Here is a 115343-nt window from a genome sequence, read left to right as displayed (position 1 = left end):
TGATAGGGAATTGAAACGCGATTAGTTACTGAAATAGTAGCGGAGTTTGCCGTAGAAGCCCCGGCTGGGCTTTTGCAGACTAAAGTTGTCGTACAGGCGGGCGTCGAGCAGGTTTTTGCATTCCAGCCCGATATTGTATTTGCCGTTGCCCAGCGCGTAGACGATGTTGACGTCGTGCGATAGCTGCTGCGGAATGTCGAGTTTGTCCTGCCCGAGGCTGGGCCAGTAGAGGTAGTACGCGTGGACGTAGAGCAGGTTATAACCGACCGTCAGCGTGTTGCCCGGCCCACCCACGTTGCGCAGAAACAGCGACGCATCGGCGTTGCCGAACAGAAACGGCATGTTGGGAATCCGGTCGCGGTAGAGCGGGCTTTGGCCGGTATAGCCTGCCTCAAACTGCGTGTTGTTGCGCAGGTTCTGGTAGGTCATGTTCACCCCCGCCGACACCAGTTGCTTGTACGAATACCGCACTTCGCCGTCGAAGCCGAGGTTGGTTACGTCGGCCAGATTGTCCATCACCTGCTTGGTCTGGTTGGTATTCAGCCGGGGGCGGATAAAGCCCCGCGCATCGCGGTACAGCACGTTGCCGCTGACGTTGAGCCGGTGATCGCGGTGCAGGCTGGTCTGGTAGCTGAATCCGAGATTGTAGTTGTTGCTGCTTTCGGCTTTGAGGTTGATGTTTCCCTCCAGGTTAATCAGGTCGCCGTAGAGCTCTTCGGTTTCGGGGAGCCGGTAGCTTTTCTCGTACGACGCTTTGAGTTGCAGGTTTTTGCGGAGAAAATACGAGGTCGCGACGCCATAGCCCAGGGCGGTAAACGCGTTGCGCTGGGTCATATACGCCTGATCGCCGTAGTTGCCGCTGGGATTGTACGTCATCCCGTATTTGTTGTGCTGGGCGTAGTGCTTGCCGAAAATCGACGTATTCCAGCGGTCGCTGTAATCGTATTTGTAGCCGACACCCAGCACGTTTTTGGTGGTGACGCGGGGCTGTTCGTAGCGTTCGCTGCCGGGTTGCAGTTCGTCGGCACCGGTACGGTTGAACGTGTTGTACACGTTGTTGACGCTCAGGCTCTGTTTTTCGCTAAGCTGGTAGTTGACATTGGCCGTCAGCAGGCCGTTGTTGTTGCGAAATTTGTAGAGCGACCGTTCGCGTTCGGCCCCCGGCCCGTTGTACTGAATGTACTGCTGAAACCAGTTGTAGCGCCGGTACACCGTGTCGACGTTCTGTTCCTGCCCCAGGTTGAAATTCCCCGTCAGCCGTACGCTCAGCCCTTTTACGAGGTTGTCTTTCTGGTAGCGGAAACTGGGCATCACGATGTTGCCCCGCCGGTACCAGTTGCCGAATACGCTCACCATCCGCGCCCCGGTCTGAATCTCGGCCCGGTTCTGCCCCAGCGTGATCCCAACCAGCAGCTTGTCGGCCCACCGTTTGCCCGTGACGCCCACGTTGGCGATCACCGTTTCGTTGCGGTAGGTGTCGTGAAACCGGCGCACCCGCTGCTGCCGAAAGTATTCACCCGTATTGATGTCGGCCACGTCGACCGTTACCCAGTAGTTGTTGTCCGAATAGTTTTGAAAGGCGTTGAGTTGAAACGTGAAGCCCGATTTGGTGGTGATACCCGCGTTGACGGTGCTGCGGTGGGTGTTGAACGAACCGTAGGAGTACGATGCGTCGACGTAGGTGCGGGGCCGGTTGCCGGTGACGATATTGACCGCCCCGCCCAGCGCATCGGACCCCAGCCAGATCGGCACGACGCCTTTGTACACGTCGACGCGCTCGGCCAGGTTGATGGGAATGTTGTTGATCTGGAACGACGAGCCGAAGTTGTCGATGGGTACGCCGTCGAGAAAAAACTTGACCTGCCGACCCGAAAAACCATTGAGTGAGAAGTTGAAACTCGACCCAACGCCCCCCGTTTCCCGCACCCGCACCCCCGACACCCGGTCGAGCGCGTGTGATAGATCAAGCGTTGAATTGTGGAGTTTACTGGCGTCGATGGCCGTGACGTTGAACGCCTGCCGGTTTACTTCTTTGGCTTCGCTGCGGCCGATAACCGCTACGGCGTCGAGGTCGGTATGTTCGGGTTTGAGGCTGACGCTGAGCCGCGTCGATTCGCCGTCGTGCAGGTGGACAACCCGGCTTACTTTCTGGTAACCAACGTAGGAGATAACAACCGTATGCCGACCGGCGGTAAGGTTTTCCAGTTGAAACGCCCCCCGCGCATCGGCGAACGTCCCCCGGCTCGTGTTGGCAACGCTGACCGACGCTCCCGGCAGCACGTCGCCATCGTCGGCCCGGACGGTACCCGACAGGATGGACCCCGGTTGCTGCGCCCAGGCACTACAGGCCAATAGGCACAGTAGTCCTGCGTGCAGAATTTTGCTATTTTGCATTGCTTTATAATGTTACCCCGTTTTAAAGCACCTGCTTTCGGGCAGGCCGAGCCGAATGGTTGCCGCCATTCGGCTCTCTTTTTTGGCTGATTTCAGGCTACAATCGGTGGCCGAAGCCCCCGCCTGAAACACGTCCATAATCCGACGCTATAGTTGCCGCTACAGCAGAGATTAAATCCGTATTAAGACAAATGTATCTGGTTATTTAGATGTAGTCCAAATAATGGGATAGAATCTACGAAAAATACAGATGAATAGTCTATTCGGTCAATTGGTTAGTAGACTAGCTGTCTATTGTCATTTATTTCGGGATGAAACAGGAAAGATGTAGTTTATAGATACCATAGCGACTCGTAAATAAGGCACCAATGCAGTACTACTCAGCGCAATAGAATGGCAATCAAAGCAATTATAACCGGGGCTACGGGTATGGTCGGGGAGGGGGTACTCCGCGAGTGCCTGCTCGACCCCGCTGTCGAACACGTACTGGTCATCAATCGGAAGCCGGGTGGTGTTAGTCATCCGAAACTGACCGAAGTCATTCACGCTGACTTCATGAACCTGTCGGCTATCGAATCGCAGCTCAGGGGCTACAACGCCTGTTTTTTCTGCCTCGGTATCTCGTCGGTTGGCGTTAGTGCCGATGACTACGCCCGCACGACCTACGACCTGACGCTGGCGTTTGCCCGCACCATGGCCCGCCTGAATCCTGACATGACATTCTGCTACGTGTCGGGGGCCGGCACCGACAGCACCGAGCGGGGTAGTAGCCGGTGGGCGCGGGTCAAGGGCAAAACTGAAAACGATTTGCTGAAGCTGCCGTTCCGTAGTGCGTATATGTTCCGGCCGGGCTTTCTGGAACCTACACCGGACCTCAAAAATGTGAAGTCGTACTACCGCTACATCAGTTGGCTGATACCGGTGGTGAAGCTGTTCTACGCCAATGCCGGGTCGACGCTGTCGGCATTGGGTCGCGCCATGATCCATGTGGTAGCGCGTGGCTACGACAAACCCGTACTGGAAGTTCCTGATATCATCAAAGCGGCCGACTGACGCCGGAAACTACAGGCAAACAAAAAAGCCGGGAGTTCTCCAATGGAAAACTCCCGGCTTTCGTACTTAAGAATACCAGTCGGAATTAAGCCAGCCGGTTGATGCAGTTGAGGTCTTCAAATGCGGTTTTCAGGCGGCTAACCATGCTTTCTTCGCCTTTACGCAGCCATACACGAGGATCGTAGTATTTCTTGTTTGGCGAATCGGCTCCTTCGGGGTTGCCCAGCTGCGATTGCAGATAGCCTTCCTTCGCTTTGTAGTAGTTCAGAATACCTTCCCACATGGCCCACTGCATGTCGGTGTCGAGGTTCATCTTCACAGCACCGTAGCGGATAGCTTCGCGGATTTCCTCGCGGCTCGAACCCGACCCACCGTGGAATACGAAGTTCACTGGCAGCGGCCCCGTGTTGTATTTCTCGCGGATGAAGTCCTGCGAGTTGTTCAGGATAATCGGCGACAGCTTCACGTTGCCCGGCTTGTACACACCGTGTACGTTACCGAAAGCAGCCGCGATGGTGAAGTTTGGCGAAATCTTGCTCAGCTCTTCGTAGGCGTAAGCTACTTCCGAGGGCTGGGTGTACAGCTTCGAGTCGTCGACGTCGGTATTGTCGACGCCATCCTCTTCGCCACCCGTTACGCCCAGTTCGATTTCGATCGTCATACCGATTTTGGCCATCCGCTCGAAGTATTTGGCGCAGATTTCAATATTCTCTTCGATTGGCTCCTCCGACAGGTCGAGCATGTGCGACGAGAACAGGGGCTTGCCGGTCTGATCGAAATGTTTCTCACCGGCGGTCAGCAGGCCGTCGATCCAGGGCAGCAGTTTCTTGGCACAGTGGTCGGTGTGCAGAATGACCGGAACGCCGTAGAGTTCAGCAACGTGGTGTACGTGCAGCGCGCCCGAAATCGACCCGGCGATGGCACCCTGCTGCTTGTCGTTGGGAAGGCTCTTACCGGCGTAAAAAATCCCTCCACCATTAGAAAACTGAATGATTACCGGCGAGTTAACGGCTTTGGCCGTTTCCAGCACTGCGTTTACTGAATCGGTACCGACGACGTTGACGGCAGGCAGGGCGTAATCATTCTCGTTGGCATGACGAAAAAGTTCGGTAACGCCTTCGCCGGTGACAACACCGGGTGCGAAGCGGGTGGCTACATCGCTCATAAGCAAGGGATACTAGTGTTAGTTTTAGATTATGGCAAGATACAAATAGCCAAAATTGGTGCCGGCTGCCTGTATCTGGCTTCGGTGGGTAAAGTTCTGAATAGTATGGAAGAATTACTACTATTGACTCTATCCGGTAAAGGTGATTTATGAATAGACTACTTACCTGCCTGATCGTGTTGTCGCTGAACTGGGCCTGCCAGTATACAGCTCAGCCACCCGATTCCGATTGCGCCGTCTACGAGTCGGTTATCAATCAGTTCTCGTATTGTAACGATAATCAGCTTCTGCACAGGCATGGGCAGCAGTTACTTATTCGCCGTACTACCGCTGTGCCACGGCGACATCAATTCGATTTTAGCTTCGCTCATGCGCAGCAGGCGTTGGCTGTTCAGCTACAGACAGGCGACCCGTTCTACAGAGAACCCGGCTGGGCCGCTTTTTTGTCGTCGGTAGATAACGCACAGTTCACGGAGCGTTTGATTGATGGGCCACTCAATCCTGCCTGTCGTGGCACGGTTTTGTGGACAGATCAGCAGATTGACCGGCACTTTATGCATGGTGCCGACGGCTACCACACCCTGGGCAAAGCAATCAAAAACTTTGGCGGTATCGTTACGCTGTCGGCGGTTGTGTACGCTGCTGACAAACGAAAAGCAATCTGCTATTACGAATGTATCTGGGGGTATAAAGAAGGGTACGGTAAGCTGGTATTTCTGGAAAATCGGCAGTCGGTGTGGCATGTCGTGGGTGTAGCCGGTTTGTGGATTGCCTGAGTCTTACGATGCGGGCAAATCGGTGTTAAGTTGGCTTTAGTTACAGGCTCATTTTAATGAACTTTACCAGCAAACAATCGTATATTCGTACGTATGGCACGTCTACGGTTTTTACTGATTTTCCTCTTCGCTGGTTATCATTCCGGACCGGTGCGGGCGCAGTTATCCCAGACGCTGCGGCTGGAAATTCCGGTGAGTGCCACGGCCATACAATCCTTCGACGTAACGCCACTGGCCGATCAGGGCGTGATGGTTACAACGCAGGAAGGCGGTATGTGGCTCGACAATTCTCCGCCCCATTTCACCTTTCGTAAATACGACACGCAGCTTCGCCCGGTCTGGCAGCGCGACATTCTGGAGGACCGCCTGATGCGCCCCGTAATGTCGTTTAGCAGCGGGCAATACAGTTACCAGTTGTTTCGGGGCATCGACAACAACCGCTTCCGGGTTATCCGGCTGAATACCGACGATGGGCAGCTCGACGCGTTCGAGAGCGCACTTATCGAGCAGATGAGTATTCAGCAGTTCAAAGTGATGGGTAGTCAGGCGTATATCGGCGGCTATTTTAAGGGGCGGCCCATCGTGCTGGCTTTTTCGTTCTTCGACCGTTCGGTGCGGGTGCTACCGGGGCTGTACGCCAACCATATCGAGATCAGCGGCCTGGAAGTTGATGAATACAATCAGGAAGTAAACGTGCTGGTGCATTCAACCAAACGGCACTGTCAGTTCAGCGTCAGAACGTACGGGTACGACAGCAAGCTGATCCGTTCCCTGAATTTCGACGGGGCACAGAACAGCCTGATTTCCGGGAAGATTCTGCCGGTCAACGAAAACGAATCGCTGCTGGTCGGTAATTATTCGTCGGATTGCACCCCGTACTCGCAGGGCGTTTACGTGACCCGGCTCCGGCGCGACTCGCTAGGCTTTGTCGACGGCGATGCGGCCATCAACGATATTCAGTACATCGAATTTTCGCAGCTGGCCAACTTCTTCAATTACCTGAAACCCCGGCAGCAGGAACGGATGCTGGCCCGCGCCAACCGCAAAAAGGAAGTCGGGAAGTCGTACAAGTACCGGTATCGGCTGCTGGTGCATGACCTGATTCCGACGCCCGACGGCCTGACGCTGGTGGCGGAGGTGTATTACCCCCACTACCGAAGCACAACGCTCGCTAACGGCAGTATTCGGGGCACCGACCGGTACGATGGCTACCAGTACACCCACGCGTTTCTGTGCGGTTTCGACCGGGCCGGTAAGCTGCTGTGGGACAATTGTTTGCCCATCAACGGGGTACTTAGCCGCGACCTGACCCAGAAAGTGCAGGTATCGCAGCTGGGCAACAAAACGATACTGGCCTACCCGAACGGGGGGCAGATCAACACGGAAATTATTCAGGGGAACACCGTACTGCAAAAGCCCGAAGTAGTGCGGCTTCTTACTACCGACGGGGAAAACGAGCGTGTAACGTTTTCGGAAAACGACGAGCTGACCCCGTGGTACGACCGTCACTTTCTGGCGTGGGGCGTGCAGAAGATTGCCGCCCGGCAGAACTACGCGTTGCAGCGTGAGGTGTTCTACATCAACAAGCTGAGTTACACGCTGGAGAATGAGCTGCCAAACCTGCGCACGGCAACCATCAAAAAAAACGCCGAACCAAAGCGATAACGATATTCAGCACAACGCTGACGACGATGCAGGTGACGATGGGAAAGTAAAAACCGCCCCCGTTCTGACCCGTCACCCGGATGTCGCCGGGCAATCGCCCCAGCCAGTTCAGCTTATCACCAAACAGCCAGACGAACAGCCCGACCAGCATCAACCCGGCTCCGGCCAGCACGATGTATTTTCCAACTACTGGATTCATACCGGTACAACGCAGCGACCGACCAACAAATTCTGATGACCTACCGGTGCCCATGCCGCCCACGGAAGCGGGGGCGCGGCCGTGCCAGTCCGATCAGACCACCCGTGTCGGTGCGTTCGAGCCCGTAGCGCAGGTAGATGCCGTAGTACGTTTTCGACGCATCGGTGAATTCATTGCTGAAGTCGATGTAGCCGGTGACCAGTCCGAAGCCAAATTTTTTGGCGATCTGCGCGAAGATGCTGTAGCTAAGTTCGAGCATCAGGCTACCCGGCTTATCGAAAAGTCGACCCGCGCCGATGGTCATTTCGCTGGCAAACGGCCCGTAATTGCCGACGTCCATCGTCACCCGTCCTTCCAGAAAAAAGGTACTGTCGGGCCTGAACGTACTGCGACCTCCGGCAACGCCCAGGTCGATGACGTTGAACGTCTTGCCGATTTCAATTGACTGCAACCCCCGGTCGGCGAGTTTACCCGCCCCCGTGTAAATAGCGAACGGCGTCGACCGGCCGTACCAAGGCGCATTCTTAAAACTAAACGGCGACTTCGTTGTATCGACGTCCGACTGAGATTGCGTTCCGGTCTGGGCAATGGCGAAACCGGGAAGCAGGAGGAGTAGGAGAAGTAGACGCATAGGCGGTATGTTGTGTTGACCTCGGTTGACGGCAGCGGCAGCGGTATGACCTCACCCCCATCCCCTCTCCTAAAACAGGAGAGGGGTGACCTTAAAGACCAACTAATGTTTCGTTTTTAAATTGTCACATTCATAATCTCGTTGGAACATCAGAAAGGCCAAGTACTAATTTCTCGCTAGTCACCCCTCTCCTGTTTTAGGAGAGGGGCCGGGGGTGAGGTAAAAATCATTCTACCTGCTGTACAAACAACTGCGCCAGCGCGTCGGCCGGATCGGTGCACAGGCCGGGGTGAACGGGCGAGGTTTGTACGACGGTGCTGCGGGTCGCGGTGAGCCAACGGAAGCGGGCGGCTATCGGCAACTGACCAATCGGGCCGCCGGCCTGCCGACCCGCGCAGACGCGCTCGAATGCCCGCAGCCGTTCGGTTAGCTCCGTTAGGTCGAGGGTGGGGCAGAGGGCCGCGAGCCGGGTTTCGGGCAGAACAAACAGCGTGCGCAGAAACCCCTGCGAGGCACAGTACAGAATAACCCCGACGTTAATGAACTCGCCCCGCTCAACGCGCGGTACTACGCGGATAATGGCGTATTCAAACAAGTGCTTGTCGGGCATGGGCGGCTTCGTTGACAAAACGTTCAGAGTGAGCAAGTCGATCGGTGAGAAACTGTACATACGCGTCGCGCTGTGGTTCGGGCGATTCGTCATCGGCCAGCCATCCGTCGGGAACCAGATCGACGATGGCGCGAATACGGTCGGGCGTCAGGATCGCCCGGTATGCCGCGTCGACGGTCGTTAGCTCCGACGCCTGGGGTAGCAGCACGTGGTCTTTAAGCTGCACAAACGCCCGCTGACTATGCTTCGCCCAGTCGGGGCCGGTATGGTGCAGGTACAGCGACGCGCCGTGATCGATCAGCCACAGTTCCTTGTGCCAGATCAGCATGTTCGTGTTGCGGGCCGTCCGGTCGACGTTCATCGTCAGGCTATCGAGCCACACGATCTGCGACGCCAGCAGCGGATCGACGGTATTGATAATCGGGTCGAAGGTGATCGCGCCCGACAGGTAGTGCAGGGCCAGATTCAGCCCCACACTGGCCCGCAGCAAATCCTGAATTTCTTCGTCGGGTTCGGTACGGCTGAAAACGGGGTCGAGTTCGGTAAAGACGATTTCGGGAATGCGCAAACCCAGCAGCCGGGCGATTTCACCCGAAATGAGTTCGGCGATGAGCGCCCGCGCACCCTGCCCGGCTCCGCGAAACTTCTGCACATACAGAAAATCGTCGTCGCCTTCGATGATGGCGGGTAATGAACCGCCTTCGCGCAGGGGCGTCACGTAGCGGACAACCTGAACGGTGCGAAGCTGAGGAATCGAATAAGACACAGTGGCGAGGGGTCAGAAGTGTAGGCCGACCAGCGGCTAGCCCCGATGATCGAGGTAGTGGACGGTACTGGTGATGGTGTGAAAATTGACGTTCAGCTCCCGGAAACCAACCTGATGCCCACTCACAACAAAGTCGGGCGTGTCGGGCCGGAGTTGTACGTAGGTCGAGGGTGTCAGCATGACCAGCAAGTTACCGCGCTGCACCACTTTATCGGTGTGGTAGTGCCCGCAAACGACCGTCACGTGGCAGGGCAAATCTTTTATTAGATCGAGAAATTCCTCCGACGGACCAAACCGCCCCAGCCGGTCCATGCTGCGCATATCGGCGGGCACGGGCGGGTGGTGCATGAAAACGAGCAGATTTTTATCGCGCAGCAGTTTCAGGTAATCGCGGAGCCACGTCCACTGCTGTGCCGAAAACGTGGCTTTCGAGGAGTCGAGAAACAGGGCCGGAAACCCTTCCAGCGCGACGGCATAGTACAACTCGCCGTCGTGCAGATCGGCTTCCCGCCCAAACGCTTTCGCCATCAGCCCGGTGTCGTCGTGGTTGCCGGGAATGACGTAGGTTGGCCAGGGCAGTTTCCGTGTTTCGGCGCGTATCCAGTCGTAGATGGTGGCGTCACCGGCGCGGTTGCAGAGATCGCCCCCCAGCACCAGGCAATGCGGTTTTAAATCGGACACCCTGGCCAGTACGTCCAGGAAATTCTGCCGGACGTCAACGCCCTGCGTGTGTTCCGTATCGGTGTCGATATGCAGGTCAGTGATGAAAGCGATACGCATGGTTTTAGGGAGAAAGAAGAGAGGAGATATACCCCCGGCCAGCTCCATCATCCTTACCCCCCGCCCCCTGAAGGGGGAGAAGCTCATTTGTAGGGCACTCCCCCTTCAGGGGGCGGGGGGTAAGGATGACGGTTTGAGAGCCCAGCTCGTCAGGGGGCTGGGGCATTAAACAGTTTTGGCCTGATTCCAGTACACATCCATTTCGGCCAGCGTCATGTCGCTCAGGGCTTTACCGTTGGCGCGGGCCTGCTCTTCTATGTACTGGAAGCGCTTGATAAACTTCTTGTTGGTGCGTTCGAGCGCCGTTTCGGGGTTGATGTCGATAAAACGGGCGTAGTTGACGAGCGAAAACAGCAGGTCGCCGAATTCGCCCTCGGCCCGTTGCGTATCGATGGCCTGTTCCAGCGTATCGATGTTGAATTCGGCTTTAAATTCCTGCATCTCCTCTTCGACCTTTTCCCAGACCTGTTCTTTTTCGTCCCAGTCGAATCCGGCCCCGCGCGCTTTTTCCTGAATCCGCATGGCTTTCACCAGCGCAGGCAGCGAGGTTGGCACACCTCCAAACACCGATTTATTTCCTTCTTTCAGCTTAAGCTGCTCCCAGTTGGCTTTAACCTGCTCTTCCGTGTCGGCTACAACGCGCTGCCCGTTTATGTCGCCGTATATGTGGGGGTGGCGGCTGATGAGCTTGTCGCACTCGCCGTTCAGCACGTCGGCAATGTCGAAGTCGCCGGTTTCTGATGCGATTTTGGCGTAGAAAATCAGGTGCAACTGCACGTCACCGAGCTCCTTCCGAATATCGACCATGTCTTTATTCAGAATCGCGTCGGAGAGTTCGTACGTTTCTTCGATTGTCAGGTGACGCAGACTGTCGAGGGTTTGTTTGCGATCCCACGGGCACTGCTCCCGCAGTTCGTCCATGATCGTAAGCAGGCGATTGAACGCCATCAGCTGCTGCTGACGGCGGGGGGCTAGTTGCTGGAAGTCGGTTGCATCGTTCATTGTTCGAATAAAACAGGAATCAGCGGATTGGTTTGCCTGTAAGACGATTTTCTTCGGAATAGGTGGTATTCTGTCTGGTCCAGCGTCCCTGCTGGGCCGTTGGGTAGCCTGATTAGCCTGTCGGCTGACACAGCAGAGATGCTGTGCCGGACCAATTGGCTGTCCGCTTCCACATCGCCAACTGTCCAATCGCGGACAGTTAGTACGCTACCTTTTTTCTCAAAAATCTGACTGTCAGGGTGCTACGTTGGTGGCATAGCAATTGACTAGCCTTACGTGGCCGGGTCGGTGAAATGCTGGACGATGTAGTGGTGCTGTTCGGTGGAAAACGCGCCCGCAAACACCTGAATGCCCATGACATTGGCCGAAAAAACAACGGCAGCGGTAGCAAGCACGTCGGGGAGATACCAGCCCTCCCGTGCGTCGGGAAACAGGCGCAGGAGTTGTTTGCGGGCTGTTCCGTCAACGCAGCCGGTTCTGAGGGAAGGGGTGTATAACACGTTGTCTGTCAGCCAGAATAGGTTGGCCGCCTGGCACTCGGCGAGGTAGCCGTTGGTGTTCAGCAGCAGGACATCGTCGAGCTGTTGCTGCGATTTATAGATACCGGCCAGTACATACGGTAACGAATTCAAGGTTTTAAGCGACGAAACAGGAGAATCATGCAAACGAAATGTATCGTAAATACTTATTTTTGGTTTTTCAGTACTAGCGAACGGAAGCCCCGCGCGGGCGGTGAGCAGGTAGTTAATCGCCGATGTTACAGGCGTATACAAGCCGCCCGGCTGTCGCCAGACCTGAAGTTTTACGCGAGCTGTCGTGTCGGTGAGCCCATTGCGCGCCAGCAGATCGAGCAGCTGACTGTACAGTACGTCGGCGGTGAGGTCGGGCGGGAAAGTGAGATGCAGTGCGGCCATGCCAGCCTGCAACCGCGCTATGTGGTCGGGCCAGAACCAGACGTGGCCCCGCTCGTAGCGAATGGTTTCAAACAGGCCGTCGCCGTACTGGAAAGCCCGGTCGGTGGGGAGCAGCGGCAGCGCGTCGTCGGCCAGAACAGTCGAATTATAAACCAGGCTCATGGGGTTTTGCGCCGTTCATCCAAAACTAGCGGTCTGCTCAAAGGTAAGTTCGTAACATTGATCGCTCAAAGGATAATGACTATGCAGGTTTCTACGTCGACACTTGGTTTGCTAACGGGGGTGCTACTAACGGCCCTGTCGCCCGTAGTGGCCCAGACTCCCCCGGCTGTCCGGTCGGGCGTAGCGACGCCGGGCGTCGCTACGCCAGCTGTCACCACGTCGGGGCGGCTGAACCTGCAACAGTGCATCGACATTGCCCGGCAGAACAACATCCAGATCCGGCAGGGGCAGCTTACCGTTGCCAACGCCGATTTGCAACTGCGTCAGTCGCGGCTCAACAAATTGCCGACGGCGGTATTCCAGGGTAACCAGTCGATCAACGGGGGGCGCAGCATCAACCCTCAGTCGAACGAATTTGTCCAGCAGACAGTCAACTCCAGCAGCTTTCAGCTCAACACCTCGGTTACGCTCTACAACGGTGGTGTATTGCAGGGCTCGATACAGCGCGACAACCTGGCGCTTCAGGCCAGCGAACTGGAATTACAGGCTACGCTGAACAACGTGGGGCTAACGGTCGCGCAGAATTACCTGAACGTGCTGACTGGCCGGGAACAACTGGCCGTGGCCCAGCGGCAGGCCGACGTTACCCGCGCCCAACTTGACCGGACACAGCGACTCGTCAGCGCGGGGTCGGCCCCCGAAGCAAACCTGTTTGAACTACGGGCGACCCTGGCCAGCAACGAACTCGACATCATCAACGCGCAGAACACGCTCGACCTGGGGCGGGTGTCTCTGTTGCAGGCGATGAACGTACCGATCGATCAGGCGTTTGAGGTCGAGCCGATCACCGTACCCGACCCCGGCCTCGACCCCTACACGGCGTCGGTGCAGCAACTGTTCGACGTGGCGGCTACCAACCTGCCGGAAGTCAAAGGGGCCGACCTGCGGGTGAAAAGTGCCAACGCGGGCGTACAGGTGGCCAAAGGCGGGCTGTACCCAACGCTGTCGCTGAACGGTAACCTGAGTACGCTCTACTCCAGCGCGGCCAGCACAGCGATCGCTACCGGCGCAACGACACAGATACAGACAGGCTTTTTAACAGACCCCAACACGGGGGCAAGCATACCCGTCTACACAGTAAGCCCTGATTTTAATCGGATCGGTATCGGGTATGGTTCGCAGCTTCGCAACAACTTCAGCCAGTCGGCATCGTTGTTTTTGCGTGTGCCGATCTTTCAGGGTAACCTGTCGCGCAACCGCATCACGACGGCCAAAATTCAGCAGCAAAACGCCGAACTGACGGCCCAAAACACACGTCTGCAACTACGGCAGCAGATTGAAACGGCGTACACCAACATGCGGGCCGGGGCTAATCGCTACCGGGCTACGCAGGCGCAGGTAGCCTCACTGGAGCGGGCGTTTCAGGTTGCCGAAAGTCGCCTGAACGCGGGCGCCATTAACGCAACCGACTACAGCATTGCCAAAACCAATCTCGACCGGGCACGGGCGAGTCTGGTACAGGCCAAATACGACTATGTGTTCCGCACCAAAATTCTCGACTATTACCAGAATAAACCGTTGACTTTTTAGGGGTTTACGGTTTAAAGTCTAACGTTTAATGTTCTGGCTGGAACAACCTTAAACGTTAGACTTTAAACCGTAAACCACAACTATTCCCCTCCCTATGAAAAAGAGTAACCGAATCTGGTGGCTGCTTGGTCTGGCAATCGTTGTGCTGGCGGGTGGGCTGATGGCCGCCAAACAGATGGGCGTTATTGGCAAGCAGAAAGCTACCGAAGTCGATTTTGCCACCGTAAAGAAAGTTGACATTACCGAACGGGTCAGCGCGTCGGGCCGCGTACAGCCGCAGGTCGAAGTCAAGATCAGCCCCGATGTATCGGGTGAAATAATCGGGCTGTACGTCAACGAGGGTGACCCTGTGAAAGCGGGGCAGTTGTTGTGCCGCATCCGGCCCGACAACTACGAATCGGTGATGGCGCGCTCGAAAGCAACCGTCAACCAGAGCCGGGCGCAGATGGAGCAGTCGAAAGCGACGGTGGCGCAGTCGAGTGCGCGGCTGCTGCGGGCCAAAGCCGACTACGACCGCAACCGAAAACTGCTGACCGACAAAGTAATTTCGACCGCCGATTTCGAAACCAGCGAAGCCAACTACAACGTCGCCAAGCAGGAGCTGGAAGCGGCAAAAGCCAGCGTGCGGGCGTCGCAGTTCAGCATTCAGAGTGCCGAAGCCAACATGCGCGATGCCAGCGAGAACCTGCGCAAAACCACGATCTACGCACCCGTCAACGGCACGGTGTCCAAGCTGAATATCGAGCTGGGCGAACGCGTCGTCGGTACGTCGCAGATGGCCGGTACGGAGATCATGCGAATTGCCAATCTGCAAAACATGGAAGTGCGGGTCAACGTCAACGAAAACGACATCGTGCGCGTCGGGCTGGGCGATACGACCGATATCGAGGTCGACTCGTACACGACGGCCGGACGGAAGTTCAAAGGCATTGTCTACGAAATCGCCAATACGGCGAATGGTCTGGCGTCGGGTACGTCGGCCGCAGCAACGCTGTCTGCCGATGCCGTGACGGAGTTTGAGGTAAAGATCAAAATCCTGAATAACTCGTACACCGACCTGCTGGCGCAGAAAGACAAGAAAGGCTATCCGTTCAAGCCCGGTATGACCGCGTCTGTCGAGATCATCACCGACCGTAAACCGGGGGTACTGGCCGTGCCGATTGCCGCCGTCACGACCCGCGCCGACAGTACCGCCGTGGAAAACGAGAAAGAGGAAAACGCCGACGAGGCTGCGCCGGAAAAGAAGGAGAAGCCCAAAGAGATCGTGTTTGTCAACGCGGGTGGCAAGGCCCAGCAGCGCGAAGTCAAAACGGGCATCAGCGACTACGAAAACATCCAGATTCTGTCGGGCCTGAAAGCGGGCGAACAGATTATTTCGGGGCCGTTTATGGCCGTGTCGAAGAAGCTGAAAAATGGTGAACTCGTCGCCAAACGTGATCCGAAGAAACTAAAGAAAGAAGCCACAACGGAGGAGTAAGTGAGTTTGTGGTTGAAATACGCATTCAGAAACGCCCGGTAAACTACCGGGCGTTTCTGCTTTTCAGGTAAATCAATTTCTGCCGATGAAACGCCTGCTTAACTGTCTGACGCTCGTTCTGCTGCTTACGATACCAACCGCGATGAACGCTCAATACCAACCCAACTGGGCGTCGATCGACAGCCGACCCGTACCGGCCTGGTTCGAGAATGCCAAGTTCGGGATCTTCATTCACTGGGGCCTGTTTTCGGTGCCGGCGTTTGGCCCAACCGCCCGCGACGGTGTCGGCGTGTACGACCGATATGCGGAGTGGTACTGGCAGAAATCGACCGACCGGGACTCGAAGACGTACCCCATTTTTGCGAAGTTTCAGGACCGCGTTTACGGTACCGATTTCAAATACCAGGATTTCGTCAAAGGCTTCACCTGTGAACTGTTCAAGCCCGATGAGTGGGCCGATATGTTCAAACAGTCGGGTGCTAAATACGTCGTCCTGACGAGCAAACACCACGAAGGTTTTACCCTCTGGCCGTCGGCGCAGGCCTGGAACTGGAACGCTGTCGACGTGGGCCCGCACCGCGATCTGGCGGGCGATCTGATCAAGGCCGTGCGGGCAAAAGACCTGCGGATGGGCTACTACTATTCGCTCTACGAGTGGTTCAACCCGCTCTACAAGAAAGACGTTAACGCCTACGTCGATCAGCACATGATGCCGCAGCTGAAAGACCTCGTCACGCGTTATAAGCCCGACATCGTCTGGACTGATGGCGAGTGGGAGCACCCCAGCGAGACGTGGAAAAGCACCGAATTTCTGGCGTGGCTCTACAACGAATCGCCCGTGAAAAAAGACGTGGTGGTGAACGATCGCTGGGGCAAGGAAACCCGCTCAAAACACGGCGGTATCTACACCACCGAATACGACCTCGTTCATGATGCCAACTCGACGGGCATGACGTTTACCCACCCCTGGGAAGAGTGCCGGGGCATCGGTTCGTCGTTCGGTTACAACCGCACCGAAAATCTGGAAGACTACTCCACCAGCGGACAGCTAATCGGTATGCTGATTGACAAAGTAGCGCGGGGTGGGAATCTGCTGCTCAACGTAGGCCCCACCGCCGACGGGCGTATCCCGGTGATTATGCAGCAGCGACTCCACGACATCGGCGACTGGCTGGCCGTCAACGGCGAAGCGATCTACGATACCCGAAAATGGGACGCGGCTCCGGCCGTCACGAAAGACACGAAGGTTTACTTTACCCGCAAGGGCAGCGACCTGTATATGCTCTGTACCGAATGGCCCACGCAACCCATTACGGTATCGGGTATCAGCAAGGCTGGGCGTACCACGATGCTCGGTTACAAAGGCACCGTCAGCGCATCGACGTCGGGCAAAACGGTCCGGATTACGATGCCCGCTGTTACTCCCGGTAACATCCCCTGCCAGCATGCCTGGGTGGTAAAACTGGCGGGAGTGCTATAAAATTGACCATAGTTAATTTTGTTAAACAGTTGTTTAAAGCATTTATATTACGCTGAAGTGATATAGTTCCGTTGATTATGGAGATTTATGCGTCTTAATTAAAAATTAATTTTAATATCGATTTAGAAATCTGCCTGTAACCAATGTGCGTAGATAGTGGAGTTACGTGATTTTTTAACCCCATTATCTATTGTCCAATGAAAAAACGTATATCTGTAGTAGCGGTACTACTCGTATCGATTCAGCAGTTATGGGCACAGGCCTTCATCGACCCAGAACTAAAAAATTCGCTTGCTACCAACCCGCTCGCTGAGGTAGTCGTAACCTTCGAAGGAGATGGCGCACCGACCGCCGGTCAGGTGTCGCTACTGCAACAATTGGGTATTACGCGGGGCATCACGTTCCGGGCCGTACCCATCGCGGGTGTACTGGCTACAGCTGCCCAAGTCGACGCGCTAGCCGCTCAGTCGGGTGTCAAATCGCTTTTCCTGAACAAGAAGCTAGACTATTACAATTTTGAGGATACCCACCTGACGGGTGTGAAACGGCTGCGGGCCGACAAGACCATCACGGCGCGGAACAAGGGCATTCCTGTGTCGGGTCGTGGTATCGGTGTGTTGATCAACGACAGTGGTATCGACGGTACGCACGACGACATCAAGCTGGGCACGCACCTGGTGCAAAACACGCTGGGTACGACTAATCTGAACTCGCTGAACTCGATGTTGCCCGTGTCGTATATAGAGGGCGTTCCCAACACTGATTCCAACTCAGGACACGGTACCCACTGCGCCGGTACGGTTGGGGCCAACGGTGCCAAGTCGAGTGGCAAGTACGAAGGCGTTGCGCCCGGTGCTTCGCTGATCGGCTACGGATCGGGTGGGGCGCTGCTCGTGCTGGATGCGATTGGTGGCTTCGATTACGCGCTGACACACCAGTATCAGTACAACATTCGGGTGGTGAGCAACTCGTTTGGTTCGAGCGGTACGTTTAATCCGCAGCACCCGATCAACCTGATTACCAAGAAACTGTATGATCGTGGTGTCGTTATTGTTTTTGCGGCTGGCAACAGCGGTCCCGGTGCCGATACCCATAATCCTTACGCTGTTGCCCCCTGGGTTATTTCAGTAGGGGCGGGCGACAGATTCGGTCGGCTGGCCGATTTCTCGTCGCGGGGTGTGATGAATCAGAGCGGTACGTTCCAGATCGATGGCGAAACATGGACGTTTAAAAACGAGCCGACCATCGTAGGGCCCGGCGTCGATGTGATTTCGACCCGCGTGATCAGCCCACTGATGGCGACGGCTGCTCAGCAGGATGCGCAGGGTATCGAACCGGCTTATCTGCCGTTTTATACCTACAAAAGTGGTACGTCGATGGCGACCCCACACGTAGCGGGTATCACAGCCCTGATGCTGGAAGCCAATCCGTCGCTGTCGCCGGCACAGATTCGGCAGATCATGCAGAAAACGGCCACCAACATTCCCGGTCGTGAGTCATGGGAAGTAGGGGCCGGGTACGTTAACGCCTATGCCGCTGTCGATCAGATTTTCCGTGGAACGGCGTTCGGCCCGACGGTCAACAGCAGACGCTCGTTTGTGAGTAACGTGAATACACAGATCAATCGGCAGAGCTTTTCGATCAACTACAATCCGGCATTGACAACGGGTAACCAGATGACGTTTGCGGTTGCCGCCGGTACAAACAGTATCGAAGCAAAAATCAACGCGAACGGGCTTTTGGGCGAAACGGGTAATCCGATCACGCTGACCCTGGTCGATCCGGCGGGTGTACAGTACCGGGCTGGTATTCCGGTTGCGTTTGCCATTTCGCCAGATCGTAGCGTAGCTGTTGCATCGCCGGTGGCGGGCACCTGGACACTGCGAATTGACGGATTGCGCGGGGCTGGTATTCCCGAAACGGTATCTGGCAACATTACCCTACTGACGGCCAGCGGTACAAGCGGTATGAACGATATTGCTGGTCACCCGGCTGAAGCGTCGATCAAAGCCGCCGTGGCTAACCGACTGGTTGATGGTGTCGCGGGTGGCTTCCGGCCCAACGAATCGCTGAAACGCTATCATCTGGCCGATTACCTGTTGATGGGACAGGGCATCCGCCAGTTCGTTCCGACCGATGGTAGCCGTACGTTCACCGATCTGTCGGCCGAACAGTGGCTGATTGCCGAATCGGTCGTGGCAAAAGGCGCTGCGCTTCGCGATAACAAACACGCATTCAGTGGTGTACTGTTGCCGAAGAGCACGAACACCTTTGCCCCCTGGGAGGTGGTAAATCGGGCATCGCTGGCGTATTCGATCGTACAAAGCCTAGGTCTTCAGGAAGCGGCACTGGGCCGTGCCGGTAAGCCCGTAACGGTTTCGATGGACGGTAAAACCTACACCATTGAAGACGCGGGCAACATCCCGGCTGGTCTGGAAGGGTACGTTGGTATCGCCCTCGACCTGGGTCTGATCAACGCCTACTATACCCTGACGCAGGGACCGTACGACGTACAACCCGTACTGCACGCAACATTCAAACCGGCGCAGGTAGTTAGCCGCGCTGACTTCGCCGTCGTCGTTACCCGCACTTTCCCCGCTGGGAAGCCCTGACGCAGCCGTCAGCCGGTCGCGTTGCCGCCGACGAATTTGTTCGTACGACAACCGCGTACCCAAACCCATTCTCGGGTAACACGACCATTCAGTACAGCCTGCCAAGTGAAGAGCACGTAAAAGTTGAGGTGCTAAACGTGCTGGGCTATAGCCTGAAAACGCTGGTAGACGAGTCGAAGCCAGCCGGTCGTCACGAAGTACAGTTCGATGGTAGCCAACTAACGCCGGGTAGCTATCTGGTGAACGTAAAAACCGCAACCGGTATGGCCACACAGCGACTGGTGGTTAAGTAAAAAGTAAGGGTGCTACAATGCAAACAGTCCGGCTCAATGAGTCGGGCTGTTTGCATTGTAGGGGTATGCCCTTCATTCCACCGTTACAATGACGCGCTGGTAGCGGGTAAGCGCCGGACTTCCGGTGTCGGTCGCGTTGAGAATCAGGTGGATGGTTTGGCCGGGTTTGGCGTCGGTCGGTACGCTGAACGTGGCTTTTGCCTGATCAGGATTGGTCAGAACAACCGTGCCGGGGTAGGTGCCTGCTTCTTCGTACTGCCACCAGTGGAAACCAACCGTGTTGCCGTCGGGGTCGGTGGCGGAGCCGGTCAGGGAGACGGTTTGGCCGGGTTTGACGCGGATGTCAGACGCCTGTTTAAGCGTCACCACGGGCGGGTGGTTGGCCTGTTTGTAGGGTTTGATACACCAGTCGGCGCGGGCGGCAAAGTCGTTTTGCAGAGCCGGGATCCAGCGCGTTTGTGGGTAAGCTGCGTCCTGTTTTTTGGTATACGGGTCGTAGTCGGTGACGGTCTTGCCATCTTCCCAACGGTACGGGTTCGTCGGCGATTGAACCATACGCCCGCCCCAGCCGCCGTACGCGACGTTTTCCCGGCTCCGCAGCCCCACGTCGATCAGGTAGAAAAAGGCAGGGGAGTCACCTTCGGAGATGAAGTCGTATTGCTGCCGGTCGTACTTTTTGGCTTCGGCCATCTCACCGTGCGTGTGTTCGGGGTCGCCGGGCAGGTGCTTACCATCGCCCCAGAGGTAGTAGCCGTCGAGCAGTGCCCCGTGGGCGCGAATGTTTTTGTCGAACCACGGCCCGCTGAGGTACGTCTGCAATTCCGCTGGTACGACGCGCGGCCACAGGTAAGCGAAGCTCCAGAACTGATCGGAATTGTACAGCACCCGAATCTTCGGCCAGTTTGGCGCGACGTATTTCTGGTAGGTCGCGTCCTGATCGAGTACAGCGTAGATAATCGCCTTGTCCGACACCTTTTTGCTGATAGCGGGCCACTCAGCCGTGCGTTTGTACTGATCCTCGATTGATTTCAGCGCGCGGGCCACGGTATTGGTGCCACCCCAGATTTGCAGGTAAACCGGGCTGGGGTCGTTGTCGAGCAGGATGGCTTTGATAAAGTCCGAGCCTTCGGTATCACGGCTCATCTCACCCTCAAAGTCGATATTCCCGATCCGTACCAGACTGCGCAGGTAGGCCGGGGTCGGGTAGCCGGGTGCGTGTTGGCGAAGGGTTGGGTACACCTGCGCATACCGGTCGATGTACGATTCCATCCAGGTCGTGCCGGGCCACCGCAGTTCGGTTCGCTCGCCGTACCGCTGCGCCGTGCTTGCCATCTCCGACGTAAATTTTGTGCCCTTTCCGTCGCCTTTGTAGTGCCACTGCGAACTGCTGTAGACCAGCCCCACCAGATTGAACTCATTGCTGTACAACAGCAACCGCACAAACGTATCGACATCATCGACTTCCCCGTCCGTCGTCACAATCGTCCGGGCTTTGGCGGGTGCTTTCGGCCCGGACTGGGCGACAGTAGAAAGAGATAGGAACAGGGACAGGCTAAGGGCGAGCAGAAGCGGTTTTATCACGGTAGGAAATAACCAGAGACAGGTCAGGTTTATGATTATTGACAGGATTACAGGATGAACAGGATTTTAGAGAATACAGAATCCTGTTCATCCTGTAATCCTGTCAAAGAAAATAATTGACAAGCAAGTTATCAGATCGTCAATACCATCGCAACCGCCAGCCATTCGTTATAAGCCGGTATTTCGTGCGCTGGCTGTTTTTCGCTTTTTTTACCCCATGAAAGTAAGTCAACCGACGCGGCTAACGATGGTGGGCGGGGGAAGCTGGGCTACGGCACTCGTCAAAATCCTGTCAGAAAACAACGTTACGATTAAGTGGTGGATGCGGAGCAAAACCGACGCCGACCATATCAAGAAGTATAATCACAACCGAAGCTACCTCAGCGATGTGCAGATAAACCCCCGCCGGGTGAAGGTCTGCACCAAAATCCGCGATGCCTTTCGTGATAGCGATGTCATTATCCTGGCGGTTCCGGCCGCGTTTATCAGCGACGCCCTGCACGGTATCCAGCCCCAGCATTTTGCGGGTAAAACCGTTGTGTCGGCCATCAAAGGCATGATTCCGGGTGCCAATCAGCTTGTTACGGATTGGGTCAGCGAACAGTATGGTGTACCGGCAGGGCAGATTGCCGTGATTGCCGGGCCGTGCCATGCCGAAGAGGTGGCGCTTGAAAAACAGTCGTACCTGACCATTGCCTCGCAGGGTGTCGACTGCGCCAGTAGCGTTGCCGATCTGCTGCGTTGCCGCTTCGTGCAGACAACCCCCGTCGATGATATTTACGGGATCGAATACAGCGCGGTGATGAAAAACATCATTGCATTGGCCTGCGGTATCACCCACGGGCTGGGTTATGGCGACAATTTTCAGGCGGTACTAGTATCGAACGCCATGCAGGAAATCCGTCGGTTTGTCGACGCCCTCCATGCCAAGCACCGTGACCTGAGCGGCTCGGCTTATCTCGGCGACCTGCTTGTAACGGCCTATTCACCGTTCAGTCGTAACCGCACCTTCGGCAACCTCATCGGGCGGGGCTATACGATTCAGTCGGCGCAGGCCGAGATGAACATGATCGCCGAGGGGTATTACGCTGTAAAAAGTATCCACGCTATCAACGAGCAGTTCAGCGTTCAAATGCCCATCGTCGACGCGGTCTACAATATCCTCTACGAAAAAGCCACGCCCACCACTGAGATGAATACGCTGAAACGGGTGTTGTTATAGTGGGTTTAAGGTTTGATCCGGGCCGCCGGGCGGTTTAAAGTTCAAGGTTGGCTACCGCCGGAGGAACCTTAAACGTTGAACCTTAGACTTTAAACTTCTTAATTAATGGACAACATAAAAGACCTGTTCAACGTGTTTCCCCGGATGGGGCGGGTGGAGTGGATCGGCATACGACCCGAACGACGCAGCGCCATGACGGTGGTCGACTCGGTGGAGGTGTCGCCGAAAAAAGGGCTGCTGGGCGATCACTACAGCGGGCAGAGCGGCAACCGGCACGTAACGCTGATTCAGGCCGAACATCTGCCCGTTGTGGCTGCGTTGACTGGGCGAGAGACACTCGATCCGGGCGTGCTGCGCCGGAATATCGTCGTGTCGGGCCTGAATCTGCTGGCGTTAAAAGATCAGCAGGTGCAGATCGGCGACGTACGGTTGCAGATAACGGGGCAGTGTCACCCCTGTTCAAAGATGGAAACGGCACTGGGACCGGGCGGGTACAATGCCATGCGGGGACACGGCGGCATGACGGCTAAAGTGCTGGTTGGTGGTACCATCCGGCAACATGACGCCATCACCGTTACTGACCCGGGGGCCGTTGCTCCGGCGGGCGCTGCCCCAGCGGCTGACCTGATTGTTGGCGCGCCGGTGGCTGATGCGACTGCTCCGGGTCGGCAGCTATCCCGCTCGGCCGGTGCTGATTGATACGAAACCCGTTCCGCATCTGCTGAATGGCGTTGATGAGGTCGTAGTCAGACGCTTTCAGGAGAAAATCATCGTCGAAATCGCAGTAGTCGTGAAACCGGTCAACCTCGTCGGCTTTTAGCGACGTGGCCTGTTCGACCAGTAGCCGGAAGCGTTCGAGGGCCAGCGCGTGCCGCCGGTCCTGCTGCATGATGTAGTACGCTTTACGGTCGGATTTGGGCCGCTTACCAAACATCTCGTACAGCAGCGTCACGCCCGCGCCGTCGGCCAGCCGGTCGAATGCCTGCTCACCCGTTACCTTGCGCGACGCCGTCGGTTCGGCCAGTTCCAGCTGAATTTCACGCTTTACTTCTTCGTAGCGTTTACCCGTCACGGTCACTTCGGCCAGATCAACCACCCGGTAGGGCATGGGCGGCAGGGCGCGGGCCACGATCGTGGGGTTGTCGGAGCCGTCGTACAAAATACCCACGCGGTTATACAACTGACTGTTCATAATCAGTGAATCGCCGGGTTGCAACGTCAGGAAAAAACGCCCCGCGGCATTGGTCCGTGCCCGCTGCGTCGTGCGTTTGTTGACCACCGTCACCTTGTCGACTGGCTTCCTCGACACCTGATCAACCACCGTCCCGACTACATATTTCCCCTGCGCCCGCGCTCGATTGGGCACGTGGCAAATAGTCAGGCAGATCAGCAGAAAAACGGTGACGTAACGCATAATGAGTAAAACGGGCTGTATTCCTGCCTGTTGTGCTGGTACAGCGGCATAGGTCTGTTCGAGTAAAAGTAACGGTTTGTTAGCGGGCGTCAGTTCGGGATGGCGTTAAAAATCGTTAAGAGCCGGTGTGGGAATGTCGTACTTCAAGGTGAATCGCAACGCTGGTGAACAATTACATGAAATAGATTTCAGTATTTAAACTTTGTAATACAAAGTTCTTTTTATTTGTGGTGTAAACTAAAAACAGGAGATCGTTATGACTACGCTCGCGAAGAGAAAAACCACTGTTGTGCTGATTGTCGCCTTGCTGTTGCTGCTTCCGCTGGTGGCTATGCAATTTACCAATGAAGTAAACTGGACACTTTCGGACTTTGTCGTTGCCGGCCTTTTGTTGCTTGCCAGTGGCCTGTCGTTTGAGTTTGCCTTGCGAAAAGTTCGTACTTCAACCTATCGTATCGCTGCCTGTACGGCAATTCTGGCGGTGCTTGTTCTGGTGTGGCTGGAACTGGCGGTCGGCATTTTCGGTACGCCCTTCGCCGGACAGTAGCCACCAGGCCCGCCTGCCGAATTGACTTGGCCCAACTTCAGAAATCGGTAGAGTTGTACGTCGGGGAGGTTATAGACTGCTAGGTTAGTCGTGTCAAATTCTACAACTGGATTGGTGTGAGAAGTATCTTTTCTTACTGCTGGTTCTGCTGACGGTTTCTTTTGCCTTCTTTGCCAGTAAAACACATCTCACACTCGCTGTAATCATGAGAACCCTTTTACTGCTTGTTGGCTTGTTGACTATCATTTCGCCAACCTTTGCTCAGGTTGAGCAACTACAGGCAAAAATTGAGCAGGTCATCAACGGAAAAAAAGCAACGGTGGGCGTGGGTATCTACGAATTTGGCAGCCGACAAACGCTGACAATAAACGACGACAAACGCATGCCAATGCAGAGCGTGTACAAGTTTCATGTTGCGCTGGCCGTGCTAAGCGAGATAGACAAAGGGCGATTCAAACTCACGCAGCAAATGCACGTGAAGAAGAGCGACCTGGTACCCGGCTTGCATAGCCCAATGGGCGAAGACTATCCGAATGGTGAGGTGGATTTGCCACTGTCTAAACTCATTCAGTACATGGTTGCCGAGAGCGATGGTAGTGCCTGTGATTACCTGTTTCGGCTGTTAGGCGGTCCGAAGCAGGTTGACGCGTTTATTCACCAGCTGGGTATTCAAAACCTAGCCATCCGGGAGACGGAAGCCGTGATGCAGGCACGGGGGAACTGGGATATTCAATACACGAACTGGACAACCCAGACCGCGATGCTCGACTTGCTGAAGCTTTTCTATCAGCGTAAAATTCTATCGCTCAACAGCCAGGATTTTCTGTGGAAAACGATGGTCAGTACGACGACGGGCGAGAACCGACTTAAGAAGTTGCTACCGACCGGTACTGAAGTCGCTCATAAAACGGGCACGTCGGCAACGAGGGAAGACGGCCTGATGGGTGCCGTCAACGATGCAGGCTTCATCGTGTTGCCAAACGGCAAATGCATCGCCATCAGTGTATTCGTCTCGAATTCAACCGAGGGTGTACAAACGAATGAGCGGATCATCGCTGATATCGCAAAGCTGACTTACGATCACTTTGCCGGATCGAATTGATCGTTACGGTATCTGTGACAGGCGTAAAAATAGGGTACCCGAAGTATACGCTCTAGGTACCCTATTTTTATGCCCAAATAGCTTTAAGCGACGCCAACGCCTTCCCGCAGGCGGTCGAGCGTCATTTCGGTGAAGTCGCGGATAACGTCGTTGACGAACGGGCGTAGCTCGTCGGGCGATTGCGTGGTGGCGACGCCGACGACGTAAGCACCGGATGCTTTAGCCGCCTGAATGCCCGTCATCGAATCTTCAAAAATCACGCTTTCATCGGATGTAACGCCCAGCATCGACATAGCCTTCTCGTACACCTCCGGGTTGGGTTTGGGGTGCGTGATCGAGCGTTCGTGGAGTAGTACGTCGAAGTATTGGCGCAGGTCTAGTGCGTCGAGTACAAAGTCGAGGTTTTCCAACGGAGCCGACGTGCCAACCGCCGTTTTGATACCTGCTTCCTTCAGTGCTTTCAGGAATTCTGGAATGCCCGGAACAGGCGTGATAACATCTTTGTACAACTCGCGGAACAGCGCTTCTTTCTCGTCGCCCAACTGCCGGATTTCGTCGTTGGTCAGGGGTTTGTCGGCGAACAGGTGTTTGACGATCTGCGAGTTGTGCTTACCCGAAACGTGCTCCAGAAAATCGGCGTCGGTGAGGGGCTTGCCGTGCTGTTCAAAATAACGGTGCCAGGCAGTGTGGTGGGTCGGATTCGTGTCGACAATGACACCATCCATGTCGAAAATAACGGCGTTCATAGTGGGTTTAATGGTTAAAGTTTTTGGTTTAAGGGTTGAGGTTTACGGTGGGGTTTTAACCTTAAACCGAAAACCTCAACCCTTAAACTCACGTCAGTACAGATTTACTTTTCGGGAGATAAGTGACGAAACCAGCATCATCAGGGCAACGAAACTGAGGCCGTAGGGAAGCCCGGCAGCTTCGGCGATAAAGCCAATCAGGGGCGGGCCCGCCAGAAAGCCGACGAAGCTGAACGACGCAAACGTGGCCAGACCAGCCGCCGGGGGAATACCCGGAATGCGCAGCGCAGCCGCGTACAGAATCGGTGCACCCAGCGAGCAGCCGACACCCAGCAGCGCAAAACCGATCAGGGCCGTGGGCGGGTAGGGAACAAGAACCGCCAGCGCCAGCCCGGCAGCACCGACAAACCCACCGATTATCAGCCAGCGCCGGGCACCGATGCGGGGTGTGATGGCATCGCCGACGAAGCGTAGGCCCGTCATGGTCAGGGAAAAACAGCCAAAACCCAGCGCGGCTACCTGACTACTGGCCCCCAGCGTTTCGTGCAGATAAACGGCGCTCCAGTCGAGAGCAACCCCTTCACCCATCGATACGGTTATGCCAATCAGAATCATCAGCCACAGATCGACCGTGGGTTTGACGAACGACGAACCAGCTTTTTCACCCGTCGATGTGCGGCTGCTCGACGGAATTTGGGCCAGGCGGGGTTGTAGCAAAACCGTCAGGAGAAGAATCAGCCCCGACAGCGCGAAGACGTGCCACGATGGCGGGATATGCTGCGCGATGATGATACCTGCTACGCCCGACCCGATAAGTCCGCCCAGGCTCCACATGCCGTGGCAAGCCGACATAATCACGATGTTTTGCTGGCGCTCCAGGTTCGTTGCCGCGGTGTTCATGGCTACGTTGATGAGCGATGCGTTCAGACCCATCAGAAACAAACCGAGACTCAACACCAGCGCGTTGGGTGCGTTGACGGGGATACACACGGTCAGGGCCAGCCCCACTGCCGACCATAAGCAGGCTTTGGCTTCACCCAGCCGGGCAATGATACGGCCCGTAAAGGGATTCATTGTGAGCAAGCCTGCGGGCATCGCAAACAGCACCAGCCCAAGCTGACCGTCTGACAGCCCCAGTCGGGCTTTTACCTCCGGGATGTGCGCCAGCCAGCTACTGAACAGCAAACTGTCGGATGCGAAGACCAGCCCCACCGCTAGGGCTAGCGGATTCGAAAAAAACGTCAGTACGTTTTTGATGAGTGGATTGCGGTGAATGTTTAGCGGTATGGTGGTATTCATGATACAAAAATAGCCGGTCGATGCCGGCTATTTTTGTTATCCATTAGCTGTAACTAATGCTGTATTGATTGTTCAGTAGCCGCAGCTTACTTATTCATGGTCAATGCGCTATCATTTTTCAGATAACCTTTCATCGCTTTCCGCAGCTTTTCGACCTTCGGCAACGATACACTCTGGATGTAAGGCTGATTGGGGTGCAGGGCGAAATAGTTCTGATGGTACTCTTCAGCGGGCCAGAACGTCGTCAGCGGAGCCACTTCCGTGACAACTTTGCCGTCGTAGTGGTGCGAGTCGTTGACGCGCTTGATAGCGGCTTCAATGGCCTTTTTCTCGTCTGGCGTACGGTAAAACGCTACCGAACGATAGTCGCGGCCCCGGTCTGGCCCCTGCCGGTTCAGCGTCGTGGGATCATGACCCGCGAAGAACGCGTCGAGCAATTTATCGTACGAGATTACTTTCGGGTCGTAATAAACCTGCACGGTTTCGGCATGACCGGTCAGGTCGGTGCCAACTTCTTCGTAGGTAGGGTTCTTGGTTTTGCCGCCTGCGTAACCGGAAATAACTTCCCGCACGCCTTTCAGCTGGCTCATGCCTTCATCGAGTGCCCAGAAACAGCCCCCGGCAAAGTCGGCTACGGCTTCGCCTGCTTTGGGCGTTGGTAATTTAGCTGGAGCCGTCTCGTTCGACTGAGCCTGTGCGCATCCGGCCAGCAGTAGAAGACTCGCAGCGAATGTCAGTACGTTTTTCATGGTAAGTTGTCGTTACTAGTTACTGTATAAACGTTTATTTGGGCATGTCAGTTTCTTTGTCTTGTTTAAGGTTTGTTGTTCAAGGTTTAAGGTGCTGTGGAGTGCTGTTTTCCCAATCGAAACTTAACCGACTCCAGGGGCAGTGTCTTCACAGGCCCCACTCGCGCCAGCCATCCGCGACCTGCCGGGCGTAGAGGGCTGTGAGGACACAGCCCCCGGAGATGGACAAAGCCCCTGGAGAGGAAACCGACCGAAAACCGTATACTGTAAACCGAATACCGAAAACCCACTATGAAACTACAGTTTGAGCGTATCGAGCCGGGGGCGGGAAGTTCGTTTCGGGTCATCCATGCGACAGGGGCTGAACCGTGTCGGGTGTTCTGGCACCATCACCCCGAATACGAGATCGTGTTTATTCCGGCGGGGCAGGGCAGGCGGCACATCGGTAACAGCGTCGGGCATTACGACGCGGGCGATCTGGTGTTTATCGGCCCGAATCTGCCGCACCTGAACTTCAGCTACGGCCACGTTGGCGATGCGTTTGAGGAAGTCGTTGTGCAGCTACGCGCCGATTTTATGGGTGACTCGTTTCTGAGCCGACCCGAACTGGCAACTGTCCGGCGGCTATTCGAGCGGTCGCATACGGGCTTGTTGTTTGGTGCCGAAACCCGGCAGGCTGTAACTGACTGGATGAAGCAATTGCCTGGCCAAACGCCGTTCGAGCGGTTGCTGACCTTACTTCAGGTGCTGCACATCATGGCAACGGCTACCGATGGCGTCCCACTCCACGCCGATGGCACCCGCTTTGAACTAAACCCCAAAGAGCAGGCCCGCATCGACCGGGTATGTCAGTATGTCGAAGCGCACTATGCCGAACCCATCGACATCCGCACCGTTGCTGATCTGGCTAATCTGACCATTCCGGCGTTCAGCCGCTATTTCAAGCGCATGACCCACCTGACGTTTACTGATTTCGTCAATGAATACCGCGTCAGTCAGGCGCAGCGGCTGCTGCATTCGGCCCGTACCATCGCCGACGTAGGTACAGCGGTGGGTTTCGTCAACCTGTCGCATTTCAACAAAACCTTCCGCGAAGCCACCGGCCAAACCCCCAGCGCGTATCGGAAGGGAGTTACAATGATTGAGTGAATGAGTGATTGAGTGGGCTGACGCAAACCATGCTATCACTAAAAGAAAAATGAGTGATTGAATAGGAGACTCGCGTCAGCCTATTCAATCACTCAATCATTCACTCATTCAACAGTGCTACACGCCCGGATACCCTGGGTTTTGGGTTTTCAGGTTTGGGTTGTTCAGGAGTTCCTGCCGGGGGATGGGTAGCAGGAGGTGCTTTTCCTGCAACGCCTGGTTGGAGCTGGGGTTGATGTGACCCACGAAATTGTCGAAGCCGTTGGTTTTGTCGTTGTACACCTTCCGCAGCCGGACCATATCGAACCACGTGATCTGCTCGTAACACAGCTCATGCCAGCGCTCGCGCAGTACGGCGTCGCGGAAGGTAGCCTGCGTGAAGCTGCCCAGCGCGGGCGTCGTCAGCGTGGCCCGGTCGCGAATCCGCTTCATGGCGTCGTAAGCCGCCTGATTCGGACCACCCATTTCGTTTTGCGCTTCGGCGTAAATCAGCAGCGTTTCAGCGAAGCGAATCTGCGGTACATTCAGGTTGTTCTGACGCGTTCCGGCCACGCCCGACGTACCATTGGCCGTCCGGTTGAAGTGCTTGAACACGTAAGGCGCACCCAGGCTGAACTGCGTACCGTTGCCGTTGGTGTAGTAGGTCGTGTAGAAATAGCCCACCTGATCTTTCGCCCGCAAATCCCCGCTTTCGTAGGAGTTGTAGAACGATGGCGTCGGCACCGAGCTGCCCGTCCCGCCGGGACCGTTGTAGGTCACCGGTTTGAAGTTGGGGTAGAAGTTGTCCATCGGGTTAGCGGCTACCGACGTGTTGTACTGGATCATGAACAGATGCTCCAGCCGGTTTTTGTTGCTCTCCCGGTGTACGTCGTCGTAGGTCGAAAACAGGTTGATCGACGAGGGGTTGGCGTTGGCGTAGGTGATCACTTCCAGCGCTTTGTCGGCGGCCAGTTTGTAGTACGAAGCACCCTTGCTGAGCGGAAAACCCGCCATGGTCAGGTACACCTTCGACAACTGCGTTTTCACCGCTGCCAGATTGGTCCGTCCGGTCGCGTCGGTCCAGGCCAAACCAGCGGCTTCGGCCGCTACCAGATCATCGACAATCAGTTTGTAAACCTCCTCCGGCGACGTACGTACTGGCATGAAATCCGTCGAAACTGCCGATTGCGGTTGGGTAATCAGCGGGATGGCACCCCACAGCTGTACAGCTGTGAAGTAAGCCGATGCCCGCAAAAACCGGGCTTCTCCCAGGATTTTGGTTTTCTGAGCAGCATCCATCTGCGGAATGCCGGGTGTCCGGGCAAGAACCAGATTGGCGTTGGCGATGATCCGGTACAGTCCATTCCAGTAGTTGACAACGTGGATGGTGTTGCCGTCGTGAACCAGTCCGTACAGGTTGTTAAGGTCGGAGTTCTGCGCGGTTTCCGTCGTCGATGTACCCGTCAGGGCTTCCAGTAACTGCCAGTTGTTGGAGAAAATCCCGGCTCCGTCGCCCATAAACCGCAGTCCGGAATAGGTAGCAGCAATGCCTGCTTCGGCATGGTCGGGAATGGTGTAGAAGCTGTCGGGGCTTAGGTTCGACGGAGCCTGCTCTTCCAGAAACGTTTTACAGCCGACGACGCTCGTCAGGGCAAACCCACACAAGAGGGCCCGGCTGATCTGTTTTAGGTTTGTATGTCTCATATACTGAAAATCGGTCGATTACGTAGCTGTTGCTTACAGGCCAAGTTGAATGCCCAGCAGATACGTGGTTGGTTTCGGATAGTTGTGCCAGATCATGCCCTGCGAGAAGGCGCTGTTGCCGGTGCCCTGGTTGGTCGGCGTTACTTCGGGGTCGCCAACGATGGGGTCTTCCAGCAGCAGGAAGAAGTTCTGCGCCGACGCATACAGCCGGAGCCGGTTCATCTTCAGCCGGTTGGTAACGGCAGCCGGGAAGGTGTAGCCGAACAGCAGGTTACGGCCGCGCAAAAATGAGCCGTTCTTGATCCAGTGACTGTCGACGTTGGTCACATAACCCGCCCGCGTATCCCGAATCTGGGCAATGGGCGTATCCTGGTTCTGCGGTGTCCAGGCCATCAGTACTGAACTGTAGCTGTTGGCCAGCGCCTGCCGGTCTTCGCTCGAGTGCAGGTTCATCATCATCACCTGATTGCCGAACATATACTGCAATTCAAGCGTAGCGTCGAAATTGCCGAACCGGAAGTTGTTGGTCAGCGCACCCCAGCCTTTCGGGCTACCGTTGCCGATGATGCTGCGGTCAGCGTCGGTGATGGCGCGGTCGCCGTTTACATCGAGGTACTTGATGTCGCCGGGCAGAATTGTCAGGCCGTTGCGGTAGCTGGTGTAGCGGGCCGCTTCGTCACGCTCGGCTTCGCTCCAGGTACCCAGGCGGGTCAGCCCCCAGAACGAACCAACCGGCTCGCCGACCCGGATAACGTTGGTTGGGTTGGTGAAGTTAGGCCCACCTACGTTGAAGATGTCCGACGGAGTTGCCAGCGACAATACTTTGTTGCGGTTGAATGAGATATTGAACGTCGTATTCCAGGTAAACTTGGGCCCGTTAACATTGACTGTGTTGACGGCGAATTCAAAGCCCTGATTCTGCATCGAACCAACGTTGCGCCGGATGGTCGCGTAACCGCTCGACTGCGGTACGGGGGCGTCGAGCAGCATATCGGTCGTCAGGCGGTAGTAGTAGTCAGCTTCGATGTTGACGCGCCCTTTAAACAGCCCCAATTCAAGGCCCACGTCGTATTGTGCCGTTTTTTCCCAGCGCAGGTCCGGGTTCGCCAGTCGGTTGATACCCGTACCACCCGCCCGCGTGTCGCCGTAGATCGTGGCGTAGTTGGAGCTGAGCAGCGACAGCGACGAATAGGGAGGAATTTCGGAGTTACCCGTCAGACCGTAGCTGGTACGAATTTTTAGGTTCGAGATGGTTGGGTTGCCACGCAGGAAGTCTTCCTCCGACACGCGCCAGGCCAGAGCCGCCGAGGGGAAAAACGCGAATTTGTTGTTTTCCCCGAATTTAGACGAACCATCGGCACGGCCGGTTGCCGTGAACAGGTACCGGTTCTTGTAGCCGTAGTTGATCCGCCCGAAGTAGGAGTTAAACGCAAACCGATCAGCATACGACGACACCTGCGGGTTGGTAGCACCCGCGCCCAGGTTGTTGAAACCGAAGTAGTCGGTAGCGAACCCACTCACCGACGCGCCGATGCCAAACCGGGTGGTTTCCTGCCACGAGATACCCAACAGACCCGTAAATGAGTGATCGGGGCCGAACTGCCGGTTGTAGGTCAGGTAGTTTTCCGACGACCAGAAGTTCGTGCGGTTGTTGTTACCCGACGCGTTACCGTTGCCGCCGATATTCAGCGTACGAGTCTGCGACTGGTTAATCTCCTGCGTCTGAATGTTTGCACCGAGTACCGAGCGGAACTCCAGCCCTTTCGCCAGCGTGATGTTGGCGTACAGACTACCCAGCGTGGTCTGCGTGTTCTGGATGTACCGGCGATCCATCAGCCGGTGTACCGAGCTCATCGTGCCCTCAGCCTGCGGATAGTCGCGGTTCTCCGCGAAGATGCCAGTATCGGGGTAGCGCACGGGCAGGAAGGGGAAGTCTTCCACGATCTGCCGGGCTACCGCGTCATTGACGTCGACCAGGTTTTCGGTCTGGTAGTTGTAGTTCAGCGTACCGCCCACTTTCAGCCAGCTCTTCACCTGATCGTCGAGGGTAAAGCGTCCTGAATACCGTTTCATGTACGAGGTCTTGATCAACCCCTGATCGTCGCGGTAGTTGAGCGAAATCGAGTATTGAGTCCGTTCGTTACCACCACTAAAGCCCAATTGGTGGTTCTGCGACAGCTTGTTTTGCGCCGACTCCTTAAACCAGTCGGTGTCGTAGAGTGGGTTCAGGTTGGCATCGAACACGCCGGGGTGGGCTGCGCTGAACGTTCTGCGCCGGGCCACTGGGTCGAGGTTGGTGTATTTGCCAGCCGCCCAGCCCGTGGGGTCGAACTTGGCAATGTTGGCGTAAGCCAGATCTTCCACCGCCAGATACTCGCGGGCGTTCAGCACTTTCGGCTTGTTGGGGCCGATGGTGTTGACACTGAACTGACCGTCGTACGTAACCCGGCTTTCGCCCGCTTTGCCTTTGCGGGTTGTGACCAGAATAACGCCGTTGGCACCCCGCGCCCCGTAAATGGCCGTCGACGACGCATCTTTTAATACCTCAACGTTGGTAATGTCGTTGGGGTTGATGTAGTCAATCGGGTTGCTGAACTGATCGCCGGTATTTTGCGGCAGCATGACGCCGTCGACCACGTAAAGCGGGTTGTTGGACGAGTTGATCGAGCTAAAGCCCCGAATCCGAACCGTCGTACGACCACCCGGACGCCCGGAGTTGGTGTTGACCTGCACCCCCGGTAACCGCCCCGACAGTTGCTGATTGAGCGACGGTGCGGGACGTTCCAGCAGTTCGGCTTCCTTGACACCCGATACGGCTCCCGTCAGGTCAGACTTGCGGGCGGTACCGTAACCGATCACCACGATTTCATCCAGCACCTTGTCGTCGGATTTCAGCGTGATATTGACGGTCGACTGATTGGCCACGCTTACCTCCTGCGACAGGTAGCCCACGAATGAGAAGACCAGCTGCGCGTTGCCGTCGGGAACATCCAGCTTATACCGGCCGTCGGCGTCGGTAACGGTTCCGCGCTGCGTGCCTTTGATAATGACGCTCACGCCCGGAATCGCTTCGTTCTTGTCGTCGATAACCCGGCCCGTAATCGTGCGGTCAGCTTTTGCAGTTGCTGACAGGCCCGATACGGCCAGATCGGGCGTTGCCGTTCGGGCAAACGTGGGCGTTTGTTCACCCGCCAGTAAAAAACAGGCTAGCAAGAATTGCCCCGTAAGCCAGCCCGGTGAGTGCGGGATGGGTAGTAGTTTTTTCATAAAATCAAGTGGATTGGTTGGTAGAGAATTGCGATGTGCTGAGCACTGGATATGTTTATTCCTACCTAGAACAGGATGCAACTGGGGTTTTACTCGTCTTTTTTTAATAAAATTTATAAATCAATTAATGGTGCGTTAAAAGAAAGTAATTGTTAGGAGTGTAATGGTGCTGATGTACAGGTAGTTAACTCTCGGTGCGTCAGCTAGCAGGCGGATTAAGTAAGCAGGCAGGTACGTTCGGGCGTGCGTAAAAAAAGCAACCCAATGTCGGTGTGCCTCTGCTGGATATACCTGTACAAAACGGCTTGCCCCATGAGTGAACTGGCTTCAGAACGTAAGCTGTCATTCGCTTCCTGCTGGTGGATTGGCTGAGCTGCTCCTGACCATTCGACTGATGTGTCTTCGACTAACGGACCTGCGTTATCAAATCGTGAAGTTGCCGCCATATACCGGCTCACTGCCTAAACTTGCGCCCGAAAAACAGACTAACTCTGCGTATGAATCGCTCCTCTCTACTGGTTGTTGCACTGCTGTCGCCTGGTTGCCGCTCTAATCGACCTACTCCGGTGAAACGTGCTCAGGTGGCTTCGTCGAGAAAAGCAATTCAGACTATTGCATTTGGCTCGTGCAGTCGGCAGAGTTTGCCCCAGCCGCTGTGGGACGACATCGTAGCCGCCAAACCCGACCTCTGGATCTGGCTCGGCGACAATATCTATGGCGATTCGGAGAGTATGGACACGTTGCGGGCCAAGTATGCGCTTCAGAAAAGTAACCCCATTTACCAGCAACTGCGCCAGTCGACGCCCATTCTTGGCGTGTGGGACGATCACGATTACGGCGTCAACGACGGAGGCAAGGAGTACCCACGTCGGCGGGAGAGTCAGCAGGTAATGCTCGATTTTCTGGACGTGCCCGCCAACGACCCCCGGCGCACGCAGGAGGGCGCGTACTCAGCACAGACGTTCGGCCCCGCGTGAAAGTTATTCTACTCGACGGCCGCTACTTCCGCGACCCGCTAAAAAAAGAAGGCAAAGCCAACGTCCCCGACCCATCGGGCGATTTGCTGGGCGACGCGCAGTGGCAATGGCTGGAAAACCAACTGACCAACTCCGACGCCGACGTTCACGTGATTGGCTGTGGGATTCAGTTTCTGGCCGACGAGCATCCCTACGAGAAGTGGGCCAACTTCCCCGCGTCGCGGCAGCGGCTGTTCGATCTGCTGGGTAAGACCAAACCCAACCGCACCCTGCTCATCAGTGGCGACCGGCACATCGCCGAAATCGCGAAAGAGACTATTCCGGGCCTGCCCTACGACCTGTACGACATTACGAGCAGCGGCCTGACGCATGTGTCGCAGCCGCACGACGAACCCAACCGCCACCGCGTCGGCCCGATGATCGCCAAACTCAACTACGCTCTGCTTACTCTCAACTGGAACCAGAAACCCCTAACCGCCACCATCCGCATCAACGGAGACAACCGCGCAACGTATCTGACGCAGGAGGTACGGTTTTAACATCGTCGGCCCGGGGAAGTGGGGGGGCTGATAGTTTAACGATACGTGAGCGTTGCACACAATGTGATGGTAAATCGTGATATTTGAACCAACCGTCGCTCTCAACCAGTTGGCGTTACGTTGAGAACGACCGTCTCACTTTTACCGTTACAGTACAAACGTGATCTGCCATGAAATTACCGCTCGACCTACTCAGAACGCAAAATGACATTGCCAGCATGCTTACGATGCTGTACTCGTACGAGTGGGCTGACGTATATCGGGAGATGGCAGAGGAGGAGTTCAGAATTGCGTGGGGCGAACTCACCAAGGAAGAAGCGACTGCGTTGTTAATGCTGTTGAATACGGCCGAACAGACCGGTACGATCAACCGCCAAAGCCCTCAGCTCATCAGCCTTATGCCCGTTGCCATACTGAAAGGACTGGCTAACGCGTATGTTCGTCTCAACCCCTACAAAAACGTATTGACCAAGATCAAAGACGGTGAAGTAACCCGCTTAGAGGCTAAAATTCTGGCCGGTGAAATTTCCATCTCGCGCAACGAGGGAACAGTCCTGTCTGGCGATCAGCTAATAAACTTCGTTGCCAATGCCGCGTAACGTTGAGTTTTCCCCGGAAGCGTTCGATGAGTTAAAAGAGTGGTTGCAGGTCGACAGCAAGATGGCGAAGAAAATACTCGACCTAATCGAGACATGCACCCGCACACCGTTTGAGGGTATTGGCAAACCGGAAGGGCTGAAAGGCAACCTCAAAGGATACTGGTCAAGACGAATAAATTTGGAACACCGGCTAGTGTACCGGGTCACAGACGAGCGAATCTACGTTTTCTCTTGCCACGGTCACTACGAATAGCACTGAAGAATTTCCAGTTTTGTTCATAATCAGTTCCTGTATTACCTTGTCGAATTTGCGAGGCTATTACAATTTATAATAGATTCAAGCTATTGATAATAAACTCGATAATTTATGTACGAATGTTAGTATTGATATTCGTAAACAGGATAAGTTTGTTTGAATATTTTGTATCCTGTCACCTTATGTTCTTGAAAAATTTGAATTGCTTTCTCGGAAATAAAATCATTCGTTGAAATAATTTTTGTACCCCATATATTCAAGTCAGGATTCAAATTCTTATTGAAGACAATTTTAATTACTCCAAGCCTGCCATACTGTTGACTCACCCGTTCATATTCTTCGTATGAAGTTATTTTTATTTTGACTTTATGTATATGTTCAACTAAGGTGAGGTCAAACTGACTCTTCTCAAAATCAATAATATCTCTTCCATTAAACCTATTGAAATAAAACCATTTATAGACGCTAGGTATAAATTGCCCTTGATGATACAATGATACATCGTATAATTTATACGGGGGTAAGTGCAACGTAGATAGTATATTCTGCACCTTTCCACTGACTATGTAACCTGAAAGAAGCGCAACATCTAGGAAGTCATTCAGCTTAGACTTAGGGTTAAGTTCAATATTTTTTAATATTACTTGTTCTGATGGTATATCACCTAGGCGCAAGTATCTGTCCTTTCCATAGAAAAAATTAAATATTTCTTCGTCTTCAAAGTTATGACGTTCGGGTACCTTGGATTGAGATACCCCCTGCATTATTCCAGATACTTTCGGATCTTTATCGTTTCTTATGTTGTAATAATTCATAATAAAGGTGTTCTGATAATTGAAGAATTTTACGGCTTATCAAAGAAAATACGTCTATATTTTCTTTGATAAGCCGTAAAAAAAAATATAGACGTGATTGTAATCAATAAGAGAAATATATTGAGTCTTTTTCTAGTACGGTATATCAATCAGCCAGTTATCCACTTGTGTATGATAATCGCTCACGAACACTCACCGCCACGCCCGGCTTAACGTGGCTCCGGCGGGTTTGTCCTGGGGGCTGAATTGATCGCGCTCGTGGTGGCGGTGGCTGGTGTCGACAAACCATTTCCAGGCGAATCCACCGGCAAACCACGGCTGCGGCCAAACGGTGTCGAGTAGGGCCGCGTAGGCGTTGGCCTGCGCCGTTTCGTTGGGTGTGCAGTCGCTTTCGGATTCCCACGGCTGCCGACCCGCGTAGTCGCAGCTTCGGTAGCCGAACTCGGTAAACAGCACCGGCTTCTGCGTCTGACTGCTGATCGACGCCAGCGTTTTCAGGTGCGGTTGCCAGCCTTTTACCAGTGCCTTCACGGAGGGTGTCCGGCTGTCGTTCAGCGGAAAATACGCGTCGACGCCCACGTAATCGAGTTGGGGCCAGAACGGAATCTGCTCGTAGCGGTCCCAGTTGGCAGCATAGGTCAGTGGGCCTTTGTAAAGCTGTCGTACCTGCCCGATCAGGCGCTGCCAGAAAGCGGGCCGGGCCATCGCAAAGCGGTCGAGCTCGGTGGTGATGCAATACAGGTCGACGTGCAGCGAGTCGGCGAGTCGGGCGAAGTGCAGCACGTACTGGGCGTAGTCGTGCTCGAACGATTGCCAGTCGGCTTCGGTGCTGAATTCGAGGTCGAGGTGTGAGCCGCCCTGCATCCAGACATGGGGCTTGAGCATGGTTTTCAGCCCCTGCTGCCGCGCCATCGCTACTGTACCGGCTACCCCTTCCGTGGTTTCGCCCCACCACTGCCAGCCGCGCCGTTCGGTTTTCGGGCGGTTTTCGCTGAAGAAAAAATGCGGGTCGCCCTTGCGGCAAAAGCCGTAGGGAACAATCGCCACCCACTCGCCACCAATGGCCCGGACGGGTGCCAGCACGGCCGACGAATCGGGCTTGCGGGGTGGGGCTACCAGATTAACCCCTTTGAGTTTTGGACTAGCATACTGAAACGGCGGGGTAGGGCGGCAACCCAGCAACACAACGAGCAGCACCAGCAGACGACTAAGCATGGGGGTAAGTTACGCGGAAAATTGGCTTTTGTCAGCGGTCGTTCCGCGACCGGTCAACGCTAATTTCTCAACGTATGCGTCGTCTCCTCCTTGCGCTGCCGCTGCTGCTGTCGGCCGCTCCGCTGCCTGCCCCGCCAACGCCCACCTTCGACCGGTATTTCGTAGCGGCTGAAAGCTATGAGTCGGTGGCCGTGTTCGACGTCGACAACAACGACACGCTCGACATCGTATCGGGCGATTTCTGGTACGAAGGGCCGCGTTTCCGGCGTCGGCACCTGATCGACAATCAACCCCGGAAGGAGCAGTACTACGACGATTTCTCGACCATCCCGCTTGACGTCAACCGCGACGGGCGCATGGATTTCGTGACCGGGGGCTGGTTCAATCAGACGCTGCGGTGGCTGGAAAACCCGGCCAAAAAAGATAGTCGCTGGACGAGTCACGACATCGCCAACGTCGGCAACATCGAAACGACCCGCGCCTGGGACGTCGACGTCGACGGTACGCTGGACATTGTCCCGAACAACCCCGGCCATCCGCTCAAATACCTGAAACTAACCGGGCCGGGGCAGTTCAACACCGTTACAGTAGCGCCCAAGCAGGACCACGGACTGGGCTTTGGCGACCTGAACGGCGACGGCCGGGGCGACTTGATCGTGAGCGACGGCTGGCTCGAAGCACCGGCAGATCGCTCGGCCGGGAACTGGGCGATGCACAAGGAGTTTGCGCTGGGAACGGCCAGCGTACCGATTCTGGTGGTCGACGTCAACGGCGATAAAAAGAACGACCTGATTGTGGGGCAGGGGCACGGCTACGGCCTGCACTGGTACGAACAGACGACCGACGCATCGGGTAAACGCAGCTGGACGAAGCATCTGATCGACGATAAAAATTCGCAGTACCATACCATGGAATGGGTCGATGTTACGGGCGATGGCAAACCCGAGCTACTAACCGGCAAACGCTATCGCGCCCACAACGACAATGATCCCGGCTCCGACGATCCCGTTGGCCTGTATTACTTTACCTGGGATGCCGGTCAGAAGGCGTTCGCGAAACATACCATCGCATATGGCCCTGCCGGAGTCGGCAAAGGCACCGGCATCTACCTCGCCGTCGCCGACCTCCGCAAAACCGGCCACAACGATATTGTGGTAGCCGGGAAGGATGGGCTGGTGGTGTTTTTTCAAAGAGCGAAACCGGGCCGCCGGAGCGGAATGAATGAGTGAAAGAGCGATTACATGCGTCAGCAACTTTCGCTCTTGCACTCATTCACTCTTTCGCTCTTTACGTTTTCTCTCCTGACATAAGGCTGTCACTGGGTCGGTTGATCTTTGTTGAGGCAATGCGCCTGAACAGTTAACCCGTCAACCAAAACCAATCGCCTTATGGACCTACTTCCGATTTTCCTGCACGAGATGGAGCAGGAAGCCGCTACGACCCGCCAGTTTCTCAGCCGCGTACCCGCCGACAAATTTGACTGGCAGCCGCACCCCAAAAGCATGACGCTGATGCAGCTAACAACGCACATCGCCGAACTGCCGTCGTGGGTGTCGCTCGCCCTGACTACCGACGGACTGGACTTCGCCACCGTTCCCTACCAGCCAACCGTTGTCAGTACTACCGATGAACTACTGGCGATGCTGGAGAAAGCATTGGCCGACGAAAAAGCTGCGCTGGAAACGGCTTCGGAAGATATTCTGACAAAACCCTGGACCCTGCGCGACGGCGATACGATCTACAGCACAACGCCGAAGCACGAAGTGATCCGCATGACCCACAACCAGACCACGCACCACCGCGCGCAGCTTGGCGTCTACCTCCGCCTGCTCGACATCCCCATCCCCGGCAGCTACGGGCCAAGCGCAGACGAAGGATTTTAAAGAGTGAAAGAGCGAATGAGTGAAAGAGCGATTACACAGGCGTCAGCCAATCACTCTTTCACTCATTCGCTCTTTCACTCTTTATCTCGGTGCTAGCCGGAGAATGCGGCCGGGGCTTTCGAGGGAAACATACAGGTTACCGTCGGGGCCCTGTTTGACGTTGCGGATGCGACCCTGCCCTTCGAGTAGTTTCGCTTCGCCCGTGATCTGATTGTTGCTGATACTCAGAATACTCAGGTAATTGCCCGCCAGCGCACCCGTTGCCAGACCGCCATTGGCGCTGCCGAACCGTTCGTTGGTAATAAAGGCCAGTCCACTCGTACCGATAGAGGGTGTCCAGGTATGAACGGGGGCCTGAATGCCGTCGCGGGTGGGGCTTTGCGAGATCGTTGTCCCGTCGTAGTTGATGCCGTAGGATACCAGCGGCCAGCCGTAGTTCGCGCCTTTCTGAATAATGTTGACCTCATCGCCCCCCTGCGGACCGTGTTCGGTTTCCCACAACTGATTCGTTTTGGGATTGATCGCCAGCCCCTGCGGGTTGCGGTTACCGTAGGCGTAAATCGTCGTGGGTGCGGTGTTACCGGGCAGGATCGGATTGTCGAAAGGTACCTGTCCGCTGTCAGTCATGCGGTGAATTTTGCCCCAGCCCAGCTGCGTATTCTGTGCATTCTGATTCGGTGAGTTAGTACCGCCCTGCGACCGCGGACCGCCTTCGCCGACGCTGAGGTACAACATATTGTCGGGGCCAAATTCGATTCGGCTACCGTAGTGCCCCTGCCAGGTGTTGCTGGCGTCGGTCTGGAAAATCGTTTCGAGATTACTGACCTGATTGTTCGTCAGTTTGAACCGGATCAGGTTCAGCCGTCCAGCCTGCGTCCCGGCGGTCGATGCGGCATGACTGGCGTAAATCCAGCCGTTACTGGCATACTGCGGATGCACCCGCACGTCGAGCAAACCGCCTTGGTTTGTTGTGTAGATGTTTGTCGGTAGCCCCGTTATTTCGGTGGCCGTCGTAGCCCCGTTGGGTAGCCGGTACAGCTTACCCCGTTTTTCGGTGAAGATCAGTTCGTTGTTGGGCAGAAAGTCCATGCCCCAGATGATTTCGTAACCCGTCAGAACGGTCGACACCTGTATTCCAGCCGGAGCGGGGACTGCGTCGGCGTTAGATTCGGTCGTCTGCTGACAGCTGCTGAGCAGGCTGGCCCCTGCCAGGAGCGCGCTCAGCGCGAAGCGATTATGCGTTTTCATAGGTTGAGATTAATCTGCTTTTAATCTCAACGTTGTTTTGCCATAAATGTTGAAAGAGCGAAAGAACGAAAGAGTGAAAGAGCGATTACACCGGCGTCAGCCAATCGCTCTTTCACTCTTTCGTTCTTTCGCTCTTTATCTGCCTACGCCGTCAGCGACCAGCCGTCGCGGTATTGGCGGGTGACGAACTGATTGGCTTCGTCGAAGTTGGTGATTTTCGTGTTCTTACCGTCCCACGTTAGTTGTTTGCGACCGGGGTAGGTGAAGCCCTTGCCGTCGGCTTTGGGCGTGCGGAGCGTGTAGCTACGGATGGCGAGGTTACCCATCAGTACCGATTCCGTCAGCGGACCGGCGAAGTCGAACGACGACGTCAGGGCTTTGTGCTCCTTGCTGTTGAAGCCCGCTTTGCAGGCATCCGTCCAGAACACCTGGTGGCCATTTTCGGGCAGCGATACCGTACCAGCCGTACCACGGGCGGGCTTGGGCGCGGCTTCCATTTTCTTGCCGTCTTTCGTGTACAGTTTCGGGTCGTCGCCGTACATCCCACAGGCAATCAGCCCTTTGTCGCCGATCAGGAACACGCCGTTTTCGCCATTTTCCGGGAATGGTTCGTTTTCTGGCAGCATCTCGGGCCGGAACGGACGCAGCCCACCGTCGAGCCACACCATTTTTACCGCCGACTTATTCTTGCTCGACTGCGGGAATTGCAGTTCGACGTGCGACGAGGGCGGGCAACCTTCGGGAATGTATTCGGGCGTCCAGTCTTTCAGGAACACCGCACCGATGCTGGATTCGACTTGTGTTGGATAACCCAGACCAAGCACGCGGAAAGGAACGTCCATGATGTGGCAACCGATGTCGCCGAGCGCACCGGCACCGAAGTTCCACCAGCCGCGCCATTTGAATGGGTGATAGGCGGGGGTGTAGCCCACTTTCTGCGCGGGGCCGAGCCATAGATCCCAGTCGAGGTCGACGGGTGTTTCCGAGGCTGGTTGCGGCACGGGAATACCCTGCGGCCATACCGGGCGGTTGGTCCAGAGATAAACCGTGTGTACGTTCCCGATCAGTCCCTTGTCGAACCACTCGACCATTTGCTTCTGCTGCGGGTTCGACGAACCCTGATTACCCATCTGCGTCACGACCTTGTATTTGCGGGCCGCTTCGGTCAGCATCCGGGCTTCGTGGATGTTGTGCGTCAGGGGCTTCTGCACGTAAACGTGCTTGCCCCGCTGCATGGCGTTCATGGCCACGACTGCGTGTGTATGGTCGGCGGTCGATACCGTTACGGCGTCAATAGTTTTGCCTTCCTTGTCGAGCATTTCGCGGAAATCCTTGTACCGCTTGGCGTTGGGATGCTTGGTGAAATTCTCCTTCACCCGGGCCAGTCCCCAGTCGACGTCGCAGAGCGCGACGACGTTGTTGGCACCGTTGTTATACGAATTGTTGATGTCGCTGAAACCTTTACCGCCAAAGCCAACGGCGGCAATGTTGAGTTTGTCGCTGGGGGCAATGAAGCCCTTGCCACCGAGTACGTGGCGCGGCACGATTAGAAACCCCGCCGACGCCAGCAGGCCCGACTGGAGAAACTGCCGCCGGGAGGTCGCGTTACCCGCTGGTTCCGGCGTGTTCGTTGAGTGATCTGACATGTTTTTAGAAAAGAAAAAGGAATAACAATTTAACAAAGCAGGTCGACTCACCTTTATACCCTGCCCTGCAATTAAGGAATAGTGAACAGCCAGCAAAGCTTTCGATGGGTATATCCGGGCCTATTGCTCTCGGCACGTTGACAGCCATTGGTAACGAATGTATTTTGATCTACTTTGTGATTGCTCTATGAAACAACCATTACGTAGCTGTCTATTGGTGATTTGTCTGCTGGAGATCATATCATCGCTCTATGCACAGCCTGTGTTAACTACCCAGGCGCTGGCAACAACGTCGGTCTGCGCCGGTTCAGTTATCGATGTCTCGTTCACACAGACAGGTACTTACGGCGCTGACAACACGTTCCGGGTGCAATTGTCGGATGGTGAAGGGTATCGTACCCTAGAAACAGCCATGCCCAGCTATAACAGCAGTACCGGTTTGTATGCAGTGCAGGCAACAATACCCGCTACGCAAAAGCCGGGCAGATCGTATACGGTACGGGTTATTGCCAGTAGTCCGGTCATTAACGGTACGCCCAGCCCGTCAGCATTGGCGGTCAACGCAAAGCCTATTCCTCCTCTTGCCCCGTCAACAATCACCGAATGTGCGCGACCATTGGAAGGCGTCAGTTCAATGTTTGTCGTAGTATCGCTCACGGCCACGGTGACTGGCGCAAAAACCCAGCTGTATGATGCGCCTGTTGTTGAGAAGCGGCTGGAAACCATTTATACACTGGCTAAACCCGGCGTCGGGACGTACACTTATTATGCTGCCCAAACCGTCGATGGCTGTGAGAGCGATCGGGTTCCGATTAAACTCACGGTACAGCCAATACCGGATACCGTCACGCCATTAAATGTATTCGGAGGTGGGGACGGACTGTATGGAAAGATAACGTACTGTCAGTATGACAAAGCTGTTTCATTGAAAGAGTATGGAATACGTCCTTTACCCGACAATGTCTATGTGAACTACAAAAAGGAGTCTGGTGACCTATCCTTTACGGGCAACCCGCCGATACCGAATACTGACAAGGCAGGTACAGCTACCTACACGTTCATGACTTATCTGGATGGATGTCCATCGTCGGTCAGATACCTAAGCCATCTGACCGTCACGGTAAAACCCCGCCCCGATAAGCCAATAATTCCAGCAAATACCGTAGCCGTTTGTGTAGGACAATTGACGAAGCCGGCGAGCGTGTCAACCGCAGCAGACGGCGCGTCGCTGGTGTGGTATGCGACGACAGCCACTGGTGGAATAAGCTCAATAACGGCCACTATGCCATTGACGGTTACAGCTGGTACAGCCACTTATCAGGTAGCCCAGCGAGTAGACGGTTGCGAGAGCGAACGAACCCCAGTAACTGTCGACGTCCGCCCCCTGCCGACGGCTGCGTTGACTGGTACGCAGCGCATTTATGAGGGACAGTCGGCGAAGCTGTCGGTTGCGTTTACCGGCGATGCACCGTGGACGTTTTCGGTGCAGGATAGTTCGGCCACAGGTAGTGGGGCGGTGCAGTCGATTCAGACAGCCGCCAACCCACATACCCTTGATGTGTCGCCCACCCAATCGACTGCTTACGTGCTACGGGATGTGCAGAATGGCTGTGGTCTGACGAAGCTGACGCTGACGCCGGTACTGGTAACCGTTGATAAAGCGCTGGGTGTGGAAGATCAGGCGCTGGCCGAGGCTATCGACGTGTATCCCGTTCCGGCCGCGACGACGCTGACTGTTCGGCTGCGTGGCCTGTCACCCGCGCAAACGGCCCGGATTGAGCTGATTAGCGAAACGGGGCTGGCGGCCTGGCAAACCGAAACGCGGCAGGAAACGTCGGTGTTGTCGCTCGATCAGCAGCCCGCCGGGGTTTATGTGCTGCGCATCCGGGTTGGCGATCGAACGGCGTCGCGACGGATTGTTAAACGCTGAGATAGCCAGTAAAAAAGCGTATCATGCGGTTTTCCTCGATACCAATCAGTTGGTTAACCGCCCCGGCCTATGGCTGATAGCATCCCTGTTTACTCGATTCAGAACTTCGCCCGTCACGAGCCGGATACGCTTTTTTACATGACGCCCCTGGAGAAACTGGTCGGTGAGTTTAAAGGCATCGACCAGTCGCATTCGCACACGTTTTATCTGCTGATGTGGATACGGCAGGGGAGTGGCAGCCACACGATTGATTTCAAAACATACCCGGTCGCCCCCGATCAGCTGTACTTCCTGACGCCCGGTCAGGTGCATAGCTGGCAGTTGTCGCCCGACACGCAGGGGTTTAACCTGTTTTTCGACACCAACTTTTTCCGGGCGCGGCTGGGTAACCGGCTGCAACAGTATCCGTTCTACCACTCACATCAGCACCTGCCCCTGCTGGACGTGACCTCGCAGGGTACCTTCTTCTCGGACCTGTTTGGCTACGCCTACGACGAGTACTGGCAACAGCAGCCCAACCGGGCCGATGTGTTTCTGTCGTTCATCCATATTCTGCTCGAAGCTGCTAACCGCTTGTACGATCAGCAGCTACCGGCGAGTGCGTCGCACTATTACGACCGGCTGCGACAGTTTGAAGAATTACTGGAGAATCAGTTTGTGCAGGTGCGTACCGTCAACGAGTATGCGACTCAGATGAACATTACGCCCAATCATCTCAATCATATCTGTCAGCAGGTGCTGGGGAAAACGGCCAGTCAACTGCTGCACGAGCGACTGGTCATTGAAGCAAAGCGATTGCTGACGCACACGGCGAAATCGGTAAAGGAAATCGGCTTTTTGCTTGGGTTTGACGACACGTCTTACTTCGTCCGGTTCTTTCGAAAACAGACGGGAGATACACCCGCCGACTTCCGCCAAGTGTTCGAAGCTGATCGTTGATTTGTACCATAACGCCCATCGTTTGTCTTAGCATACGGCGGCTGGGCGGGGTACCTTTGTCATACCAGAAAGCGGGTCTGTTCGGCCGTCGTTGGCTGGTTCGTTACTACCAATCTTGTATCGCTATGGCTTCTCCCAGTCGTTTTTATAGCATTCTGTTTAACAAGTGTCCCCGCTGCCACGAAGGTGATTTCTTTGTGTCGAAGAGCGCATTCAGCCGAAACTTCGACAAGATGCACGACCACTGTCCGCACTGTGGGGAAAACTTCATGCCGGAGCCGGGCTTCTACTGGGCGTCGATGTTTGTGAGCTACGCGTTTTTTACGATCTGGAGTCTGCTGACGTTCTTCGTCTTCGTAATCTGGCTGGAGGTCGACCTTGACTATTTCCTGATTGGATTAGTACCATCCATCATTCTGCTGACGCCATACTTCTTTCGCATGGCCCGCCGTACCTGGCTGACAATCTTTATTGAGCCTGCACCCAAACAACCTTCGGGTTTACCTGAAACAGCTCGTAGTTAATTTTGGCACAGAGTTTTTCTGTCATCCCGACGTAGGAGGGATCTTCGGAAGCCGGTGAATTTTCTGCTTTTACCGAAGATCCCTCCTACGTCGGGATGACAGAAAAAGAGAAATCCTCATTGTTACTACCAATGCAAAGTGGGGCGGCTTCAACCTGTGAAGCCGCCCCACTTTGCATTGGTACGAATGCGATTACAACCGGCCGAATCGGGCGTGGGCCTGCCGGTCGAGGTCTTCGCGGTGGTCGGGATGGGCGATGTTGATGAGGGCGCGGGCACGCTGTCGCAGGTTTTGGCCGTACAGATCAGCGATGCCGTATTCGGTGACGATGTAATGTACGTGTGCCCGCGTCGTCGTCACGCCAGCCCCTTCTTTCAGAAACGGCACAATTTTGCTCAACCCTTTGCTGGTTGTCGAAGGAAGCGCAATAATTGGTTTGCCACCTTCCGACAGCGACGCGCCCCGCACGAAATCCATTTGTCCGCCAACACCCGAATACTGGTACGTCCCGATGGTGTCGGCGCACACTTGACCGGTCAGGTCGACTTCGATAGCGCTGTTAATAGCCGTTACTTTCGGGTTGCGCCGGATGATCGACGTGTCGTTGGTATAACTGGCCTGTTTCATCGCTACGCCGGGATTGTCGTTGATGAAATCGTACACCCGCTGACTGCCCATGACGAACGCCGATACGATGCGGTGCGGTAGTACCGCCTTGTGTTCCCCCGTAATGACGCCCCGCTCAACCAGGTCGATGACCCCGTCGGAGAACATTTCGGTGTGAATGCCCAGTCCTTTGTGGTGAATCAGTTCGGCCAGTGTGGCGTTTGGAATGCCGCCAATACCGAGTTGCAGGGTCGCGCCGTCTTCGACCAGACTGGCGACGTACTGACCAATCTTCCGGTCTTCCGCGCTGATTTCACCGGGTAATACTTCGTAAATCGGCTCATCGACTTCGATGGCTGCGTGTAACATCGACACCGAAATCAGCCCGTCGCCGTGTGTGCGGGGCACCCGTGGGTTAATCTGGGCAATGACGTACTTCGCCGACTGAATTGCGGCCAGCGACACGTCGACGGAGGGGCCGAGCGAACAGTACCCGTGTGCGTCCGGGGGCGATACCTGAATCAGCGCGACATCGATCGGGAGAATCTTGCGGCTAAACAGCAGCGGCACTTCGCTCAGGAAGACGGGTACGTAGTCGCCGATGCCCGCATTCAGCTGCTTCCGCATGTTGGCCCCGATAAAAAACGAGTTCGGCCGGAATGATTCCTGATACTGCGGTTCGAGGTACGGCAGGTAACCCTCCGTGTGGATGTGACACAGCTCGACATCGCGCAGCTGCGGTGCCCGGTCTATCAGGGCGCGGATGAGTGTATGAGGTGTTTGAGCAACGCTGTGAATGAAGACACGGTTGCCCGATTGAACAACGGAAACGGCCTGCTCAGGCGTAGTAATCGGGAGGAAAGTTGCCATAATGTTGACGTACTGATAATCAGCTCCTGAAAGGGTTGTGTAACCCTTTCAGGAGCAATTGGGTGCTAATTTGTCGTTACGGCACCGTCGAACAGCGGAGCATAATCATCCGACAGCGTGATTTTTATCTTGTGCAGTTCGCCCTCCGTCACCATCGACCGGAATACGGTCATGAACTGCTTCGTGTGGCGCTCACCGGTGGCCGCATCGACGCCCAGTTTGTCGGCGACGCGCTGGTAGAACTCTGTGAGTTTGAACCGCTCGCCCTGATCGCGGTCTTCGGGCGATACTTCGCGGATGATGTCGAGCAGGGGGGCGGGTAGTTGCGCGCCCAGATTGTCGGCAGCGTTGCCGGCCAGGTGCGCCGTCAGCGTGTGGAGAAAGGCGCGGGTGATGTCAATGACTTCGCCCTCCGACTGAACGCCAAGGGCGGCTTTTGCTTCGTGAATAAATTCAGGATATTGCATAACGTCAAGTTGACTTGGTATTGGTTGCTCAACCCGACGTTTGTGAAAGATGTTGGTATAAACCAGAAAAACTGCACCACATGCAACGAATTCTATTGGTACTGTTTTGGGTAATGGGTCTCGGTGTTGCACAGGGGCAACACAGCGAATTCAGCGTACAGGCGGGTAGTGGGCTGTTTTCCTTTCGGGGATCGGGGGCGGTGTCGCAAACGGGAATACTACTGATGGCACCGGGAGTGATGAGTCCGTACGGTCGACACAGCGGACTAAGCTACGGTCTGACCGGGCAATGGCAGCAAACGAGCCGATCGGGTCTGGTGCTGGGTGTTCAGGCGGGATACGAATCACTGACGAGCCGAGCGGCCATTCTATACGTCAATGGCGATTTTACCAGTAATCCGGCCAATGGTAACGTCCGTCTGCGCAACCAGTACGTCAATCTGCATCCGTTTGTGGGGAAGCGATTTGGAACCATAAGGGGCGGCCTTGACTTAACTGCGGGAGTCGATCTAGCGTACGGAGTGGCCAGTACCGGTTCGATACTGCTCGACAGTGATAACACGCCTGGAGGATACATCACAGCTGTCGACTACAATATGCCAACTGTTGATGTGCGGCCCCGTGTAAACCTGACGGGTTATTACCGGTCATTTGGCCTGAACGTGGGCTATTCGCTGGGAGCACTTAGCTACACGCCCAGTTCCCGCTCCGATGCTACGCAGGTATACAGCCAGTATTGGCGGGCCGGGATAAGCTATCGTTTCGGTCGTCGGGGCTGATGGTTAGTGAGCCTGAGCGTGTGCCGACCAGTCGACGGGGTCGGTGAGGAGTTGCTGAAACCAGTGGCCGGAATCTTTTACGATGCGTTGCTGGGTGCGAAAATCGACGTAGACCAGTCCGAAGCGGGGGCGGTATCCTTCCGCCCATTCGAAATTGTCGAGAAAGGTCCAGACGAAGTAGCCGTCGACCGAAAAGCCGTTTTCCTTAGCCCGCAGCACGCTTTGCAGATAGTCCTGATGGTAAGTGATACGTTGTGGGTCGTGCACGCGGCCTTGTTGCACGGTATCGTAGAAGGCTGAGCCGCTCTCGGTAATGTACAGTTTGCGAATGCCCTCGTACTGCCTGAACTGCTGAATGACCCGGTACAAACTGTCGGGGTTGACCTCCCAACCCATCTCGGTAATCGTCTGCACCCCCCGACTCAGCGGAGAAATATCTTTCGCCCAGATATACGGTACGAAATAGGAGTGCTCGACTACCACGCGGAAGTAGTGTTGCAGTCCGATAAAATCGAAGTCGAAGGCCAGCTTTTCCAGGTCGCCGGGTTGGGCGTGTTTCTTAAAAATGCCACCTAGAAACGACAGCTCGTCGGTCGGATAACCCAGCCCCAGCGCGGGTTCGATGAAGAGCCGATTCAGCAGCGCGTCGACGCGTTTGGCTGCGGCCCGGTCGCGGGCAGAGTCGGTGTACGGATCGACGGGGGAACAGGAAAACGTGGTGCCGACATGCGCGTCGGGTACGTTGCGCCGGACTACCCGACCTCCTTCCGCCTGAGCCAGTGCCGTGTGGTGAATGCTGGGCAGCAACGCGCGCAGGCTCCGTCGGCCGGGTGCGTGCGTTCCCGTAAAATACCCCAGCACCGACGACGCTAGGGGTTCGTTGAGAATAATCCAGTGTTTGACTTTGTGGCCAAAGGCTTTCGTGCACACATCAACGTAATCGGCGAACCAGTCGACGATTTTGCGGTTGGGCCAGCCGCCGAGGTTTTCCAGTACCTGCGGTAAATCCCAGTGGTAGAGCGTGATCCAGGGCGTCAGGCCCAGCGACAGGCAGTGGTCGATGAGTCGGTCGTAAAAAGCCAGTCCGGCATCGTTGATTTGGCCACCGTGTTGCGGTCCCAGTCCATCGGGCAGAATGCGCGACCAGGCTATTGAGAAGCGAAAATGGGGAAAGCCGAGGGCTTTGTGCAGCCGCAGGTCGTCTTCGTAGCGGTCGTAAAATTCGCAGGCAATGTCGCCGTGTTCGCCGGTTTTGATTTTGCCGCGCTGATGACTGAACGTATCCCAGATTGACGGGCTACGCCCGTCGCGGTCGACAGCTCCCTCGATTTGGTAGGCGGCTGTTGCCGTTCCCCAGATAAAGTCAGGGCCGAATACAGCCCGAGAAACGAGTGCCGAATCGGCGTCGGATAAGCGCGGTTGAGTAGTCAAAACATCCCAGGAATGGTGGGGCAAAGGTAGTTGTTGGGTTTAAGGTTTGTGGTTTAATGTTTAAAGTTATCATCGCAGAAACCTTGACCATTAAACCACAAACCTTGAACCTGGCGACTATCTCCGTCCGTAGAAACCGCCGGGGCGGTTGGGGCGGTTGTTTTGCTGGGCGGCAAACAGGCGTTCACGCTGCGAGCGGTTCAGCACCGACAGCATCTCATCGCGCTTGCGGGCGCGGGCCTGCCGGAGTCCGTCGGGGGTAAAGCGCGAGGTGGCAAACAGGTTGTCGTAGTTGTCTTCGATGCGGTGCAACTGCTTCTCCTGCCGACGCGATAGACCGACCAGCGCGTCGAGCCGCTCGATTTTTAGTTCGTCGCGGAACTCATCATTTGGGTTGTTGGGGTACTGTTGATTCCCATACCCCTGATTGCCATAAGCGGGGGGCGGTTGTCGAACGGGCGCTGGTAAACGCGTTGCGCCATGCTGCTACCGGCGGTCAGAACGAAAAGCGCAAAGGCGGCAATGAGTGTCTTTTTCATGTCAGTTGGTAAGTGATGGTTAACTGACGGTTAGAGTAGCTCAACGCTGCTGCGTTTAATCGAACTGGTGAAATAGCCGCAGAACAGGCTTTTTTACGGGTCGAATGGCGTCAGCGGGTGGGTGAGTCGTCGTGTACTGCCTGCGGACTGGGTTTCCAGTTGGCCATTGCCTTCGCCAGAATGCTGGCTACGATCAGTTGCAGGGCGTGGTACATCATGATCGGCAGCAGCACGACTCCAGCAGCACTGCCCGGAAACAGCACTTTTGCCATTACGCTACCCTGCACCAGCGATTTTTTCGACCCGCAGAACAGTGCCGTAATGCGATCCTCGCGGCTGAAATGCAGCCACCGACTGATGACGGTGATAAAGCCAAACACGAAGAAAAACAGCGCGAGCATCCCCACTGCCAGCAGCACAAAATCGGTTACCGACAGGTTGCGAAACAGGTTCTGAGCAAACGATTCGCAGAAGGCTGTGTAAACGATGAGCAGAATCGTGATCTGATCGAAATAGCGGAGGGCACCTTTGTATTTTTCAGCAAACCAGCCTAGCTGTTTGTTCAGCAACAGCCCCAGCACCACCGGCACGATGACCTGAATGGTCAGCTTCAGAATGATGCCTTCCAGGTCAAACTGACCGCTACCGGCGCTGAGTAATGCACTCATCCAGATCGGGGTGACGAATACGCCAATCAGACTGGAGATACTGGCGTTGAAAATAGCCGCCGGAACGTTGCCGTTGGCAATCGATACCATGACAACCGACGAGGAAACGGTAGAAGGCAGGGCCGCAACGTAAAATACGCCCAACCAAAGCAACGTCGTTTCCGGCGTGACCAGCAAGGCACGTATGCCCAAAATCAGTAGCGGAAACAAAATAAAGGTTGTCAGGTGAATGAGCAGGTGGAGCCGGTAATTGCGCAGGCCAACTTTTAGCTGATCGAAATTGAGCCGAAGGCCATACAAAAAGAAAATCAGCGAAACGCCGTAGTTGGTAAAGGCCGACAGCGACAGCGGTCCGGTCTGAATGCCGGGTTCGGGCCAAAGCCGGGCCAGCCCGATCATCGCCAGTAGCGCCAGCAGAAACCAGTCGAGTCCGACGCGGCCGAGTAAAGTTGCAAGGGAGGTTTTTGCCATACAGTACTAACGCGATTTGCGGAGTACGGTTTTCGGTATACGGTTTACGGATTGTCCCCGGCAGCTTCCAGCCGCTCGGCGGTCCGATGTCGGAGCCGCGATAGCGGCTAATCGGGCTAAGTCCATTTTAGCCTGACGGCTCCGACATCGGACCGCCGAGCGGCTGGAAGCTGCCGGGGACAAAAAGACATACAGCTTACGGCAGTTCATAGCACAGCGAGGAATCTCTAATTTGCAACATTGTTGCAAATATTCAATTTCACTAATACCTTTGCGTTGTTACTACGCTTGCTATGAATCAGCTGCTATCCCGCCACCGCGCCGATTACGTCGGTATTACCGGCTCCGTATTGTGCATTATCCACTGCCTGCTGACGCCCGTACTGGTAATGACGTCGGCACTGCTCAACTACGAGTCGCTGCGGGTCGGTTTTCTGAGTCTCGATTATCTGTTCATTGGTATCAACGTTATCGCCGTATGGTCGGCGGCACGGTGTGCGACGGGCTTGATTCGGTGGGCATTAGGGGGTTTTCTGGCCCTGTTTGCCGTTGGTCTGTTGCTGGAAGGCCAGAGCGAACTATTCGAGTATGTAGCCTATGCCGCATCAGCGGGGCTGGTTGTGACGCACCTGATTAACATCCGGCAGGGCCGCACCACGCACGCTCATTGCTAATCAAATTTTTGCCCGCCGTATAGTGCGACAGGGGTGCCAGTCTTCAAGTTATGCGTCGATGGTTGGGTACTTTTTGACGGCATCGGTACTGGCCCTCTGTTTTTTGAGTTTAATGTCTAAGGTCTAACGTTTAAGGTTGTTGGCACGGAGACAATCTCGGCGGTAGCCAACAACCTTAAACGTTAGACCTTAGACATTAAACCTACATGTTCCGCCGGTACTGCCCGCCGACGGCGTAGAGGGCGTGGGTGAGCTGACCCAGCGAACACACCTTGGCGGCTTCCATCAGGCTCTCGAAAATGTTGTCACCGGTTAAAGCCGCCTGTTGAAGCTGGGCGATGGCCGTTGCTGCGGCTTCCTGATTGCGCTCCTGAAACGCCCGGCAACTGTCGACCTGATACCGTTTCTCGTCGTCGGTCGAGCGGATAACTTCGGCGGGTGTCAGGGTAGGGGAGCCAGCCGGGTCGAGGAAGGTGTTGACGCCGACGATAGGCAGTTGGCCGTTGTGTTTCAGCGTCTCGTAGTACATCGACTCCTCCTGAATCTTGCTGCGCTGATACATTCGTTCCATAGCGCCCAGTACACCGCCCCGCTCATTGATCGCCAGAAACTCCTGGTACACGGCTTCCTCCACCAGATCGGTCAATTCTTCCACAACGAATGAGCCCTGCAACGGATTTTCGTTTTTGGTCAACCCAAATTCACGGTTGATAATCAGCTGAATTGCCATCGCCCGGCGCACCGACTCTTCCGTGGGCGTGGTAATGGCTTCGTCGTAGGCGTTGGTATGCAGCGAGTTACAGTTATCATACACAGCGAGCAGCGCCTGTAGGGTCGTGCGGATGTCGTTGAAGCCGATTTCCTGCGCGTGCAAACTTCGCCCCGAGGTCTGAATGTGGTATTTGAGTTTCTGCGACCGCTCGTTGGCCCCGTACCGGTTCCGCATGGCCTTGGCCCAAATCCGACGCGCCACCCGACCCATCACGGTATACTCCGGGTCCATACCATTCGAGAAAAAGAACGATAGGTTAGGCGCAAAGTCATCGATGCGCATGCCCCGGCTCAGGTAGTATTCTACGAACGTAAAGCCGTTCGATAGCGTAAAGGCAAGTTGCGAAATCGGGTTGGCTCCGGCTTCGGCGATGTGGTACCCGGAAATGGACACCGAATAAAAGTTCTGCACCCGGTGGTCGGTGAAATACTGCTGAATATCGCCCATCATCCGCAGGGCAAATTCCGTCGAGAAAATGCAGGTGTTCTGCGCCTGATCTTCCTTCAGAATGTCGGCCTGTACCGTTCCGCGCACCCGTTGCAGCGTATCGGCTTTGATTTGCTCATAGACCTCGCGCGGTACGACCCGGTCGCCCGTTGTGCCGAGTAGTTGCAGGCCAAGTCCGTTGTTATTATCGGGTAGGGGGCCGTTGTAGTGGGCGTTACCCTTTTCTTCGTCCATCCCCTCACGGCAGCGGCCGACCGCCCCGGCCCCTCTCCCGTTTTGGGAGAGGGGGAATTAGCGGGAGTACTGCTCCCCTCTCCCGTTTTGGGAGAGGGGCTGGGGGTGAGGGAATTTACATTCTCCCGTAACCACTTCTCACACTGCTGGTCAATGGCTGCGTTGAGGAAGAAGGCCAGTAGAATGGGAGCGGGGCCGTTGATGGTCATGGACACCGACGTGGCTGGATCGCAGAGGTCGAAGCCGGAATAGAGTTTTTTGGCGTCGTCGAGCGTACAAACGCTGACGCCGGAATTGCCAACTTTACCAAAGATGTCGGGCGGAGGGCAGGGTCTTCACCGTAGAGCGTCACCGAATCGAAAGCTGTTGACAAGCGTTTGGCGGGTTGACCTTTCGAGACGTAGTGGAACCGGCGATTGGTACGTTCGGGACCGCCTTCGCCCGCAAACATCCGCGTCGGATCTTCACCTTCCCGTTTGAGCGGAAACACCCCCGCCGTGTACGGGAATTCGCCCGGCACGTTTTCGGTCAGCAGCCAGCGCAGTACGTCGCCCAAGTCGTGGTATTTGGGCAGGCTCACTTTCGGAACGCGCAAATGCGACAGGGTTTCGGTATACAGCGGTTGCCGGATGGTCTTGTTCCGAACAGTAAATTCGTAGAAATCAGCTGTGTAGCGCGTTTGCATAGCAGGCCACTGCGCCAGCAAAGCCCGGCAGTCGGGATGCATCCGGGCGTCGAGCTGCGCGCGGAGTTGTTCGAGGGTTTCCCTCGTCGCCCTCACCCCCGGCCCCTCCCGCGACGGCGGACCGCCCAAAACGGGAGAGGGGGGAATTAGCGGGAGTACTGCTCCCCTCTCCTGTTTTGGGAGAGGGGCCGGGGGTGAGGGTAAAAGCATCGCCAGCGTCCCATCAAGCTGATATAGTTGCCGGGCTAGCGTTGTCTGCTCGTCGACGAATCGGTCGTACCGGCGGCTTTCTTCTACAATCTCGGCCAGGTAGCGTACCCGGTCGGGGGTATGATGGGGTTTACGGCAGTTGATATTCGGTTTACGGTGGGTGGCACGTCGATACTGTGTTCACTGTGTACCGAAAACCGAACACCGAGAACCGCCATCAGCCGAGCGAACAGGGTGTTCATGCCTGCGTCGTTGAATTGCGACGCCATCGTGCCAATGATGGGTAACTCGTCGTCGGGCGTGTCCCAGTCGTTGTGGTTGCGTCGGTATTGCTTCCGAACGTCGCGCAGTGCATCGGCGGAGCCGCGTTTATCGAATTTGTTGATCGCGATGACGTCGGCAAAGTCGAGCATGTCGATTTTTTCGAGCTGCGTAGCTGCACCGTATTCCGCCGTCATCACGTACAGTGTCTTGTCGGCATGTTCGGTAATCTCCGTGTCCGACTGCCCGATGCCCGACGTCTCTACGATAATCAAATCAAACCCGCCCGTCTGGCAGATGTCAATAGCGTCCTGCACCGAGCGGCTCAGCGCCAGGTTCGACTGCCGCGTCGCCAGCGACCGCATGTATACCCTCGGCGAGTTGATGGCATTCATGCGGATGCGGTCGCCGAGAAGCGCCCCGCCCGTTTTCCGCTTCGACGGGTCGACCGAGATAATGGCCAGCGTTTTGTCGGGAAAGGTCCGCAGGTAATGCAGTACCAGCTCATCGATCAGCGACGATTTACCCGCGCCCCCGGTGCCGGTGATGCCCAGCACGGGGCATCGATCAGTTGTTGGGTTTCGGTGGGTACTGGTTTTCGGACCGTCATTTTCGGCGGTGGTGATTTGCCGGGCGATGGTATCGGTATCAGCAGGGGAAAGGGCGAAATCACACTGGTTCAGCAGATCATCGATCATACCCTGTAAACCCATCGACCGACCGTCGTCGGGTGAATAGATGCGCGTGATGCCGTAGGCGTGTAGTTCCTCGATTTCGCGCGGGAGGATGGTGCCGCCCCCACCGCCAAAAATCTTTATATGTCCCGCTCCGCGTTCGCTGAGCAGGTCGTGCATGTATTTGAAAAACTCTAGATGGCCGCCCTGATAGCTCGTTATGGCGATGCCCTGCACGTCTTCCTGAATAGCGCAGTCGACAATGTCGGCTACCGACCGGTTGTGCCCCAGGTGAATCACTTCTGCCCCCGATGCCTGCATTAGCCGACGCATCAGGTTGATAGCCGCATCGTGCCCGTCGAACAGCGAAGCCGCCGTTACGATACGGATTTTATGCTGACGAACGGGTGTCGTATCTGCTTGCTCCTGTCGCCGTTGAGTAATCATAGTTCTATCGTATCTGGAAATTATACCAAAGATACGAAGAAAGCCCAAGGCCGCATAGCCCGTAAAAGACGCTGTTGAACCGCCCGGTCAACGATGCGCTACTTCTTGAACGCCAGCGCCCGTATCGGCTGAATACGGTTGATAATGATGGTCGGAATCCAGAGCACCAGAGCGATCAGCAGAACGGTCGCGCCGTTGAGAGCCAGAATGGTCGGCCAGTCCCAGGCGATGGGTACGTACTTGATAAAGTAGTTTTTGGGATCGAGCGGAATAAGCCGGAACCGATCCTGTAGAAAGCATAAGCCGATGCCAATCACGTTGCCGATCACTAGCCCCCACACAACCATACCCAGCCCGACGTGCAGAAACATACGCCGGATGAGGGTGTCGGTGCCGCCCAGCGTCTTCAGCAGGCCGATCATGGGCGTCCGTTCCATCATCAGCACTAGCAGCACCGATACCATGTTGAACGACGCCACAAACGCAATCAGCCCCAGCAGAATAACCATGTTGCGGTCAAGCAGGAGCATCCAGTCGAAGAGGGGGCGGTACTGTTCTTTGACCGATACCAGCCGCATGTCGGGCGATAACCGGTCGAATACGGTTTCGCGGGTTTGGTCGAGTTTGCTGAAGTCGCGCACGAAAATTTCGTAACTCCCTACCGTGTCGGGGCCCCACTTGTTTAGCCGCTGAATCAGGCGGATGTCGCCCAGTGCGATTGTTTTATCGACTTCCTCCAGCCCCGTTTCGTAGATGCCGACAATGGTCATTTTGCGGGCGCGGGGCGGGTTGCCCAGAAAATACAGCGGCAGCGACTGCCCGACGGTCGCCTTCAACTGATTGGCCATGTACTGACTAATCAGCAACTGTGTCGAGCCATTACCCGTGTCAGCCCCCACTTCGGGTACCGTACCCGCCACCAGCGATTCGCGTAGCAGATTCCAGTTGTAATCGCGCCCGACACCTTTCAGCACGACGCCGGCCAGCTCGTCGGGTGTTTTCAGGATACCCGGTTTGGTGGCGACAGCCTGTATATGGTCAACGCCCGGAATATTGGCGCCGGCGTTGAACAGGGGCGTATTGAGCGGCAGCGCCGTATCGTCGTACGAATGGTTGTTGGTGAATTTGCTGACTTGCAAATGGGCCCCGAACAAGAAGATTTTTTGCTGAATAGACCGCTGATAGCCAAACAGTACGGCAAACGCAATAATCATAACCGCCAGTGCCAGCGCGATGCTGCCAATGCCGATACGGGTAACGGTGGTCGAGAAGCTACCCTGCGGGGCACGGCGCACCCGGCGGGCCAGAAATAAAGAAAGATTCAACGTAGTTGGCTGACTAAAGATTGGTTGCTGCGTGCATCGTACCGACCAGCGGCAACAGCAACTACAAAGAAACGGGTATCAGCTATAGAGCTCATACGTGGCTGTCAAATTTACCACCCAACGGTTCTGCTGTTAGGTGTACTGAACTGTTAATCAGCTACCATTCTGAATAGGTCGTGTCCGGCAGATAATAATAAAAAAAAGTCAGTTTGGATGCCGATATCGTCATTTGTGCGGGGATAAGCCTATTTTATGAGCAAAAATTTACAACTATTGACTGGATATTAATTTTAATTCGGTTTTAATTAACATGCATTTTACATTTGATTTATAGGATAAAACGAAGTAAAGAAAACTTATGACAGGAAGCACACAAAGACAAAACTCAGCGAGTCAGTACGCAATTAGCTAGGTCGTTACAAAAAAAGGTCAGCAGTGCTGGTACCACCGCTGACCCGATTAATTCCCGATCTGTGTAGCACCCGTTTGGCGGGTGTCAGGAATGTTTTTGCCCTTTTCTATCAAGACAAAACGCATAAAGGTATGAAAAAATCAGTACCGCCTACACCGTGGTACCGGCCAGTTGGTCGTTTGTATCTGCCACTTATTCTGGGACTTACGGCTGGATCTACGCTGGCCGCGCCCAGCCCACCCAGCTGGTTCAGGTCGGTGCCTGCTGCCAGCGCTGGTCTTCGTCAGGACGACATCACGATAACCGGTTTGGTTAAAGACGACAAAGGCGTTGGGCTGCCGGGGGTGAACGTCGTTATCAAAGGAACCACGCAGGGCTCTGCCACCGATGCAAACGGCCGGTTCACCGTCAAAGTACCCAGCAATAACACCGTGCTGGTCTTCAGCTATATCGGCTACAAAACGCAGGAAACAACCGTCGGGACGCAGACCCAGCTGACGATGACGCTGGTAGCCGACGATCAGTCGCTCGATGAAGTTGTGGTGGTTGGGTACGGCACGCAATCGCGCGGAACCGTTACGGGGGCGGTCAGTACGGTGCAGTCCGATGATCTGCTGAAAACCCCGGCTGTTACTTCGTCGGCCGCGCTCGTGGGTAAGGTGCAGGGTATCACGTCGCGGGCGACGGACTCCCGGCCGGGTGGTGCCGTTAATATCGAAGTTCGGAACATGGGTGAGCCGCTCTACGTCATCGACGGTGTGCCGGCCGACGCGGGGCAGTTTAATAACCTGGGTCAGAACGACATCGAAAATATTTCGATCCTGAAAGATGCGTCGGCGGCTATCTACGGCTTGCGGGCGGCCAATGGCGTGGTACTCGTAACGACCCGGAAAGGCCGTGCCAACCAGAAAACCGCCATCAACCTCAACGGTTACTATGGCTTTCAGGACTTTTCCCGCTACCCGTACCCCGCCAATGCCTATCAGCATCAGCGCGGGCTGGTCGAGTCGGATCAGAACCTGGGCATCCGGCCCAGCATAACGCCCGACGAGCTGGAAAAGTGGCGCGTCGGTACCGAGAAAGGCTACCAGAACTACGATTACTACAAAATGGTGCTCCGGTCTAACGTGCCGCAGTATTCGCTGAACGCCAGCGTAACGGGTGGTGCAAACAACGCCAACTATTACGTGGCCGTCAACCACCTCGATCAGAAGGCGCTGATCGAAGATTTCAGCTTTAAACGCACCAACCTGCAAGCCAACCTGGAAGCCGGACTGACGAAGGGGCTGCGCATCGGCGCGCAGATCAGCGGGCGGGTCGAAACACGGAAGCAGACGGGCGTGCCGGGTATCGACGATTATTTCAACCCGTTGCTGAGTGTGTTCTCGATGTGGCCTACCGAGCGGCCCTACGCCAACGATAACCCGAATTACATTGCCCAGACGCACAACATCAACGTCAATCCGGCGACCTATAAAAAGTCGATCACTGGCTATAACGACGAGGTCTGGCGAGCGGCTAAAGCCAACCTGTATGCGCAGTACGACTTCGGCTTCGGGCTAATCGCCAAGGCGACGTTTTCGTACAACCATACGGCCCTGAATTTTGACGGCTTCGAGTACACCTACAACACCTACAGCTATAACCCGACGAACGACACGTACAACGTCGTGCCGGGCGGGGGCAACCAGAACCCCTGGCGCGAGCAACGTCGGCGCACGCTGATCGATCAGTTTGGCCAGTTTCAGCTGACCTACAACAAGCAGTTCGGCGATCATGGTATCTCGGCCGTTGCGGCTTTTGAGCGGTCGGACTGGAGCAACCGCTATCTGGTGGTGCATACCGTGCCGCCCAACAACTATATCCCGATCCAGTATTTCGCCAATCAGGATTATCTGGCCGACGAGTACGGTGAAGTGGCGCGGGCGGGCTATATCGGCCGGATCAATTACAATTATAAGCAGAAGTATCTGGTCGAAGTGCTGGGCCGTTACGACGGATCGTTCCTGTTCGCACCCGGTCGCCGGTACGGGTTTTTTCCCGGTGTATCGCTGGGCTGGCGGCTGCTGGAAGAGCCCGTCATCAAAAACGCCATCGGCAGCGTGGTCAGCGACTTCAAGCTGCGGGCGTCGTGGGGTAAAACGGGTAGCGACAATACCAACAACAACCAGATTTCGCCCGGCTTTATCGTGGCCCCGTTCAGCTACCTGACAGGCTACAACTGGGGGGCGGGGAGTGCGCTGTTCAACGGCACGCTGATTACGGGTATCCAGCCGCGTGGTGTGCCCATCACCAACCTGTCGTGGATCAACAACGTATCGACCAACCTGGGCTTCGATTTCTCCCTGTTCAACAGCCGCCTGTCGGGTACGTTCGATGTGTTTCAGCGCAAACGCACGGGCCTGCCAGCCGCCCGCTACGACGTACTGCTGCCGAGCGAGGTAGGCTACTCGCTGCCCCCGAAAACCTGAATACGGAATTCAACAAGGGTATGGAAGGGTCTATCAACTACTCGGGCAAAGCGGGTAAGCTGTCGTACACCGTTGGGGCCAACGCCACCTATAGCCGGTACCAGGCGGGTGAGCAGTACAAGCCCCGCTTTGGTAATTCGTGGGATCAGTACCGCAATTCGGCCATGAACCGCTGGGGCGGCACCACCTGGGGCTATCACGTGACGGGCCGGTTCCAGAGTGCGCAGGAGATTGCCAACCACCCGGTCAACAACGACGGGCAGGGCAACCGGACCATGCTGCCCGGCGACTTTATCTATCAGGACGTCAACGGCGACGGTATCATCAACTACCTCGACGAGCGGCCCATCGGCTACGCGCAGGGTTGGCCACCGTTCATGAGCTTCGGCCTGAACGCCAATCTGAGCTGGCAGAACTTCTCGCTCTTCGTCGGTTTCGCCGGTGGTACGATGCAGAGTCTGGAGCGAAACTGGGAGCTGAAATTCCCGTACCAGAACAACGGTACGTCGCCAGCCTACATGCTCGAAGACCGCTGGCACCGGTCCGACCCCTACAACCCCGATAGTCCGTGGGTGGCGGGGCTGTATCCGGCCATTCGGAAAGACTACGGCAGTCACGCCAACAACTGGCGCAACGACTTCTGGGTAACCAACGTGACTTACCTGCGCCTGCGTAACCTCGAACTGGGCTACAACCTGCCGAAACCCGTCATGGACCGGCTGGGGCTTACGGCGCTGCGCGTCTACCTGTCGGGTACCAACCTGCTTTCGTTCGACAACGTCAAACAGTACGAAATCGACCCCGAAATCGCGTCGGGCAACGGGCTGGTATACCCCACGCAACGGCTCTACAGCGCGGGTTTCAATCTGAGCTTCTAATTCTCATCGTCTATGAAACGCATTCTGATAAGTTTTCTGATCGGTGCCACCCTGTGGTCGACGTCGGCCTGTAAGGAGGAATGGCTCGACCGGCAGCCGGTCAACGTTATTCTGGATAGTCAGGTCTGGAACGACCCTGCCCTGATTACTAGCCTGCTTGCCAACTACTACAACCGCCTGCCGGTACACACCCAGATCGATAACAACAACGGTGGCTTTGCCGATTACGACGAAGCCAGCTGGTCGGGTTCGGGCGATGGGCGCAACAATATCATCTCGTACGGCTTCGACCGCTGGCGGTTGTGGGATTACGGCCTGATTCGCGACATCAACCTGGCCCTCGACAATATTCAGACGAGTACCGCGCTAACGGCGGCTCAGAAAACCCAGTTCAACGCGGAGTTTCGGTTTCTGCGGGCCTACCAGTATTTCGAGCTGGTCAAGCGGATGGGCGGTGTGCCGCTGGTAACGAAGCAGCTTGTCTACGATTTCAGCGGAGATCCGTCGCCCCTGCAAGTACCCCGCGCCAAAGAGTCGGAGGTGTACGACTTCATCGGCAGCGAACTCGACGCGGTGATGGATGTGCTGGGTAACGACGGTAGTAATACGCGCGCCAATAAGTTTACGGCACTCGCCCTGAAAAGCCGGGCCATGCTCTACGCCGGATCGATTGCCAAGTACAACAACCGGCTGGCCGCGCCCATCACAACGTCGGGTGGGGAGGTCGGAATTCCGGCTAACCGCGCCACGGAGTACTACACGAAGTCGCTGGAAGCCTCGCGTAAGATTCTGACGGAAGGCAACTACGCGCTGTACCGGGTCAACCCCAACCTGGGCGAGAATTTCTTCGAAGCTATCACCCGGAAAGCCAACAACCGGGAAGCCATCTTCGTCAAGGATTTTCTGGTCAGCAAAGGTTACCGGCACGGCTACAGCTACGACAACATTGCCCGTGGCCTGCGCGAAGACAACCTCAGTTCGTCGAACGTAACACCCTCGCTGAATCTGGTCGAGGACTTTGAATACCTCGACGGCTCGTCGGGCGAGCTGAAAACGCGCACCGCCGACAATTCGGACTATATCTACTACGACAACCTGAGCGGGCCATTCGCCAACAAGGATGCGCGGCTCTACGGTACGGTGATTTACCCCGGCACCAGCTTCAAAGGGCAGGAGGTGCAGATTCAGGCGGGGGTGCTGGTCTGGGATGGTGCCAACTACCAGATTTCGGAAGGCAACGCGCTGGGCACTACCTACACCGACGGCCTGCTGCAAACGGGTAGTTCGGGGCCGCAACGCTCGCAGGTCGACGTGACGAACACGGGCTTTTACCTGCGCAAATTCGTGGACCCGGCGGCAATGTCGAGTACGCGGGGTGTGGGCAGTGATATCTGGTGGGTGCGGTTCCGGCTGGGCGAGGTGCTGCTCAACGCATCGGAAGCGGCTCTCGAACTGGGGCAAACCGCCGAAGCCCTGACCTACGTCAACCGGGTGCGCGAACGGGCGGGTTTCGGGGCCAACAGCCTGAAAGAGCTAACTATCGGGCGGCTGCAAAACGAGCGCCGGGTCGAGCTGGCGTTCGAGGATCACCGCGTCTGGGATCTGAAACGCTGGCGTATCGCCCACGACGTCTGGAACGGCAACCCATCAAACCCCGACGCCGTGATGTACGCCCTGTATCCGTACCGGGTTGTACGGCCCGGCGATGCCGCCCGGCACAACAAATACGTGTTTATGAAGCTGGTCGCGCCCCGGTTCCGGGCTCCCCGGCAGTTCCAGTTTGGTAATTACTATTCGTCTATCGATCAATCGGTTATCAACAACAATCCGAAGATCGTCCGCAACCCATTCCACTGATCTCGTTATGAAAGCACTTGTGTATGCCGGGCTGTTGCTGGCCACTGCGCTGCTTAGCGCCTGCAAATACGACAACTACGACCCCCGGCCTCGACCCTGACCGGGCGGGTGGTTTATCAGAATCAGCCGGTGGGAGTCCGCACCAACGGCGTACAGCTCGAACTCTGGCAGCGGGGCTACCAGCTGTTCTCGAAGATTCCGGTTTTTATCAATCAGGACGGCTCTTTTTCGGCCTCGCTCTTCGATGGCGATTACAAGCTGGTGCGGCTGCGCGGCAACGGCCCCTGGGCCGACAATACCGATACGATCAACGTGCAGGTGCGCGGCACGACGCAGATCGACGTGCCGGTACAGCCGTACTTTACCATCAGCGCACCGACCTTTCAGCGAAGCGGCACAAACCTGACGTCCAGCGCTCAGATCAATCAGGTCGTCAGTGGCCGGACCGTTGAACAGGTGACGCTGTACGTCGGAACGACCCAGTTTGTCGACGCGACCAACAACGCCGGAAGTGCCAGTTTGTCGGGGACGGCCGTGGCTGATCTGAGTAAGCCTCTATCGCTCACGCTGGCAACGCCAGCCGCAGTCAAGGGAACGGCCTACGTGCGGCTGGGGGTGAAAACAGCGGGTGTGGCCGAACTGCTCTACACGCCCGTTCAACAGGTAACGCTCTAGCCAGTCAGGGGATGTTTGGGAGAGGAATTGTCCCCGACAGCTTCCAGCTGTCGGAATCGTCAGGCTAAAGTAGATTCGCCCGGTTAGCCGCTAGCGCGGCTCCGACATCGGACCGCCGAGCGGCTGGAAGCTATCGGGTACAGCCTTGTCAGCCAGTTCAGGTACCGGTGGGCGATTCGACGCAGGATTTGTGTCGAATCGCCTATTTTTGTGCAAATCACTCCTAAACACCATGCCGCTGCCTATCGTCTGCCGATTGCTTTTCGTATCGCTGGTTAGCCTGTCGATTGCCTGCCAGGGTCAGTCCACTCAGAAAACGGCTTCGGCCAGTGCGGCCCGCCCGGTTGTCAGTCCCGGTGCGGAGCAGACCGCGCTGTACCTGCCCGCCCTGAAAGGCAAACGGGTAGGGATGGTGGTCAATCACACGTCACGAATTGGTAAAACGCACCTGGTCGACAGTTTGCTGGCGCTGGGCGTTGCGGTGAAAACAATCTTTGCCCCCGAGCACGGCTTTCGCGGTGAAGCGACCGACGGGGAAAAAATCAGCAACGGCCGTGACCCCAAAACGGGTGTGATGATCGCGTCGCTGTACGGAGCCAACCGCAAGCCGTCGGCCGCGCAGATGGATTCGCTCGATGTGGTGCTGTTCGACATTCAGGACGTGGGTTGCCGGTTCTACACATACATCAGCACCATGCACTACGTGATGGAAGCCTGCGCCGAAGCTGGTAAGCCATTCATCGTGCTCGACCGACCCAACCCCAACGGGCACTATGTCGATGGGCCGGTGCTGAATCCCAAATTCAAATCGTTCGTCGGTATGCACCCCATCCCGGTCGTCTACGGGCTGACGGAGGGCGAACTGGCGGGAATGATCAATGGCGAAGGCTGGCTCGGCCCCGGCAAAACCTGCCAGCTGACAGTGATTCCGGTCAAAAACTACACGCACCAGACCCCCTACGTGTTACCGCTGCGACCATCGCCGAACCTGCCCAATCAGCAGGCGGTGCTACTATACCCGTCGCTTTGCTTTTTCGAAGGTACCGTCGTCAGTGTCGGGCGCGGTACGGACAAACAGTTTCAGGTGATCGGATCGCCCGTTACGAAGTACGGCCCCTACGAATTTACCCCCGTTGACAAGCCCGGTGCGATGAACCCACCGCAGGAAGGCAAGCTGTGCTATGGCCTCGACCTGACGCAGGCACCCATCTCGAAAACGGGCCTGATGCTCGACTACCTGTTTGATTTTTACAAACGCGCTACCGACAAGCCGACGTTCTTTCTGGCGGGGGGGGCTTCGACCGGCTAGCTGGCACCGATCAGCTACGGCTGCAACTAACGGCGGGCGTACCGGAAGCAACAATCCGCAAAAGCTGGCAGCCGCAACTCGCTACCTACCAGCAAATGCGGAAGAAATACCTGATTTACCAGTAAATACACGCAACTGCTTGGCTGATGGCAAAAATGAACGCACAGTATGGTGACTTATAGCGTATTGCAGGGTAGCTTTGTCAACTTATTTTGCCTAACACCCACCATTGAAAGCTTTACTGCGTAGTATTTACTTCATTGCTTTACTCGCACCACACTGGAGTAATGGACAAAACGTAACATTAACCAACTGGCCTGCCCGGTTGCAGCTTTATGTGCGCGACCCGGTAACCAGCCGGTGCGGAGTGTCTATCAGTGGGCGCGTTACCGACCCCACGGCGGCAACGCTGTCGGTCGTGACCCTGCGCGACCAGAAACCAGTTGGCTATACTCGCCTAACTACCGACTCGGCTGGCTTGTTTCGCTTCACGCCTTCCATCAAAGCAGAATCACACCTGTACAGTTTTCAGTTGTTTCGGTATCGTGCGCCCGGCGATTCAGCCTGGGTGGCCACCCGCGACAGCATCGTCTGTGGCGACGCGTACCTGATCATGGGGCAGTCGAATGCAGTCGGTCGCTTCGATAACAACCCGTATGGCAGCCCGTTTTGTCGGTCGTTCGGCGTCAACAGCGGTAACTCAGCGTACAACCCTGCCGATACGGCCTGGTGCCTGACCAATACGTCGGAAGGATTCAATAGTCTCTGGGGCGTTGAACTGCAACGGTATATCTACCAGAAAGACAGTATCCCGACCGCTGTGATCAACGGGGCCGTTGGCTCAACGGACATCGCTACGCACCTGATCCGGATCGGTACGGAGCCCGACAATCTGTCGACGCTTTACGGGCGGCTGCTGTACCGGACGCGTCGGGCGGGTCTGGCCAATCAGCCACTGGTGATGATCTGGCGGCAGGGGGAAGCGGAAGCCGCCAACAATTCCGGCGATAGCTACGCTGCTCAGTACGCTCGGCTTTATAGCAACTGGAAGCAGGATTACCCCAAACTTCGGCGGGTATACATGGCGCAGCTGAATATCCTGACGAATGCCTCGGCGACGCAGGCCGGTACCCTTCGTGATTTTCAACGGCAGATTACCAGCGTGTACCCCGACCATGTACCCATCGCGACGGTTGGCCTGCCCGGCTATCAGGGCCTGCATTACGACGAGCCCGGTTACCGGCAGTTTGGTCAGGAATTGTACCGCATCATTGCCCGCGACCTGTACAAAAGCACCGACACCAGTAATGTTGGGTCGCCGAACCTGCGCAAGCTCTTCTACAGCAAGCCCGACTACACCGAAATTACGATGGAGTTTGAGCCGGGGCAGCAGATGAAATGGCCTGCTGATTCGGTTATTGCCAACCCGAAAACGGGCCGGACCTACACGCAACGCATGACCGACTTTGTCTACACTAATTACCCCACCGGCGAGTCGGGGCTGGTGCAGTCGGTGTCGGCGGTGGGTAACAAGCTTGTGCTGACGCTGGCCCGCTCGACGACGGCCCAGACACTGACGTATCTGCCATCGTCGTACCAGGATAATCAGCTGGGTTATTACGCTGGGCCAACTATCCGGAATCAACGGGGAATGCGCGCGCTGACGTTTCAGTCGGTGCCGATCGCGGCTCCACTGCCCATTGCCAACGACCTGCGGGCCATTCCGCTCGATACAGTAGCCATTCAACTCAACTGGAACCAGCCTGCTACGGGTGTTGATTCCTGGGGTGTCGAACGGGCCGATAGCAGCGGAAAATTCAGCCAGATTGCCACGCTGAGCAACTCGGTCAGCACCTACAGAGATCGCCGGAAGTCGAGCAACACGGACTCGTTACGCATTGGCACAATCTACCAGTATCGGATTCGGGCCATTAGCCAGAAAGCGGAAGCCAGCTATTCGCCGGTCGTAACGGCGTCGCTCCAGTATGTACTCTACATACCGACGGGGCCGGAACTGCCGGGGAAAAGTAATCCCGGTGGTATCTATAACTCGTCGCTCGTGTACCCCAACCCGGCCTCCGATCAGGTGTACGCCCGGTTGCCGCTTGACTGGAACGGCGACCCCGTTACGCTGACGCTGACAAATATGGCCGGGGTAACCGTGCTACAGCAGAATCGGGCCGTCAGTTCGGGGGCATCGGTGTTGCCATTTTCCGTTGCTGCTCTGCCCGTCGGCACATACGTACTGACGCTGGCTTACAGGGGGGGCGGTATCCAGTGTCGGCTGGTAGTCAGTCGTTAGTTCGGGAGGGAAAGGGTCGCCGTATGGAAAAATGCCCTACCTTTGCATTTTAGAGACCAATCCATGGCCACCGAACAGATTTTGATTCTGGATTTCGGTTCGCAATACACCCAACTCATTGCCCGCCGGGTGCGCGAACTCAATGTTTACTGCGAAATCCATCCCTACAACAACATCCCGGTTATCTCGCCTGACGTTAAAGGTGTAATCCTGTCGGGCAGCCCGTCGTCCGTGCGGGAAGATGGCGCTCCCAACATGCATTTGGCCGCATTCCGGCAAAAGTTACCGCTGCTGGGTGTGTGCTACGGAGCCCAGCTGCTGGCCCACACCAGCGGGGGCGAAGTGCAGCCGTCGTCGATTCGTGAGTACGGCCGCGCCAAACTCGGCACCGTCGACGCCGGTAGCCCGCTGATGCGCGGTATCGATCAGCATTCGCAGGTCTGGATGTCGCACGGCGACACGATCACCAGCATTCCCGAGTCGTTTCATATCATTGCCTCGACGGATTCCGTACGCGTAGCGGCCTTTCAGGTTGAGGGCGAAGAGACGTACGGTATTCAGTTTCACCCCGAAGTGACGCACTCGCTACAGGGTAAAGAACTGCTGAAAAACTTCGTAGTCGACATCTGCGGCTGCTCGCAGGACTGGGACCCGGAATCGTTCGTGGAATCGACGGTGGCGCAGTTGCAGGAAAAGCTCGGCGACGATAAAGTGGTACTTGGCCTATCGGGCGGGGTCGACTCGTCGGTAGCGGCCATGCTCATTCACCGGGCGATCGGCAAGAACCTGTACTGCGTATTTGTCGATAACGGGCTGCTGCGCAAAGACGAGTTTGAAGACGTACTGGCCTCCTACGAGTCGCTGGGCCTGAACGTGAAAGGTGTCGATTCGAAAGAGCAGTTCTACACCGCACTGGCTGGTCTGACCGACCCCGAAGCCAAACGCAAAGCCATCGGCAAAACATTCATCGACGTCTTCGACCACGAAGCGCATCAGATCGAGGGTGTGGCGTGGCTGGGGCAGGGTACGATCTACCCCGACGTGATCGAGTCGGTATCGGTGAAAGGGCCGTCGGCAACGATCAAATCGCACCATAACGTGGGTGGTCTGCCCGACTTCATGAAGCTGAAAGTCGTGGAGCCGCTCAATACCCTGTTCAAAGACGAAGTGCGGGCTGTGGGTCGCACATTGGGTCTGCCCGAAGCAATTCTGGGCCGTCACCCGTTCCCCGGTCCCGGTCTGGCGATTCGGATTCTGGGCGACGTCACTCCCGAAAAAGTCGACATTCTCCAGCAGGTCGACGCGCTGTTCATCAACGGGTTGAATCGCGACGGGCTGTACGATAAAGTGTGGCAGGCGGGTGCTATGCTGCTGCCGGTACAATCGGTGGGCGTGATGGGCGATGAGCGGACTTACGAACGCGTTGTCGCGCTCCGCGCCGTTACGAGTGTCGACGGAATGACCGCCGACTGGGCGCACCTGCCCTACGAGTTTCTGGCTAATGTGTCCAACGACATCATCAACCGCGTCAAAGGCGTCAACCGCGTCGTCTACGACATCTCCTCGAAGCCCCCGGCGACGATTGAGTGGGAATAGTCAGTTTGGTTTAAAGTTCAATGTCCAGTGTTCAAGGTTAACGCTTCAGCAAACCTTGAACATTGGACATTGAACTTTAAACTATCAAAGACTATTTGCCCGGCCGGGAGGGGCGCACTTCGACTTTGCTGGGGAGTGTGCGGGCGGGCATCTTGATCAGGTCGGCGACGATCTGACCGATGTCTTCCGGCTGAATTTTCCACGCATCCTTATCGCTGGGTTCGTTGCCGTCGAAATACGTCGCGACCGAACCGGGCATAATCGTAGACACCTTGATGCCGTCTTTGCGGAGGTCGAGCATGATCGCCTGCGTGAAGCCCACCAGGCCGAACTTGCTGGCGTTGTACGCCGATCCTTTCTCGAAGAAGTTGGCTCCGGCCAGGCTGGCAATCGTGATGAAATAGCCTTCCGTTTTCGCCAGTTCCGCTACCGTCGCTTTCGTCGTGTAGAACACACCCGTCAGGTTGATGTCGATGGTTTCCTGCCATTGCTCCGGCGTCAACTCCTGCACCGGTGCGAAATGACCTACCCCCGCGTTGGCAATTACATAATCGAGCTGCCCCCATTTGTCGAGCAGCGTCTCGACGGCTTTTTGCTGCGATGCCAGATCACGCACATCGGCCTGTAGTCCCAGCGCGTAGCCTTCCTTGATTTTGTTGAGCGACGCGGCTGCTTCGTCAGCACTCTCCTGCGACCGGCTGGTGATGGCCACCCGAATGCCTTGATGTATAAGCGTTTCGGCGACGCCGTACCCGATTCCTTTCGACCCGCCGGTTACGAGGGCCGTTTTAATAGACTCTGCCATGAATGTTGTACAATCAAAAAAAGTGGAATTAACTGCTCAATCGATAACCGTCACTTCGTGGGGAAGGTTTAAAGGGATAGTTGTAGAGTTGTAAAGTCGTAAGGTTATAAAGTTGGCTTGCGCAAGCCATAACGGCGGTAGCAACTATCCAACTCTACAACCATCCAACTTTACAACTAGTCAAAAATGCAAGCTATCGTTATTACCCGCCCCGGCGATTCCGCCGTTCTGGAGGTACGGGAACAAGCCAAACCCGAACCCGGCTACCGACAGGTGCTGGTGCGCGTTGCGGCAGCCGGACTAAACCGCAGTGATATCATGCAGCGGCAGGGCGGGTACGGTACCGACCCGTCGGGGCAGGTGCCGGGGCTGGAAATGGCCGGAACCGTCGAGCAATGTGGGCCTGGAGCGAATCGGTGGCGGGCTGGCGACGCCGTTTGTGCGCTGCTGCCCGGTGGGGGCTACGCCGAATACGTTGCTGTCGATGAGCGGCACTGCCTGCCCGTTCCGGATGGTATGTCGATGACCGACGCGGCCTCGCTGCCCGAAACGGTATTGACTGTCTGGTCGAACGTGTTTCAGCAGGTCCGGCTGCGGGCGGGCGAGCATTTCCTGGTACACGGGGGTAGTAGTGGTATCGGTATCACGGCGATTCAGCTTGCTGCTGCTTTTGGCGCGAAGGCGTTTGCTACGGTGGGTAACGACGAGAAGAAAACGTTTTGCGAACGGCTGGGTGCCGAGCGGGTTGTCAACTACAAAACCGAGGATTTTGAGGACGCGCTGAAACCGTATGGGCTGGATGTAATTCTGGACATGGTCGGCGGTGATTATACCGAAAAGAATATCCGGCTACTGCGCACCGATGGGCGGCTGACCTTTATCAACGCGATGAAAGGGCCGGAGAGCACAATCAATATCCGCGAGCTGATGAGCAAGCGCATCGTGCTGACGGGTAGCATGCTCAAACCCCGCACCGACGAGCAAAAATCCGCGCTCGTTGCCGACGTGCTGGCGAATGTCTGGCCGCTGGTAAGTGCCGGGCGGGTAAAGCCGGTCGTGTACCGCACGTTCCCACTGGCCGAAGCGGCTCAGGCGCAGCAACTGATGGAAAGCAGCGACCACATCGGCAAGATTATACTGACTGTCGGGCCGCACCAGTGACGTATATGGGTTTTGCCTGCCTGATTACCGCGTCCGGCATACTACCTTTGTCACCAGTATCAGGCCTTGTATACATTTTCAGCTTATCGTACCAGACGCTTTTTTCGTTTTAATGTCGGCTACAGTTCGGCATGATCTGGTTTCGGTAAACTGCCTGACGGCCTGCCGGTCGTTGCCCAACGTATGAAAAAGATTGCTTTTATCGTGCAGCGCTACGGCGTTGAGGTGAATGGTGGGGCGGAATACCACTGCCGTATCCTGGCCGAACGGCTAACAGATACCTATGAGGTCGATGTGCTGACGAGTTGTGCCATCGAGTACCAGAAGTGGTCTAACTGGTATCCGGCCGAAACGGTGATGATTCACGGCGTTCGCGTCAGGCGCTTTGCCACGGCCTACGAGCGGCAGTCAAAATTGTCTGGACAAACCGAGCATCAGCTGCGTAAACTGATGGCTATGGACAAGCGGGGTGCCTGGGGGTGGTTGAAGAAAAAGTACTATTCGCTGAAAGGACCGGCGGTCGACGAGTGCCTTCGCATGTGGCCCCGTTATCAGGGACCATACACGCCCGAGCTGATTGAGTATCTCCGCCAGAACCATCAGCAGTATGATGCACTGATCTTCTTCACGTACCTCTACTATCCCACGATAGAGGGTCTGACGGTCGCTCCGCATAAGTCAATTCTCATTCCGACCGCGCACGATGAGAAACCGATCTACCTGCCCATATTCCCGGCGGTTTTTCACCGGCCACGGGCTATCTTGTACAATACTGTCGCCGAGCAGCGGTTTGTTAATCAGCTCTTTGCCAATCAGGATATCCACAGCGACGTTGTGGGAGTCGGTATTGAGCCGCCCCATGCCGTGTCGGAGAAAACAGCGGCTGAACTGATCGGTACCGATGCTGATTACCTGCTGTACGTCGGCCGGATTGATAAGGCGAAGGGCTGCGATGTGATGATCGATCAGTTTTTACGCTACAAAAAGAAGCATCCGGCTCCGCTGAAACTGGTACTCGTCGGGCAGTCGTTTATGGATATCCCCGGCCACCCCGATATCATCCCGGCCGGGTTTGTCGATGAGGACGTAAAGGCCCGGCTGCTACTGGGTGCGAAAGCCATGTTGATGCCGTCGCCCTACGAAAGTCTGTCGATGGTGACGCTGGAGAGTATGTCGGTTGGCGTCCCGGTGATTGCCAACGCCAACTGCGAAATTCTGCTCGACCACATCGAAGCGAGTCATGCCGGGTACGCGTACCGCGACTATGCCGAGTTTGAAACGGCCATCGATAACATCCTGACGCAGGATATCAGCCAGATGGCCGAAAACGGAAAACGGTATGTGCAGCAGAATTACACCTGGCAAGCCGTTCTCGAAAAATTCGACAAAGCGGTTGATTATGTGAGTACAGCCGCGACCGCACCAGCGAAACGCTCCAAGTCCAGAGGCCGGCAAGTGTAGCTTAGTATGACTGTGTAGCCTGGACCGGTCCGCCGGTGCGGTCCACGTCCGGGTGCCCGTCAGGGCAACTGTGTAAGGCGGCAGCACCAGGCCGCTTCGCGTCCACCCGGACGTGGACGTCCAGGCTACATTTTTCGGCCGCCAGACCGGGAGGTCCAGGCTACACCTTACTGCAACACCTCGTGCATGGTGTTGAGTCGGCGGTAGATGCTGTTTTCCTGATTGATGAGTTCGTTGTGGTTGCCGCGCTCGATGATCTCGCCTTTTTCCATAATCAGGATCTCGTCGGCTTCGCGGATCGTGCTCAGGCGGTGGGCGATAACGAGCGTCGTGCGGCCTTCCATCAGGTTGTCGAGGGCGTCCTGCACCGACTTTTCCGATTCGAGGTCCAGTGCCGAGGTGGCTTCGTCCAGAATCAGAATCGACGGTTTTTTGAACACGGCCCGCGCGATGCTGAGCCGCTGCCGCTGCCCGCCACTGAGCCGGATACCCCGGTCGCCGATGGTTGTGTTATAACCGTCTTCGGTGTCCATGATGAACTGATGCGCGTTGGCGATTTTGGCCGCTGCGATCACGTCTTCCAGCTTCGCGTCGGGTTTGCCGAGGGCGATGTTGTTGAAAATCGTGTCGTTGAACAGGATAATTTCCTGCGTGACAAAGCTCATCTGCGCCCGCAACGACTCCATCGTGTAGTCCTGCACATCGACGCCGTCGATACTGACACGGCCCTGATCCGTTTCGTAAAAGCGGGGAATCAGATCGGCAATCGTAGACTTGCCTACGCCTGACGGACCAACGAGGGCTATCTTCTTGCCCTTGCCGATGGTGAAGCTGATATTTTTCAACACGGGCTTGTCGCCGTACTGGAAACTGACGTTGTCGAATACAATCTCGCGGGCGAATGGCGGCATCGGCCGGGCGTTGGGTTTGTCCTGAATCTCGACCGGTTTGTCGAGCAGTTCTACGACGCGTTCCCCGGCTGCCTGCCCTTGCTGAATGTTGGTAATGGCAACCACAATGGCTTTGGCCGGACGGATCACCTGCGAAAAAATGGCGATGAACGCAATGAACGAACTCGCCTGTAAATCGCTCTGACTGCTGAGCACCAGACTGCCGCCAAACACCAGAATACAGGCTACGACGAATACGCCTGATGCTTCGGAAAAAGCGGGTGCCAGTTCGCGTCGTTTGAAACTGTCGAGGCTTACCCGGCGGTAGAAATCGTTTTCGACGGCGAAGCGATCCAGCACGAAGGGTGTTGCGTTGAATGCCCGCAGAATCCGCATTCCCATCAGCGTTTCGTCCATCAGCGTCAGCATCCGGCCCATCGACGACTGCACGTCCTGCGCTTCTTTCTTGAGTTTTTTGGTCACGGCCGAAATACCGACCGCCGAAATCGGGATGATGACCAGCGTAAACAGTGTCAGCTTAAACGAGATGGCAAATAGGGCCACGAAGTAGCTAATGAGCATAAACGGCTCTTTGAACACCACTTCGACCGAACTGCTTGCGACACTTTCGATGGCATACACGTCGCCGTTGAGCCGCGATAGTAGATCACCTTTACGCTCTTTGGTGAAGTAACCCAGGTGCAGGTGATTGATCTTCTCAAACAACGCTTCGCGCAACCGTTTTACCAATAACGTACGGGCACGGAGCAGCGTTTGCTGAGCCATAAACCGGAACAGGTTGGTCATGATAACGGCCACCACGATCATGCCTGCAATGAAATACAGCACGTAGAGCGGGTTGGTGGTTTTGGCCTGGTAGATCAGGTGGTAGAACGTGTCCTTGAAATAATCGGGCGACAGGCTAAACGTGGGCGTCTGTGCATAGCGGGTCGCATCGGCCGTGCTGACGGGGTTGAACAGAAAGTTGAGCAGGGGAATAATCAACGCGAACTGAAATACGTTGAACACCACACTAATCAAGGTAAACAGGACGAAGGGTACCAAAAATCGTCCGTAGGGCTGGGCATACACCAGCAGCCGTCTATAAATCTTCATTCGCTGTCGTTCGCGTGAGCAGTTAAATCAGCGACCGATATACCTCAATATATTTACGGGCAGCATCGGTCCAGTTAAACGTAGCACTGTGCGCTTTCATGGCTTCCTGCATCTGACTGCCTGCTTTTGTGTACCGCTGCATCCCGGCCATAAAGTCGTCGTGCAGGTTGTCGAAGTCGTGGAAGTAGAAGGCCAGGTCTTTGCCAATCTCAGGCAGGGCGCTACTCTTCGACAAAAATACGGGTTTTCCAATTGACATCGCTTCCGTGACGGGCAAGCCGAATCCTTCGGCCAGCGACGGCATCACCACCGCCTGGCAATTATGGTAATACCACGACTTTTCTGCGTCGGTAATTTCATGGACCATATGCACCCGATCTTCCACGTTCAGGTCCGATGCGTGCTGCCGAACGAAGTGAGCGTAGTCTTTATCGTCGTGCCGTCCGGCCAGGACCAGCTCCAGTGCCGGATTGGTTTGCAGCAGGGGCAGAATCCGGTGCTGGTTTTTTTTGCGGGTGATGACACCCACGTTGAACAAAAACGGCGTCCGGGGGCGATAGGACCGGGCTTCCAGCGATGGCTTGGGCAGATCGTTGGTTCCGTTATAGATCATGTAAATTGGCTTGCCGTGGGTGTTGCAGTGGGTCAGCACGTCGTTTTTGCTGAACTCAGAAATGCACACGATGGCATCAGCCCGGTCGATATTGCGCTGGATATGAGCCAGGTAGCGGGCCGTTTTGCAGGCGGGCTTGTCGTCCTGTAAAAAATTCAGATCATGAATGGTTTGCAGAACACGTATTTTACGATTTCGCAGCGGGATGTAATCGGAACTCTGGTACGTACTGTGCCAGAGCTGGTACTGATCGACTGCTGGCATCAGAAACTTTTGCAGTGAATGTTGCTGGATGACGGGCATCGACGGCCCGAAGGCCATCTGCGTATGCGACGGACCAAAAACGGCCAGCTGTTCCTGATATATGTTTTGCTGAAGCGCTTTACCGAGGTTGAGACAGTAGTAATACAGCCCGGTATTGACATACTTCATGCGTTCACAATCGAAGATAACACGGGTCATAGTGATTCACGTATGGGTGATCCTGAAATCAGTACGTCGCGGCAGGGGGTTCTAGTATGCCGTGACTACATAGCGCTGTTGGCCAACGCGGTCAAATCCACGTCGGGACAGGTAGTAGCAAGGGTTCAGGCTTAGGACGACAGGGCGGCAGTTGACCGCTCTTCGATAAACAAGACTCGCAAATGAGTCATAAGGTTGTACAAAGATGAACATAACGCCCTCCGAAACCCTATCTTTCGACCGTATGGGCAAAATTATTCTGGACTGCGGGCCTATGAAACACCCGCACACAGGGCTTTATCAGTACTGCCTGAATCTGGGTTCGCACCTGAATCAGCAACAGGCAGAGGCCGGTCGTTCGCCGGTACAGCTTTACCTACCCCCCCGCCGACGTCTACAGATCCGTTCGCAGCCGTACCACATCATTGAGCAATGGTGGCACTCGTTCTACCAGCCTTTCCTGCGCGACTGTCGGGTGTGGCACGCGCCCTTTCAACTGGGTCGTATCGTGCCGGATCGACGCCGATTTCCCCGCACGAAGGTGGTGCTGACCATTCACGACCTGAACGTACTGCACGAAGGAGAATCGCAGGCCATGCAGCAAAAACGAATGGCCCTGACGCAGTCGCTGATTGACCGTAGCGATGCGCTCGTCTGCATTTCCGAGTTCACGAAAAACGATGTGCTGACCCACTGCCGCACTGACGATAAACCCATATACGTCATTTACAACGGCGTCGACCCGGTGCCTAGTGGTGAAACGAAGCCGGTTGATTATCAGCCGGATCGACCCTTTCTGCTGGGGATTGGCTACCTAAACGCGAAGAAGAATTTTCACGTCCTGCTGCCCCTGCTGACAAGCAATCCCGAGCTGGAACTGCTGCTGATCGGCCGACCCGACGACCCGGATTACGTAACCGCTATGCAGCAACAGGCGCAGGCAATGGGCGTGGCCGACCGGCTGCGGTTGTTGGGGACGGTGTCGGAGACCGACAAGGGCTGGTATCTGCGAAACTGCCGGGCGTTGGTGCACCCATCGCTGGCAGAGGGCTTCGGCCTGCCGGTACTCGAAGCGATGCAGTTTGGCAAACCCGTTTTCCTCTCGACGCTGACGGCTTTGCCCGAAGTCGGTGGCGACGCAGCCTACTACTTCCCCGACTTCACCCCCGAAGCGATGCAGACAGCCTACCGGCAGGGTATAGCCGACTACGAACGCAACGCCCGCGCTGAGGCCATCCGCCACCATGCCGCCCGCTTCACCTGGCAAACCGCAGCCCGGCAGTACTTGGGGGTGTATGCTGCGCTGGTTTAAGGTCTAAAGTTTAAGGTTTAACGTTTAAGGTTGGTGCATCAGTCGACCGGTGTTTCGTTTGCGTCAGCCAACCTTAAACGTTAAACCACAAACCTTAAACTCACTTCATTACTTCCACCGTATTCAACTCCGGGCCACCGCCGTGGTTGGCGGAGCCGGCAACGACGTAAATCTGCTTGTTGTAGACGGCTGCGCCGGTGCCGTGCCGACCCTGATTCATGCGGGTGGTTTTGATCCATGTATTGGTTTTCGGGTCGAGGGCTTCGGCTTCGTTGTGCGAGAGCGTCTGCACAGTTTCGCCCCCGATGATCCAGACTTTGCCGTCCTGCGCAACGGCCATTGGTCCCCCGCGTGGGGTGGGTAGGTTTGATGATGTCGGTAACGTGGACCACTTCCCGGTTTTGAAATCGTAGACGTCGACTTCCGGTACCAGTAGTTCGAGCACCTTGCCGATTCGGGCCGTCGAGCGTCGGCCCCCGGCGACGTATAGTTTGTTGTCGACGACAGCTACCTGCACATGGTCGCGGGTGCGGGGGGCGTCGGGCAACTGTTTCCAGGTGCCGGTTTTCGGGTCAAATTCGTCGAGCCAGGCCACGTGTCCGTCGTAATGCCCGTCGGTGATGCCGCAGACCATGTAGATTTTGCCGTTGTAAGCGACCGTACCACCCGCGCCCCGCAGCCGGGCTGCTGGAATGGCCGGGCCGTCGCGCCAGACACCCTGTTTAGGGTTGTAGATCAGTACGTTGGGAAGCACCGTTTCGTGCGGGTACGCCCCTTTGAACGCGCCCATGATGTAGATGCTGCCGTCGTACGAAACGGCCTGCACGTGGTTCATCTCGCTGGGTGGTGCCGGATGCGTTTGCCAGACACCCGTTTTCAGGTTCAGCGCATCGACCGGACGCATACCCCGCCCGCCAATGGCATACAGGCTGTCACCGACGATGGCTGCTGCGCTTTCGTGTCGTGCGCTACACTCGTTTTTTGTCTCGACCGGGTGCCACGACTGTGCCGTCGCGGTAAGGGTCGTGAGGAGAAAGGGGAGGATTAGTTTCATAGCTAGTTCAAAGTTTAAGGTCTAACGTTTAAAGTTGGTTTGTGAAACGACTCGGATAAACCTTGAACCTTAACCATTAAACGTTAAACTCACTTATTCACCACTTGCAACGAGCTGTCGTTGATGGCGAATGACTTGTTTTTGAGCAGGTTGATGACTTCCGCGCCCGCTAGCAAAACCGGTCCGTAGCCGTGGGCGGCAAAGACATTGATCGGGCGATGATAGTAAAAGGCCGGGTCGAAGCCCATTCCGGTACCAACGCATGTGCCTTCGACCTGTCCGCCTGCCGTTACTTTCGTCGAGACGGCGTTCCAGGCCAGCAGCGTCATGGGCGCGTACGCCAGCGGGTCGAGCCAGCCCCGGTTGATTGCGCGGGCTATCGAGTACGCGTAGATCGCCGTCGCCGATGTTTCCAAGTACGAATCCGGCCGGTCGAGTAGCTGATGCCAGAACCCCGATCCCGATTGCCGGGCGGCTAGCCCTTTAGCGTGGGCTTTCAGCAGATCGAGTACCGCCGGGCGACCGGGGTGAGTAGTTGGCAATACGTCGAGCAGTTCGACCATCGTCATAATAGCCCAGCCGTTGGCCCGCGCCCAGTGAAATTCGGGGTGAACGCTCATGCCCTCGACCCAGCCATGCATAAACAAGCCCTTGTCGCGGTTGAACATGCGTTTTGAGAATTGTAGCACCTGCTTCACAGCTTCGTCGTAGTATTTTTTGTCGCCGGTCAGTTTGCCCATCTGCGCCAGCGCCGGAACACTCATAAACAGATCATCGAGCCAGAGCGTGTTGGGCTGCGGGCGATTGCGCGCCAGCGTCCCGTCGGCCAGCCGATATTCTTTGGTCAGGATGTACTGCACATACTCGTCGATTTGCGGGCGCAGTTCAGCTTTCAGGGTGCCCGGCCTGGATTGGTCAGCTTGCTTCAGTAAGCTGGTCTTAATCATGGCCGCGCACATGGCTCCGGCATCATCAAGCGCGTGGGGGCCAGCATCGGGCGTAGGGGCGTATTCGCTTTCGGATCGCTTGTAACCTGGGCCTGAAAATAGGGGCGAAGGCTGTTCAGAAATGCCAGTCGCTTGCTGGTGTACTCGGCGAAGCGCGGGTCGCCCGTGGCTTCGGTCGCCAGTAGCATACCCGCGTAGGTGACGCCCCATTCGTAACTCGTCAGCCGGAAATCGCCGGGTTTGATGATGGCGTTGGGGTTAAACGACCCGATCGGGTCAAGGCGGTGTCCCGTCTCTTTGTCGACCAGCAGGGCGGGGGTTACGTTGTCGAGGTAGGTGTATACCCGGTTCAGCACCGCCGTTACGCTGTCGACGCGGGGGCACCGTAGGGCACCGGGTAATCGGGTTGCAGCAGATGAAGTGGCGTTGTCGAGTCGTTGCCCTTCGGAGCGGGGGGCTGCGCCAGCAAAGGAACACAGACGATCAGTAGGCCGGTCGCAGCCAGCGAAAGGCGGGTAAACAGGTGGGTCACAAACGGGCAGGTTTAGGCGGTTTCTCCGTCAGAAAGCGTAATTCTACCCGTCGTTACTTACTTTCTTACCTCAACTAACTTCAGCAGTTGCTGGTAGATGATGTTGTTTTGCCAGAATAGTTGCAGCACCATCGGGATGTGTTTTTTGCCGGGAATGAGAGTAAACTCGTGCCGCACGCCCAACTCAGTCAGCTTTTGCCGGAATCGTTCGCTGCTATTGGCGATGCTTGGGTACGTCTTTCCGCCCACAAACAGCAACATCGGCGGACTGGCTTTCGAAACGTGGTACATGGGCGACACGGCCCGCCAGACATCGGGGTTTTTGCCGAACGGAACCAGGTATTGCTGATCGTTGGGATATTCCATCTTCTTCAGATAGTCGTACATATCCAGTCCGGCGGGGTCGTCCAGAATAGCCCCTTTAATGGGATTTGCTGACAGGCCAAGTTTAGAAAAGTACGTGTTGTCGGTGGCAAGTAGGGCCGCCAGTCCGGCCCCCGCTGAGTGCCCCATGACGAAGATGCGATTCGGGTCGCCCCCGTACTCGGCGATATGCTGCTGCGTCCAGCGAACGGCCTGCGCGCCATCGTCGGCCATGGCCGGTACTTCCACGTCAGGGGCCAGCCGGTAGTTGATGATGACGGCCACGATGCCCTGCTTCGCCAGCCGCCGACCGATAAACCAATAGATATTTTTGCTGCCGCTGTTCCAGCTACCGCCGTGGATAAAGATGACAACCGGCTGTTTTTTGCCCGACTGATGGCGGGGTTGGTACACGTCGAGTCGGTGGCGTTCCGTGTCGAAGCCGGGCGCATCGGGGCTGACGTAGGCGATGTCTTTGATGCGTCGGCTGGGCCACGCGAAGGCGTAGTCACTAACGAAGAGAAGGGCCATGAAAACAAGTAGGAGCCCAAAAATGGGCCTGATGATACGGTGGGGCATTGTAGTTTACAGCGGTTGGTCAACCGGTAGGGATTACTTATGAAATAAGGCTCGTTCACGCTGACGATCATCGACGGCCTGCTGCTTGTCTGAATTGAAGTGCTGAGGTTTAGACGCCAGCTAATTGTCTCAAACAGCAGGATGCCGCTTCGGCGGTCTGATGTTTGAAAAAGAAAACCGTAACCTGAACACCGGCCCGTCGGCCCGTCGAAAACCTAAAACCCAATTCGCTCACGGGTTTGCTGCATACCCATCGATCGGGCCAGTTCCATAGCGATGCGTTCGTCGTACCGGCGCTTCCAGTAGTCGGCTTCGAGCCGGAGTTTGTCCAGTTCGATCTGTTGCTTCTCGACCGTCAGCCGGAGGGTATCCAGTTCGTGCGTATCGACCGTCACGGCGGGGATGAATGGTGGTTCGTCTGCCAGTAACGCCACTGGTTGCAGGCCCAGCGTGTCGGCAATCTGGTTCAGGCGCGACAGGGTCAGGTCGGTTTTGCCGCGCTCGATGTCGCCGTACGCTGTGGTCGATAAGCCCAGCAGGTCGGCCATGTTTTCCTGCGAAAAACCGCGTTGCAGGCGGTGTTGCCTAATTTTTTCGGCGATGGAAGCTTTCATCTCAAGTCTGATCGATAATTTGTAAACCCAAACCGACCTTGTTTTTCCGCATGATAACGCATTTTTGTATCGTTCGGTGCGACGGTCGTTTTGGTGGCTGTCGGTTGCCCAGACGAAGAGCGTCGGCGAAACTTACCGAGCCCCTCAATCGTTTTTAATTTAGGTAGTAAAACCCCGATTATGAATTACGAAAAAGAATTCCGCAAGTACGCCGTACACCACATGGGTCTTAACGGCCTGACGGTGGACGGTTATGTCAACCATACCGTTGAAAATATGACCCGCTCGGTCATCGAAGAGCGCCCGATGAACTTCCGTGAAGTAGACGTGTTCTCGCGCCTGATGGCTGACCGCATCATTTTCATGGGCCTGCCCGTCGACGACAACATTGCCAACATCATCGTTGCGCAGCTGCTGTTCCTCGAGTCGGCCGATCCGAAGAAAGACATCCTGATGTACCTCAACAGCCCTGGCGGGTCGGTATATGCTGGTCTGGGTATTTACGACACCATGCAGTACGTGCGGCCCGACGTGGCTACTGTCTGCACCAGCCTTGCTGCGTCGATGGGCGCCGTGCTGCTGGCAGGTGGTGCGGCTGGCAAGCGGTCGGCGCTGCCCCACGCCCGTGTCATGATTCACCAGCCGTCGGGTGGTGCGCAGGGTCAGTCGGTTGATATTGAGATCACGGCCCGCGAAATTGTGAAGCTGCGTGTTGAATTGTATGAGATTCTGGCGCACCATTCGGGTAAAACCGTCGAGGAAATTGAGCGCGATTCAGACCGCGACAAATGGATGCGCGCCAGCGAAGCCAAAGAATACGGCCTGATCGATGAAGTGCTGACTCGCGAGAAGTAAGCACCGATTAATTAATAAACGGTTCGAAATAATCCCGGACAGTTGGTTTATCACGCCAATTGTCCGGGATTATTTAGTTTGGTGCCTGACTGGTGAGGTTCAGCGCATAGCGGGCTGATAATCAAACCGCCAGCCATGCCATCACCATGCGAACAACGTTATCAACCACCCTTATCGCGCTGGCAGTCGCTTGTCTGTCGGCCTGTCAGCCAGCGGAAATTAGTATTGCGCCGACGACTGGCCCAACCCCCACGCCCGCCGTTTCGTATTGGCTTATGAGGACGCAGACCAACCACCCGATTCCGACGACGGTAGACTATGGCTACAGGCCGGACGGCCGACTGACCACAAGCCGCTCGGCTCCCGATGCCGACGGGGTCTGGAAACAACTGGCACCCATTGTGCAATACAGTTACGACAACAATCAGCGGCTGGTCGGTACGGAAGGAACGATTATCTACCGCGATGCCGCCGGCAACGAAACCAGCCGGGTCCGTTCGCATTACGGTACGTTCACCAATGGCGATGCCGGTTTACCCGCTGCGTACCGGTTGTTCGTCAATACGGAGAATCGACAGGGGCGGCTATTTGAAGAACGGCATTACGAGTACAACGGTGCCGGGCGTGTGAGTCAGGAAGTTTACGTTCATTACGACGAAAATCCGGCCATTGGTCCGCTCGAAACCCGCTATCAACTTACGTACACGGGTGATGACGTGACAAGCATCAACATCACCGTATCATCTGGCAGCAGGCTCGTATCGACCTCGCAAACGGTATTCGACTACGACGACAAAGCCAACCCATACTATGGCCTGGCAGCGCCCGAACTGCTGCCACAGTATCGCTACAGCCGCCACAACATAACCCGGCAGACGATTACGTCGGGAACGTCGCCCGCCAACGTGCTTAGTTACAAACTGAGCTATGCCGCCAACGGTACCCTATCGCGCTGGGATTGCAGCGACGGACGCTATCAGACACTCACGTACGAATCGTTCTGAGCGACTAACGCTGCGCAACAGGTTTGGCCGTTGCGTTGGTTGCGGTTAGCTGGCGGATGAGCGTTGTTTCGCGCTGATCGAAAGCCGAGCCGTCGGGCCGGAAAATGTCGTGGAACCATACGGTGGGCTCTTGCCCATTAGGCATGGGTTCGGTCCAGGAATAGATAGTGTTCGTTTTCCCCTTCACTAGTCCCCAGTTGATCGCGCCGACCCGGTATTTTTTCATGACGGGCAGGCAGGTACTGAACAGACTGTTTTTTGTGCGGGCCATGTACTCGGTGCAGATAAGCGGGCGCTCCATCTTCGACATACCCTGAATCGCTTTTTCCAGTTTGGGGGCGTCTTCGTAATTGTGAAAGCTGATAACGTCGGAGTTGGCAAAGGCAAAGGCCGTTACCCGTCGACTATCGTCCCACTGGCATACGGTGATCGGCTGGCTCGGCCGCACGGCGCGCGCCCAGCGAAACGTCTCGGTTAGCAGCGGTAACACACCGTCGCCATAGCCCGAGTTGGTCGGTTCGTTGTAAAGATCCCACAGCAGCACGCGCTTGTCGGTGGCAAAGGCGGTCAGGACCCCCTGCGTGTATGCTTTAAGGCCAGGCCATGTCGATAGTTCGTTGAGACGTTTGGTGCCGGGGGCGCGTACCCAGCCCGAATTATGCTTACCCATGACGGGGGCTGGTTGTTTTCCTGGTTTGGGGTCGTCGTTCCAGCACGAGTCGAACAGCACAAACATGATCTTGATATGGTGCCGGTCGGCGATTTGCAGGAATGTGTCAATGCGCTGTTTGAACCCTTCGGCGTCCTGCTCCCAAAGCAGATTGTGCAGAAAAACGCGCATGACATTCATGCCGATTCCTTCGGCATAGCCCAGTTCCTTATCGATGGTTATGGTATCGAAGGTGTCGGCCTGCCACATTTCAAGCTGGTTGATGGCCGTGCTGGGAATGAAATTGGCCCCCACTAACCAGGGCTCTTTATCGTACCAGATCTGTGCCTGCTCGGCTGACCAGCGGCCGGGTACCGCCGTCGCGTTAACGGGGCCATACCGTCTCCAGGCAAAGAAGGCCAGTACGACCAGGGGCAGAATCAGTAAGGGTAGATAGTGTTTGGCGGTCATGGCAACCTAAATTCATATGGAAGCACTAGACTAAGAATAAATACGGGAATTGCCATGTCTCCCGATTGCAGGGTTATTAAGTGGTGCTTTGTTTACTATAGGCACATAGGCAAGGCGTAATATTGGCCGGGTTTATCTGTACTACGCGCCGAAAGCAATGCCCATTGCTGGTTGATAGTAAGGCGCTTTGACCGCGTTTTCGAATGCGATGATTCGTAATTTTTGTTGTCGGTCTGCGCAAACTGGTTGTTGCCTTTATGCCGCACTGTCGATAAATTTGCTGAAAGCTGACGACCCCGGTTCGCTGGGGTCGTTTTTTTAGTGCCTATTCCGATTTGGTTCATGTCACAGATTAATTGTTCGTTTTGCGGTCGGCGCAAAAACGAGGTAATGATGCTACTGTCGGGTATCGACGCGCACATTTGCAACCACTGCATTGAGCAGGGCCATCAGGTTGTGATGGAAGAAACGCGCCCAAAGCGTAGTGAACCATCGGAAGTCAATATCAAACTGATTAAGCCGGTCGAGATGAAACGGCACCTCGATCAGTACGTGATCGGGCAGGACGACGCCAAGAAAGCCATCACCGTAGCCGTATACAACCATTACAAACGGCTGATGCAGCCCAGCAGCAACGACGATGTGACGATTGAAAAATCGAACATTCTGATGGTGGGTGAAACGGGTACCGGCAAAACATACCTCGCCCGCTCCATCGCCAAAATTCTTGAAGTGCCGTTCTGCATTGCCGACGCTACCGTGATTACGGAAGCGGGGTACGTGGGTGAAGATGTTGAAACCATCCTGACCCGCTTATTGCAAGCGGCCGACTACAACGTCGAAATGGCGGAGCGCGGCATCGTGTACATCGACGAAATCGACAAAATCGCCCGTAAGTCCGACAACCCCAGCATCACGCGCGATGTCAGTGGAGAAGGAGTGCAGCAGGCCATGCTGAAGCTACTCGAAGGCTCGGTGGTAAACGTGCCGCCACAGGGCGGGCGCAAGCATCCCGATCAGCGGCTGATTGCCTTGAATACCGAAAATATTCTCTTTATCTGCGGAGGGGCGTTCGATGGCATCGACCGGCACATCAGCAAGCGCATCAACACCCGGCCCATCGGTTTTTCGGGCGACCGGCGGCTTAACGACACCATGGAGCGGGGCCACCTGATGCGGTATATTTCGGCTCTCGATCTGAAATCCTTCGGGCTGATTCCCGAACTGCTCGGTCGTCTGCCCGTACTGACGCACCTCGAACCCCTCGACCATAAGGCACTGCTCCAGATTCTGACCGAGCCCAAGAACGCCATCACGAAACAGTACAACAAGCTGTTCCGCATGGAAGGTATCGAACTGTACTGGACCCCCGGCGCGCTCGATTTCATCGTCGATCAGGCCATGACTTATGAACTGGGGGCCCGTGGGCTGCGCTCAATCTGCGAGTCGATCATCACCGATGCTATGTTTGAACTGCCGTCTCGCACGGACGTCCGCAAACTGACGATCAGTCTGGAGTACGCCCGTGAGAAGTTCGGCAAGAGCGGTACGTACCAGTTGCGCTCTGCCGCCTGAATCAGTACGCAAACTACCCTGAAAGCCACCCTTTTGTAAGCGAAGGGTGGCTTTTTTTTGCCTACTCGGACAAATAAAGATGCGTAAGTCAACAAATGAAGATTTGGGGTGTTTACCCGATGATTCTCATTTTTCAACGTAATCCATTAAGCCGATGAAAGCGTTCTCCCTGCCTGTGCTAGCGGCACTCTCCCTCGCTACTGTATTAACCTCCTGCAACCGTCAACAGGCTCTTTTTCAGCGTACGCCGGCCGTGTCGTATGCCGCCCCCGCTCCGGCTGCTGCCCCAGTTATCGCAGTTGAACAGCCTGTTGTTATCACCGAAACAACGCCCGCTTCGGCCGACGTAACGACGCCCGCAGCACAGGCCGCACAGGCGAAAGCGGCCCTCACTCAACTAGACGCGTTGGTGAGTGCTAACCCGTCACTGACCGGGAATAAGCGCGTTGAAAAACGCATGAGCAAGGTGCGTACGATGTTGACCAGCCTGAGCACCACCAACGCGGCTCCGGTAGCGACGACCGCGCCGAAGAAAATGAACCTGGTGCAGCGGATGATGCTGAAAAAAATGGATCGAAAAATCAGCAAGCAGTTGGCTCCGGCCAACCCCGAAAAAGCCATGATCAGCTCGGGTACGCTGGCGCTGGGTGCGGTGCTGGTAATCGTCGGTCTGCTGCTGATCCTGCTTACTTCGGGTACTGGTTCTGTCATTGGTATTATTGCGTTGCTGGCCGGTGCAGTTGTGCTGCTGCTGGGTCTGCTGTAGGGCAAACGTACTAAATACGGGTCGCTGGCCGGGTCAGCCGAACTACAATTGTGTAGTCTGGCTGACCCGGCCAGCATGTTTTGGGCAAATTCGTACGATTGATTTGTTGTGATTTTTTTTGTGAAGTGCCAACAAATAGCCAGGCTTGCAGTTCTTGACAGTGATTGTTTTTCGTTTCACCTAAAAATTACACTCAATGAGCATGTTCTCCCGGAACCTCGCAGTAGCCCTGATGGGTGCTGCCATTCTTTCATCGTGCAGCCGTCCCGTTGCTTATTTCCAGCGCACACAGCCTGAGCGTTTCACGGCTAAAACGGAAACTGTTGCCGCGCCTGTCGTAACAAATGAAGTTGCCGTTGCTGCAACGCCCGCCGTTGAAGCAGCGCCGGTAGCGCCAGTTGCTGCTGAGAAAGCTGAAAAAGTAGCGCAGGCTAAAGAAGTGATGAATCAGGTCGATGCGTATGTACGCAACGACAGCAAGCTGGCGTCGAACAAAACGCTGACCAAGCGTATCGCTCACGCCAAGCAAATGCTGGCTTCGGCTGAAACCAACACCGCGCTGAACACCACGGCCGCTTCGACAAAGAAAATGTCGCTGATGGAGAAAATGGTGATGAAGAAGCTGGACAAACAAATCAAGAAGCACGTTGCTCCTGAAGAAGCAAAAGCACTGAACCGTAACGTACGGAACGGTATCATCCTTGGTGCTATCGGTCTGATCCTGTCGCTGTTCGGTGGCGTTATCGGTATCATCGGTCTGATCCTGCTGGTAGTCGGTGTTGTACTGATCCTGCTGGGCGTACTGGAATAGGATTGAATGACAGAATGATTGAGTGATTGAATGTGATGCGTCAGCTTATTCAATCATTCTATCAATCAACAATTCAATCATTTGAAAAAGCGAAGCCGGGCCTTTCCAACGAAGGGTCCGGCTTTGCTTTTTTCGGTAAACTTGCACTCCTTAACGCTAGTGGCTGTCGGTGAGGCAGTCGGTAGCCCTAATCGACGATTGGCATGGCCGAGTTATTTAACGTTTATCCGCTCTACGATATCGAACCCGTTCGGGCTGAGGGCAGCTATTTGTGGGATGTCGACGGCACCCGGTACCTTGATCTGTACGGTGGTCACGCCGTGATTTCGGTTGGTCATGCGCACCCCCGCTACGTGCAGGCGCTGACCGATCAGCTCCACAAGATTTCGTTCTACTCCAACTCGGTCCGGATTCCGCAGCAGCAGGAACTAGCCGACAAACTAACGGCCTTGTCGGGACACGACGACTATGCGCTGTTTCTATGCAACTCGGGGGCCGAAGCCAACGAGAACGCGCTTAAACTGGCGTCGTTCCACAACGGCCGGACGAAAGTTGTTGCCTTTACCAAGTCGTTCCACGGCCGGACGGCTGGGGCCGTTGCCGCTACCGACAACGCGGCTATCGTGGCCCCGATCAACTATAAGGAGCACGTTCAGTTCGCAAAGTTCAACGACGTCGAAGCGGCCCGCGCGGCCATCACGACCGATACCTGCGCCGTGATCGTGGAAGGAATTCAGGGCGTGGGCGGTATTCACGTCGCGACAGACGAGTTTCTGCAAACCCTCCGGCAGCGATGCGACGAAACCGGTGCCATCCTGATTCTCGACGGTGTGCAGTGTGGCTACGGTCGTTCGGGTAAGTTTTTCTCGCACCAGTTCAGCGGTATCGATGCCGACATTATCTCGATGGCGAAAGGTATGGGCAACGGCTTTCCGATCGGCGGTATTCTGATCTCGCCCAAGTTTAAAGCCAGCTACGGCCTGCTCGGCACGACCTTCGGCGGGAATCACCTCGCCTGTACAGCCGCCGTCGCCGTTCTCGACATCATGAAAGAGGAAGGGCTGATGGAAAACGCTACCCGCATCGGCGACTATCTGATGGACGGTATCCGGCAGATCGGCGGTTACAAAGACCTGCGCGGCCGGGGCCTGATGATCGGTATCGAATACGATTTTCCGGTGGATGAACTGCGGAAAACACTATTGTTCAAACACAAGCAGTTTACGGGTGTAGCGGGTAAAAACACGATCCGGCTGCTGCCGTCGCTGGCCTTAGGCATCAATGAATCCGACCAGTTTCTGGACGCGTTGGCAGGAATAATTAACCGCAAAGACGCAACGGAAGGCGCGAAGGTCGCAACGATATGAGCGAGAACGACATCGCTCGTCAGGTGTATCAATGCGCGCTTACGGTACACAGACGACTGGGTGCCGGACTGCTTGAATCGGCGTACGAAGAATGTCTGGCGTATGAAGTGGCGAAGTCAGGTTTGTACGTTGAACGACAAAAGGGACTACCGCTCATCTACGACGAGATAAAACTAGACGTCGGTTATCGATTAGACCTTCTAGTTGAGAACAAAGTGATTATTGAACTGAAGGCCGTTGAACGCCTGGCTGATATTCATGTTGCTCAACTTATTACCTATCTCAAATTATCAGGTTGCAAACTCGGTTTGCTAATAAATTTTAACGTGACGCTTTTAAAGGATGGCGTTCGTCGTCTGGTCAACAACCTGTGACCACGTTGCGACCTTTGCGCTATCCTTCGCGTCTTTGCGGTAAAAAAATCAATGACCAATTTTCTCTCCCTTGCCGACGTCACCGACCTCGATGCACTAATACAGTCGGGGCGCGACGCCAAAGCCAACCCATTCGCCGATCAGCACCTCGGCAAGAACAAGACCATCGGTCTGCTCTTTTTCAACTCCAGCCTGCGCACCCGGCTCAGCACCCAGAAAGCTGCCCAGAACCTGGGTATGCAGACGATGGTGATGAACGTCGGACAGGACAGCTGGGGGCTCGAAATGGAAGAAGGCGTGCTGATGAATGGCGACAAAGCCGAACACGTCCGCGAAGCTGCTGCTGTGATCGGCCGCTACTGCGACATCATCGGTATCCGTGCCTTCGCGGGCTTGCAGGATCGCATGAGCGATTATCAGGAGCAGGTGATGCATCAGTTCGCCAAATACGCGAAGGTGCCCATCGTTAACCTCGAATCAGCGACGCGCCACCCGCTGCAATCACTGGCCGACTGTATCACCATCGAAGAAGCAAAGCTGACTGCCCGGCCCAAAGTCGTGCTGACATGGTTGCCGCACTTCAAGCCGCTGCCCCAGGCCGTTGCCAACTCGTTTTCGGAGTGGATGAACGCCCGCGCCAACGCCGGAAAAGTCGATTTCGTGATCACCAACCCCGAAGGCTACGACCTGGCTCCTGAGTTTGTCGGCAACGCCCGGATTATCCACAACCGCGACGAAGCCTTTGCAGGCGCTGACTTTATCTACGGCAAAAACTGGTCGTCGTATGAGCAGTACGGCCAAGTGCTGACGCAGGACCCGTCGTGGGCCGTGACGATGGACGACATGCAGCGCACCAACAACGGCAAGTTCATGCACTGCCTGCCCGTTCGGCGCAACCTGAAAGTATCTGACGCCGTCCTCGACAGCCCACAATCGCTCGTGATCGAGCAGGCCGCCAACCGCGAATGGTCTGCGCAGGCGGTGTTGAAGGAAATTTTGACTGGGTTCAACGTTTAAGGTCTAAGGTTTAAAGTTGTGCCACAAAACCTTGAACATTAAACTATAAACGTTAAACCCAGAATGGAACAACTCACCGTAGTAAAAATTGGCGGGAACGTGATTGATGACCCGGCCGCGCTGACTCGTTTTCTGACCGCTTTCGCTGGACTGCCGGGGACTAAAATCCTGATTCATGGCGGTGGAAAGGTAGCGACGCAGGTAGCCGAGAAGCTGGGTATTCAGACGACGATGGTCAACGGTCGGCGGATTACCGATCAGTCGATGCTCAACGTCGTGACGATGGTCTACGGCGGACTGGTCAACAAGCAGATCGTGGCGAAGCTGCAAACGCTTGACATTAACGCCATTGGCCTGACTGGTGCTGACGCCGGTACCGTACTCGCCCACAAACGGCCCGTTAAAGACGTCGATTACGGAATGGTCGGCGACATTGACGAAGTCGATTCGGGCCGGATTCAGGCGTTTCTGCGCGAGGAACTGACGCCCGTCTTTGCGCCACTCACCTACAGCAAAACCGGCGATTTGCTCAATACCAATGCCGATACGATGGCGTCGGCCGTGGCGGTTGATATGGTGCGCCATAACGAAGTGACGCTTGTTTACTGTTTCGAGAAGAAAGGCGTACTGAGCAATCCCGATGACGACAACAGCGTCATGCCTGACCTGACGCCAGCCGTTTACGACGAGCACAAAGCCGCCGGAACCATTAACAAAGGCATGATCCCGAAGCTGGACAATGCGTTTCAGGCCCTGCGCAGCGGTGTCTCCCGCGTTGTCATCTGTCACGCCGACGAACTGGCAACAGCTGTTATCCATGGTGCTGGAACAACGCTGACGCTATAAACCGGTAAACGCTATCACAGAAAGCGCGGGCAGGCTGGTTATGTCGACCAGTCTGCCCGCGCTTTGTTTTGTCGATTTACAGTTCTGTTTATTTCGGTTCGTCGCCAAACTTCTCGTTTCGATTCGTATGGTCGGCACTGCCGGTCAGCGCTCCCTTCGCTATCGCCAGCAGTTTACCCGCCTTACCGCCGGGCTGATCCCAGAATTCGCCGGCATGGATCGTCACTTTCAGCAGCGATATACTTGGGTCGTCTTTGCCCTGCGGGAACCATGTCTTCAGCGCGTCATTCCACAGGTCGTTGATCTTGGCCTGATCTTTCACCACGTCTGCCCGACCCGTAACTGATACGTACACTTCGCTGCTCGTGTCGGAAAAGCCCAGCGCGACGCGGTTGTTCTGGTGAATCTCGGCAACCTTGTTCGAGTTGTCGTAGGTAAAAAACCACATTGTGCCGTCGGGGTCCATCTCACTGGCTGCCATCGGCCGGGTGTGAAAATCGCCATCGGTTTCCTGCGTCGTCAGCATGGCGATGCGGATATCGGTAATCTTGTCGCGCAACTTGTCGATTTCCAGCGAATTAAGGGTGCGTTGAGCCTCCATGAATGTATAGGGGTTAGTTGTTCACAGAAATAAAGTCTTGTTTGACGGTAGAGTTTAAAAAAAGCCTGACTTTTTGCATAGCCCATCTGCCAGAGAGGGGTGAATCGCTACGTGCCGAACTGTAGCAACTCACCCCTCTCTGTAGGCAAAGTCCGATCATTTCCCCCCGACCGACTTATCCGAAGTCGGTTCGCTCAACTGTTTCAGCAGTTCGGTAACGGCCGTCTGCAACTGAATATTCTGGTCGGTGTAGCTTTCGCCGATGGGCCGCGACACGGGGACATCGACCGGGCGTGGGTTCAGTTCCATGTTCTGCCCCCGGTTGTCGGTAATGCGCGAAAACGGTAGCCGGATTGAAGAACCGTCGATGAGTTGCGCGGCTGAGGTGAAAATGATCCAGCCCGCCGTGGGTTCGCCGACGACCTTACCCAGCTTCAGCGTCCGGTAGCCTTCGGTGAAATCTTCGGCGTCGGAGAGCGAGTGCTGATTCGTGACCAGAATCGTCGGGCGTTCGAGGGCGCGCTGACCAAGCTGCGTGCGTGCCGGTGCCGACGGCATGCCCCGACCCGTCATAGTCAGGTAGCCCTTGCGGGTGAAGACGTCGATGGCGTAGGCGTTGACAAACCCACCGTTGTTGTTCCGCACATCAACCACGACACCCTCCCGGTTGTGGTTTTCCGCGTCGAGATCGAGGAACAGCTGATTGAGCGATTCCGACGACATATCGTACATGTGCACGTAGCCCAACCGACCCTTGCTGGCTTTATCAACAAAATTGCGCTGCTGCTGCACCCACTGCTTATAGAGCAGACCTTTCTCCGTCGCCTGATTGACCGGCTGTACGTTGACGTCACGGACGGTACCGGTAGGCGAGGGGGCGATACCAAGCCGGGTTTGCCGGTTGATTTTGTTGCTCAGCAACTGATCTAGGTTGGTGTTTTTGTCAATCGCCGTGCCGTCGACCGACACCAGATAGTCGCCGGGCTTGATGGTCCCCGACAGATCGGCCGGACCCATGTCGACCACCTCCGTAATGAGTAGTTTGCCCGTGGTCTCGTAGGTGATCCGGTCGAAGCGCAGCCCCGGTCGGCCCGTGGTGATGTCGATGGACCCTTGCGGCCCCGACACGCCCGAGTGCGACGCGTTCAGTTCACCGACCATCAGACTCAGCAATCGACGCAGTTCATCGGGCGTACGGGCACCGGCCACGAGGGGTTCGTACTGCTTTTTCACCCCCGCCCAGTCGACGCCGTGGAACGCCGGGTCGTAGAAGCCTTTGTTCTGCACATCCCACGCCTGCTGGAATACCTGTAGCTTTTCAGCGCCGAAATCAACGTCGAGTTCGGCCGTTACCGCCAGTGGTTTCGGTTCCCGCTTGTCGAGCGACACCGACTGAATACGGCCCTGCTCGATGTAAAACACGTCTTTGCTATCGGCCGTAAACTGCGCGTTGCTTTTCTGGCCGGGCGTGGTCGTCAGTTGCTTAGCGACGGGCCGCTCGGCACTGGTTTCATCGAGCGAGTAGGTGTACAGGTTCTGCCGGTTGCCCACCGTCGCGGTCAGCAGCAGCGTTTTGCCGTCTTTACTGATCGACTGCGCGTCGACTTCGACCCCAATCGGTACCAGGCTCATACGCTGGCGAATACCGTCGAATACGATGCTGGTGATTTCTTTCGGACCGGCTTTGGTTTTGGGGCTATTTGTCAGCGTGTCGCGGTTGGGGGCTTTGTCGGTCGTGGAGCTGGGCGTTACCGGCGTCGACGGGCTGGTGGGGCGAATCGTGCGCGGCACCTCCTCGTTGAATAGATCGCGGAACTGATCTTCCCGGAACCGGGGTGCGTGCGGAGTCAGGTCGACGCGGGCCAGCTGAGCCTGCTCGGTGCGCTGATTCGTGCCAAACAGAATGTATTTGCCGTCGGGGCTCCAGGTCAGGTTGCCGCCGAAGGTGTTGGCCAGAAAACTAACTGCCTTCGCGTCGCCACCACTGCTGGGCACCACCCACACGTTGCGGAACGTCTTGGCCCCGTACACGGCGAACGCCAGCCATTTTCCGTCCGGCGACCACACCACCGTGCCGCTGCTGGCAAACGGTGACCGACCCAGGTACCCTTTGTATAACTGTTTCTCTTTCTTGCTGCTCAACTCCAGCACGTGTAGTTCCTGCCCGTTTCGGATAAACGCCACCGACTGCCCATCGGGCGACAGTACCGGTGCGCCGTCGTCCTCGTGGTTGTCGGTCAGGCGGGTTTCGGTGCGGGTGCCAAAATCGTACTGGTACAGATTTCCCGCCCCATTTCGGGTGCTGACGTAGATCAGGCTGCGGCTGTTAGGCAGCCACGCCAGCTGCGATTCCAGCGCGGGTGTGTTACTCAGTCGAACTGCATCGCCCCCGTCTTTGGCCGACGTCGCAAACACGTCGCCGTGGGCCGTAAACGCGACCTTCTTCCCGTCGGGCGACAGGGCCAAATCGCGAAACTGGCTGGTTAGTTTCTGGTGATCGACCGACGGACCCGCTGCCGCACCTCGCAACCGGATGGCCACCGGGGCGGTCTGCTTTGTAGCGATGTCGTATGTCCAGATCTGAAAATCGCGCTCAAACGCAATGATTTTACCAGTTTGGCTGATAGCGGGCCACAGCACGCGGCCAGTCTTAAACTGGGTCAGCATCACGGCCTGCCCTTTGAGCGGTTTGGCCCACAAATTCTGACTCCCGTTACGGTCCGACATGTAGTACAGTGTCTGCCCGTCGGGACTCCATTGCGGCCACAGTTCTTTCGCGCCCCCTTCCGTCAGCCGTTCGTAGCTGGGTTTGTCGCCTTTCTTCAGGTTCAGCTTGCAGGTCCAGAGTTCGGTTTGGTCGAGGTGGCTGCTGCCTTTGCGCCACCACTGTGCGGCAGCGATACCCCGCGCCGAAAAAGCCAGCGTCTGCCCGTCGGGGAGGGGGTGCCGTAGAATTCGCTGGCGTAGCGGTCGGCGGTGACGGCCATCGGCGTGCCGCCCGTGATGGGCACCCGGTAGATGTCGTTCATCCCGGCCACGTCGCGGCTCGTTGACTGAAAATAAACTATCTTGCTGTCGGGTGCCCAGCCGGTCAGCGTTTCGGCCCCGTCGTCGTAAGTCAGTCGGCGGAGTTCGCCGGTTTCCAGCGTGAGCAGGTAGATATCGCCGTTGCCGGAGCGGGTCGAGCCGAAAGCCAGGTAGGTGCCGTCGGGTGAGTAGAGTGGGCGCGATTCGTTATCGGAATGGGCCACCAGCAGCCGCGCTTCGCCCCCCGTCGTCGGTACCGTCCAGATATCGCCCCCAGAGACAAAGGCGATTTCGCGGCCGTCGGGCGAAAGCGTTGGTTCGGCAACGGCAAAGCGGGGCGCAGGGGCATCGGCTTTTTCAGACTGTGCCGAGAGCGTGAGGGGTGTATTTACCAGCAGCGGCAACAGGCAGGCCAGCAACCGGAAGCGATTAGTCGTGTGCACGGGTAGAGCGTTGAAGAAGATTCGTCAGGAATAAGTCAAAAAGAGACAAACGTTTGTATGTATCCACAAATATGCACGATTACAGCCGTTAATCGGGCCGTATGGCAAACGATCTACGGCGCTGCTCCCGACAGGCCGGAGCGGACAGGATGAGCATCCTGCTATCGCGAGCCGGGAAACGCTTTTCGCCGTCAAGCAGGCCGGGACAGTTGTTCGTCGGACGATCTGACGAAGCGGGGGAGTGTCCACTGCCGGATAAACTGGCGGGCCGGGGTTTCGATAAAGCGATAACACAGGCTGGCTATGCCGCACAGCAGCCCAATGTATAGGGGCAGGTAAACCCAGGTTGGGCAGTGCAGCCATCGGTAGTTGACGTAGAACGCGACGGTGCCGACGGGAATTTGCAGCAGGTAGATACCGTAGCTGATTTCGCCCAGATGAACCGGCAACGGTCGGCTCAGCCACCGGCTCAGGACACCCGACTGAACAGACAGCCACAGAATGAGCAGGATAAACAGCGGGGCAAACAAACCGTTGTGCCGCAGCCGCAGCAGGGGTAACTGATTGACAATGACATAGCCAATCACCGCAGCCATTACCAGCAACGCCAGTGCGAGACCGAGTTGGTAGTGCGCCAGTCGGGTGCGATGCCGTACCCAGATAAAGCCGGTGGCCATACCCAGTAGAAACGTGTTGAGGTGCAACAGCGGGAAATACATGGTCAGGTTGTGAAACCACGCCGTATCGACGACGCTCATCTGCTGGACCATATCGACATGGACGGCGAGACTGATTCCCCAGAACAGGATAGTCATCGCCAGCATTTGCCAGACCGACCGCCGGACCATGCCTGCGTAAAGCACCGGAAACAGCGCGTAGAAAAACACCTCTGCCGACAGCGACCAGCCGGGGTAGTTGAGGTCCATTGTGTAGGCCGGTATCCAGGCCTGAATCAGCAGCAGGCTACTCACGACCGATCCCAGGCTAAGACGCCCGAACGAATTACTATGCGTCAGTACGTCGGCGACAAACGTCAGCGTGAGCGCAACCAGATAAAGCGGGTAGATGCGGGCGAAACGGTTGCGCCAGAACCGTCCTTTGCGGATGCGCTGAGGAAGATGCTGATTATCCCCGCTGGCTATCACTAGGATAAAACCTGACAGGACGAAGAAATAGCTAACACCACTATCGCCAGCCAGCAGCAGTTTTCCAATGAAGCTGTCGTTGGACAGACCGGTTGCTGCTGTGTGGAACAAAACCAGCAGCAACGCAACCACAAATCGGGTAGACGTTAACGAGTCGATACGCACAGGAATGTCTGGGTTAGTTGACAAATCTGTAGATAAGGCAGCCGTGACCCTGACGAACAGGCCAATTAGCCGGGTATCACCGCTGATGACCTGAAAATAAGCCGATTCCGTTTTTTTGTCTAATCAGTTTACTATACGGTGGTAAACCACCCGGTCCGCCCCCGAACCGCCCACGCGACCGCGCCGTTTTAGACCGCCAATCAAAAGCGCGTAGACACATAGCCTAACTGCCCGACGTTGTACCGTACTTTGCCCGCTGCTAACCAACCCGTCCATGCACACCGACTCCCCCAACGGCGACCCGCAACTTCTGCTTGAGCTACTACGCTACCCAATGCCGTTCGGCAAGCACAAGGGTCAATTGATCCGGTCGTTGCCCGTCGCCTATCTGGAATGGTTCGCCCAGAAAGGTTTCCCGCCGGGCAAGTTGGGCCAGCTTCTGCAAACCATGTACGAAATCCGCATTAACGGCCTCGACTACCTGCTCAACGAGTTAGAGAAGCGGTAGGGTAGGAAGTGAAGCAGGATATTAGCGGTAAAATGCCTAACGATTATAAAGGCTGACGGACAAGGAAGAAGCTCAATACTAAGAACGTACTTGCACCTTTACACCCTCATTTGGTTAGGCTGTGAACCCGCCTTTAGTACGCGCCACATGTCACCAGAAAGTAACTGATGCGTAACAACAGTACAGAAGCTAAAACTTCCAGTTTCTTATTCTCGCATAAACCTTGAAAACAGGATCGAAGAATCGAAAATAATGGTTCCTAATTTGGACCAAAACAGGCTGTTCCACGTCCGAAGTAAGTTCTATAAGTAATTCAGGGGTCAATACAATCCCTAACTCGCTAACTTCTTTCAAAATAGGAATAATATAGATTTCTTCTTCTTCTGTATCGGCTAATAATTTTAATAAATACTCCCTGTCCTTTGAATTGCCTACAACATCATGATAGGTTTGATAATCTGAAAGGCTTTATCTAGGAAAGGCCTTTTTTTAATTAACTCTATAGCTTTATCGGCAGGTAGATTTTTGTATTGGCGTTCCGTTATTGATTTATTTTTTACGCCAACCAAGTATTCATTAAATTCGGGTGGTTCTTCGTCGCTATTGTGATCTATCACGACCAAACGAAGTGTCATTTAAGGGGCTATCTTCTGAATTGTAACATTATTGATCACAGTCTTTAGTTTGATATTTTCGACTTTTATATCAAACACCTTTTTGAGTACTGATTTTGCAGTACTTGAAATCTCATTAAAGTCCTTGTTGGGGTCTTCATATAAAAGGACAACCCATTGGTACTTATAATTTTGGGGGTTGCTGCCAAAAATATTTGGAAACATCAGCATGAAGTTATTGTCACTTCCTATTTTTGTTCTTTTGGTCAATGGAACCCTGCTCGACTCCTCATAAAAACCATCCATGTAGTTTGTGTTGTAGGAAGTCATTTTTATTAGCAGGCCAGACCTCAACCCAATAGGAATCTCATGATATTCTATGCCTTTTATGACCCGTTCAAAAGTCTTTTTCTTTTTGTAAGTTTTTATTTCGCCTGAATTTGAATTATATTCATCAATCTTCCTTACTAGGCTATCAATCATGTGTTTAAAAGAGACGCCACCAAAAAGCTCATCTGATCCTGTTTTGATCTCAGAAACGTAAACTGGCACTTTAATCACATACTGATTTGAGTCCAACGACTTGGAAAAAATCTGTAAAGCCTCAACCATATAGATGTTATTGAAAATTACTTACTTCAAAAGTTAGCTATTTGAAAAGCTGAATTGACTATTGTGCTACCCACCAAGCCTGCCTAATCCCACCTCACACGTCCCATGTGAACAACCCTGCACATGCCCCCGGCTGGCTGCTGGATTTGGCCCGTTGATAGGTAAAAGCTAACGATACGGCATTCCCGCCATGTTGGCAGTTGGATTTACCTTGTGCAGGCACAAAAAGTAGACGAGCAATACGCGTTATGGGGCGCGAAGCAAGGCAGATGCGTCACCGCAACATACTACCGTGCGCAAAATTTTGGAGTTGAAACGCACTGACTAACTGATGGTTATAATTTCGTGTAATTAGTCGGCTGATTATTCGTAGAGTTGTCGACCTGTAGCTGTGAGCTAACGCGTAATCATGTAATCATACGTATTTGTCGTACAGCTACCAATATGATTGTTGCATTTATATCGTAAGTGGTCGAATCGTTTATTGTGCGGTTCCGAATGTTATCTTTAGGGCTGTTCAATTTGCTACTTGTCGTTTGTCATGACGTTTACCACCCTATATACTCGTTCTGCTTGCTTATCAATACTCTCACTTTTGCCATTAGCCAGCTGGGCGCAGGGGACGTTGGCGGATTATCAGCGGGCGGAACGGCTGAACGGAGCGTTTCAAAACAAGGTCTGCGATGCGCCGGAGCGGGTGCAGTGGCAGGCGGATGGGCGCTCGTTCTGGTACGCGAAACGGACAGCTAACGGTAACGAGTTTGTGCGGGTCGAGGTGGCGGGGCAGGCGAAACGCCCGGCTTTCGATCAGGCGCGGCTGGCGCAGTCGCTAGGGGCGGTGACGGGTAAGCCGATGGGGGCGTATCAGTTGCCGGTCGATGGGGTGACGCTGGAAGCGGGGGAAGTGTCGTTTAAGATCAAGGATTCGACGTTTACCTGCTCGCTCGATACCTACGCGTGTCGGCTGCGCGAGGTGGCTAAACCGGCGGGGTCGCGGTACTGGGGCGAGTCGGATGGGGAGCGGGAGGAAGGGCGGCTGGTGCCGTCGCCGGACGGGAAGCAGGTCGCCTATATCAGAAATCACAATGTCTACGTGCGGCCCGCGACGGGGTCGACTCCAGAGACGGCTTTGAGCAGCGACGGGTCGGCGGGGGATTACTATTCGGGCCGGATTATGTGGTCGCCCGACTCGAAACGGCTGGCCGCTACCCGAATTCACCCCGATGATCCGCATAAGCTGTATTTGATCGAGTCGTCGCCCACCGATCAGTTGCAGCCCAGGCTACAGTCGCGCACGTACCGGAAGCCCGGCGATGCGCTGCCGCTGCGTACGCCCGTGCTGTTTAGCCTCGATGGCAAGTCGCCCGTAGCTGTACCGGCCGCGCTGGTCGACAATCAGTACAACGTCACGACGCCCCAATGGCGGAAAGACGGCCGGGCGTTTACGTTTGAGTACAACCAACGCGGGCATCAACGATACACGGTTTTCGAGATGAACACCGCCGGGGCTATGAAGTCGCTGATCGAGGAAAGCAGCCCGACGTTTATCCAGTACAGCGGCAAAAACTATCGCTACGACGTGTCCGACGGGCGCGAGCTGATCTGGGCGTCGGAGCGCGACGGCTGGAATCACCTGTACCTGTACGACGGGACGGGGCGGCTGAAAAATCAGATCACGAAGGGGCCGTGGGTGGTGCGGAAGGTGCTGCACGTCGACGAGGCCAACCGCACGATTCTGTTCGAGGGCAGCGGGCGCGAAGCCGGGCAGGACCCGTACCTGATTCAACTGTACCGGGTCAATTTCGACGGTTCCGGCCTGACGGCACTCACCCGTGAGAACGCCAACCACCGCCTGTTTTTCTCGCCCGACTATCAGTACGTGGTCGACTGCTATTCGCGGGTCGATACGCCCCAGAAGACGGTGCTGCGGCAGACCAACACGGGTAAGGTGCTGATGGACCTGGAAACTGCCGATATTAACCCGCTGCTGGCAACGGGCTGGCAGATGCCCGAAGTATTCTCATCGGTCGGGCGCGACGGCAAAACCGACATCTGGGGTATCATCGTCCGCCCGTCGAACTTTGACCCGGCGAAAACGTATCCGGTGATCGAGTACATCTACGCCGGGCCACACGATTCGTTTGTGCCGAAAAACTTCGTCACCGACTCGCGTGGATCGCTGCACGAAATGGCTGAACTGGGCTTTATTGTGGTGCAGATCGACGGGATGGGCACGGCCAACCGCTCGAAGGCGTTTCAGGATGTGTGCTGGAAAGATCTCAAAGACAGCGGCTTTCCTGACCGCATGGCGTGGCTGCGCGCTGCCGCCAAACGCTACCCGTACATGGACCTGAACCGGGTCGGTATCTGGGGTAACTCGGCGGGTGGGCAGAGTTCGGCGGGGGCGTTGCTGCACCACCCGGACTTCTACAAAGTGGCCGTGTCGTCGTCGGGTTGCCACGACAATCGGATGGACAAAATGTGGTGGAACGAGCAGTGGATGGGCTACCCCGTTGGCCCGCACTACGCCGAATCGTCTAACGTCACCGACGCCCACAAGTTGCAGGGTAAGCTGCTGCTGATTCTGGGTGAGCTGGACGATAACGTTGATCCGTCGTCGACGTACCAGTTTATCAACGCGCTGATTAAAGCCAATAAAAACTTCGATTTCCTGATGGTGCCGGGCATGGGGCATTCGCTGGGCGGGGATTACGGCGAACACAAACGGCGCGACTTTTTCGTCAAACACCTGCTGAACGTCGAGCCGCCCGCCTGGACCTGGGCACAACAGATCACGGTACCGAAGCCATAGGTTGGGAAGGGGGAGAAAGGGCTATAAGTACTGGTTGTCGTGTCTGACGACTCTAAATTTCCATAGTATCCAATCACTTGAGAGAGTGCGGAGAATGGGCTACATCCTGACGAAGCGGCCGTAATACACCTGATGATTGGTATCGCGAACGACGACGGTGTACACGCCCGTTGGTAATTGGTCGGCTGAATACGTCAGGCTGTTTACGGGCTGATGCGTACGAATGTTCGCAACCCGAACGCCCTGCTGTGAGTAAACAGACAAGTGGCTGATAACTAGCTCCGAAGAGAGTTTGCAGGTAATGGTCGTGCTGGTAGGCGAGGGGAAGACAAGCAGTTCGGCAGGGGAGTTCGTTACCGATAAAGCCGATCGGCGGGCGCTCGCTATCGGTATATACTTGTACGCGCCTACGTCGTAGTTACTCCCATCCGCGCGGTTTTCACCCGGTAGATCAGTCGTTATACCCCAGTTGCTGATGTTCGTACCGGCTCTGATGAGTGGGGAGCCTGCTGCGGGTCGAAAATTGGTTGAGTCGTTGACGTAGTAGGCAGCGTTTATGGTTGCTGCCGTAACGTTTGTCGACAGCGTTGCCGTGGCGCCCTGCATAAACGTGAACGCCCGGCCGCCCTGATCGCCTTTGGCATTGAACCGCGTGACGGCATTGTTGATAAGTACGTTGGTGTTGTTCTGGTTGTACAGCCGGATACCGTCACGCCCCGTGTGATGGATGGTGTTGTTGGCGAAGAGCATGTTGGTATTGGCCAGCGATCCCGCCCGGTCGTCGCAGAAAATACCATCCATGCTGGTGTCGTAGATTACGTTATTGTAGATACGGTTGTCGCCCAGGTGCCCGATTATGATCAGGCCGATACCCGCGACGTGAGCAATCTGATTGCTGTAGCAGTCGCCACCGCCCCCTCCGCCAATTTGCAGCCCGTTGTTCTGGTAGTTTGCAAAGGGAGAAATGCCCGTGTAGGCCAGTGTGTTATGGTGAACCTGCGCATCGGGCGCACATCCGTACTGCAACCCTTCGGCTGCCGTACGTTCGATACGGTTGTTGTACACGTGCAGCCCGTATATAAGGTGAGGGTATACCGTTTTCTGGGTACCGTCGCAGGTGACGGTCACGCCCGTGTAGTAGGAGTGGCCGAGGTACATGCCTTCCCCGCCGGTATCGTGAATGTAGTTGTCGTGCAGCCTCACATTGCGCATCTCGAAATTTGACCGCCATGTCGCCGAGTCGCAGCTGGGATCCGTTTTAACCATAAATCCGGCAAATCCGGCGTAGGCCACTTCCACCTGCTCCACTTCGCAGTCGGAACTCAGCCCGCCGATGCTGACACCCGATGCCGACTGATTGGAGCGATCCAGTTTGAACCCGTACGGCGTTGCCGGATCACCGGAGCCGGACAGGACGAAATAGCGGCTCGTATTGAATTGGATGCCAGAGTAGTACGCATCAACACCCACCTGAACCTGACCCCCGCAGTTGACAAATCGGATCGGCTGGCTGGCCGTACCGACGAAGCCGTTGAAGCGCAGGTAGTCGTAGCGTCCGGCCTTCACGCAAACAGTTTGGCCGGGTTTGATACCGAGTTTACTGTTGTTGTAGACACCGGCTTTGTCGATCAGATAATCGCAGCCACAACCCGCCTGCCCGAAGGCCGAACCCGCTGTGACGAGCAACGCCAACCAGCCAATAAATAAGCGATCTTTTACGGAGGGACCCCGGCTAATGGCACAACTTATGCGCAATGCGGATGCTCTTCCTGGTTGTAGTCGTGTCATGCGTTTATTGAACTAAATCTAGTTACGGTGGACCCCAATATCAATGAATAGTATCCTTATTCGTATAAATGATACTTTATTATAATGATTAAGTTAACTGAGTTAATATTTAATTAACTTATTAGTGATTGGTCCGGTTTTTCTTACTGAAAGATATAGTAAACGATAACTCATGTAAACAACCTATGAGGAAACTATATCACATGTTGTACATCGATGACGACACGTACATCCGTCAAATTGTTCGGCATACGATGGGTAGTGAGTTCAACGTGACCCTATTCAGTAATGCCGTAGAAGCGTTCGATTGGTTGGAGCAGGGAAATTTCCCCGATATAATCCTGACGGATCTGAACATGCCGGGCCTCAATGGGATGGAGTTCATCAGCCTCGTCAAAACCAGTTCGCTCTACCGGGTAATCCCGATTTACGTGCTGTCGTCATCCTGCGATAGTGAGTTAAAAATAAAGTGTCTGACATTGGGTGCCGACGACTTCGTCAGCAAACCGTTCGATCCGTTGTTTGTCAAGGCCAAGATAGACGCGTTGATGCGACTACTGGATCAGCGCCGTAGCGTTCGGGCTGGCCTGAATCATGACCGTACCGAAGCGCGTCAATAAATCCCCGCTTACCATGTCTCCCTACCTAGAAAGAACCATGCACACCGCTTTCCGCGTGCTATACGTAGATGATTCGTATGCCCAGATCAGCGCCCTTCGGTGCCTGCTGCACAACGAAGTGAAATTGAGCGTGGCAGAGAGTGCAGCCGACGCTCTGCACCAGTTAACCGAGTCGTACTTCATCGATTTAGTCGTTATCAACGAAACAACGATGGGACGGCAGCTACTGGACATTATCAACCTCTGCCGGATGGAACAGGGGTTTGCCACAATGCTGCTCGTTGACGAGTCGACAACGGACTTCAACGTGCAGGAACGCGGGCAGCCAACGGTCGATATCTTCCCCGTTGATTTTGACCCGGATATCGTGCAGAAAAGGGTCCGTTACTTTATCCAGAAAAAAGCATACCGCAGCCAGCAACCGATCAGCGACGACCTGACCAAAAGTACCATTCCCTTCGGGAAACGACTGTTCGACATCGTACTGTCGGCAACGATTCTGCTGGCATTGACACCGCTGATGCTGGTTGTAACGCTGCTGATTCGACTGGATTCGCGCGGCCCCATTTTTTACAAATCCCGGCGTATTGGTATGGGGTACCGGCCTTTCTTCATGTATAAATTTCGGACGATGCGCACTGGGGCCGACTCGATGATTCAGAGTATGGCGTCGCAGAACATGTACAGCAAAGCCCGACCTGCCGAGTCGCGCAGTGAAGACCGGTGTGAGCGGTGCCTGCTACAGGGAAGCGCCTGCCAGAATCCGCTGTTTCAGGATGGCAAACAGGTATGCGAACGGCAGTACCTCGATGAGCAGCGCAATCAGGCGACGTTCATGAAGTTCAAGGCTGACCCGAGGGTCACGCGGCTGGGCAAATTCCTGCGGAACGCCAGTATCGATGAACTGCCCCAGCTGGTCAACATCCTGCGGGGGGATATGTCGTTTGTCGGGAACCGCCCGCTGCCACCCTACGAGGCCGAAAAGCTGACGCAGGACGACCGCGTTCAGCGGTTCGCGGCCCCCGCCGGGCTGACCGGGCTCTGGCAGGTAACCAAACGGGGCCGGGCCGGTGTGTCTGATCAGGAGCGGATGGACCTCGACGCCGAGTACGCCCAGACATATTCGCTCAAAACGGACCTGATGATTCTGATTCGCACGTCGTGGGCTTTGTTTCAGAAGGAGAACGTATGACAAACGGCTACCCACTCGTGTCGATTGTGACGCTCAACTACAATCAGCTGGCCGTGACCTGCGCGTTGTTGCAGTCGATTCAAACGCTTACTTATCCCTGTATCGAGGTGCTGGTTGCCGACAACCAATCGGCCGAAGACCCCACCGGGGCGATTGCCGCGCTGAACTACCCGAATACCCGCGTCATCGTCAATCCGGCGAATCTGGGGTTTGCGGGTGGCAACAACGCAGCCATCCGGCAGGCACAGGGCGACTATATTCTGCTACTTAACAACGATACGGAGGTCGTGCCTGATCTGATCGAGCAGTTACTGGCACCGTTTGCCAGCGACCCATCTATCGGTATTACGGCCCCTAAAATCCGGTACTACCAGTCGCCGGATACGCTTCAGTACGCGGGCTACACCGCCATGAACCCGTATACGGGGCAGGCGTGGGCGATTGGCAATCAACAACCCGACCGGGGGCAGTATGACCGACCCGGCCTGACGCACTTCGCCCACGGAGCCGCCATGATGGTTCGGCGGGACGTAATCGAGCAGGTCGGACTGATGTACGACGACTATTTTTTGTACTACGAAGAGCTTGACTGGTGCTGGCAAATCAGCAAGGCCGGTTACGGCATCTACTACCAGCCAACGGCGCTCGTCTACCACAAGGAGTCGGTAACGGTGGGCAAAAGCAGCCCGCTCAAAGTCTACTACCAGACGCGCAACCGTATTCTGTTTATCCGCCGAAACATGCCCTGGCGGGCGCAGGCGGTTTTTGGTCTGTACTACGCGCTACTGGCGTTTCCCAAGAATCTGCTGCATTACGCGCTGACGGGGCAACGGGATCGGCTGCGCGCCTTCTGGCGGGGCACGGTCTGGCACCTGACGCACCCCGTACACCGCGCCACACCATCTTCCGCTCAGTTCGATCTTACTCTACAGCGCGACCATGCGAATTGGAATTGAAGCTCAACGGCTGTTTCGAGCCAACAAACACGGTATGGACTTCGTGGCTCTGGAGCTGATCCATGCCTTGCAGGACATCGATACCGAGAACGACTACTTTATCTTCGTCCGGCCCGACATCGACGAGCAGTGCCTGCGGCTGCGCGGCCGGTTTACGCTGGTTAAGCTGACGGCTCTCAACTACATTCACTGGGAACAGGTCGTGCTACCGCTGGCCATACGCCAGTACCGGCTCGACGTGCTGCACTGCACGGCCAATACGGCTCCGTTTCTTACGGGTACGCCCCTGGTGCTGACGCTGCACGATGTGCTGTTTATGAATCGCAACGCCGAGATGAATACGGCTACGATCTACCAACGTCTGGGCAACGTGTACCGCACGTTTCTGGTCCCCTGGCTGATTCGTCGGGGCCAGCCTGTCATCACAGTGTCGCACTTTGCCAGCAGTCAGATCAAGGAAGAACTACGCCTGCCCGATGCCCGTATCAGCGTGCTTTACAATGGGGTAAGCCCCAAATTTCTCGTCCCATCGGAGGAGGAGCAGCACCTTCAGGCCCGGCTGCGGTACAAGCTTCCGGCCCGGTATTTTCTGTTTCTGGGCAGTGCCGATCCCCGCAAGAACATGATAAACGTGCTGCGGGCTTACCTGGCTTACCGGAACCGTGATACCACCATCAGCCTGGTTGTCAGCGGAAAAAATCCCGCTTTCCTCCGGCAGCACTTCACCCCCGACGAGTGCGGGCAGATTCAGGCTCACTGCCACTTCATCGGCTACATTCACGACGAAGACCTGCCCAGCCTGTATGCCATGGCCGATGTGTTTCTGTTTCCATCGATCAGCGAGGGGTTTGGCCTGCCTATCATCGAGGCCATGGCCAGCGGTACGCCGGTCATCACAGGTAACCGGACGGCGATGCCTGAAGTAGCAGGATCGGCGGCTCTGCTGGTCGATCCGCACCGGCCACAGGCCATTACCGACGCCATGCATCAACTGACGACCAATGCGTTGTTGCGGCAAAATCTCATCCGACGCGGTCAGGCGTGGGCAACCCGCTTCTCTTGGCCGGAAACGGCTCAGCAACTGTTGACCGTCTACCGACAGTTTGACCCGGCTCAGACACAGCCCGCCCGCCACGCTCAGACAACTCCCTTTCTCTAGCGGTTGATTATTGAACGGATGATTTGTCATGCTGACGTAGCCGGGCGGCCGGTGCCGAAGCATCTTCGGAGACAGGCTAAATCGTGTTCGCCCGAAGATGCTTCGGCACCGGCCGCCCGGCTACGTCAGCATGACAAAAATCCGTTTTAAGGTAATCCAAGCTATTTGCAGAGAGATACTTACAAAAGAAAAGGGCTGTGACGCTTTCCAGTGTCACAGCCCTTTTTTTACAGCTTGCTGACGGGTTCAGCACCGTGGGGCGTATGCAGAAATTGGTTGCGGGCCGTTTTCATGCGGTAGATCGACTTGATGAACCGGCCGAACAGTAGCGGTAGTTTGAGCAGTTCGGCGGGGCCAATTTTTCGGGCCAGTTCCCTCGGGGCCGAGAGATAGAAGGTCAGCAGTAGTAGCAGCAGTTGTCCGCCCGCACCGACCAGCAAAATCGGACTGCCGAACAGCGCACCGACCAGCGCACCCATTGCCAGCGTGCCCAACAGCAGAATTCGGGGGGGCAGCACTGTCTGGAATACCTTATCGGCATAGTCGATGTTGCCGGTAAACAGAGCCTTTATACCCGGCCCGGCATTCAGTTTCAGGTACTTGATCTGAGCCGCGATCCAGCGGGTGCGCTGCCGCTCGAAAACGGCTTCACTCTGCACTTTCTCGTCGTACACCAGCGCGTCGGGCAGGTACCCAAACTGAACGCCCCGACTGAGCAGCCGCATCTCGATCTCCTTGTCGAAGCCGCCCACGGCCTGCACCGACGGCATCAGGTCTTTCAGCAGCGAATAGTCGAAGGCCATACCCGATCCGATCAGAGCCGCCGACAGGCCAAGCGCGCGGTGGCCCTGCCGGAAAATGTGGTTGTTGATTTCTTCGCTGATAGCATCCAGCACGGCCACACTTGTGTTAGTGTTTTTAGCCACCCGATGCCCCTGTACCACAGACCAGCCCTGACCAAAGGCCGCATTGATCTGATGCAACACATCGGGAGCCATCAGATTGTCGGCATCCAGCACGACTCCCACGTCGTAGCGGTCGGGAAGCTGCTGTAGGGCTGCATTCAGGGCTTTGGCTTTTGTCGACTGGTCAAAAGACACCTCCACTACCTGAACCGGTATCTGGCGCAGGGCGTCGACTGTGCTACGCTGCAACGAGTCGGCGATGACGATGATGTCGAAGGCGTCGGTGGGGTACGTCTGGGCCAGACCCTGCCGGGCCGATTCCAGAATGACGCCGTCTTCGCGATAGGCGGGAATCAGTACGGCCATCCGCCGGATGCGGGTGGCGTCGGGCGATAGCGGGGCGGGGCGGGAGCGCAGCCGACCAGCCGCTGCGAAGATGAACAGGTAGACCGTTACAAAGCCAGTATAGCCCAGCAGTACGACGAGAAGTAGATTGAGAATAAACATGGTTGAGGAGAATTAGCGCGTATAAACGGGATGACCAACCGGTGAATCTGCGGGAGTCGGCGGTGAGTCGAATCGGTAGCAGGTAGCGAACAGCGCGATGCTGACGTACAGAACGGTATTGGATGGCGACTGACCAAAAACCTGATTGCCATAACTGGCGGCTGCCACGCCCACGAAGCCGCAGTACAACCCGATCATGGTCGATTTGAGGGTCGGGTCGCGAAGGCGGGCTACCTGAATGAATCCGATGATGCCCATGCCTATCAGCGTCAGTAGATGCAGGGACAGTCCCACCACGCCCGACTCGACCCATATTTTTACGTACCAGCTGTCGAGGGCGGTTTCCGCCAGAAAGGTGCCGGGCGAGAAACGTCGCCCCCAGTCGCCCCCGGAGCCGATACCTCCGCCCAGTGGTCGGGTTTTGAGGTAAGCACCCAGCTTCTGCTGATTTTCCAGCCGTACCTGAAGCGACGGGTCGTTGGGGTCGAGGGCCGACCGGATCCGCTGTACCTGGTAGTTGCCCTGCCCGACGGTCGTGTACTTCAACAGGCCAAACGCGCCCCCGCCAATGACAATGCCGATGGTCAGGATGACGACGTTTTTCTTCAGAAACAGGTACATGATGATGCCCACCGCCAGTACAAACAGCGGCCCCCGGCTACCGGCGATGGCAAACCCCCAGAAGTAGAACAGGGCCAGCCCGCCGTAGATCGCCTTGCGGATCAGCTTCGGTTCTTCGAGGGCTTTCAGGATGGCAAACAGGGCGACGTGGGCCATGGCCGCGCCAAACTGCCCGGCGTCGGAATAGAACGAAAAGCTGCGGAGGTGACCAAACAGCACGTGGGTCTTTTTAGCCCCGCTTTCCAGCCACATAATTTCGCCGTGTACCAGACCGACGTACTGCTGCTTAAATCCCCACAGGGCCGCTACGATTGACCAGCCCAGCCACACCCGGACGAACCGGTCGATCTGGGCGCGTTCGTTCATCAGCCGCAGCACGATCACGACCACCTGAATCCAATAGAGCGATACCCCGCGAACGGCGTAAAACCAGGCTTCGCGGCTGCGGGTTTCGGGGTTCAGCAATTCGAGCAGGGTGTACAGAAACCAGGCCAGCACCAGGTAAAATACGGCCGTGTTGACCGTTCCCGGCGGGCGGGCTTCGGGTCGGTCGGTTGAGAGCCACATACCGAGCAGGGTCAGTAGCAGCAGCCCGTCGATCATCAGTCCGAAAGGGGCTTCCGTTTCGAGCAGACGACCCAGGCCGTTGATGAAAAAGCTGCAATGGATGTATGTCCACATCCCCACCACGGGCCGCATGATGCAAAGCAGCACGTAGGCAATGGCCGGGGGCAGTGCGATCAGGGCACCCGCTACCGGAACACCGCCCTTGGTGATCGCCACGCCCAGCCCGGCGGCTGCGCTGATAGCGACCAGCCCCCCAGTACGTTGCCGGACCAGGCCGGTTGAGGCAGTAGTTTAGTGAACCCACTCATGCTGCATCTTTTTGGTGAGGTCCCGAACTTGTTTGGTTCCCGCGACGACCGCCCCTTTTATCGACACGGGTGCGTGCGCCTGAAGCAGGCGAAAGCCAAGCAGCAGGCCCGCCAGAAACGTAGCCACCGACGCCACCGCCACACCCAGCACGGATTGGAATAGCAGAATGGCCAGCAGATCGCCCAGCAGGTTGACAAGCAGCATACAGCCCACTTTCAGCAGGTTCTGAGCCGGTTTGTCGACGATATCGAGGCCGATGCCGGAGTACCGTTCCAGCGGTAAAAACAGGGCGTACACCATGAAGCAGCGCAGAATAGCGGCACTATCGGCGTAATTGCCGCCCCCCAGCAGCTGAACCAGCGGCCCGGCCGCGACGATGCCGCCCACCGACAGCGGCAGTACCAGCAGCCACAGCCGCCCGGCCTGCTGATTGAAGTAAGCGGCCCACGCTGGTAGGGGGCGTTGCCCATACTGCCGGGCCAGCAAGGGCATATCGGTAATGACAATACTGCGAATCGGCATTTCGATCAGTTCGATCAGCCGCTGCGGCAGGGTGTATATAACTACCGCTTCCGGCCCTATCAGCGAACCAATCAGCAGCCGGTCGGAGCTACGAAGTAAATTCGATAGTAATAATGTACCCATGCTGTACCGGCCGAACCCCAGCAGCACCCGCCGTTCGACGGACGTGCCGCTCAGCACCGTTCCCAACTGAGCCCATCCGTTGACGATCACGACGCCCCCCACCAGCAGATGCGTCAGCGTGTAGGCCGTGAACAGATAGGTACTGTCGAGTTGGTGCAGCCAGTAGCCCAGCCCGATACTGCCCAGAAACAGAACCTGTACGCTGATGCGAACGAGCTGCATGGCTTTGAAGCGGGCACGGGCCTGCAACAGCCACCCGCTGATGTTGACCGGCAGCGAGACTAGCCCCAGCACCGTCAGCCAGGTTGCCCGGAGTGGCCAGTCGGGGCCGTAGCCGAGCCAGTACCCCACAGCCGCCCCGCCCAGCAGCAGCACACTCAGGCCACCCAGCAGGCCAAACGACAGTTGCCAGGCGGCTCCGGCCCACCGGCGCAGTTGCAGTGGGTCCTGTTCGGTGGCCAGGTTGCGGATCAGCGCGTTGAGCAGCAGGCCCGACCTGAGGGTGTCGGTCAGGGCGTAGACGGTCAGGAACAGCAGCCAGTTACCCAGCTCGTCCTGATTGCATAGCCTTGCCAGCAGGGCCAGCGTTGCCAGCCCCAGCACGGCCGACAGGCCGTTGCCCGCCAGCGACACGAACGCGTTGGTGCGAATGAACTGCCGCCCGGCGGTTTGTATTGCTTTTATCGTCATGCGGCTGGCGTCTGGGTAGGGTGAGTTGGTTCGGGTTTGGGCTGCCGCTTCCGGTTTTTGCTGCCAATCGGGCCGGTCAGGGGTTCGAGCAGATCGGGTTCGACCTGATCGACCACCATCATCACGTTGTTGTGGCTGGCCCGGCGGTAAAAATTGACCAGTTCGCTGTCTAGCCGTGCCCATTGACTGGCTGCGTCCAGGATCAGCAGCGACAGGCTGGCCTGCGCGACGAGGGCCGCCGGAATGGCCATTTCCCGCAGAGCCGGGAGTTCCAGAAACACGTAGGACAGGCTGGACCCGCTGAAACCGGCTGCGCTGACCAGTTCGCCGACGTGGCGCGTATCGGAAAAGTGCGGACCGGGGTAATATGGTCGCCAGCATTCTTCGTGGTCGGGGCGGGCGTCGGTCATGACCGTGTCGTGCGGGTAGAGGTAAGCGACACTGTGACCGGCCTGCGTCAGCAAATCGGCCAGAAACGTACCGACCCACGAGGGGCGGTCGGTTGGCCGGGTGCTAAACAGAATAATCAGGTGGTAATTATTGACTGGTCGGGCCGTACCTGACCGGGCCGCTGTCGTTTCGATCATCAGCACACTACGCAGCTGCTCCAGCATATCATGGCGCAGCCTCAATAGCGTTCCGCTCGTGGTCTTTTTGTTGATGAGCGGGAAGGCAGCCGCCAGGGGTAGCCCAACGCGCTTCTCGGCTTCCTCCGGGGTGCGGATGCTGCCGTTGAGAAGTTCGCGGACCAGGAAAAACGTGAACATGACCACAAACCCGGCTATGAATGCCGCGATAACCAGTACCGCGCGTTTAGATGGTTCGGGCGACAGGGGAAACTTGGGGGGATCGAGCACCGACAGCGGGCCGCTCATTTGCAGATTCTTCTGCCGCAGCCGGGCCTGATTCAACCCGTGCAGCACCGACAGGTATTCCTTCTCGGCAACACCAACTTCGCGCTCCATCCGGTTCAGTGTCGACCCCAGCGGGGCAAACTCCGTGTAGATGGCGTCGTATTCACGCAGTCGTTTCTGCATGACGGTGATGCGGGCACCCGACTCTTCGTACTCGATCAGCTTGTTCAGCCAGTCGTCGAGCAGGTTGCTCTGGGGCAATCCTTCCTGCGAATTGTTCAGGTTGTAGTACGTGTGGGCCACCTGCCGCAACTCCTCCGACAGCCGGGTAAACGTGTTCTGAATCGGCTCAATTACGGACTGTGGCTTACCCGTGGCCATGGCGTTGGCCAGTTGCAGCTGCACCTTCCCTAGTTCGGTACGCCGGGCCAGAATATCGTCGTTGGTCGTTACGACGGTCATCCGGTTGGAAAGCCGCTTCTCAAGGGTACTGATGGCTGCTTTAGCCGCGCGGAACCGCATCACTTCCCGGTTGTAGTCGGTCGTCATGTCTTCCTTCGACTCCGCAACAAACTTCGACTGTTCGCCGTAATTGATGATTTTGTGATCGACGCCAAAATCCCGCAGGGTGTTTTCGGCCCCCTGTAGGCTCTTGTACGATTGATGAACCTGCTTCTCGAAGTAATGCACGACATTGTCGGTCTCCGACGACTTCATCTGCGTGTACCGTTCCCGAAACACATCGATCAGGTCGCGCAGGGTGTGCTGGCAGACCGCCGGATCGTCGGCCTTGAACGACAGTTCCAGCATATCACTGGTGTTTTTGCGGGCAACGGTCAGCCGACTGGTGATGCCTTCAATGGCATAGTTTGACTTGGAGTCGTACAGGATTTTTTTGAGCAGGTTGTTTTCGGGGCGGTGGGCGAGCAGTTTGAGCCGTTCGTAGGTCGCGGCTTCGTTCCCGGCGATTACCAGCAACTGCCGGTTTTTCGCGTCGATCAGCTCGTTTAGTTTAGCCAGTCCTTTGGGGCCGAGTATGTACGGGTTGGGTTTGGTCAGTTGCAGGTGGCTGGCCAGCAGATGCAGCGCAACGTCTTCGATTGTTTCGCTGGATTTGATGGTCGTAATCAGGTTGTCGAACGCGTTGTTGATGGCGTAGTAATCGACGCGGGAATCTTCGCTGCTGGTGATTGAATAACCCGATGCCAGACCCGTGTAGATCGTCGCGTTGGTCACGTACTCGCGCTGCATATCCCGACTCAGATACACGACGGTACCCGCCGTTGTGATGGGAAACAGCAGGAGCCAGAACCATTTTTTGCGGAATACACGGCTGATCAGTAGTAGTTTCATCCGGTCTGTTCAGCGGTTAGCCAGTAGTGCCATCAGGTCGACACCCGTCAGGGCGACCATGTCGTACAGGTAGGTTAAAAAATCACCCCGTTCCTTCTCGACGTTGGACTGGGCAATGGCCAGCACGTTGCTGACACTGGCGAAGGCGACCGACGAGATCTTGCCCTGCTGCATTTCGACCTCCGCAATGCGAAAAGCGATCATGGCCGACTGTGCATCGCGAATGCGGATGCCAAGCAGGCGGTGGGCGGTCATGGTTGCCTGGTAAGACCGGTTCAAATCCCGGCGTAGTTCTACTTTGATGATGTCGCGCCGGGCGTTGGCCGCTTTCAGTTCGGAGCGCATCTGATTGAGCCGGTACCGACGACCCACCACTTCGGCCATCGATAACTGAACATTTATGCCGAACCGACGCCCGTTGGCCAGCTGGAGGAAATCGCTGGTGACGGAACCCGTGTTGATGTACGCCTGATTGCCAGACGCGTAGGTGAAAAACGGGCTTACTCCTTGCAGAATCAGCACTTTCGTGACTTGCAGGTTGGCCACTTTCCCGTCGACCATGGCGTCTTCAAAGCGCACGGCGGGTGAATGTTCGAGTGCCAGCTGGTAGATACGTTCGAAGGGGACCATTTGCTCCGCCAGCGATTTACTCACATCGAGCAGGGCGGTATCCGATGACAGCGGCAGCGGTTTTGCCGTGACTCGTCGATCAGCCGATGCCGTTGGAAAGCGCTGTGCTTCCGCGCTGCCTGCCGCCAGCGCTGCGATAGATAGAAAAACGATGAGTGGCCGGTAACGACTGAAGAGAGAGAGGAGCCACATAAGCTTATTGAATTATAGGGTAATCTTTCAGCTACAATTTGTTTACCAAAATTTCATTTGGCATACTTATAGTATGAATTATATTACCATTTATGTGATAAGTCGGTATGGATTACGTAATCGTTGGGCTTCAGCCGTGGAATTTGCCGCTGGGTGGAAATTGCAAGGATATTGCGCTGGAACTTGCCAAAGCGCACCGGGTCCTGTACGTAAATCCGCCCGATGACTGGCTGACGGCATTACGGCGTACGCAGGCAGCAGACCCGGCAGACGACGAGCTGATGCACGTCGGCGCAACGTGCTGGGTGCTGACGCCCAGGCTGCAAATCTGCCCGCTCAACTGGCTACCCGACGGCTGGTTGTACGACCGGCTCAACTACTGGAACAACCGTCGGGTCGCTCAGTGTATTCAGCAGACGGTCAAGCAGTTAGGGTTTGCTGATGTGGTGCTCTTCAATGACAGCGACATGGTGCGCAGCTTTTATTTGCCCGATCTGCTGAAACCGCGCCAGTTCATTTATTACACCCGCGACAACCTGCTGGCGATAGGGTACTGGCAGCGGCACGGGCAGCGACTGGAACCGGCGCTGATGCGAAAAGCGACGTTCGTAGCGGCCAATTCAGCGTACCTGGCCCGGCTGGCCCGGCAGCACAACCCACGAACTGTCGACATCGGGCAGGGGTGCGATCTGCACCAGTTCGACCCGGCCGTAAGCCACCCTGAACCCGACGAGCTTACCCGAATCGCCCATCCGCGTATTGGCTACCTGGGAGCGCTGAACGCAGCCCGGCTGACGATCGACTGGCTGGTGCTGGCTGCGCATA

At 56.0% G+C, this 115343-nt stretch carries 93 protein-coding genes and 4 pseudogenes (1 of these 97 only partly in view); 50 read left to right on the top strand and 47 right to left on the bottom strand.

Going from position 1 to position 115343, the window contains the following annotated elements:
• Positions 1-21: 21 nt before the first annotated feature.
• Positions 22-2394: a TonB-dependent receptor gene (locus HH216_RS00695; RefSeq protein WP_169549041.1), complete on the bottom strand. Its 2373-nt coding sequence runs from the start codon at positions 2392-2394 to the stop codon at positions 22-24.
• A gap of 393 nt (positions 2395-2787) precedes the next feature.
• On the opposite strand from HH216_RS00695, the gene HH216_RS00690 reads away from it, so the two are divergent.
• Entirely contained in the window at positions 2788-3447 is a 660-nt protein-coding gene (locus tag HH216_RS00690; RefSeq protein WP_169549040.1) for an NAD-dependent epimerase/dehydratase family protein, read from the top strand.
• 85 nt (positions 3448-3532) lie between these two features.
• Here the strand turns inward: HH216_RS00690 and fbaA are convergent, their stop codons facing one another.
• Positions 3533-4612 (bottom strand): class II fructose-bisphosphate aldolase, encoded by a 1080-nt coding sequence (gene fbaA / locus HH216_RS00685; RefSeq protein ID WP_169549039.1) that lies wholly within the window; start codon positions 4610-4612, stop codon positions 3533-3535.
• Positions 4613-4761: 149 nt separating this feature from the next.
• Between fbaA and HH216_RS00680 the strand changes: the two genes are divergently transcribed.
• On the top strand, positions 4762-5388 hold the full coding sequence (locus HH216_RS00680; RefSeq protein ID WP_169549038.1) for a hypothetical protein: 627 nt from the start codon (positions 4762-4764) through the stop codon (positions 5386-5388).
• Positions 5389-5481: 93 nt separating this feature from the next.
• Complete coding sequence (locus tag HH216_RS00675; protein WP_169549037.1) at positions 5482-7053, top strand: hypothetical protein; 1572 nt, start codon at positions 5482-5484, stop codon at positions 7051-7053.
• Here HH216_RS00675 and HH216_RS00670 read toward each other — a convergent pair.
• From HH216_RS00670 to HH216_RS00640, 7 genes are all read right to left on the bottom strand, one after another.
• A complete protein-coding gene (locus HH216_RS00670) occupies positions 7025-7252 on the bottom strand; it encodes a DUF2905 domain-containing protein (protein WP_169549036.1) in 228 nt (75 codons plus the stop codon). The two genes, HH216_RS00675 and HH216_RS00670, sit on opposite strands and share 29 nt — an antisense overlap.
• 40 nt (positions 7253-7292) lie before the next feature.
• The gene (locus HH216_RS00665; protein WP_169549035.1) at positions 7293-7883 is read right to left on the bottom strand and encodes a hypothetical protein; all 591 of its coding nucleotides are present in this window, start codon (positions 7881-7883) and stop codon (positions 7293-7295) included.
• Between the two features lie 226 nt (positions 7884-8109).
• Positions 8110-8493 carry a DUF3037 domain-containing protein gene (locus HH216_RS00660; protein WP_169549034.1) on the bottom strand — a complete coding sequence of 128 codons (384 nt, stop codon included), beginning with the start codon at positions 8491-8493 and terminating at the stop codon, positions 8110-8112.
• Positions 8471-9259, bottom strand: a complete 789-nt coding sequence (locus HH216_RS00655) for a HipA family kinase (protein ID WP_169549033.1) — start codon at positions 9257-9259, stop codon at positions 8471-8473. Before HH216_RS00655 ends, HH216_RS00660 begins: the two co-directional genes overlap by 23 nt.
• A 36-nt stretch (positions 9260-9295) precedes the next feature.
• Positions 9296-10039, bottom strand: a complete 744-nt coding sequence (locus HH216_RS00650) for a metallophosphoesterase (protein ID WP_169549032.1) — start codon at positions 10037-10039, stop codon at positions 9296-9298.
• Positions 10040-10204: 165 nt separating this feature from the next.
• The gene (gene mazG, locus HH216_RS00645; RefSeq protein WP_254448623.1) at positions 10205-11041 is read right to left on the bottom strand and encodes a nucleoside triphosphate pyrophosphohydrolase; all 837 of its coding nucleotides are present in this window, start codon (positions 11039-11041) and stop codon (positions 10205-10207) included.
• A 272-nt stretch (positions 11042-11313) separates the two neighbouring features.
• On the bottom strand, positions 11314-12117 hold the full coding sequence (locus HH216_RS00640; protein WP_169549031.1) for an aminotransferase class IV: 804 nt from the start codon (positions 12115-12117) through the stop codon (positions 11314-11316).
• A gap of 81 nt (positions 12118-12198) precedes the next feature.
• On the opposite strand from HH216_RS00640, the gene HH216_RS00635 reads away from it, so the two are divergent.
• The 5 genes from HH216_RS00635 (at position 12199) to HH216_RS00615 (ending at position 19569) form a co-directional block, all read left to right on the top strand.
• A complete protein-coding gene (locus tag HH216_RS00635) occupies positions 12199-13707 on the top strand; it encodes a TolC family protein (RefSeq protein ID WP_169549030.1) in 1509 nt (502 codons plus the stop codon).
• 94 nt (positions 13708-13801) lie between these two features.
• Positions 13802-15184, top strand: coding sequence for an efflux RND transporter periplasmic adaptor subunit (locus HH216_RS00630; protein WP_169549029.1), 1383 nt, complete (start codon positions 13802-13804; stop codon positions 15182-15184).
• A gap of 85 nt (positions 15185-15269) precedes the next feature.
• Positions 15270-16664, top strand: a complete 1395-nt coding sequence (locus tag HH216_RS00625; protein WP_169549028.1) for an alpha-L-fucosidase — start codon at positions 15270-15272, stop codon at positions 16662-16664.
• 197 nt (positions 16665-16861) lie between these two features.
• Entirely contained in the window at positions 16862-19276 is a 2415-nt protein-coding gene (locus HH216_RS00620) for a S8 family serine peptidase (RefSeq protein WP_169549027.1), read from the top strand.
• On the top strand, positions 19273-19569 hold the full coding sequence (locus HH216_RS00615; protein ID WP_169553212.1) for a T9SS type A sorting domain-containing protein: 297 nt from the start codon (positions 19273-19275) through the stop codon (positions 19567-19569). Before HH216_RS00620 ends, HH216_RS00615 begins: the two co-directional genes overlap by 4 nt.
• A 72-nt stretch (positions 19570-19641) precedes the next feature.
• Here the strand turns inward: HH216_RS00615 and HH216_RS00610 are convergent, their stop codons facing one another.
• Entirely contained in the window at positions 19642-21150 is a 1509-nt protein-coding gene (locus tag HH216_RS00610; RefSeq protein ID WP_169549026.1) for a DUF1593 domain-containing protein, read from the bottom strand.
• Positions 21151-21367: 217 nt separating this feature from the next.
• Here HH216_RS00610 and HH216_RS00605 point away from each other — a divergent pair, with 217 nt between their 5' ends.
• Both HH216_RS00605 and HH216_RS25650 read left to right on the top strand, forming a co-directional pair.
• On the top strand, positions 21368-22372 hold the full coding sequence (locus HH216_RS00605; protein WP_169549025.1) for an NAD(P)H-dependent glycerol-3-phosphate dehydrogenase: 1005 nt from the start codon (positions 21368-21370) through the stop codon (positions 22370-22372).
• 105 nt (positions 22373-22477) lie between these two features.
• Positions 22478-22885 (top strand): annotated as a pseudogene (locus tag HH216_RS25650) (MOSC domain-containing protein); the annotation flags it as partial.
• Between the two features lie 61 nt (positions 22886-22946).
• Here HH216_RS25650 and HH216_RS00600 read toward each other — a convergent pair.
• Positions 22947-23786: a peptidase associated/transthyretin-like domain-containing protein gene (locus HH216_RS00600; protein ID WP_169549024.1), complete on the bottom strand. Its 840-nt coding sequence runs from the start codon at positions 23784-23786 to the stop codon at positions 22947-22949.
• Between the two features lie 256 nt (positions 23787-24042).
• Between HH216_RS00600 and HH216_RS00595 the strand changes: the two genes are divergently transcribed.
• Entirely contained in the window at positions 24043-24333 is a 291-nt protein-coding gene (locus HH216_RS00595) for a hypothetical protein (protein WP_169549023.1), read from the top strand.
• 205 nt (positions 24334-24538) lie between these two features.
• A complete protein-coding gene (bla, locus tag HH216_RS00590) occupies positions 24539-25435 on the top strand; it encodes a class A beta-lactamase, subclass A2 (protein ID WP_169549022.1) in 897 nt (298 codons plus the stop codon).
• An 83-nt stretch (positions 25436-25518) separates the two neighbouring features.
• On the opposite strand, the gene HH216_RS00585 is transcribed toward bla, so the two are convergent.
• From HH216_RS00585 to msrA, 3 genes are all read right to left on the bottom strand, one after another.
• On the bottom strand, positions 25519-26181 hold the full coding sequence (locus HH216_RS00585) for an HAD family hydrolase (protein WP_169549021.1): 663 nt from the start codon (positions 26179-26181) through the stop codon (positions 25519-25521).
• A gap of 93 nt (positions 26182-26274) precedes the next feature.
• Complete coding sequence (locus tag HH216_RS00580) at positions 26275-27480, bottom strand: MFS transporter (protein ID WP_169549020.1); 1206 nt, start codon at positions 27478-27480, stop codon at positions 26275-26277.
• Between the two features lie 86 nt (positions 27481-27566).
• A complete protein-coding gene (msrA, locus tag HH216_RS00575; protein ID WP_169549019.1) occupies positions 27567-28229 on the bottom strand; it encodes a peptide-methionine (S)-S-oxide reductase MsrA in 663 nt (220 codons plus the stop codon).
• Between the two features lie 291 nt (positions 28230-28520).
• On the opposite strand from msrA, the gene HH216_RS00570 reads away from it, so the two are divergent.
• A complete protein-coding gene (locus HH216_RS00570) occupies positions 28521-29378 on the top strand; it encodes a helix-turn-helix domain-containing protein (RefSeq protein WP_169549018.1) in 858 nt (285 codons plus the stop codon).
• 117 nt (positions 29379-29495) lie between these two features.
• Here the strand turns inward: HH216_RS00570 and HH216_RS00565 are convergent, their stop codons facing one another.
• Both HH216_RS00565 and HH216_RS00560 read right to left on the bottom strand, forming a co-directional pair.
• Positions 29496-31061, bottom strand: a complete 1566-nt coding sequence (locus tag HH216_RS00565; RefSeq protein WP_169549017.1) for a RagB/SusD family nutrient uptake outer membrane protein — start codon at positions 31059-31061, stop codon at positions 29496-29498.
• Between the two features lie 33 nt (positions 31062-31094).
• Positions 31095-34328 carry a SusC/RagA family TonB-linked outer membrane protein gene (locus HH216_RS00560; protein WP_169549016.1) on the bottom strand — a complete coding sequence of 1078 codons (3234 nt, stop codon included), beginning with the start codon at positions 34326-34328 and terminating at the stop codon, positions 31095-31097.
• 497 nt (positions 34329-34825) lie between these two features.
• Here HH216_RS00560 and HH216_RS26825 point away from each other — a divergent pair.
• The 3 genes and pseudogenes from HH216_RS26825 to HH216_RS00545 all read left to right on the top strand — a co-directional run bounded on the left by HH216_RS26825 (position 34826) and on the right by HH216_RS00545 (position 36696).
• Positions 34826-35844, top strand: a pseudogene (locus HH216_RS26825) (alkaline phosphatase D family protein).
• Between the two features lie 170 nt (positions 35845-36014).
• Positions 36015-36443 (top strand): hypothetical protein, encoded by a 429-nt coding sequence (locus tag HH216_RS00550; RefSeq protein WP_169549015.1) that lies wholly within the window; start codon positions 36015-36017, stop codon positions 36441-36443.
• Entirely contained in the window at positions 36433-36696 is a 264-nt protein-coding gene (locus HH216_RS00545) for a Txe/YoeB family addiction module toxin (RefSeq protein WP_169549014.1), read from the top strand. Before HH216_RS00550 ends, HH216_RS00545 begins: the two co-directional genes overlap by 11 nt.
• Positions 36697-36821: 125 nt before the next feature.
• Here the strand turns inward: HH216_RS00545 and HH216_RS00540 are convergent, their stop codons facing one another.
• Both HH216_RS00540 and HH216_RS00535 read right to left on the bottom strand, forming a co-directional pair.
• On the bottom strand, positions 36822-37514 hold the full coding sequence (locus tag HH216_RS00540) for a hypothetical protein (protein WP_169549013.1): 693 nt from the start codon (positions 37512-37514) through the stop codon (positions 36822-36824).
• 192 nt (positions 37515-37706) lie between these two features.
• Entirely contained in the window at positions 37707-38729 is a 1023-nt protein-coding gene (locus HH216_RS00535) for a glycoside hydrolase family 113 (protein WP_169549012.1), read from the bottom strand.
• A 74-nt stretch (positions 38730-38803) separates the two neighbouring features.
• Between HH216_RS00535 and HH216_RS00530 the strand changes: the two genes are divergently transcribed.
• Together HH216_RS00530 and HH216_RS00525 are read left to right on the top strand one after the other, a co-directional pair.
• The gene (locus tag HH216_RS00530) at positions 38804-39958 is read left to right on the top strand and encodes an FG-GAP repeat domain-containing protein (protein WP_169549011.1); all 1155 of its coding nucleotides are present in this window, start codon (positions 38804-38806) and stop codon (positions 39956-39958) included.
• A 159-nt stretch (positions 39959-40117) separates the two neighbouring features.
• Positions 40118-40612: a DinB family protein gene (locus HH216_RS00525; protein ID WP_169549010.1), complete on the top strand. Its 495-nt coding sequence runs from the start codon at positions 40118-40120 to the stop codon at positions 40610-40612.
• Positions 40613-40693: 81 nt separating this feature from the next.
• On the opposite strand, the gene HH216_RS00520 is transcribed toward HH216_RS00525, so the two are convergent.
• Both HH216_RS00520 and HH216_RS00515 read right to left on the bottom strand, forming a co-directional pair.
• Positions 40694-41860: a PQQ-dependent sugar dehydrogenase gene (locus tag HH216_RS00520; RefSeq protein ID WP_169549009.1), complete on the bottom strand. Its 1167-nt coding sequence runs from the start codon at positions 41858-41860 to the stop codon at positions 40694-40696.
• Positions 41861-42003: 143 nt separating this feature from the next.
• Positions 42004-43506 carry a Gfo/Idh/MocA family protein gene (locus HH216_RS00515; RefSeq protein WP_169549008.1) on the bottom strand — a complete coding sequence of 501 codons (1503 nt, stop codon included), beginning with the start codon at positions 43504-43506 and terminating at the stop codon, positions 42004-42006.
• A gap of 187 nt (positions 43507-43693) precedes the next feature.
• On the opposite strand from HH216_RS00515, the gene HH216_RS00510 reads away from it, so the two are divergent.
• The 3 genes from HH216_RS00510 (at position 43694) to HH216_RS00500 (ending at position 46899) form a co-directional block, all read left to right on the top strand.
• On the top strand, positions 43694-45436 hold the full coding sequence (locus HH216_RS00510; protein WP_169549007.1) for an Ig-like domain-containing protein: 1743 nt from the start codon (positions 43694-43696) through the stop codon (positions 45434-45436).
• Between the two features lie 69 nt (positions 45437-45505).
• On the top strand, positions 45506-46375 hold the full coding sequence (locus tag HH216_RS00505; protein WP_169549006.1) for a helix-turn-helix domain-containing protein: 870 nt from the start codon (positions 45506-45508) through the stop codon (positions 46373-46375).
• A 125-nt stretch (positions 46376-46500) separates the two neighbouring features.
• Positions 46501-46899 (top strand): DUF983 domain-containing protein, encoded by a 399-nt coding sequence (locus HH216_RS00500; RefSeq protein ID WP_169549005.1) that lies wholly within the window; start codon positions 46501-46503, stop codon positions 46897-46899.
• Positions 46900-47091: 192 nt separating this feature from the next.
• Here the strand turns inward: HH216_RS00500 and HH216_RS00495 are convergent, their stop codons facing one another.
• Together HH216_RS00495 and HH216_RS00490 are read right to left on the bottom strand one after the other, a co-directional pair.
• Positions 47092-48375 carry an acetyl-CoA hydrolase/transferase family protein gene (locus HH216_RS00495; protein ID WP_169549004.1) on the bottom strand — a complete coding sequence of 428 codons (1284 nt, stop codon included), beginning with the start codon at positions 48373-48375 and terminating at the stop codon, positions 47092-47094.
• A 65-nt stretch (positions 48376-48440) separates the two neighbouring features.
• A complete protein-coding gene (locus HH216_RS00490) occupies positions 48441-48842 on the bottom strand; it encodes a DUF2267 domain-containing protein (protein ID WP_169549003.1) in 402 nt (133 codons plus the stop codon).
• Positions 48843-48922: 80 nt separating this feature from the next.
• On the opposite strand from HH216_RS00490, the gene HH216_RS00485 reads away from it, so the two are divergent.
• Positions 48923-49621: a hypothetical protein gene (locus HH216_RS00485; protein ID WP_169549002.1), complete on the top strand. Its 699-nt coding sequence runs from the start codon at positions 48923-48925 to the stop codon at positions 49619-49621.
• Positions 49622-49624: 3 nt separating this feature from the next.
• Here HH216_RS00485 and HH216_RS00480 read toward each other — a convergent pair whose 3' ends face one another.
• From HH216_RS00480 to HH216_RS00470, 4 genes are all read right to left on the bottom strand, one after another.
• On the bottom strand, positions 49625-51052 hold the full coding sequence (locus HH216_RS00480) for a GH1 family beta-glucosidase (RefSeq protein WP_169549001.1): 1428 nt from the start codon (positions 51050-51052) through the stop codon (positions 49625-49627).
• Positions 51053-51169: 117 nt separating this feature from the next.
• Positions 51170-51364: a hypothetical protein gene (locus HH216_RS25635; protein WP_254448620.1), complete on the bottom strand. Its 195-nt coding sequence runs from the start codon at positions 51362-51364 to the stop codon at positions 51170-51172.
• 53 nt (positions 51365-51417) lie between these two features.
• Positions 51418-51591 (bottom strand): hypothetical protein, encoded by a 174-nt coding sequence (locus HH216_RS25630; RefSeq protein WP_254448619.1) that lies wholly within the window; start codon positions 51589-51591, stop codon positions 51418-51420.
• A gap of 110 nt (positions 51592-51701) precedes the next feature.
• The gene (locus HH216_RS00470) at positions 51702-52730 is read right to left on the bottom strand and encodes a bile acid:sodium symporter family protein (protein ID WP_169549000.1); all 1029 of its coding nucleotides are present in this window, start codon (positions 52728-52730) and stop codon (positions 51702-51704) included.
• Positions 52731-53023: 293 nt separating this feature from the next.
• On the opposite strand from HH216_RS00470, the gene HH216_RS00465 reads away from it, so the two are divergent.
• Positions 53024-53404 carry a MerC domain-containing protein gene (locus tag HH216_RS00465; RefSeq protein WP_169548999.1) on the top strand — a complete coding sequence of 127 codons (381 nt, stop codon included), beginning with the start codon at positions 53024-53026 and terminating at the stop codon, positions 53402-53404.
• A 202-nt stretch (positions 53405-53606) separates the two neighbouring features.
• Here HH216_RS00465 and HH216_RS00460 read toward each other — a convergent pair.
• Positions 53607-57134, bottom strand: a pseudogene (locus HH216_RS00460) (methylmalonyl-CoA mutase family protein).
• Positions 57135-57232: 98 nt separating this feature from the next.
• A complete protein-coding gene (locus tag HH216_RS00455) occupies positions 57233-58459 on the bottom strand; it encodes an ABC transporter permease (RefSeq protein WP_169548998.1) in 1227 nt (408 codons plus the stop codon).
• A 543-nt stretch (positions 58460-59002) separates the two neighbouring features.
• On the opposite strand from HH216_RS00455, the gene HH216_RS00450 reads away from it, so the two are divergent.
• The 8 genes from HH216_RS00450 to guaA all read left to right on the top strand — a co-directional run bounded on the left by HH216_RS00450 (position 59003) and on the right by guaA (position 69959).
• On the top strand, positions 59003-61342 hold the full coding sequence (locus HH216_RS00450; protein WP_254448618.1) for a SusC/RagA family TonB-linked outer membrane protein: 2340 nt from the start codon (positions 59003-59005) through the stop codon (positions 61340-61342).
• Positions 61343-61362: 20 nt separating this feature from the next.
• Positions 61363-62220: a SusC/RagA family TonB-linked outer membrane protein gene (locus tag HH216_RS25625; RefSeq protein WP_254448617.1), complete on the top strand. Its 858-nt coding sequence runs from the start codon at positions 61363-61365 to the stop codon at positions 62218-62220.
• A 12-nt stretch (positions 62221-62232) separates the two neighbouring features.
• Entirely contained in the window at positions 62233-64077 is a 1845-nt protein-coding gene (locus HH216_RS00445) for a RagB/SusD family nutrient uptake outer membrane protein (protein WP_169548997.1), read from the top strand.
• 108 nt (positions 64078-64185) lie between these two features.
• Positions 64186-64752 (top strand): DUF3823 domain-containing protein, encoded by a 567-nt coding sequence (locus HH216_RS00440; protein WP_254448616.1) that lies wholly within the window; start codon positions 64186-64188, stop codon positions 64750-64752.
• Between the two features lie 232 nt (positions 64753-64984).
• On the top strand, positions 64985-66061 hold the full coding sequence (locus tag HH216_RS00435; protein WP_332871441.1) for a DUF1343 domain-containing protein: 1077 nt from the start codon (positions 64985-64987) through the stop codon (positions 66059-66061).
• Between the two features lie 20 nt (positions 66062-66081).
• The gene (locus tag HH216_RS27035) at positions 66082-66186 is read left to right on the top strand and encodes a hypothetical protein (protein WP_332871523.1); all 105 of its coding nucleotides are present in this window, start codon (positions 66082-66084) and stop codon (positions 66184-66186) included.
• 104 nt (positions 66187-66290) lie between these two features.
• On the top strand, positions 66291-68363 hold the full coding sequence (locus tag HH216_RS00430) for a sialate O-acetylesterase (protein WP_254448615.1): 2073 nt from the start codon (positions 66291-66293) through the stop codon (positions 68361-68363).
• A 63-nt stretch (positions 68364-68426) separates the two neighbouring features.
• Positions 68427-69959: a glutamine-hydrolyzing GMP synthase gene (guaA, locus tag HH216_RS00425; protein WP_169548996.1), complete on the top strand. Its 1533-nt coding sequence runs from the start codon at positions 68427-68429 to the stop codon at positions 69957-69959.
• Between the two features lie 91 nt (positions 69960-70050).
• Here the strand turns inward: guaA and HH216_RS00420 are convergent, their stop codons facing one another.
• The gene (locus HH216_RS00420; protein WP_169548995.1) at positions 70051-70764 is read right to left on the bottom strand and encodes an SDR family oxidoreductase; all 714 of its coding nucleotides are present in this window, start codon (positions 70762-70764) and stop codon (positions 70051-70053) included.
• 186 nt (positions 70765-70950) lie between these two features.
• Here HH216_RS00420 and HH216_RS00415 point away from each other — a divergent pair, with 186 nt between their 5' ends.
• Together HH216_RS00415 and HH216_RS00410 are read left to right on the top strand one after the other, a co-directional pair.
• Positions 70951-71925, top strand: coding sequence for an NAD(P)H-quinone oxidoreductase (locus tag HH216_RS00415; protein WP_169548994.1), 975 nt, complete (start codon positions 70951-70953; stop codon positions 71923-71925).
• Positions 71926-72108: 183 nt separating this feature from the next.
• A complete protein-coding gene (locus tag HH216_RS00410) occupies positions 72109-73386 on the top strand; it encodes a glycosyltransferase family 4 protein (RefSeq protein WP_169548993.1) in 1278 nt (425 codons plus the stop codon).
• A 167-nt stretch (positions 73387-73553) separates the two neighbouring features.
• Here HH216_RS00410 and HH216_RS00405 read toward each other — a convergent pair whose 3' ends face one another.
• Positions 73554-75392 (bottom strand): ABC transporter ATP-binding protein, encoded by a 1839-nt coding sequence (locus HH216_RS00405; protein ID WP_169548992.1) that lies wholly within the window; start codon positions 75390-75392, stop codon positions 73554-73556.
• Positions 75393-75414: 22 nt separating this feature from the next.
• Positions 75415-76467, bottom strand: coding sequence for a glycosyltransferase family 4 protein (locus HH216_RS00400; protein WP_169548991.1), 1053 nt, complete (start codon positions 76465-76467; stop codon positions 75415-75417).
• A 274-nt stretch (positions 76468-76741) separates the two neighbouring features.
• Here HH216_RS00400 and HH216_RS00395 point away from each other — a divergent pair, with 274 nt between their 5' ends.
• Positions 76742-77779 carry a glycosyltransferase family 4 protein gene (locus HH216_RS00395; protein WP_169548990.1) on the top strand — a complete coding sequence of 346 codons (1038 nt, stop codon included), beginning with the start codon at positions 76742-76744 and terminating at the stop codon, positions 77777-77779.
• Positions 77780-77879: 100 nt separating this feature from the next.
• Here HH216_RS00395 and HH216_RS00390 read toward each other — a convergent pair whose 3' ends face one another.
• From HH216_RS00390 to HH216_RS00375, 4 genes and pseudogenes are all read right to left on the bottom strand, one after another.
• Positions 77880-78833 carry a Kelch repeat-containing protein gene (locus HH216_RS00390; protein WP_169548989.1) on the bottom strand — a complete coding sequence of 318 codons (954 nt, stop codon included), beginning with the start codon at positions 78831-78833 and terminating at the stop codon, positions 77880-77882.
• Positions 78834-78922: 89 nt separating this feature from the next.
• Positions 78923-80267, bottom strand: a pseudogene (locus HH216_RS00385) (glycoside hydrolase family 88/105 protein).
• 102 nt (positions 80268-80369) lie between these two features.
• Complete coding sequence (locus HH216_RS00380) at positions 80370-81206, bottom strand: alpha/beta hydrolase (RefSeq protein ID WP_254448614.1); 837 nt, start codon at positions 81204-81206, stop codon at positions 80370-80372.
• 263 nt (positions 81207-81469) lie between these two features.
• Complete coding sequence (locus tag HH216_RS00375; RefSeq protein WP_169548987.1) at positions 81470-81868, bottom strand: helix-turn-helix domain-containing protein; 399 nt, start codon at positions 81866-81868, stop codon at positions 81470-81472.
• Positions 81869-82048: 180 nt separating this feature from the next.
• On the opposite strand from HH216_RS00375, the gene HH216_RS00370 reads away from it, so the two are divergent.
• Entirely contained in the window at positions 82049-82723 is a 675-nt protein-coding gene (locus tag HH216_RS00370; protein WP_169548986.1) for a ClpP family protease, read from the top strand.
• Between the two features lie 146 nt (positions 82724-82869).
• Positions 82870-83727, top strand: coding sequence for a hypothetical protein (locus HH216_RS00365; RefSeq protein WP_169548985.1), 858 nt, complete (start codon positions 82870-82872; stop codon positions 83725-83727).
• 4 nt (positions 83728-83731) lie between these two features.
• Here the strand turns inward: HH216_RS00365 and HH216_RS00360 are convergent, their stop codons facing one another.
• Positions 83732-84847 (bottom strand): cellulase family glycosylhydrolase, encoded by a 1116-nt coding sequence (locus HH216_RS00360; RefSeq protein ID WP_169548984.1) that lies wholly within the window; start codon positions 84845-84847, stop codon positions 83732-83734.
• Positions 84848-85189: 342 nt separating this feature from the next.
• Here HH216_RS00360 and clpX point away from each other — a divergent pair, with 342 nt between their 5' ends.
• The 7 genes from clpX to argB all read left to right on the top strand — a co-directional run bounded on the left by clpX (position 85190) and on the right by argB (position 91603).
• A complete protein-coding gene (clpX, locus tag HH216_RS00355; protein ID WP_169548983.1) occupies positions 85190-86422 on the top strand; it encodes an ATP-dependent Clp protease ATP-binding subunit ClpX in 1233 nt (410 codons plus the stop codon).
• A 154-nt stretch (positions 86423-86576) separates the two neighbouring features.
• On the top strand, positions 86577-87188 hold the full coding sequence (locus tag HH216_RS00350; protein ID WP_169548982.1) for a hypothetical protein: 612 nt from the start codon (positions 86577-86579) through the stop codon (positions 87186-87188).
• Positions 87189-87384: 196 nt separating this feature from the next.
• Positions 87385-87999 (top strand): hypothetical protein, encoded by a 615-nt coding sequence (locus tag HH216_RS00345; protein ID WP_169548981.1) that lies wholly within the window; start codon positions 87385-87387, stop codon positions 87997-87999.
• Between the two features lie 203 nt (positions 88000-88202).
• On the top strand, positions 88203-89366 hold the full coding sequence (locus HH216_RS00340; protein WP_169548980.1) for an aspartate aminotransferase family protein: 1164 nt from the start codon (positions 88203-88205) through the stop codon (positions 89364-89366).
• Positions 89363-89740, top strand: a complete 378-nt coding sequence (locus HH216_RS00335) for a GxxExxY protein (protein ID WP_169548979.1) — start codon at positions 89363-89365, stop codon at positions 89738-89740. Before HH216_RS00340 ends, HH216_RS00335 begins: the two co-directional genes overlap by 4 nt.
• A gap of 51 nt (positions 89741-89791) precedes the next feature.
• On the top strand, positions 89792-90757 hold the full coding sequence (locus tag HH216_RS00330) for an N-acetylornithine carbamoyltransferase (protein ID WP_169548978.1): 966 nt from the start codon (positions 89792-89794) through the stop codon (positions 90755-90757).
• 63 nt (positions 90758-90820) lie between these two features.
• On the top strand, positions 90821-91603 hold the full coding sequence (gene argB, locus HH216_RS00325; protein WP_169548977.1) for an acetylglutamate kinase: 783 nt from the start codon (positions 90821-90823) through the stop codon (positions 91601-91603).
• A gap of 88 nt (positions 91604-91691) precedes the next feature.
• Here argB and HH216_RS00320 read toward each other — a convergent pair whose 3' ends face one another.
• The 4 genes from HH216_RS00320 to HH216_RS00310 form a co-directional block, all read right to left on the bottom strand.
• Positions 91692-92204: a pyridoxamine 5'-phosphate oxidase family protein gene (locus tag HH216_RS00320; protein WP_169548976.1), complete on the bottom strand. Its 513-nt coding sequence runs from the start codon at positions 92202-92204 to the stop codon at positions 91692-91694.
• Positions 92205-92360: 156 nt separating this feature from the next.
• The gene (locus tag HH216_RS00315; protein ID WP_254448613.1) at positions 92361-94931 is read right to left on the bottom strand and encodes a S41 family peptidase; all 2571 of its coding nucleotides are present in this window, start codon (positions 94929-94931) and stop codon (positions 92361-92363) included.
• Positions 94932-95032: 101 nt separating this feature from the next.
• Positions 95033-95674, bottom strand: coding sequence for a DPP IV N-terminal domain-containing protein (locus HH216_RS25620; protein WP_254448612.1), 642 nt, complete (start codon positions 95672-95674; stop codon positions 95033-95035).
• Positions 95675-95865: 191 nt separating this feature from the next.
• On the bottom strand, positions 95866-96984 hold the full coding sequence (locus HH216_RS00310) for an acyltransferase family protein (protein WP_169548975.1): 1119 nt from the start codon (positions 96982-96984) through the stop codon (positions 95866-95868).
• A 274-nt stretch (positions 96985-97258) separates the two neighbouring features.
• Here HH216_RS00310 and HH216_RS00305 point away from each other — a divergent pair, with 274 nt between their 5' ends.
• A complete protein-coding gene (locus HH216_RS00305) occupies positions 97259-97492 on the top strand; it encodes a DUF3820 family protein (protein WP_169548974.1) in 234 nt (77 codons plus the stop codon).
• Positions 97493-98127: 635 nt separating this feature from the next.
• Here HH216_RS00305 and HH216_RS00300 read toward each other — a convergent pair.
• Entirely contained in the window at positions 98128-98718 is a 591-nt protein-coding gene (locus HH216_RS00300) for a hypothetical protein (RefSeq protein ID WP_169548973.1), read from the bottom strand.
• A gap of 595 nt (positions 98719-99313) precedes the next feature.
• Between HH216_RS00300 and HH216_RS00295 the strand changes: the two genes are divergently transcribed.
• Positions 99314-101530, top strand: coding sequence for a S9 family peptidase (locus HH216_RS00295; protein WP_332871440.1), 2217 nt, complete (start codon positions 99314-99316; stop codon positions 101528-101530).
• A 99-nt stretch (positions 101531-101629) separates the two neighbouring features.
• On the opposite strand, the gene HH216_RS00290 is transcribed toward HH216_RS00295, so the two are convergent.
• Positions 101630-103222 (bottom strand): right-handed parallel beta-helix repeat-containing protein, encoded by a 1593-nt coding sequence (locus tag HH216_RS00290; protein ID WP_169548971.1) that lies wholly within the window; start codon positions 103220-103222, stop codon positions 101630-101632.
• A 281-nt stretch (positions 103223-103503) separates the two neighbouring features.
• On the opposite strand from HH216_RS00290, the gene HH216_RS00285 reads away from it, so the two are divergent.
• The 4 genes from HH216_RS00285 to HH216_RS00270 are packed head-to-tail and all read left to right on the top strand — an operon-like array spanning position 103504 to position 107245.
• Complete coding sequence (locus tag HH216_RS00285; protein WP_169548970.1) at positions 103504-103938, top strand: response regulator; 435 nt, start codon at positions 103504-103506, stop codon at positions 103936-103938.
• Positions 103939-103951: 13 nt separating this feature from the next.
• Positions 103952-105130: a sugar transferase gene (locus HH216_RS26480; RefSeq protein WP_269808121.1), complete on the top strand. Its 1179-nt coding sequence runs from the start codon at positions 103952-103954 to the stop codon at positions 105128-105130.
• Positions 105127-106086 carry a glycosyltransferase family 2 protein gene (locus HH216_RS00275; protein WP_169548968.1) on the top strand — a complete coding sequence of 320 codons (960 nt, stop codon included), beginning with the start codon at positions 105127-105129 and terminating at the stop codon, positions 106084-106086. The genes HH216_RS26480 and HH216_RS00275 overlap by 4 nt, the downstream gene beginning before the upstream one ends.
• Positions 106070-107245 carry a glycosyltransferase family 4 protein gene (locus tag HH216_RS00270; protein ID WP_169548967.1) on the top strand — a complete coding sequence of 392 codons (1176 nt, stop codon included), beginning with the start codon at positions 106070-106072 and terminating at the stop codon, positions 107243-107245. Before HH216_RS00275 ends, HH216_RS00270 begins: the two co-directional genes overlap by 17 nt.
• A gap of 227 nt (positions 107246-107472) precedes the next feature.
• On the opposite strand, the gene HH216_RS00265 is transcribed toward HH216_RS00270, so the two are convergent.
• The 5 genes from HH216_RS00265 to HH216_RS00245 all read right to left on the bottom strand — a co-directional run bounded on the left by HH216_RS00265 (position 107473) and on the right by HH216_RS00245 (position 114518).
• Complete coding sequence (locus HH216_RS00265) at positions 107473-108657, bottom strand: glycosyltransferase family 2 protein (RefSeq protein ID WP_169548966.1); 1185 nt, start codon at positions 108655-108657, stop codon at positions 107473-107475.
• Positions 108658-108669: 12 nt separating this feature from the next.
• A complete protein-coding gene (locus tag HH216_RS00260; protein ID WP_169548965.1) occupies positions 108670-110061 on the bottom strand; it encodes an O-antigen ligase family protein in 1392 nt (463 codons plus the stop codon).
• A 75-nt stretch (positions 110062-110136) separates the two neighbouring features.
• Positions 110137-111489 carry a lipopolysaccharide biosynthesis protein gene (locus HH216_RS00255; protein WP_169548964.1) on the bottom strand — a complete coding sequence of 451 codons (1353 nt, stop codon included), beginning with the start codon at positions 111487-111489 and terminating at the stop codon, positions 110137-110139.
• Positions 111486-113696 carry a GumC family protein gene (locus HH216_RS00250; protein ID WP_169548963.1) on the bottom strand — a complete coding sequence of 737 codons (2211 nt, stop codon included), beginning with the start codon at positions 113694-113696 and terminating at the stop codon, positions 111486-111488. Before HH216_RS00250 ends, HH216_RS00255 begins: the two co-directional genes overlap by 4 nt.
• Positions 113697-113705: 9 nt before the next feature.
• Positions 113706-114518 carry a TolC family protein gene (locus HH216_RS00245; RefSeq protein ID WP_169548962.1) on the bottom strand — a complete coding sequence of 271 codons (813 nt, stop codon included), beginning with the start codon at positions 114516-114518 and terminating at the stop codon, positions 113706-113708.
• 107 nt (positions 114519-114625) lie between these two features.
• Between HH216_RS00245 and HH216_RS00240 the strand changes: the two genes are divergently transcribed.
• Positions 114626-115343, top strand: the 5' portion of a protein-coding gene (locus HH216_RS00240; protein ID WP_169548961.1) for a glycosyltransferase. The gene runs 479 nt beyond the window's last position; 718 of the gene's 1197 nt are visible here — the first part of the coding sequence; its start codon is at positions 114626-114628; its stop codon lies beyond the right edge, outside the window.

It is taken from the genome of Spirosoma rhododendri, assembly GCF_012849055.1.
GTDB lineage: Bacteria > Bacteroidota > Bacteroidia > Cytophagales > Spirosomataceae > Spirosoma > Spirosoma rhododendri.
The sequence above is the reverse complement of the archived record's forward strand: the minus strand, read 5'-3'. Positions and strand labels throughout refer to the sequence as shown.

Coding starts and splice junctions, on each gene's coding strand:
- HH216_RS00695 (WP_169549041.1), bottom strand. CDS start 2,394: ATGCAAAATAGCAAAATTCTGCACGCAGGACTACTGTGCCTATTGGCC.
- HH216_RS00690 (WP_169549040.1), top strand. CDS start 2,788: ATGGCAATCAAAGCAATTATAACCGGGGCTACGGGTATGGTCGGGGAG.
- fbaA (WP_169549039.1), bottom strand. CDS start 4,612: ATGAGCGATGTAGCCACCCGCTTCGCACCCGGTGTTGTCACCGGCGAA.
- HH216_RS00680 (WP_169549038.1), top strand. CDS start 4,762: ATGAATAGACTACTTACCTGCCTGATCGTGTTGTCGCTGAACTGGGCC.
- HH216_RS00675 (WP_169549037.1), top strand. CDS start 5,482: ATGGCACGTCTACGGTTTTTACTGATTTTCCTCTTCGCTGGTTATCAT.
- HH216_RS00670 (WP_169549036.1), bottom strand. CDS start 7,252: ATGAATCCAGTAGTTGGAAAATACATCGTGCTGGCCGGAGCCGGGTTG.
- HH216_RS00665 (WP_169549035.1), bottom strand. CDS start 7,883: ATGCGTCTACTTCTCCTACTCCTCCTGCTTCCCGGTTTCGCCATTGCC.
- HH216_RS00660 (WP_169549034.1), bottom strand. CDS start 8,493: ATGCCCGACAAGCACTTGTTTGAATACGCCATTATCCGCGTAGTACCG.
- HH216_RS00650 (WP_169549032.1), bottom strand. CDS start 10,039: ATGCGTATCGCTTTCATCACTGACCTGCATATCGACACCGATACGGAA.
- mazG (WP_254448623.1), bottom strand. CDS start 11,041: ATGAACGATGCAACCGACTTCCAGCAACTAGCCCCCCGCCGTCAGCAG.
- HH216_RS00640 (WP_169549031.1), bottom strand. CDS start 12,117: ATGAGCCTGGTTTATAATTCGACTGTTCTGGCCGACGACGCGCTGCCG.
- HH216_RS00635 (WP_169549030.1), top strand. CDS start 12,199: ATGCAGGTTTCTACGTCGACACTTGGTTTGCTAACGGGGGTGCTACTA.
- HH216_RS00630 (WP_169549029.1), top strand. CDS start 13,802: ATGAAAAAGAGTAACCGAATCTGGTGGCTGCTTGGTCTGGCAATCGTT.
- HH216_RS00625 (WP_169549028.1), top strand. CDS start 15,270: ATGAAACGCCTGCTTAACTGTCTGACGCTCGTTCTGCTGCTTACGATA.
- HH216_RS00620 (WP_169549027.1), top strand. CDS start 16,862: ATGAAAAAACGTATATCTGTAGTAGCGGTACTACTCGTATCGATTCAG.
- HH216_RS00605 (WP_169549025.1), top strand. CDS start 21,368: ATGAAAGTAAGTCAACCGACGCGGCTAACGATGGTGGGCGGGGGAAGC.
- HH216_RS00600 (WP_169549024.1), bottom strand. CDS start 23,786: ATGCGTTACGTCACCGTTTTTCTGCTGATCTGCCTGACTATTTGCCAC.
- HH216_RS00595 (WP_169549023.1), top strand. CDS start 24,043: ATGACTACGCTCGCGAAGAGAAAAACCACTGTTGTGCTGATTGTCGCC.
- bla (WP_169549022.1), top strand. CDS start 24,539: ATGAGAACCCTTTTACTGCTTGTTGGCTTGTTGACTATCATTTCGCCA.
- HH216_RS00585 (WP_169549021.1), bottom strand. CDS start 26,181: ATGAACGCCGTTATTTTCGACATGGATGGTGTCATTGTCGACACGAAT.
- HH216_RS00580 (WP_169549020.1), bottom strand. CDS start 27,480: ATGAATACCACCATACCGCTAAACATTCACCGCAATCCACTCATCAAA.
- msrA (WP_169549019.1), bottom strand. CDS start 28,229: ATGAAAAACGTACTGACATTCGCTGCGAGTCTTCTACTGCTGGCCGGA.
- HH216_RS00570 (WP_169549018.1), top strand. CDS start 28,521: ATGAAACTACAGTTTGAGCGTATCGAGCCGGGGGCGGGAAGTTCGTTT.
- HH216_RS00565 (WP_169549017.1), bottom strand. CDS start 31,061: ATGAGACATACAAACCTAAAACAGATCAGCCGGGCCCTCTTGTGTGGG.
- HH216_RS00560 (WP_169549016.1), bottom strand. CDS start 34,328: ATGAAAAAACTACTACCCATCCCGCACTCACCGGGCTGGCTTACGGGG.
- HH216_RS00550 (WP_169549015.1), top strand. CDS start 36,015: ATGAAATTACCGCTCGACCTACTCAGAACGCAAAATGACATTGCCAGC.
- HH216_RS00545 (WP_169549014.1), top strand. CDS start 36,433: ATGCCGCGTAACGTTGAGTTTTCCCCGGAAGCGTTCGATGAGTTAAAA.
- HH216_RS00540 (WP_169549013.1), bottom strand. CDS start 37,514: ATGAATTATTACAACATAAGAAACGATAAAGATCCGAAAGTATCTGGA.
- HH216_RS00535 (WP_169549012.1), bottom strand. CDS start 38,729: ATGCTTAGTCGTCTGCTGGTGCTGCTCGTTGTGTTGCTGGGTTGCCGC.
- HH216_RS00530 (WP_169549011.1), top strand. CDS start 38,804: ATGCGTCGTCTCCTCCTTGCGCTGCCGCTGCTGCTGTCGGCCGCTCCG.
- HH216_RS00525 (WP_169549010.1), top strand. CDS start 40,118: ATGGACCTACTTCCGATTTTCCTGCACGAGATGGAGCAGGAAGCCGCT.
- HH216_RS00520 (WP_169549009.1), bottom strand. CDS start 41,860: ATGAAAACGCATAATCGCTTCGCGCTGAGCGCGCTCCTGGCAGGGGCC.
- HH216_RS00515 (WP_169549008.1), bottom strand. CDS start 43,506: ATGTCAGATCACTCAACGAACACGCCGGAACCAGCGGGTAACGCGACC.
- HH216_RS00510 (WP_169549007.1), top strand. CDS start 43,694: ATGAAACAACCATTACGTAGCTGTCTATTGGTGATTTGTCTGCTGGAG.
- HH216_RS00505 (WP_169549006.1), top strand. CDS start 45,506: ATGGCTGATAGCATCCCTGTTTACTCGATTCAGAACTTCGCCCGTCAC.
- HH216_RS00500 (WP_169549005.1), top strand. CDS start 46,501: ATGGCTTCTCCCAGTCGTTTTTATAGCATTCTGTTTAACAAGTGTCCC.
- HH216_RS00495 (WP_169549004.1), bottom strand. CDS start 48,375: ATGGCAACTTTCCTCCCGATTACTACGCCTGAGCAGGCCGTTTCCGTT.
- HH216_RS00490 (WP_169549003.1), bottom strand. CDS start 48,842: ATGCAATATCCTGAATTTATTCACGAAGCAAAAGCCGCCCTTGGCGTT.
- HH216_RS00485 (WP_169549002.1), top strand. CDS start 48,923: ATGCAACGAATTCTATTGGTACTGTTTTGGGTAATGGGTCTCGGTGTT.
- HH216_RS25630 (WP_254448619.1), bottom strand. CDS start 51,591: ATGAAAAAGACACTCATTGCCGCCTTTGCGCTTTTCGTTCTGACCGCC.
- HH216_RS00470 (WP_169549000.1), bottom strand. CDS start 52,730: ATGGCAAAAACCTCCCTTGCAACTTTACTCGGCCGCGTCGGACTCGAC.
- HH216_RS00465 (WP_169548999.1), top strand. CDS start 53,024: ATGAATCAGCTGCTATCCCGCCACCGCGCCGATTACGTCGGTATTACC.
- HH216_RS00450 (WP_254448618.1), top strand. CDS start 59,003: ATGAAAAAATCAGTACCGCCTACACCGTGGTACCGGCCAGTTGGTCGT.
- HH216_RS25625 (WP_254448617.1), top strand. CDS start 61,363: ATGGAAGGGTCTATCAACTACTCGGGCAAAGCGGGTAAGCTGTCGTAC.
- HH216_RS00445 (WP_169548997.1), top strand. CDS start 62,233: ATGAAACGCATTCTGATAAGTTTTCTGATCGGTGCCACCCTGTGGTCG.
- HH216_RS00435 (WP_332871441.1), top strand. CDS start 64,985: ATGCCGCTGCCTATCGTCTGCCGATTGCTTTTCGTATCGCTGGTTAGC.
- guaA (WP_169548996.1), top strand. CDS start 68,427: ATGGCCACCGAACAGATTTTGATTCTGGATTTCGGTTCGCAATACACC.
- HH216_RS00420 (WP_169548995.1), bottom strand. CDS start 70,764: ATGGCAGAGTCTATTAAAACGGCCCTCGTAACCGGCGGGTCGAAAGGA.
- HH216_RS00415 (WP_169548994.1), top strand. CDS start 70,951: ATGCAAGCTATCGTTATTACCCGCCCCGGCGATTCCGCCGTTCTGGAG.
- HH216_RS00410 (WP_169548993.1), top strand. CDS start 72,109: ATGAAAAAGATTGCTTTTATCGTGCAGCGCTACGGCGTTGAGGTGAAT.
- HH216_RS00405 (WP_169548992.1), bottom strand. CDS start 75,392: ATGAAGATTTATAGACGGCTGCTGGTGTATGCCCAGCCCTACGGACGA.
- HH216_RS00400 (WP_169548991.1), bottom strand. CDS start 76,467: ATGACCCGTGTTATCTTCGATTGTGAACGCATGAAGTATGTCAATACC.
- HH216_RS00395 (WP_169548990.1), top strand. CDS start 76,742: ATGAAACACCCGCACACAGGGCTTTATCAGTACTGCCTGAATCTGGGT.
- HH216_RS00390 (WP_169548989.1), bottom strand. CDS start 78,833: ATGAAACTAATCCTCCCCTTTCTCCTCACGACCCTTACCGCGACGGCA.
- HH216_RS00380 (WP_254448614.1), bottom strand. CDS start 81,206: ATGGCCCTTCTCTTCGTTAGTGACTACGCCTTCGCGTGGCCCAGCCGA.
- HH216_RS00375 (WP_169548987.1), bottom strand. CDS start 81,868: ATGAAAGCTTCCATCGCCGAAAAAATTAGGCAACACCGCCTGCAACGC.
- HH216_RS00370 (WP_169548986.1), top strand. CDS start 82,049: ATGAATTACGAAAAAGAATTCCGCAAGTACGCCGTACACCACATGGGT.
- HH216_RS00365 (WP_169548985.1), top strand. CDS start 82,870: ATGCGAACAACGTTATCAACCACCCTTATCGCGCTGGCAGTCGCTTGT.
- HH216_RS00360 (WP_169548984.1), bottom strand. CDS start 84,847: ATGACCGCCAAACACTATCTACCCTTACTGATTCTGCCCCTGGTCGTA.
- clpX (WP_169548983.1), top strand. CDS start 85,190: ATGTCACAGATTAATTGTTCGTTTTGCGGTCGGCGCAAAAACGAGGTA.
- HH216_RS00350 (WP_169548982.1), top strand. CDS start 86,577: ATGAAAGCGTTCTCCCTGCCTGTGCTAGCGGCACTCTCCCTCGCTACT.
- HH216_RS00345 (WP_169548981.1), top strand. CDS start 87,385: ATGAGCATGTTCTCCCGGAACCTCGCAGTAGCCCTGATGGGTGCTGCC.
- HH216_RS00340 (WP_169548980.1), top strand. CDS start 88,203: ATGGCCGAGTTATTTAACGTTTATCCGCTCTACGATATCGAACCCGTT.
- HH216_RS00335 (WP_169548979.1), top strand. CDS start 89,363: ATGAGCGAGAACGACATCGCTCGTCAGGTGTATCAATGCGCGCTTACG.
- HH216_RS00330 (WP_169548978.1), top strand. CDS start 89,792: ATGACCAATTTTCTCTCCCTTGCCGACGTCACCGACCTCGATGCACTA.
- argB (WP_169548977.1), top strand. CDS start 90,821: ATGGAACAACTCACCGTAGTAAAAATTGGCGGGAACGTGATTGATGAC.
- HH216_RS00320 (WP_169548976.1), bottom strand. CDS start 92,204: ATGGAGGCTCAACGCACCCTTAATTCGCTGGAAATCGACAAGTTGCGC.
- HH216_RS00315 (WP_254448613.1), bottom strand. CDS start 94,931: ATGTCGGACCGTAACGGGAGTCAGAATTTGTGGGCCAAACCGCTCAAA.
- HH216_RS00305 (WP_169548974.1), top strand. CDS start 97,259: ATGCACACCGACTCCCCCAACGGCGACCCGCAACTTCTGCTTGAGCTA.
- HH216_RS00300 (WP_169548973.1), bottom strand. CDS start 98,718: ATGGTTGAGGCTTTACAGATTTTTTCCAAGTCGTTGGACTCAAATCAG.
- HH216_RS00285 (WP_169548970.1), top strand. CDS start 103,504: ATGAGGAAACTATATCACATGTTGTACATCGATGACGACACGTACATC.
- HH216_RS26480 (WP_269808121.1), top strand. CDS start 103,952: ATGTCTCCCTACCTAGAAAGAACCATGCACACCGCTTTCCGCGTGCTA.
- HH216_RS00275 (WP_169548968.1), top strand. CDS start 105,127: ATGACAAACGGCTACCCACTCGTGTCGATTGTGACGCTCAACTACAAT.
- HH216_RS00270 (WP_169548967.1), top strand. CDS start 106,070: ATGCGAATTGGAATTGAAGCTCAACGGCTGTTTCGAGCCAACAAACAC.
- HH216_RS00265 (WP_169548966.1), bottom strand. CDS start 108,657: ATGTTTATTCTCAATCTACTTCTCGTCGTACTGCTGGGCTATACTGGC.
- HH216_RS00255 (WP_169548964.1), bottom strand. CDS start 111,489: ATGACGATAAAAGCAATACAAACCGCCGGGCGGCAGTTCATTCGCACC.
- HH216_RS00250 (WP_169548963.1), bottom strand. CDS start 113,696: ATGAAACTACTACTGATCAGCCGTGTATTCCGCAAAAAATGGTTCTGG.
- HH216_RS00245 (WP_169548962.1), bottom strand. CDS start 114,518: ATGTGGCTCCTCTCTCTCTTCAGTCGTTACCGGCCACTCATCGTTTTT.